Genomic DNA, 115,343 nt, shown 5'->3' with positions numbered 1-115,343 from the left:
GGACGTACGGGACGACATGTCGTTCCGCGAACTCGTCGAAGCGGTCGAGACGGCACACTTCGACGCGCTGGCACACCTCCCACTGGAGGGCGACCGCGTGCTCGCGGCCTCCTCCTCCCCGCATCACCGGGCCGGCGCACCGCTCTTCAGCGTCCTGCTCGCCTTCCAGAACGTCCCGCACGGTGCCCTGGACCTCCCCGACGTCGCCGCGGAGCGCATCCCCGGGCCCGCCCGCCCGGCCGAGTTCGACCTCACTGTGGCCGTGGACCGGACCGCCCCGCGCATCGCCGGCCACATGGAACGGGACGGCCGTGCGGTCAGTGCCGCGGAAGCCCGCCGTCTTGCCACCGTGATCGAGCCTCTCGCCTGCGCCGCGGTGGTGGGTGTGGAGGGTGTGGTGGGTGGTCTGCCGTTGTTGGGTGTGGTGGATCGGGGTGTGGTGGAGGGGGTGAATGGGTCGGGTGTGGCTTTTGAGTTGTGTGGTTTGCATGAGTTGGTGGAGCGGCGTGTGGGTGTGGATGGTGATGCTGTTGCGGTGGTGGGTGGTGGTCGTGCGGTGTCGTTTGGGTTGTTGGATGCGGCGGCTGGTGTGGTTGCGGGGCGGTTGGTGGCTGCGGGGGTGGGGCGTGGGCAGGTTGTGGGGGTGGCGATGGGGCGGTCGCCTGAGTTGGTTGTGGCGTTGTTGGGTGTGTTGAAGTCGGGTGCGGCGTATGTGCCGTTGGATGTGTCGTATCCGGTGGAGCGGTTGCGGTTCATGGTGGGGGATTGCCGTCCTTCTGTGGTGTTGGCGGATGAGGGGTCGGTGGGTGGTCTGGGGTGGTTGGGGGAGTTGGGTGTTGGTGTGTTGGTGGTGGAGCCGGCGGAGGGTGCGGTGTCGTCCGTGTCCGTGTCGGGTGGGGGAAGTGCGGGGGTGGTGGTTGATCCGGAGGATCCGGCGTATGTGATCTATACGTCGGGGTCCACGGGGCGTCCCAAGGGCGTCGTCGTACCCCACCGCGCCGCCGTGAACGTCGTCCGGGCATTCGACGATCTGATCGGGTGCGGACCGTCGGACGCCTTCCACTCCGTGACCAGCATCTCGTTCGACATCGCTCTCCTGGAGCTGTTCTGGCCGCTGTCCACCGGCGCCCAGGTGCAGCTCGGTTCACCGCATGACCCGCACGCGGTCGACGCGGACCTGTGTGGGCGCGAGGTCACGCACTTCCAGACCACCCCGACCCTCGCCGCGTCCATCGGCGTCGACCCCGCGTGGAAACAGCGCCTGCGTGGCCTGAAGTACCTGCTCATCGGCGGTGAACCGGTGGCCCCCGACGTCGTGCGCACCCTGCGTGCCGCGTTCGACTGCGAGATCTACAACGTCTACGGACCGACCGAGGCCACCGTCTGGTCGAACGCACGCCGGATCGAGGGTGCTGACGACGCCGGACTGATCGGGCGTCCGGTGGCGAATTGTGTGGCGTATGTGGTGGATGGTGTGGGTCGGTTGGTGCCTCCTGGGGTGCGGGGTGAGTTGTGTGTGGGGGGTGCGGGGTTGGCGTTGGGGTATTGGGAGCGGCCGGAGTTGACGGCGGAGCGTTTTGTGACGGGGTTGGTGGCTGAGGCTCCGGGGTTGCGGCTGTATCGGACGGGTGACCTGGTGTCGTTGGGTGAGGGTGGGGTGTTTTCGTTTCATGGCCGGCTGGATGACCAGGTGAAGATTCGTGGTCATCGGGTGGAGTTGGCTGAGGTGGAGTCGGTGCTGCTGGGGCATGGGGGTGTGCGGGCGGCGGCGGTTGTGGTGGTGCGTGGTGTGGAGGGGGCTGCTCGTCTGGCGGCGTTTGTGGTGGCGGACGGGGATGTGGGTGTGGGGGATGGTTTGGGGGAGGAGGTGCGTCGGTTTGCGCGGGGTGTGTTGCCGGCGGTGATGGTGCCGGCGTCGGTGTCGGTGGTGGATGCGTTGCCGTTGACGCCGAACGGGAAGGTGGACCGTCGGGCGCTGCCGGTGGTGGATGTGCCGGTGGATGCGCCGGTGGTGGATGTGGCTGGTGGGGTGTCGGTTGATGGTGCCGGTGGTGTGCGGGTGGCCGCCGGTGGTGGGGCCCGTGCGGGTGTGGGGGGTGTGCTGGCCGGGATCTGGCAGGACGTGCTGGGCAGGTCCGACATCGACCCCCACGCCACCCTCCACGACCTCGGCGGGAACTCCCTGTCGGCGATCAGGGTGGCCGCACAGGCCCGTGCCCACGGCATCGAGCTGCCCGCCTCGGCCCTGCTGCGCGGCGACTCGCTTGCCGACATCGCGGCCCGCGTGGCCGTCACCGCGTACCCGCCGTCCGCGCGCGGCACCGCACCGGCGCCCGGCGAGACGATTCCCCTGCTGCCGATGCAGCACGACTTCTTCGCCCGTCCCCGCCCCGATCACAACTGGGCGAACCTGGCGGCCCTGTACACCGCGAGCGACGTCGACACGGACCTCCTGGGCACCGCCTTCCACACCGTCGCCGAACGCCATGACGCCTTGCGGCTGTCCTTCGACCGGAAGGCCGGCGACTGGCAGCAGACCGTGGTGGGCCGCCCCCGTGTCACCGTGGAGGCCGTCGATCTCTCCTGTTCCGCGCAGCACACCGAGGCCGCCGTGCGGGACGAGATCCGGCGCCGCCAGCGCACGCTGAACCTGAGCGACGGCCCCCTGGCCAAGGCCGTGGTCATCCGGCCGCGGCATCCCGCACCCGCCCGGGTTCTGGTGCTGGCCCACCACCTGGTGATGGACGCCTGGTCCTGGCGGATCATGCTGCGGGACCTCGCAGAAACCTACGCGAGGATGAGCGCCGGCCTGCCGGGCGCAAAGATGCCGCCTCCGACCTCCCTGTCCTTCGGCGCCTGGGCGCACGAGGTGGCCGCCGCCGCCCACGACCCGGCGCTGATCGGGGGGCCCGCGTTCTGGGAGGCACTGGACCTCCCCGCTGTGCCGCCGGTACCGCTGGGCCGGGTGATCGGCCCCAACCTCGCCGGCACGGCGGACACCATCGAGCACGTGCTCGACCGCGAACACTCCCGCTCCCTGCTGGAGCCCGCAGCCTGGTCGGACGGTGCGACCACCCAGGAACTGCTGCTCACCGCGTTCGCCGCCGCCTACCGCGAATGGAGCGGACTGCCCGCCCTGTCGGTGCGGGTCCTGCACCACGGCCGCCACGGCCTGCGCTGCGACACGGTCCTGCACGACACCGTGGGCTGGCTCTCCATCGACTACCCCGTCGTGCTGCGGGTCGGTGACACCTCACGCCCGGCGTCGCCGGACAGCGTCCGCGAACAGCTGCGCGCCGTCCCCCACCACGGCTACGGCTACGGCATCCTGCGCCACCTCGGCGACGCCACCGTACGGGGGCGCATGGACGCCCTGCCCACCCCCGGCATCAGCTTCAACTACCTGGGTCCGGACGACGTCGCACAGGACGGCCTCGGCCCCTGGCGGCCCGCCGCCGAGCCCGTCACCGGCCGCTTCAGTACCCAGGAGGAACGGGGAGCCGTCCTGCAGGTCCGCGCGTACGTCCGCGCCGGCCGGCTCGTGACCGAGCTGCAGTACAGCCGCAACCTGCACCGCCGGCACGCCGCACACGCCCTGGGCGACGCGTTCGCCCGCCACCTGCGATCACTGGTGCCGTCGCGCCCGACCACGAGCAGCTGAGGACTGGCCATGCACTCGAACCGATTTACGGCCCACGTCGTCGGAAACGGCCCGCTGGCCCGCGCCTGCGTCGACCACCTCCTCGCACGCGGCCACCGCGTCACCGGGCTGCTCACCGAGGACACCGCGCTGCAGGCCTGGGCGCAGACCCGGAACGTCCCGGTCACCCTGTGGGCAGCGCACCAGGCCGTCCCTGCCGCTCCGGCGCACGACTACCTCTTCAACATCGTCAACTTCCGGATCATCCCCACCACGATCCGCAACGCGACCACGTCCATGGCGATCAACTACCACGACTCGCTGCTCCCGGGTTTCGCCGGCTACTACACGACGACGTGGTCCATCGCGGAGGGCTCCGACGTCCACGGCGTCACCTGGCACGACCTCGACGGCGCGCTCGACTCCGGTGACATCCTCGTGCAGCGGCCGGTCGCGGTAACCCGCGAGGACACCGCCTTCAGCCTCAACACCCGCTGCTTCGAGGCGTCGGTGGACTCCTTCCGCGAACTGGTCGGCCGACTTGCCGACGGCACGGCCCGGACCGTCCCGCAGGACCTCTCCCTGCGCACCTTCACCTCCTTGCAGTCCCGCCCCGCCGCGGGAGGGATCGTGGACTGGCACCGGAGCGCCGACAGTCTCGCCCGCTTCGTCAGGTCGCTGACCTTCGGCCCCACCGTCAATCCCGTCGCCACCCCCAAGACGCTCGTCGACGGCGCCCTCTTCGTCATCGACGAACTCCTCGTCACCACCGTTTTTTCCACAGCCGAGCCCGGCACCGTGATGTCCGCCGACGCCGACCGGATCGTCGTCGCCACCGCCGACGCCGACGTCTCGGTACGCCTCCGGCCGCTCACCGGACTCGCCGGTGGCCCTGCTCCGGCACCGCGCCGGCCGGAGCCGGGTCAGCGTCTGCACGGCCTCTCCTCCGGCCGGCGCGCGTCCGTGCGCGACCTGTGCGAGGCGGCGGCCCCGGCCGAACGGCGCCGCGTGCCCGGGCTGCTGCGCTCCCTGACCGTCCTCCAGGGCTCCGTCCCCCCTCCGGGCCCGGCCGGCACCCAGGACACCACCCCCGCCACCGGGCGCCCCTGCGGCAGGGTCCTGACGCTCGACGGGCCGCTGCTCGACGCGCTCGCCGGTCACGGCTGGAACCCGGGCCACGCGGTGGCCACCGCCTTCCACGTGATCAGCGAGGCATCGGGAACGGGCCCCGCGGAGCTGTGGTGGAGCGCTCCCGCACTGCGCGCGAAGGCCGCCGGCGGCCACGGCGTCCTCACCGACCGGCTCTTCGACGTGCTCGACGTCGCTCCCACCGACACCGTGAGGGCCGCGATCCGCCGGACGACCCGCCGGCTGTCCGGCCTCACCGCCCTCGGGCCGCACGCCGCGGACCTCGCCGACCGCATCCCGGAACTGCGCGCTCTCGCCGGACGCGACCGGCACCACGTACCCCTGATGACCCTGGGCATGACGCAAGAGGAAGCCGCCCCCCTGGCGGCGGGCCGGCGGCTGAGCCTGGTCGCCGACCCGTCCGACCCGTCCTCCTACGCCTGGTGGACCGACGGCACCGAGAGGGCCGCCCACGAGGCCGCCCTGCTCACCGACCGGGTCACCGGCTGGCTGCGTGCCGCGGTGGTGGGTGTGGAGGGTGTGGTGGGTGGTCTGCCGTTGTTGGGTGTGGTGGATCGGGGTGTGGTGGAGGGGGTGAATGGGTCGGGTGTGGCTTTTGAGTTGTGTGGTTTGCATGAGTTGGTGGAGCGGCGTGTGGGTGTGGATGGTGATGCTGTTGCGGTGGTGGGTGGCGGTCGTGCGGTGTCGTTTGGGTTGTTGGATGCGGCGGCTGGTGTGGTTGCGGGGCGGTTGGTGGCTGCGGGGGTGGGGCGTGGGCAGGTTGTGGGGGTGGCGATGGGGCGGTCGCCTGAGTTGGTTGTGGCGTTGTTGGGTGTGTTGAAGTCGGGTGCGGCGTATGTGCCGTTGGATGTGTCGTATCCGGTGGAGCGGTTGCGGTTCATGGTGGGGGATTGCCGTCCTTCTGTGGTGTTGGCGGATGAGGGGTCGGTGGGTGGTCTGGGGTGGTTGGGGGAGTTGGGTGTCGGTGTGTTGGTGGTGGAGCCGGCGGAGGGTGCGGTGTCGTCCGTGTCCGTGTCGGGTGGGGGAAGTGCGGGGGTGGTGGTTGATCCGGAGGATCCGGCGTATGTGATCTATACGTCGGGGTCCACGGGGCGTCCCAAGGGCGTCGTCGTACCCCACCGCGCCGCCGTGAACCACATGCTCTGGATGCAGTCGGCGTTCTCCTTCGGCCCGCACGACCGTGTCCTCCAGAAGACACCCGTCAGCTTCGACGCGTCCGTCTGGGAGTTCTTCGTCCCCCTCGTCTCCGGCGCCACACTGGTGTGCGCGGAGGAGGACGAACACCGGGACCCGGGCCTTCTGCTGGCACGGCTGCGGGAGTCCCGCGCCACCGTCGTCCAGCTGGTCCCCACCATGCTGCGCGCCCTGCTCGACGAGGGCGGACTTGCCTCGTGCACCGCACTGCGCGAGGTGTTCGTCGGCGGCGAACGCCTGACCGCAGACCTGGCACGCCGCTTCGCCGACGCCTCCCCGGCGCGGTTGACCAATCTCTACGGCCCCACGGAGACGACCATCGACGCGCTCTTCTGGACCCTCGGCGGGAGTGCCGACGACGAGGATCCGCCGATCGGGCGTCCGGTGGCGAATTGTGTGGCGTATGTGGTGGATGGTGTGGGTCGGTTGGTGCCTCCTGGGGTGCGGGGTGAGTTGTGTGTGGGGGGTGCGGGGTTGGCGTTGGGTTATTGGGAGCGGCCGGAGTTGACGGCGGAGCGTTTTGTGACGGGGTTGGTGGCTGAGGCTCCGGGGTTGCGGCTGTATCGGACGGGTGACCTGGTGTCGTTGGGTGAGGGTGGGGTGTTCTCGTTTCATGGCCGGCTGGATGACCAGGTGAAGATTCGTGGTCATCGGGTGGAGTTGGCTGAGGTGGAGTCGGTGCTGCTGGGGCATGGGGGTGTGCGGGCGGCGGCGGTTGTGGTGGTGCGTGGTGTGGAGGGGGCTGCTCGTCTGGCGGCGTTTGTGGTGGCGGACGGGGATGTGGGTGTGGGGGATGGTTTGGGGGAGGAGGTGCGTCGGTTTGCGCGGGGTGTGTTGCCGGCGGTGATGGTGCCGGCGTCGGTGTCGGTGGTGGATGCGTTGCCGTTGACGCCGAACGGGAAGGTGGACCGTCGGGCGCTGCCGGTGGCGGATGTGCCGGTGGTGGATGTGCCGGTGGATGTGCCGGTGGTGGATGTGGCTGGTGGGGTGTCGGTTGATGGTGCCGGTGGTGTGCGGGTGGCCGCCGGTGGTGGGGCCCGTGCGGGTGTGGGGGGTGTGCTGGCCGGGATCTGGCAGGACGTGCTGGGCAGGTCCGACATCGACCCCCACGCCACCCTCCACGACCTCGGCGCCGACTCGCTCCACCTGATGACGGTGCGCTCCCTGGTCAGAGCCCGCCTGGGCGTCGACCTGCCCGTGACCGAGTACTTCCGCCACCCCACCGTCGCCGACCAGGCCGACCGTATCCGGCGTGCGTTGACGCCCGACGCCCCGCACGCGCCCGTCCGTCCCCGCCCCGCCCCGAGGCAGCGGCATCACGCCGAACCGGTCGCCATCGTGGGCCTGGCCTGCCGGCTGCCGCAGGCGCGTACCGCGGAGGTCTTCTGGCACCACCTGCTGGCCGGAGCGGAGCTGATCACTCCACCCGGCACGGCGCCCGCGGGCAAGGACGACCCCACCGCCGCAGGGCCCACCCACGTCCACGCCTACGGCGACGTTCCGGAGCACGACCGCTTCGATGCCGGATTCTTCGGCTTCAGCGCGGCGGACGCCCGACTGCTCGACCCCCAGCACCGCGTGTTCCTGGAGACCTGCTGGGAGGCGTTCGAGGACGCCGGCGTGGATCCCGCCCGGGCCGACGGCCCCATCGGGGTCTTCGCGGGCAGCGGGCACAACGCCTACCTCCTGCACAACCTGCTCCCCGACCGCTTCCGGCTCGACCCCGGTACCGGCCTCGCCCCGCTGCTCGGCGGGTCCCTGGAGGCGTTCCAGGTACTCATCGGCAACGAGAAGGACTTCCTCGCCCCGCGGGTCTCCTACAAGCTCGACCTGACCGGCCCCAGCATCACCGTCCAGACCGGCTGCTCGACGTCACTGGTCGCCACGCACCTGGCCGTCCAGAGCCTGCGGGCCGGCGAGTGCCGCACCGCCCTCGCCGGAGCCGTCTCACTGCGCGTCCCCCAGGACGCGGGGTACCTGTACGAGCACGGCGGTGTCGTGTCCCCCGACGGCCACTGCCGGCCCTTCGACGCCGCGGGCGCCGGCACCGTCTTCACCGGAGGCGCCGGAGTCGTCGTCCTCAAAAGGCTCAGCGACGCCCTGCACGACCGGGACCGGATCCACGCCGTCATCCGCGGCAGCGCCGTCAACAACGACGGAGCCGCCAAGGTGGGCTTCGCCGCCCCCGGCGTACGCGGACAGTCCGACGTCGTCCACGGCGCGCTCGCCGACGCCGGACTGAAGCCCGGAGAGATCGGTTACGTCGAGGCCCACGCGACCGCCACCCGGCTCGGCGACCCCCTGGAGATCACCGCCCTCTCCGAGGCGTACGACGCCCTCGACCCGGACCTGCCGCGCGGCCGGATCCCCGTCGGCTCGGTCAAGGGAAACGTCGGGCACACCGACACCGTCGCAGGAGTCGTGTCCCTCATCAAGGCGGCGATGATCGTCCGCACCGGCCTGGTGCCCGCCACGGTCAACTACCGCCGCGCCAACCCCGGCATGGGCCTTTCGAACACCCCGTTCACCGTCGCGGCCCGCAAGCGGCGATGGCGCACTCCGGTGCGTCGGGCAGCGGTCTCCTCGCTCGGAGTGGGCGGTACCAACGCACACCTGGTACTCGAGCAGCCGCCCGCCTCCGACGCCGTCCCCGCCACCCCCGGCCCGCATCTGCTGGTGGCCTCCGCCCGTACCCGGCCGCAACTGGACCAGCTCACCGGACGTCTGGACACCGCCCTGAAGGACGCCCCGTCCGCCCTGCTCGCCGACGCGTCCCACACCCTGACCACCGGGCGCAGACACTTCCCCCACCGCGCCTTCCGGCTCGCCGCCCCAGGCACCGCCGACCACTGGCACGCCGCGCCCGCCGCCGCCGAACCCCCGGCCGTCGTCTTCCTCTTCCCGGGCCAGGGGGTCCAGTACCCGCGCATGGGACGCCACCTCTACGCGAACGAACCCCGGTTCAAGGACGCCGTCGACCGGTGCGCCGCGCTCCTGGAGCCACTGACCGGGTTCGACGTCCGCGACGTCCTCTACGGCGGGAACCTCCGGGACGGCAGGGCCATGCTCGAGTCCACCCGCTACGCCCAGCCGGCGCTGTTCACCGTCATGTACGCCCTCGCCCAGACGCTGGAGCACTGGGGAGTCCAGCCCACGGCAGTGATCGGCCACAGTGTGGGGGAGATCGCGGCCGCCACCGTGGCCGGCGTCTTCACACCCCGGGACGCACTGCGCTTCGTCGCCCTCCGCGGCCGTGCCATGGAAGACTGCGCCCCCGGTGCCATGCTGGCGGTCAGGGCCGCGGAGCAACAGGTACGGGCCCAGCTCCCGGACGGGCTGTCCGTCGCCGCCGTCAACAGCCCCCGTGACACCGTCGTCGCCGGCGCACCCGCCGCCCTGGCACGCTACGCACGATGGTGCCGCCGGCAGAACTGGCCGGTCCGACGGCTCGCCTCGCGGCGTGCCTTCCACACCCCGGCGATGGCACCCGCGGCGGAAGAGCTGAACGCCCTGGCTGCCACGCTCGACCTGTCGGCTCCGAAGCTCCCTCTCATCTCCACCGTCACCGGCCTGCCCCTCACGGACGACGCCACCCGCGGGGACTACTGGGCCGGTCAGGCCCTGGCCCCGGTACGCTTCGGCGCCGCGCTCGACCACCAGCTGCGCTGTTCCGGCGAGAGGGCCACCCTCGTGGAGGTCGGAGCCGGGCGGGTCCTGACACAGCTGGCCGCCGGCCGGGGTGTGGCCGGCACACGTGCCGACCTGCTGCCGTCCGGGCCCGGGTCCGCCCGGGAAGAGCGCGTCACCCTCCTCGAAGGCCTCGGCCGCCTCTGGCTGGCAGGCGCCCCTCTGCAATGGGACCGCGTGGCATCCGCGGGCCGCGGCCGCACGGTGTCGCTGCCCGGCTACCCCTTCGCCCGCGACCGCCACTGGCACGAGCCCGTCTCCGGGCCCCGTCCCGCCGCCGGCCAGCCACCTCAGCACACCCCCGCCGCCCCCGCACCCCACACCCGGTCCGGCTCGGCCACCGTCCACATACCGCAGTGGACGCGCACCACCCCGCCTCCCGCAGCCGACGACCGTGGCCGCGGCCACGGCACATGGGTCCTCTACGAGGACACCGACGGCCTGCTCACCGGGACCTTCCCGGGCAGCGACCGGGTCGTGCTCGTACGCCCCGGTACCGGCTTCCGCAAGACCGGCGAGCGGAGCTTCGAGATCGACCCCGCAAAGGAGCGGGACCACCGCCGGCTGTTCGCCGCGCTGGCCGCCGAGAGCATCGCCGCGCCCAGCCTGGCCTACGGCTGGATGCTGGACGACACCGCGGACGATCTCACCCCCACACGTGATCTGACCCTCGCGTACCGCGCCTGGCGGGCGGTGTTCCCCGCCCATGCCGCGACCCTGCTCGTACTCGGCGCCGGCGCGTTCTGCGTCACCGGTGACGAACGGCTCGACCCCTCCCGTGCCGCGGCGGCGGCCCTGGCCACCGTCGTCGCACAGGAGGACACCCTCACGCGCTGCCTCTACGTCGACCTCGACGACGCGGCCCGCACCCGGGAAGGGCGCGCCCTGACCACCTCCCTGCTCAGCCGCCTGCTCGGCGGTGGTCCCGCCAACCGTCAGGCCGCCCTGCGCGGCCGGCACCTGTGGACCCCCGCCTTCCAGCCCCTGGCCCTCCCCCCAGCCGGGCCACGGCCCGCCGACGGCGGCACGCACGTGATCCTCGGCGGAGGCGGCCGGCTCGGACTGCTGCTGGCCGAGGAACTGGCCCGGCCGGGGAACGCCCGGATCATCCTCGCGGGCCGGTCGTTGTCCGCCGCCCCCGGACCCGACAGCCCGGCGGACCTGCGCGCCGCACTGCACCGCATCCGCGCCACCGGCAGCACTGTGGCGACGGCCCATGCCGACGTCACCCAGCCCGACAGCCTGGCGGGCCTCCTCAACGACGTCGCGGCGCGGTGGGGCCGGCTGGACTGCGTGATCCACGCGGCCGGCATCACCGGCGAGGACGCCAACACGCCCGTGGCGCAGACCGGGTGGGCCCACGCCGAAAGAATCATGCGGCCGAAGATCGACGGCGTCCGGAACCTCGTGGCGGCCGTGCGGGGACTCGACGTGGGACGGATCGTCCTGTTCTCCTCCTCGTCAGCCGTCCTCGGTGGCCTGGGCCTTGCCGCCTACGCCGCGGCGAACGCCTACCTCGACTCCATGGCCGCGGCTCTGGCCCGGGAAGGCGACACGCGGTGGCTCAGCATCGGCTGGGACACCTGGCACGAGGGCGACGGACGGCCCTGCGCGCCGCACGAGATCGGCATCGAAGAGGCCCTGGCCGCCTACCGCCGAGCCACCGCGGTCGACACGGAGCCCCACCTCCTCGTGGGCGCGGCGGACTTCGACGCACGCCGGCGACGCTGGAGTACCCCCGACCCCGGCCCCGGCCCCGAGGCCGACCCGTCCGCCGGACACGCCTCCCGCACCGCAGCGACCTCCCGGCCACCCGCGACCGGCCCCGACCGCGCGGCCGGCACACCCGCGCCCTCCCGGCCGACGGAACGCGACCCCGACGACCCCACACGGGCCCTCATCGACATCTGGAGCGAGATCCTCGGCCAGGGCGACATCCGCCCGCACGACTCGTTCCGCGACCTGGGCGGCGACTCCCTCGCCGCGACGCGCGTAGCCGCACGCATCCGCGCGACGTTCGGGCACGACGTGCCGCTGCGCAAGGTCCTCAAAGCCAAGACCCTCAACGACATGGTCGCCGTGGTGCGCACATCCGTGCCTCGCCCCTGAGCCGACGACCCCGTCTCATCCCTCACTTCCGTCTGAAGGAGCACATCATGAAGCACATCGTCGCCGTCGGATACGACCCCATGGGAGAGCAGCTGACCCAGGTGGTCCTGGGCACCCTCGAACTGGCCGGCTTCGGCTACGAGATCACCCCCGGCTCGGGCGCGGAGAACTACCCCGACATCGCCTGGGAGACCGCTCACCGCGTCGCGGCGGGAGATCTGCACTCGGGCATCCTGATGTGCGGTACCGGGCTGGGCATGAGCATCACCGCGAACAAGGTCCGCGGCATCCGGGCGGCCCGCTGCACCGACACGTACAGCGTGGAGAAGGCACGCCGCAACTCCGCGGCGAACGTGCTGGCGCTCGGAGCCGAGGTCACACCGCCGCCGCTGGCGAAGACCCTGCTGGAGACCTGGCTCGCCCACTCGTTCGACTCCGCCCGCTCCATACCGAAGATCGAGCGCATCACCGCCCTGGCCGAACGCATGGAAGCCCTGCGATGACCGTCACACCAACAGCCTGGGTGGTCGGTGCCGGCGGCATCGGAGCCGCGATCCGGGATCGGCTCGCGGGCGACTACCGCACGATCACCTTCGACCGTGCCGAAGCCCCCGCCCGGGCAGGCTCCCACCACCGGGTCGACGTGCGGGACCGCGAGGCCTTCGCCAGGGCGGCAAAGGACGCCACCGCCCGCTCCGGTCCCCCCTCCGTAGTGGTCCTCGCCTTCGGCACCGTCTCCTCGGCCACGGTCGAGGCGGCCGGAACGGACGAGGTCGACCAGGTCGTCGGCGACAATCTCATCGGTTGCGTCAACGTCCTGCACACCGTGCACCGTTCGCCGCGCGCCGACTCCTGCGTCTGCCTCGTCGTCACCTCCAACGCCGCGCTGGTGGCCCGGCCGCACCAGCCGCTGTACGCCGCGACGAAAGCCGCGGTGGCCAGCCTGGTCCGCAGCCTGGGCCCGGCCTGGGCGCCCGACGGCATCCGGCTGATAGGCGTGGCACCCGGCACCGTGACGGTGGGCCGCAACCAGGCGCGGATACGACGCCAGTACCCGAACGCCCCGGCCGACCCGGGGCGCCCGGGCGGTCGTCTGGTGACCCCCACGGAACTGGCCGGCTTCCTCGTCGGACTCGTCCCCCACGCCCACCACCTCACCGGCCAACTCCTGGCCTACGACGGCGGCAGCACCTTGGGGGCGGCCTAGTGTTCGCGAGCGCCGTCCGAGAGGACGCCACATCGGTGGTCCACACACTCACCGACGCCGTCCCCGACGTGGTGATCACCAGCTGGGGCGGGACGGCACGTGGCGAGGCCACCCTCCTCAGCGACCTGGACCTGCTGTGCTGGAACCCGTCGGGTACACCACTACCCGAGATCGACTTCCACGGGGCGGGCTACCTCGACCTCGTCACCTGCTCCGGCGACGCATCCGATCTGCTGTCCTGGGCACGGGCCAACGCGACCGACCTGCACGCGGTGATGTTCAGCCGGAACATCGGCGGCGACCCCGCCTTGTTCCCGGCCTTCCGCAAGGTCGTCCGCACCCTCTGGCACGACCCCGCCGTCCGGGCCCGGGAGGTCGTCCACCTCCTGGCGACCGCCACAGCGCTCCCCCTGGTGCACGGCCCCCTCCTGCAACGCCCCGAGAAGTTCGGCCTCGGCGGCACCCGGGGCTGGACGGTACTGGCGGAGTGCGAAGCACTGATCAGCGGCCGGGTCCGCTACCGGACCACCGAACCGGCCCTCACGGCACTGGCCGCACGCGACGAGGTCGACCCGGCCGCCCCCGAGGCGTTCGCGACCGCGATGCGACTCCGCCGGGGCTGCGAGAGCGGAGAACTCGACTTCCAGCGCCAGAGCGCCGTCTACGAGCTGCTGTCGTCGGTGTTCCTGTCCTCCGCCCGCCGCCTGCTCCTGTGTCACCTGCCGTGGCTGCGCGCCCACACGGCGGCCGAACCGGGCACACTGCGCCGCCTGGCGCACGACATCCTGGGCGGTGACGCGGGCATCCACGACGACGCCGTGGACCCGGATGCGGCCGCTCCCACGGACGCCACCGCCGGGCCCTCGGAGACGGAGGTCATGCTCCGGGTCTTCATGGCCCGCTCCCGCCACGAGGTGGCCGATCTGCTGGCCTCCGCCCACGGCGGCAGCTGGTGGGTACGGCACGCCGCCCTCATGAACACCCACACCGACGACACCACCCTGCGCCGGATGATCCGGCACACCGAGCACAGCGGGAACTGGTGGGCGGACCGCAACCTGGTCCTCTACGCGATCCGGCACCCCAACGCCTCCCGAGAACTCCTGGAAGACATCGTCCGCGTCTGCCCCGGCCTTCGGCTCATGGACGCGCAAGCCGTCCAAACGCGCAGGGCGACCCTCGACTTCACCGGCCACATTCCGACACTCCACGAGAAGTAGGTATCTGCCATGACGATCAGACTGTCCTGCCCGCGTTGCGAAGACCGTATCCCGACCACCGAGGAGATCGCCCGCTACGCCTGCGCCGGTTGCGGCGGCGCACTCGCCCTGCGACTTCCCGAGCCGGGCCCGTTCTCCCGGTTCGTCGCCGAGGAGCGCGGCCTGCCCTGGCGCTACCCGGACCTGGTGCCCGTCGACTACGAGCCCGCACTGGACGACGGCGCCAAACCGCGTGTCATCAGGAGCGCGCTGATGGAATCGCGGATGAGCGTCAGCGAGGTCTGGCTGATCGACTGCACCCGGCTGGGCACGGGCACGTTCAAGGACCTGGAGGCGGCCATCGTGCTCGCCGCCGCCAAGCAGCTCGACCTCACACGCGTCTCGGTCCACTCCACCGGCAACACGGCCCTGGCCTACCGGCACTACGCACAGCGCGCCGGGGTGTCGTGCGCGAGCTACATCCCCGAGCAGAACCTCGACAAGCTGGGCGACACCGAAGCCGACCCGGAGCAGCCCGTCTACGCCCTCGACTGCGCCTACGCCCACCTGTCCGCCAACGCGAAGAAGGCCGCCGCACAGGCGGGACGCCACCACCTGGCGCCCTTCGACTGGAAGCTGGAGGGCAAGGCGGCGCTGGCCTCCGTCATCTATGAGATGGTGCCGCAGACCGACACCATCGTGCAGACGGTCGCCGGCGGCTACGGACCGCTGGGTTACGAGGTCGGCTTCTCCCGGCTGAACCGTATCGTGGAGAATCCCACCGGCGTGCTCAACGACCGCCGCTACCTCCTCTTCCAGCCGGGCGACGCGGACACGCTCACCTGGGCCTGGCAGAACGACGCGCAGGAGGTCGGCGACGCGGACCTGAGGCTGCCCGACGACCCCTTCGAGCCGACACTGCAGTCCACCAACCCCGTGGCGACCCTTCCGCAGTTGCGGCGGGAACTGCCGGAGGGCACCGAGCTGCAGTCCGTGTCTCCCCAGGACGTCGAGGGGCTGCGGCCCATCGTGGACGAGATCCTGGCCGACGCCGACATCGAACTCGACTACGGCCGTGAGAAGTCCGCCTACATCTCGCTGTCCGGCCTGCTCAAGTCCGAGCTCGCCCCGTCCTCCCGCCTCGCGGTCGTCATCTCCGGCTCCCGGCCGTTCCGTGCCCCGGCCGGCCCGGGAACCTCGCAGAGGCTCGACTCGTGAGGTCCGGCGGCAACCTCGACGACACCGTCGTGCACCCGATCTTCGACGACTACTCGACGCGGGATCCCCGCGCCGCTCTGCACGGCATGACGTCGCGCCAGGTCTCGGTGGAACCGCGGACGGGTGCCCTGATCGTCACCTCCTACGCGCTCACCAGCGAGCTGCTCCTGCACCCGGCGCTGACGAACATGCCCCAGCGCGACCCCCTCGCGCAGGCCGGCCTCTCTCCCCAGCAGGTCGAACTGCACCGGCCCGTGATCGAGTTCTTCCGGTCCTGGGGAGGCCACCACGCCGAAGTTCGCCGACGGCTGCTGCCGGCCTTCGGCCGGCAGCAGGTCCAGCCCCTGCTGCCGCAACTGCGGGACGCATGCGCCGGCCTGCTGCGCGAACTACGCGAGGCGGCGGCCCCCGACAACTGGATCGAGCAGTTCTGCCGCCCGTACTGCCTGGCGGTACTGGCGGCCGTCTTCGGCGCCACGCTCCCGCAGATGGACGCCCTGGCCTCCTCCACCGACGGGCTGATGGCCTATCTGGCCAAGCCAGGCTCCCACCTCGACGACGCCCTGGCCATCCGGGCCAGGGCGTCGATGGACCAGGCGAGGGCCGCCGTGCGGGAGACGGTCGTGAACAACCCGCGAACGCTGCTGGCCGAGGCACTCCGCTCCCTGGCCGACGACCCGGAACTCGGTGAGACCGTGGCCGTGGCCGTGGCCGTCCAGATCATCACGGGGACGATGGATCCGCTGGCGGCCACGCTCACCGAAGCCCTCCTGCGCTACGCCGGACCTGACCAGGATCTGCCCGGCCACCGCACCGAGGCGCCGGCGAGCGCCGCCTACACCGAGGAGGCCCTCAGGCTCAGCTGCCCGTTCCGCTTCGCCGTCCGCTACGCCACACGGGAACTGGACATCGCGGGCCACCAGGTGAGCCCCGGGCAGCGGGTACTCCTCGTACTGGGTGCCGCCAACCTGGACGAGGACTTCTTCCCGGAAGCCCTCGCCTTCCAGCCGGGCGACCGTGAGAGCCGGCACCTGGCGTTCGGCAGGGGAGCCCACCTGTGCATCGGGTCGAACCTGGCCCGCGCCGCGGTCGGCATCCTGGTCGACACGCTGACCGAGACGCACTGCACCGTGGAGGCCGACCCCTCCACGCTGCGCCGCACCGGGCACCTCGGCGCTGACCAGATCACCTGCCTGGAAGTCCGCGTCAGATGACGGCACGACTCCGGCACCGACGGAACACCCGGGCGACCCGCCCGGTAGCCGGGCGTTCCGTGTCGGGGAGGGTTCCCCCCGCGGACCGCGGCGCCGTCCTGGTGGTGTTCGACCTGATGGGAACCCTCCTGCATGATCCCTACGAGATGGCCTACGCCCAGGCCGCGGGCTGCACGTTCGAAGAGTTCGAACGCGCCCGTGTCCCGGAGGTCTACGCTCGCTTCGAGCGCGGCGAGATCGACGAGGGCGCCTACTGGCGCAGTCTGCGCGAGCGGGGGATCGACCTCGACGTGCGGGAGTTCCACGACTTACGGCGGGGTGGATACCGTTGGCTCGACGGCATGAGGTCCCTGTTGCGCGACTGCGCGGCCGCGCACCAAACCGTCGTGGGATCCAACTACCCCGTGTGGATCGCGGATGTCGCTGAGATGTTCCCGTCCGACCTGGACCTGGACGTCTTCGCCTCATGCGAACTGACGGTCCGCAAACCCCATCCCCTCTTCTTCCGGAAGATAGCCTGCGAGACCGGGCGCTTGGCCCGCGACCTGGTCCTCGTCGACGACAAGAAGGAGAACGTCCAGGCCCTCGAAGGACTGGGCGGTCTTGGCATCCACCACGTGTCCGCCGATGCCACCCGGCAGGCACTCGTCGGCCACGGGATTCTCCCGGCCGGCACGGCAGCCACCGGCTGACACCGGTGGCGTGCCCGAGGAGCGTGACCTCGAAGCGCGAGCCGGGGCGGCACGCGCACGGTGCCGACCCGTCCCGACCTCGTCCTACTCCTGCGCGGGGGGCAAGGCGGCCGGGGTCCCATGGGAGCGGGCCCCGGACCGCTTCACGCCCTGGCCGGCGGTCAGCACGGTCAGGGCCTCGGCACCGAGGTCGCCCGGGGCTCCCGGCCGGGAGGCTGCTTCGGTGCGGGGCCCACCGCACGGGGGATGAGGCGGCGCTTCACCGGATGGCCGACGGAGACGGTGACGTCCTCTCCGAAGTGCCGCAACGTCAGTGGCTCGCCCTGCATGAGGGTGTACGTGGCCGAGTCCGCCCTGACCTCCACGGCGAGGCAGCGGCCGAAGACGATCACCTTGAAGGCCAGGCGCCGCAGCCGCTCGGGGAGCTTGGGTGCGAACTCCAGCCGGTCGGCCGTGTGCCGCATGCCGCCGAAGCCGCAGACGAGCGCGAGCCACGTGCCGGCCAGTGAGGCGACGTGCACACCGTCGCGTGTGTTGTTCTCCCGGTCCTCCAGATCGAGCAGCGCGGCCTCGACCGTGTAGTCGTAGGCAAGGCGCAGGTGCCCCACCTCCGCGGCGATCACCGCCTGGACACAGGCCGACAGGGAGGAGTCCCGCACCGTGAGGGGCTCGTAGTAGGCGAAGTTGCGCTCCTTGTGTTCGGCGTCGAACCTGTCACCGCGCAGGAACATGGCGAGAACCAGGTCGGCCTGCTTGACGACCTGCTTGCGGTAGAGATCGAAGTACGGGAAGTGCAGCATCAGCGGGTACTGGTCGTCGCGCACTCCGGCGAAGTCCCACGGCCGGTGACGGGTGAAGCCCGCGTGCTGTTCGTGCACGCCCAACTCGTCGTTGTACGGCACGTGCATGGACTCGGCGGCATCGCGCCAGGCTGCGCTCTCCTCGTCGTCGACGCCGAGTCCGGCTGCCCACTCAGGATGGCGCTCGACCAGGTCCGCCGCGTTGTACAGGTTGGCCTGCGCCATGAGGTTGGTGTAGGTGTTGTCGTCCTGCACGGCGCTGTACTCGTCCGGGCCCGTGACCCCGTCGATGTGGAAGACACCGTGGTGGTCGTGGTGCCCGAGGGAGCGCCACAACCGGGCTGTCTCCACGAGGAGTTCGGACGCGATCTCACGCTCGAACCCCTCGTCGCCGGTGGCGGCGACGTACCGTACGGCGGCGTCGGCGATGTCGGCGTTGACGTGGAAGGCGGCCGTTCCGGCGGGCCAGTAGGCGGAGCATTCCGAGCCCTCGATCGTCCGCCAGGGGAACGCGGCTCCTTCCAGGCCCAGTTGCGCGGCCCGCTCCCTCGCCGCGGGCAGGGTGGTGTGCCGCCAGCGCAGGGCCTGTGCGACCGCCTCTGGCGCGATATACGTCAGGAGCGGCAGGACGAACGTCTCCGTGTCCCAGAACGAATGGCCGCTGTAGCCGGAACCGGTGAGGCCCTTGGCGGGGATCGCGCGTTCCTCGGCCCGCGCGCCGGCCTGGAGGACGTGGAAGAGCGCGAAGCGCACCGCCTGCTGGATCTGCTCGTCCCCCTCGATCTCGACGTCGGCCCTCGACCAGAAGTCGTCCAGGTAGGCCCGCTGCTCGGCGACCAGGCCGTCCCAGCCGGCGTTGCGCGCCTGGGCGAGGGCGGCGTCGACCTGGTCGGCCACGCCCGGAAGGGAGCGGATCGAGGACCAGCCGTAGGCGACGAACTTCTCGATGGTCAGGGTCTCGCCGTGCTTGAGAGTGGAGATGACCGTCACGCGGCCGATGTCGTCACCGCTCTCGCTGACGGCCCTGGTCCCGTCCGGCCCTGTGACGACATGGTCGGCCCCCGCGGCCACCCGCAGGCCGCTGCGCGCGGTGCTGTGCACGAGACGCACCCGCACTCCGTGGGCGATGTGCTCCTCCGCCACGAGCGGTGATGCGAGGGCGGCCGAGGCCCTGGGGTCGCCCTCGGTGTGGGGCAGTTGCTCGTTGGCGATGAGCTCCGACTGGACGACGAGGTGGACGTCACCGTCGACCGCCTCGACCTCGTACCGCACGGCGGCGATGGCGCGCTGGGTGAAGGAGACCAGGCGTGTGGAGCGCACCCGGACCGCGCGGCCGGCGGGCGAGACCCAGTCGCAGGTCCTGCGCAGCACCCCGGCGCGCAGGTCGAGCACCCGCTCGTGGGAGCGGACCCGGCCGTAGCGCACGTCGAAAGGCTCGTCGTCGACGAGGAGACGGAAGATCTTGCCATTGGTGACGTTCACAACGGTCTGCCCTGATTCGGGGTAGCCGTATCCGGCCTCCGCGTAGGGCAGCGGGTGCAGTTCGTACAGTCCGTTGAGGTACGAGCCCGGCAGCCCGTGCGGCTCGCCCTCGTCGAGGTTGCCGCGCCACCCCACGTTCCCGTTGGACAGGGCGAAGAGGGACTCACTCTGCGGGAGGACGTCCAGGTTGAGGCCGTGCTCGCGCAGGCTCCAGGGCTCGACCAGGTAATTGGTGTGTGTGATCACGCGTCCACTCCCAGCTCGGCGAGGTCCCTCACCACGACGTCCGCCCCGTGGGCCCGCAGTGCGTCGGCCTGCCCGACGCGATCCACCCCCACGACGTAACCGAAGTGGCCCGACCTGCCGGCGTCCATGCCCGCGAGGGCGTCCTCGAACACGGCACAGTTCCTGGCGTCCACACCGAGGTCGTGCGCCGCTGCGAGGAAGGTGTCGGGGCGTGGCTTGCCGGGCAGATGCCGCTCGATGGCGACGATGCCGTCGATCCGCACCTCGAACAGGTCCTCGGCGCCCACCGAGCGCAGGATGTCCCGGCAGTTCGCGCTCGACGACACCACCGCGGTCCGCAGGTGCCGGGCCCGGACGGCCTCCACATATCGGAGTGTGCCGGCGTAGGCTTCCACGCCCTCCGTACGGATCTTCTCCAGGACCAGGTCGTTCTTGCGATTGCCCAGGCCGTGGACGGTGTCGCGGCCCGGCGGGTCGTCGGGGCCGCCCTCGGGCAGCTCGATGCCGCGGGAGGCGAGGAAGGACCGTACACCGTCGGCACGCGGCAGGCCGTCGACGTACCTGTCGTAGTCGGAGGAGTCGAAGGGGCGGGCATCCCTGTCCCGACCGCGCAGGAACGCGTCGAACATCTCCTTCCATGCCGCCGCATGCACGACCGCGGTCTTCGTGATGACACCGTCGAGGTCGAACAGACATGCCTGGATGCGATCCGGCAGACCAAGATTCTTCATACCACCCACTGTCCCTCACGAGCGACTGGAGGGCTGGATCGGCACGCAGGCGGGGGGCGCGACGAACGGCCACCGGCCCGTGGGGAACGCCACCTGCCCACGTCACCGGCCCCGTGGGGAACGGCCACCGGCCCCGTGGGGAACGGCCACCAGCTCCCGTGGGGCGGAGACTCAGGCATGCTCGTGACCAGGACTCCGTATCGGGCGGCCGACGCGGCACGCGCCAACCGCCTGGCATAGCACACGCGCTGCACGTTGCACGGGATTCGCCGGACAGGGGGGCGAGCGCGGTCTCGGGCCGAACGCCCCGCGGGCGGCTGCGGAGATGGCCCCTCGCGTGCCCGAGTGCATGCTCCGGGCAGGTGAGCCTCGGGAATGACTCAGTATGGTCCGGCCGTGACTAGCGAAATCATCGCGGGGGACAACCCCTCACGCTCCACACAGGGCCTCTCCTGAGGCCGAGCTCGGGCTGTACGCGCAGGTCTTCGGATTCGAGACGCCCGGTGTGCCGGTGCTGGAGCTGTCGGCGATCCGGCCCGACGGGCACGGCTGACAAGCTCGCGCGGCTCCATGCCGGGGCGGCCCGCCGGTCCAAGCCGAGGGGGTCCGCCGGTCCAAGCCGAGGGGGGTCCGCCGGTCCGAGCCGAAGCGGCCCGCCGGTCCAATCCGGTCAGCGTCGGCGTGCCGGCCTTCGGCCAGATCGCCCTCGGCCGGCGTGGGGCGAGAGCCCTCTCCAGCCGCTGACCAGGCCACGAAAGCTAGTGCAGAGATCGGTCCCCGGCCGCACTAGGCGCACTGTCCGACACGCAGGACGCTCAGATAACGGCGTGAGGCTCGATCGCCCATCCGCGTGCGGATGCGCTCGGCGATGGCGTCGAGCAGAGGCTCACGGACATCCCGGTCGAGCCTCCGATACAGCGACTGTGTACGAAGGAGATCGGCGAAGCCGTCCCCGTTGAACCACTGAACGGTTGGATACCAGCGCACGATCGTCGGGCCGAACAGTCCTCCGGGATCGTCGACCAGGCCCCAGCCGCCGTCGGTGGTTCGCACGTCCTCCTCCAGCGGCGGATGACCCCAGTCGGGGTTCCCTGGGCAGAACCGCTCGTGGAGGTCGGCGGTCTCGGCATACACCTCCGGCTCTCCCGGCAGGCGGACGACGACGTGGCCGAGCAGCGCCATCCAACCTCCAGGACGGAGCACGTCGTGCGCTCGCCGCCAGCCAGTCGACGGGTCGACCCAGTGCCACGACGATGCGGCCACGAGAACATGGAAGCGCCGACCACGGTCGTCCCACTCCTCGAACGTCGACGTCTCGACCTCGACGTTGCGAAAGGATGCGAGCCGCCGGGCGGGCGAGCGCGGCCATGTCCGCGCCCGGCTCGACGGCGGTCACCGAGCATCCGAGCGCTGCGAGCGTGCGCGTCGCCTGGCCGGTACCGCAGCCCACCTCCAGCACCGACGACCCTTCGTCCATGCCGGTGATGGCGCCAAGGTCCGCGAACAGTTCGTCGGGGTAATCCGGCCGGACCCGGTCGTAGAGCTCAGGCACCTCGTTGAACACTCGGCCGAGGTCATGTCGATTCGGGTGCGTCTTCGGATCATCGGTCACGAACGCACACGTTATGAGGCTTGTCCACGCGGACGCCACTGGCTTACCGGCAGCCGCTGACGCGCTGAGAGCCGTCCTGGGGCTCGGTAACGTGTGCGCGGAGACCGAGGAGGGGGGACGGCACGGTGACGGACGGCTTGGCCTGGATCGGCGAGCACTGGTACAGCGGTGCGATCGTCAGGAACGGGATGCTCTCGGACGTCTCCCTCACGGCGGTGCGGGGCGTGGACCCGGTGGACTTCGTGGTCCGCCTCGGTGCGGACCGCCGCATGGCCGAGCAGCCACCACTTTTCAGGGACTTCGACAGGCTGAGCGTGGACCCGGGCGACAGCGTGGCGATGTTCGGCCGCAGCGGCGAGTGGGCGTACGTCCTGGAGACCGAGTGGTCCACCTGGCACCTCATCCTCGTCGACCGGCTGGGGAAGGACACCCTGGTGGGGGAGGGTGAGGAATTCATCTGCCTGGATCGCTTCCTGCAGGAGACCCCGTGGGTGTACTACGGCGACGCGGCCGGCGAAATGAGGTCCATCGAGCCGGGTGGCAGTCTGCTGGAGACCGCGTTCCCGCTCAGGGACCGGCTCGGGGCGTTCGCCGCACTGGATGCGGCCATGCGTGAGGCTGGGGCGGTGCGGGACACCTTCCCCGGCTGCGAGGACCCCGACGACCCCTGGGGCGAGGAGGAGGAGCTGGCGAGGCGGCTGTTCGGGGCGGTGGGCGAGCATCTCGGGCTGTCGTTGCCGCGTAGGGAGATCGAGCAGGGGCTGCTGCCCGCGGTGCACCTGCCCTCGCCACAAGCAGGCATCACCGAGCCGTAGCGTCGCAGGACCGCCACGCCACCGGTTACCTACCTACCTACCTACCTACCTCGACGCAGACGCCACCGCCGACCTGCCGTTCACCGCCGTTCACCACCCTCACCGCACTCCGGGTGCGCCACCGCGGGGCCGGCACCCGGTACCCGGCTTGCTCGTGACGCAGCCCGTGTACGCAGGGTGCACGCCCGGGCTGTGTGGTCCATGGTCCTCGGCGGGCCCGGCCCTGGTATCAGGCGGCGAGATTCTTGTGGAGGGCGTCGAGGCCGTCGCGGTAGATGCCGGTGAACAGGTCGACGACCTCGTTCTCGGTGGCGCCGTCGGGGTTGAAGCGGCCGGACCACTGGACCTCGGCGGCGTTCTCCTGGCCGGGGACCGCGTGGACCCGGATGGTGGAGACGTAGCCGTTGACGGGGAACGGGGCCTGGAGGATGGCGTAGCTGTAGTGGCGCTCGGCCTCGTTGAAGTCGACGAGGCGCTCGATGATGACCTCGCCCTCGGAGTTCTTCAGCCGGCGCACTCGGCCACCTTCGAGTGCGGTGCTCTCGGGAACGAAGGGGAGCCAGTCGGGCAGGGCGTCGAAGCCACCGACGAGGCTCCAGACCTTGTCGGGCGAGGCGGGCACGATACGGCTGACGGAGGTGGAGGCCATGATCTTTCTCCTGGATCCTGGTGCTGGGAGGACGTCGTGCAGGGGTGGGTGGGGGTCAGGCGCCGTTGGGCAGCGGGGCGGCTGGGCTGACCAGGTTGGCGGCGCGCAGGTCGTGCCAGAACGCGGCCGGGATGTTCTCGTTCAGGGCAGCGGTGTCCTCGGCGATGCGGCTCGGGCGGGTGGCGCCGGGGATCACCGCCGCGGCGACCGGGTGGGCGAGGGAGAACTGCAGGGCGGCGGCCTTGATACTGACGCCGTGCTTGTCGGCGAGGGCCTTGAGCCTGCCGACGCGCTCGATGATCTCCGGCGGGGCCTGCTGGTACTCGAAGTGGCTGCCACCGGCGAGGATGCCGGAGCTGTAGGGGCCGCCGACGACCATGTCGACATTCTGGTCCTGGGCCATGGGCAGCAGCCGCTGCAGCGCGTGTCCGTGGTCGAGGAGGGTGTAGCGGCCGGCGAGGAGAAACCCGTCGGGGCGGGGCTCGTCCAGGGCGAGGGTCAGCTCGATGGGTTCGGTCTTGTTGACACCCAGACCCCAGGCCTTGATGACGCCCTCGTCGCGCAGGCGGGACAGAACGCGGAAGGCTCCGGTTCGGGCCTCCTCGAACTTCTGCAGCCAGGCGTCGCCGTGGAAGTCCTGGGCGATGTCGTGCACCCAGACGATATCGAGCCGGTCGACACCCAGGCGCTTGAGGCTTCCCTCGATGGAGCGTTCGGTGGCCTCGGCGGTCCACTCGTGAACGATCTTGTTCGGGTTGCCGTACTCGAAGAGACCGCCCTTCTCGCCGAAGTCGGGGACGTCGGTCTCCGGCTCGTCGAGGATGACCCGGCCGACCTTGGTCGACAGCACGTAGGCGTCGCGGGGCTTGGTGGAGATGACCTGGCCCAGGCGCTCCTCGGCCAGGCCGGCGCCGTAGAAGGGGGCGGTGTCGTAGTAGCGGATGCCCTGGTCCCAGGCGGCCTCGACGGTGGCGCGGGCCTCCTCGTCGGGGATCGCGCGGAACATATTGCCCAGCGGGGCGGTGCCGAAGCCGAGATGGCCGGGAAGGATCTTCTTGAGCGACATGGTGGTGCCTTTTCGTTCGGTATATCCACGCCGGGGGCATCCCTGGCGCGGGTGGGGTGAAGTACAGGTGCCTCGGCGGACTGCCGGCTCTGTCGGCGGAGCCATGGCACTCGGTGCGCGGCCGCGCACCGCAGAGCCGGACACACGACGCAGATAGTTGTAGACGCGCTCTGTTGCAGGCGACGATAGTTGCAGGCGCGCGGTAATGCAAGTGGCGTCGCCGCCGCGCCGAGGAGGGCGAACAGGGCACGGAGCACGGTCACCGTGGGCCACCTCCACGTGCAGCCGACCGGCGCGGGGTCGGCCCCCTGAGTGTCCGACAGAGGATGATCGAAACATGGCCGCCATCGGCGCCGAGCGCCTTGCCCGTGGTCGCCGAGGCGTGTTCTGGCGCCCCATAGGTGATCACGCTGGCTACCCCTCCGGCCGCGGTGGATGGAGGACCTCCTCGCGTCCATAGCTGTAGCTGTCTCGCTCTCACCCGGGGAGTGGCCCGAACTCCTCCGGTACGGCATCCATCGGCTTCGGCGCCGCCTCGACGACGGGCTCAACCGTCAGCTCGGTCCCGACGCTTCGGCTGCTGTCGTCCGCATCCTCTTCGACGCGCCGCGTGGGAACGGGAGGATCCGGATGCTGGTGGACCCGGCGCGTCCGCGTTCCAGTAGGCCGCACTGCGGCGGGAGCCGGTCGCGCGACCGGCATGGCAGCAGCGGCGACGCGAGGAGGGCGGAAAAACTCCGCAGGGAGATCAAGGCCCTCGAACGGCGCAAAGAACGTCTTCTCGACGAACTCGACGAACTCGACGAACTCAATGAGCTCGACGAACTTGACGAGCTCGACGAACTTGACGAGCCCGAAGGCGACGCTGACCCCGAAACGCGTCGCGCGTTCCGCCGAAGCGTCCGTGAACGCTTCGACCGTCATGGGTGTAAGCGGCGCGAGCTGCTTACACAGCTCCATCAGTGCGAACAAGCTGAGGGAGGCGAGAGGGAACGGAATTCGGACCTCATCGAGGTACTGCCCGGCTCGGCGCGAGCCTCGCGCGGCTGCCCGAAGCCGAGCAGCGCCGTCTGTGCGACGCCTTTCACCTGGAGGTCCACTACCTGCGGCCCCGGCGTGAGATCCAGCTCCGGGGTGAACATCTCCGGCGCGACGGCCCAGGAGCTCGGCAGCTTGCCGCGGCGCGTGGTCGCCCCGCTCGCGGCGGCCGATGCGCAGACCGACCGGCCTTGTTCTGGGCGCCCCCGGCAGGACTCGAACCTGCGGCCAAGCGCTTAGAAGGCGCCTGCTCTATCCACTGAGCTACGGGGGCCGGGCGTGGTGGCCGGTCGCGGTCCGGGTGGGACGGGCCGCGATCCGCCTGGGCCGGGGACAAGGATAGGCCTCCCTGCTCCGCGTCCCTGATGCTTCCTGAGCGTGCCACGATGTGGAGGTTCGGTGAAGCGGTCCTGATAATCGCAGGCAGTTGCGAATCCCGCATCGCTTTTGGAGCCTCTGGCCCCGGGTGTTGTGCACTCGTTATGCCTCTGCCCCCGCCATCCCTTCCGCCTCGCGTGTCTGATCGGCGCGCAGACGCGCCCATATGCTTCAGAAAGCATCCGAAATTGGGCATTCTTCGCATGTGGTGACCTTGGACGTACGGCCTCAGCTGCTCGACGCGCTCTCCGCTCTCCGCGACCGCGTCGCCGCCGCGCGCTTTCCGCTGCCCCTTCCGGGGGCGCCCCGCGCGCGTGCCAACCGGGCGGAGCTGCTGGCGCAGCTCGACGACTACCTGCTGCCCCGGCTCAAGGCGCCACAGGCCCCCCTGCTCGCCGTGGTGGGCGGGTCGACCGGGGCCGGGAAATCGACTCTGGTCAACTCCCTGGTGGGTCGTCAAGTCAGCGAGGCCGGGGTGCTGCGGCCGACCACGCGCACCCCGGTCCTCGTCTGCCATCCGGACGACCAGCACTGGTTCAGCGGTATGCGGATCCTGCCCGACCTCACCCGTGTGTGGCCGCCCGGTTCCGGGGGCCCTGACGGGTCCCCAGGCCCCGAGGGGCACGCCCCGGCGGCGGGCGGCACCGGCGCGCACCGCACAGGGTCACGTCACCCGACCGGCGGGGCGGCCGCCTCCGGGCCGCACGGAAGCGACCCCTATGGAGGCGCCTTCGGGGGCACCACCCTGGGGGAGTCCCTGGGGGAGTCCTACGGCGAGTCCTACGGGGACGCGTACGGCGACGGCTACACCGACCCCTATGGCGACGCCCACGCCGGGGACGGCTACCGCGATCCCTATGAGCACGCTGAAGCCTACGGCCAGGGCTACGGCCGGACCGGTGCCTACGGTGACTCCTACGGCGCACCCGAACCGCACGGCAGCCACGACCCGTACGGCCGTCCGGGCGGTCCGGGCGGCCCCGGCGATCCCGTCGGCCGTGACCCCTACGGCGCAACCGATCCCTACAGGCACACGACGGAAACCGCCCATCCGGTGCACACCGATGGCCGGCGTGTCGTCCCACACGCGTACCGGGTGGCCGACGACGTCGCCGCAAGCGCCGCCGTTCGTGGCGCGCGGGTCATCAGGGAGGATGACGGACGGGCCCTCACGGGGAGCGGCGGACGCGCCGGGCCCGACGGCGGCGCACGGACCCACCCCAGAGGTGGCGGGCACGGCTTCCGTGACGGGCCCTGGCCCTCGGCCGGCGGCGGCCGAAGCCGTTCCAAGGGTGGCGGGCGCAGTGGCCCGGACCCGGACGAGCCGGTGCTGCGGATCGAGACGGTGCCCACCCTGCCCCGCGGGCTCGCCCTGCTCGACGCCCCCGACATCGACTCCCTGGTGGTCGAGAACCGCCTCCTCGCCGCCGAGCTGATCTGCGCCGCCGACGTATGGATCATGGTCACCACGGCGGCCCGGTACGCGGATGCCGTCCCCTGGCACCTGCTGCGCACCGCCAAGCAGTACGACGTCACGCTCTGCATCGTCCTCGACAGGGTGCCCCACCAGGTCGTCGACGAGGTGTCGGCCCAGTACGACGCGCTGCTCACCAAGGCGGGACTCGGCGCGGTCCCGCGCTTCACCGTGCCCGAGCTGCCCGAGTCGGCGGGCGGCGGCGGCCTGCTGCCCGCGAGCGCCGTCGCACCGCTGCGTGACTGGCTCACCGAGTGCGCGCAGGACCCCGCCGTACGGGCCCACGCCGTCACCCGTACGGCCAACGGCGTCCTGAATTCGCTGCGCACCCGGATGCCCGAGCTGGCCGGCGCCGTGGCCGCGCAGCACGCCGCCGCCGTCCGGCTCACCGCGGCCGTGGAAGCGGCGTACGAACACGAGCACGCGCGCGTACGAGGCCGTCTGCAGGCCGGCGCCGTGCTCGCCGGAGACGCGCTGAAACGGTGGCGCAGCTATCCCATGGACTGTGGCTCCGAGGAACTGCTGGACGCGCTCGTGGAGAGCCTGGCGGCGCTGCTGCTGTGCGCCGTGGCCGCGGCCGACGAGCGCATCGAGGAACGCTGGCGCCGTGAACCGGGCGCGGAGGCCCCCGCCCTGGCGGCCCGTGACGCCGGCCTGGAGAACGCGGAGCACCGGATCGGCCTGGCGGTGCGCCGCTGGCGGCGCGTCATCGAGGAGTACGCGGAGGACGAGGCGCGGGCGCTGGAGAAGAACGCGCCGCCCGACCCCGAGGCCGTCGCGGCCCTGCTGGCCGTCTCGCTGCTCGGCGGCCGCAGGGCCCGCTCCGCGGGCGAGAAGCTCGCCGACCGGATCGGGGCGCGCGCCGCGCTCCGGCTGCGCGACCGCGGTGGGCGGCTCCTGGTCACCTACGTCGAACGGGTCCTGCACACCGAACGCGAGCGGCGCCTCGCCCCGCTCGACTCCCTGGACGTCCGTGCGGAGCCCCAGGCCGAGCTGATCGCCGCGCTGTCCGTACTGCAGAAGGAGAGGTGCCCGCAGTGACTGCCGTGACGGATGAGGCGGACCACGCCGATCAGGTGGATCACGCCGATCGGGTGGAGCACGCCGAGGGGGTGGATCGCGGTGAGCGTGTGGATCACGCCGATCGGGTGGAGCACGCCGAGGGGGTGGATCGCGGTGAGCGTGTGGACCACGCCGATCGGGTGGAGCATGGCGATCGGGTTGACCATGGCGCGCGGGTGGACCGTGCTCACCCCGGCGAGGCTGGTACCGCCGACCGCACCGTTCGTCCCGAAGACGGTCCGCAGGCCGGGCGTCCGGGGGGCGGCCTCATTGAGCGTCCTGCGGGTGCGGGTGCGGGTGCGGGTGCGGGTGTCGGTGCCGGTGCCGGCCACGGCGCGCGGGGCAGTGGCGCAGACCGTTCCGATCGGCGGGGCGGTTCCCTGGCGGCTGACGGCGTCGGCGTCGACGTCGACAAGGGCGTCGGCTGCGGAGGGGGGACGGCAGACCGTTCCGAGGGGGACGCCGGCGGCGACGGAGCCGGTGCCGCCGGCCGGGCCGAGGGCGGCCTCGGTGATGGGCACGCGCGCGTGGCGGCCGGTTCCCGACGGGACGCCGCGCGTTCCGGCGCCACGAGCGACGCCGCCGGCACCCCTGGCACGCAGGCCTTCACGCCGCAGCCCCGGCACGACCCGGGCGCGGAGCGCACCGGTGACCGGGCGCGCACCGGTGACCGGGAGTCCGTCGGCGCAGAGGGCGCCGCCGACCCGGGGCCCGCGTCCGGCAGCCAGACCTCCTCGGACCCGAGGCGGGCCGCCAGGCCCCGCTCCGCGAGCCTGCCGCACCCTGTGCCCGTTCTCGTCCCACAGAGCGACTCCGAGGTCCTGGCCGCCCTCATCCCCGCAGCGTCCGCACGGAAGCCGTTGTCCGTGCTCGCGTCCCGGGCGGACGCCGAGGCCGGCGCCGAGGGGAAGGGGGAGGCGGAGACGAAGCCCGGGGCGGCCTCCGAGACGGCCGCGGCGACCCTCTCCACGCCCACTGCCGACCCCGAACGCAAGCCCGAACGCAAGCCCGAGCCCGGGCCTGAACCCAGGCCTGAACCAGAGTCGGCCCCGGCCCCCGGGCCCGGCCCGGTCACCGGGGCCCAGGCAGATTCCGGCTCGCGGCCGGCCCCCGGGCCCCGGCCGGGCCCCGCCCCTCAGACGGCCCCGGGTCCCCAGGCGCGCCGAGGCCCCGAACCGTCCGCCGGCTCGCAGCCGTCTGCAGGTTCGAAGACGGCTCCCGGGGCCCAGCCGGCTGCCGGTCCCCGGCCGGGGACCGAGCCCCGGCAAGACCGGGATTCCGGCCCGCACAACGGAACCGCGTCCGCCGAGGCGTACAACGGAACCGCACCCGCCGGGGCCGAGCCCGCGGCGGTGGAACCCGCCGGGGCCGAGCCCGCTTTCCCGGAGCCCGTTCTTCCGGGTGCCGACGCACCAGGTGCCTATGCACCGGAAGCCGTCCCCCCGGCACCCGCCGGCACCGACTCCGCCGGGCCCGATCCCGTCGCCACCGAGTCGACCGCGACAGAGTCCGCGACAGTGTCCGCCGCGTCCGGGTCCGCCGCGTCCGGGTCCGCCGCGTCCGGGTCCGCCGCGTCCGGGTCCGTTGCGACCGAGTCCGCCGCCCTGGCGCCCGTTGCGGCAGCGGTCCCCGCTGCTGCGTCGAAGCCTGTCGTGGCAGAGGCCCCCGCGGCCGCGTCGGAGCCCGTTGCGGCAGGAACCGTCGCGGCTGCGCAGGAGCCTGCCGCTACCAGGCTCTCGGCCTCCGAGCCGCAGGCGCCCGCATCCGCCCCCGCGTTGTCCGGCCCCGGGCCGGAGTCTCCGGAGCCCGCCCCGCATCCGCGGGCGTCACGGTCCCCGTCGGGATCCGCACCGGGGCCCGTGGAATCCGAGCAGCCCGGACCGGAGTCGCGCCACGAGCCGGTGCCCGCGTCCGGGCCCTCCGCCGGCGGCCAGCCGCCCTCCACGGCGGAGCCTCCCGCTACGCCACCGTGCGCGCCCCCGGTGCCGCCCGCCTCCACCGCACCGTCCGACTCGTCCGTACCCCCGGCACCGTCCACCGCGTCGGCACCGCCTCTGCCGCAGAGCGCACCCACATCCTCCGCGCCGGACACCGGCGCACCCGTTACACAGGACACTTCCGCCACGGCCGCAACTGAACCGACCGAGCCGGCCTCACCCGCCGAGCCGACCCCACTCGCCGCGACCGCCGCGTCCGCCGAGCCCGCAGAGCCCTCCGAGCCCGCAGAGCCCTCCGAGCCTGCCGGATCCGCCGACCCGGCCGAGACCGTCACCACAGCCGAGAACGTGACCTCAGCCGAGCCGGTTGCGTCGGCCGAACCCGCCGCGTCAGCCGAACCCGCCGCCTCCGTCGCGTCCGACGAGCGGACCGACTCCGCGCCGTCCCAGGAAGCACCGTCCGGGCCGCTCCCCAACCAGCCAGACGGCGTCTGGGACGACGGACTGATCGCCCGCCGTGCCATGGCCGGCACTCAGGAGGACGACGTGGTGGACCTGGGCGGCAGCGCTGCCGGCCTCCCTGGGAGCGTCGCTAGGGAGGGGGAGGCGCGTATGGGCGATTCCGTGTACGACGCGCCGCTGCGGGACCGTCTCGACGCGCTCCGGGAACTGGTGGGGCTGTCCAGGACGCGTGTGGACAGCGGCACGCTCGCCGAGGCGGGACGGGTGCTGGACGAGGCCTCGGCCCGCGGCAGGCTCTCCGGGCGGCACACGGTGATCGCTCTCGCCGGAGCGACCGGCAGCGGCAAGTCGTCGCTGTTCAACGCCCTCGCAGGGGTGACCATCTCGGACACCGGCGCGCGGCGGCCGACGACCTCGTTCCCGGTGGCGTGCAGTTGGTCGGACGACGCCGCGCCGCTGCTCGACCGGCTGGGGATCCCCGCCAGGCTGCGCCGCAGACCCCCGCACAACCCGGAGGCGGAGGCCCAGCTGAACGGCCTCATCCTGGTGGACCTCCCCGATCACGACTCGGCGGCGGTCGCCCACCGCGAGCAGGTGGACCGTGTCCTGGCGCTCGTCGACGCCGTCATCTGGGTCGTCGACCCGGAGAAGTACGCCGATGCCGTCCTGCACGACCGTTACCTGCGTCCCATGGCTGGACACGCCGAAGTGATGTTCATCGTGCTCAACCAGGTCGACCGGCTGCCGGGCGAGGCCGCCGACCAGGTGCTCGACGACCTGCGGCGGCTGCTCGACGAGGACGGCGTCGCCCTGGGGGAGTACGGCGAGCCCGGCGCCACCGTGCTCGCGGTGTCCGCGGCGACCGGTCGCGGCATCGGCGAACTGCGCGGCACGATCGGGCAGTTCGTCGCACGCCGGGGCGCCGCGGGGCGCCGGATCGCCGCCGATGTGACCGCCGCCGCGGGCAGACTGCGCCCGGTGTACGCGGCGGGGCGGCAGGCCGGGCTCAGTGAGGAGGCACGCGAGGAGTTCGCGGACCGGCTCGCGGAGGCGATCGGGGCGACGGCCGCGGGCGTGGCCGCGGAGCGCGCCTGGCGCAGGAACGCCATCAAGGCCTGCGGCTCGCCCTGGCTGCGCCTGTGGCGCCGGTACGAGTCCTGGCGGTTCCCGCGGATCCGCCGGTCCGCGCCGCACACCGCGGCAGAGGAGGCCACCGCCAGACAGCGCGTGGAGCAGGCCGTGCGCGCCGTGGCCGACGAGGCCGCCGCCGGGCTGCCCGCCCCTTGGGCCCAGGCCGTGCGGGAAGCCGCCGTACGCGGGGCGCGGGGGCTGCCCAGGGCGCTGGACGAGCTGGCACTCACCGCCGGGGTCTCCGACAAACCCCCGCGGCCCGGCTGGTGGCCCGCGGCGGTCCTGACCCAGGCGGCCATGACGATCATGCAGATCGTCGGCGGTCTCTGGCTGGCCGGGCAGATCCTCGGTGTGTGCCCGCCGAACCTGTGGCTGCCGGTGATGCTGATGGCGATCGGCGTCGTCGGCGGACCGTGCGTCGACTGGGGCTGCCGCATCGCGGCCCGCGGCCCGGCCCGCCGGTACGGGCTCGAAGCGGAACGCCGCCTCCGGGAGGCGGCGGCGGGGTGCGGACGCGCCAGGGTCCTCGACCCGGTCTCGGCGGAGCTGCTGCGGTACGCGGAGGTGCGGGGCCAGTACGTGCGGGTGCTGGGCACGTCACAGCCGCCGGCGGCCGCCTCGCGGGTGGGGTGAGGGGCGGGCGGTGCCGCCGTCTCGCCCGGCGGGCCGCGTGCCTGTCCGCGACTTGCCGGGCGTGGGTGAGGGCCTTGCTCGCGGGTTTGCTGTGTGTGGGTGAGGGCTTGCCTGCGGGTTTGCTGTGTGGGTGAGGGCCTTGCCCGCGGGTTTGCTGTGTGTGGGTGAGGGCCTTGCCCGCAGGCTTGCTGTGTGGGGAGGGCTTGCCTGCCGGCTTGCTGTGCGGGGTCCGCCTTGTCCGCGGTCTCGCCGTGAGTGGGTGAGGGGCCTCGTGCGCGGCCTTGCCGTGCGTGGGCGAGCTCGCGCGCGGCGACCTGCCGTTGTGCCGTCGAAGGCCCTACCCGCGGGCCCCGCAGGGCTGTCGCGCCCGCGTTGCGGTGCCTCGCCCGCGGGGTCTGCCGTTCTGGGCTGCGGCCCTCCCCGCGGGTCTTCCCCTTCCGGGTTGCGGCCCTCCCAGGTGTCTTCCGTGTCCGGTTGCGGCCCTCCCACGTGTCTTCCGTGTCCGGGTTGCGGCCCGCCCGCGGGCCCGCGCGCGGGTGCGCATCACAGGCGTGATCGCCGCTGTCGCGGGGCGTGTTCACCCAAGGGGGTGACGGAGATATCCACAACCGGGCGGGTGTCCACAGGCCTCAGCGGGATTCCCGCCGTGGGTGCAGTCTGAATCCGCGGCCCACGACGGGGACGGGATGGAACCGGCGTGGGTCACGGATGCAGCCCTTGCCCGTGGTCGTTCCCGTCGCTGCTGCCTGCGATGGCGGAGGGGCACGAGTGGAGGTCCGGAGAACCGTGGGCCGCCGCGGCTGCGCAAGGACGTGAAGGGAACAAAGGGAGGGGTCGGAAATGAACGAGACGATGGTGACGGTGATCGGAAATGTCGCGACCACACCGGTCTTCCGCGAGCTGCCGTCCGGATCGGTGGCACGCTTCCGCCTGGCGGCAACGGCCCGGCGCCGCGATCCGGCGACGGGCCTGTGGTCGGACGGGCACACCAATTTCTTCACGGTCTGGGCCTGGCGAACCCTGGGGGGCAACGTGGCGGCCTCGCTGTCCGTCGGGGAACCGGTGATCGTGCAGGGCAAGTTGCGGGTGCGCAACGAGGAGCGGGGCGGCGGGCAGCAGTGGATGTCGGCCGACATCGACGCCTTCGCGGTCGGCCATGACCTCTCCCGGGGCACGTCCGCGTTCCGAAGGACGCTGCGCACGGACGGCTCGTCGGGCGAGCAGCAGTCCGGGGCGCGGGACGAGGGGCCGCCCCCGACGGCGCCCCGGGCCGGAGCCGCCGCGGCGGGCCCTGGCCCCTGGGACACGCCCGCCCCGACCGGAAGCGGGGAGCCCGCCTGGGAGCGGGACCCGGTCCCGGCGGCGGCCCCCAGTCCCGAGGCGGGCCCCGCTCCCGAGGAGGCGACCCCGTTCACGGAGGGACCCCCATCACCCAAGGAGGCGGCTCTGGCGGGGTGAGCCGGGCGGCGGCGGGAGAGCACGGTGACGCCGGGCCTGCGAACGGCCATATGGCGAACCCGGTCTGCCAACGGCCATGCGGTGAACCTGGCCTGCGAACGGCCATGCGGCGAACCCGGTCTGCGAACGGCCATGCGGTGAACCCGGTCTGCGAACGGCCATGCGGTGAACCTGGCCTGCCAACGTCCACACGGCGAGCACGGCCGAGAACGGCCACACGGCGGACCGACCCGCACATGGACATGGCCATACGGCCAAGCCGGGCCCCGCGCACCAGCACACCACGCCGGAACAACACGCGTCCGTTCTGCGCCTTATTGACGGATCGGCTCCGTGGATTTGTCGATAAGCCCAGTTCAGCGCAGGTGTGGTGAATAACGATTGCGAGTCGGATCGGTTATCCGACGGCATGAGTGGGGACCCTCTTGCGCCGCTCTTCCTAGGATGCCGGGCGTAGCTCACGGGGAATCTGATTCTGCTGGCGGGCCCGACTAACCCCCCATGTCAACGGTTCCCGCCCGAAGGGGAATTCTGTGTTTTCTGCACTCTCTGTGTACAGGCGAGGGGCTGCCCGCCTCGCCGCCGCGACCTTGGTGTCCGGCTTGGTGGCGGCGGGCTCCATAGCCGCCGCGGGCACGGCTGCCGCCGACGAGGCGCCGCAGCAGCATGGCGGGGCCACCGCCACGATCGGTGGGCTCAAGACGTTCGGTGCCGCGGTCATCCACGACCACGGCAAGGACGAGAAGGTGTCCGCCGGCCTGTTCGAGATGACGGTCGACGACGGTGGCACGCTGCAGACGTACTGCATCGACATCCACAACCCGACGCAGAAGGACGCCAAGTATCAGGAGACTCCCTGGAGCGGCACCTCCCTCAACGGCAACCCCGACGCGGGCAAGATCAGCTGGATCCTGCAGAACTCCTACCCGCAGGTGAACGACCTCGCGGCGCTGGCCAAGAAGGCGGGCGCCGGGAACCTGAGCGAGCAGGACGCCGCCGCCGGCACCCAGGTCGCCATCTGGCGCTACTCGGACAACGCCGACGTGGACGCGGTCAGCCCTGCTGCCGAGAAGCTCGCCGACTACCTGCAGAAGAACGCGCAGAGCGTCCCGGAGCCGAAGGCGTCCCTGAGCCTGGAGCCGTCGGCGGTCTCCGGTCACGCGGGCGAGAAGCTCGGTCCGGTGACGGTGCGGACCAACGCCGGCCAGGTCACGGTCACACCGCCCGCGGACGCCGCGGTCAGCGGTGTGAAGATCGTCGACAAGAACGGCAAGCCGGTCACCACCGCGGCCAACGGCAGTGAGCTCTTCTTCGACGTCCCGCAGAGCGCCGAGGACGGCACGGCGTCGCTGACGGTGCAGGCGTCCACCACCGTCCCGGTGGGCCGCGCCTTCGCCTCCGAGACCCGCAGCCAGACGCAGATCCTCGCGGGCTCCAGCGAGTCCACGGTCTCCGCGGCCGCCACGGCCAACTGGGCCAAGAAGGGCCCGATCCCGGCGCTCTCGGCGGAGAAGAACTGCGACAAGAACGGCGTGGACATCACGGCCACCAACCAGGGTGACCAGCCGTTCACGTTCGAGCTGATGGGCGTCAAGCACACCATCGCCGCCGGCAAGTCCGAGACGGTGACGGTGCCGCTGAAGGAGGACCAGCCCTACGACTTCGCGATCAAGGGCCCGAACGGTTTCGAGAAGCGCTTCAAGGGCGTCCTGGACTGCAAGACCCAGAGCGACAGCCCTGCGGCGCAGCCGTCGTCCCAGCCGAGCCCGGCGTCGGCCGGCGGCACCTCCGGTGGCGACCTCGCCGAGACCGGTAGCTCCAGCGCCACCCCGGTGATCGCGGGCATAGCCATCGCCCTGGTCGTGGTCGGCGGCGGCGCGGTCTTCCTGGTCCGCAGGAAGAAGGCCCCCGCCCAGCACTGAACGCACGGCACGCCTGACCACCCGGTGCCGCGCGGCACTCGGTGAGCAGCGGCCCCGGCCCGCCCCGAGCGAGCCGGGGCCGCTGTGCGTCCGGCCGGACCGGACGGGGGGTGAACCGGCGGGCGGGGCGGGGCCGGTCAGCTGCTCCTCGTCACAGCGGGTGAGGGTGCGGTGCGGCCGGCCGCGCGGACGGTGCCCGGGTCCCGGATGGCGTCCGGACGGCTCCGGGCGGGCGCCGGAGGGCGGGGCGGCCGGCGGACGCCCCGCGGGCCAGCCGGTTTCCGCAGGGGGCCCGGTGTACGGCAAGATGGGTGTGTCTGCCCTCATGCGGCGGAGTCGATGGTGACATTCGACAGCCATCGATACTGACAATGCAGGTTCAAGCTGCCGGACGGTTTCTTTTGGCTGAGTTCATTTACACCATGCGCAAGGCGCGCAAGGCGCACGGCGACAAGGTGATTCTCGACGACGTCACCCTGAACTTCCTGCCCGGCGCGAAGATCGGTGTCGTCGGGCCGAACGGCGCGGGCAAGTCCACCGTCCTGAAGATCATGGCCGGTCTGGAGCAGCCGTCCAACGGCGACGCGTTCCTCTCGCCCGGCTACACCGTTGGCATCCTGCTGCAGGAGCCGCCGCTCGACGACAGCAAGACCGTCCTGGAGAACGTGCAGGAGGGTGTCGCCGACATCAAGGGCAAGCTCGACCGGTTCAACGAGATCGCCGAGCAGATGGCGACCGAGTACACCGACGCGCTGATGGAGGAGATGGGCAAGCTCCAGGAGGACCTGGACCACGCCAACGCGTGGGACCTGGACGCCCAGCTCGAGCAGGCGATGGACGCACTGGGCTGCCCGCCCGGCGACTGGCCGGTGGTGAACCTCTCCGGTGGCGAGCGGCGCCGGGTCGCGCTCTGCAAGCTGCTGCTGGAGCAGCCCGACCTGCTGCTGCTCGACGAGCCCACCAACCACCTCGACGCCGAGTCGGTGTCCTGGCTGGAGCAGCACCTGGCCAAGTACGCCGGGACGGTCGTGGCGATCACCCACGACCGCTACTTCCTGGACAACGTCGCCGAGTGGATCCTCGAACTCGACCGCGGCCGTGCCTACCCGTACGAGGGCAACTACTCCACGTACCTGGAGACCAAGCAGACCCGTCTCAAGGTCGAGGGGCAGAAGGACGCCAAGCGCGCCAAGCGGCTCAGGGAAGAGCTGGAGTGGGTCCGCTCCAACGCCAAGGGCCGCCAGGCGAAGTCCAAGGCCCGCCTCGCCCGCTACGAGGAGATGGCCGCCGAGGCCGAGAAGATGCGGAAGCTGGACTTCGAGGAGATCCAGATCCCGCCGGGCCCCCGACTGGGCAATGTCGTCGTCGAGGTCGAGAAGCTGAACAAGGCCTTCGGCGACAAGGTGCTCATCGAGGACCTGTCCTTCACGCTCCCGCGCAACGGCATCGTCGGCGTCATCGGGCCGAACGGCGCGGGCAAGACCACGCTGTTCAAGATGATCCAGGGCCTGGAGGCGCCCGACTCGGGCTCCATCAAGGTCGGCGAGACCGTCAAGATCTCCTACGTCGACCAGACCCGCGCCAACATCGACCCCAAGAAGACGCTGTGGGCGGTCGTCTCCGACGAGCTGGACTACATCAACGTCGGCCAGGTCGAGATGCCCTCCCGCGCCTATGTGAGCGCGTTCGGCTTCAAGGGTCCCGACCAGCAGAAGCCCGCCGGTGTGCTCTCCGGTGGTGAGCGCAACCGCCTCAATCTGGCGCTCACCCTCAAGCAGGGCGGCAATCTGCTGCTCCTCGACGAGCCCACCAACGACCTGGACGTCGAGACGCTCTCCTCGCTGGAGAACGCGCTGCTGGACTTCCCCGGCTGTGCCGTCGTCGTCTCCCACGACCGGTGGTTCCTGGACCGCGTGGCCACGCACATCCTGGCCTACGAGGGCGACTCCAAGTGGTTCTGGTTCGAGGGGAACTTCGAGTCGTACGAGAAGAACAAGGTGGAGCGGCTGGGACCGGACGCGGCGCGTCCGCACCGGGCCACGTATAAGAAGCTCACCCGGGGCTGAGGCGGGCGGAAGCTGTGGCTCGGCACCTCTACCGCTGTCCGCTGCGCTGGTCGGACATGGATGCCTTCGGGCATGTCAACAACGTCGTCTTCCTCCGTTACCTGGAGGAGGCGCGCATCGACTTCATGTTCCGGCTGGCGCGGGCGGACGGCACACCGTCGTTCTCCGGCGGGTCCGTCGTGGCCCGCCACGAGATCGACTACGTACGGCCGCTGGTGCACCGGCACGAGCCGGTGGTGATCGAGTCCTGGGTGACCGGTATCACCGCCGCGTCGGTCACCATCGCGTACGAGATCAAGGACAGCGAGGACACGGACTCCGTGACGGGCCCGGTGTACGCACGCGCCAAGACCATCGTGGTGCCCTACGACCTCGAGAACCAGCGGCCGCGGCGGATCACCGACGAGGAGCGTGCCTTCCTGGAGCGCTACCTGGACGACGGTCTCGCGGTGCCCGCAGGGCGCCGGGGCTCGCGCGGCGGGGACTCCAAGGACTCGGAGGCGCTCGTCGTATGACCGCCGGGCGTCAGACGGTGCAGTTCACCGATGCCGGGGAGGCGGCTGACCTCGCCGCCTTCCTGACCCGACTGCTGCACTACGACCGCGCGGCCGCCGTCCGCGTCCAGGCCTCCGGAACCACCCTCGCGGTCTTCGGCCGGCCACCGTCCTTCGAGGTCCTCGCCATCCGTACGGCCCGGCTCGCCAAGCCGTACGAGCACGGGCTCGATGAGAGCCTGGACATCACCGTGTCCGCCGGGGACCTGCTGGAGTCCATAGCCGAGCGTGCGGCGACGGCCGCCGTGCCCCGGCCGGTCGCCGGGGCGCCCTGGGCGGGGGTCCTGCCGCCCCGCGGGGGCTGGCAGCCACAGCCGGGGCTGCCCGCGCCACGGGCGCTGCGGGGACTGGTGGCCGGGGTGGTCGCGGAGTTCCGGGCGCGCACCGAGGCGTTGGGGGAGGACCGGCGCACCCGCGCCGAGCTCGACAGGATCGGACAGGACATCTGGTCCCGGCCGGTCGGTGACACGGACCTTCCGATGCGCGCGGCGCACGCGGCCCAGGCCCTGGGCTTCCTGCGCGAGCCGCGCCCCGGCGAGCCGGCCCCCACCCTGCTCGCCGCAGGGTCATGGCTGCGGCTCCGCACGCCCTACGGCTCCATCGCGGTCCGCACGGCGGGCTCGGCCATGCTGAGCGTGACACCGGCCTGAGGCTGCCCTTGGAGGCGCTAGGAGCCCGGCGTTCCGCCCGGCTTGGCTCCTCCCGAGTCCGGGTGCGGTGGGGTCTCGTCCCCGTGCTCCGGCCTGGCGGGGGGCTCCGGGTGGATGGGGCGGTCCGGCCAGACGCCGATGTGGTCCTCCTCGAGGTGCAGGAGCACGCGGTCCCGCATGCCCAGGGCCTCGGTGTATTCGGCGGGCAGGTGGAGTCGGCCCGCGCGGTCCAGGGTGGCGTACTCGCGGGCGATCAGGGTCTCCCGGCCGGTGGCCGCGTCGACCTCGGTGCGGCGCAGCACCTCGGTTGCGGTGCGGCCGTCCCGGATGGCGACGGTGCGGCGTACCTCGCCCGCGACCGCCGCGTCATGGGTGACGATCACGATGGTGGTGCCCAACCGCTCGTTCGCGGTGCGGAACGCGGCGAAGATCTGCCCGGCCGTGGCCGAGTCCAACTCGCCGGTGGGCTCGTCGGCGAGCAGCACCGCGGGGTCGTTGGCGAGGGCGACGGCGATGGCGACCCGCTGCTGCTGGCCGCCCGACAGTTCGTGGGGGCGGCGGTCACGGCAGTCGGCGACGCCGAGCAGGCCGAGCAGGTCCAGGGCGTGTTCGGCCGACCGGCGGCGCTCGGTGCGGCCGGCACGGCGCCCGAAGCCCGTCCATGCGCCACCGCCCCATCGGCTCGCCCCGTCACCGGCACCTCGGGTGCCGCGCCCGCGCGCCCCGGCACCGGCACCCTCGGCGCGTGCGCCCGCCCAGCCGTCGTCCCCGCCGCGTCCGCGCCGCCCCCGCAGTCGCATCGGGAGGGACACGTTCTGCGCGGCCGTGAGGTACGGCAGCAGGTTGCGGCTGGTCTGCTGCCAGACGAAGCCGACGACCTCGCGCCGGTAACGGAGCCGGTCCGCGGCCGTCATGGCGAGGAGGTCGTGGCCCGCGACCCGGGCCGCGCCCGCCGTCGGGGTGTCGAGCCCGGCGAGGACGTTCATCAGGGTCGACTTGCCGCTGCCCGAGGCGCCCACCAGCGCCAGCAACTCGCCCTCGGCGACCAGCAGGTCGAGGCCCTGGAGCGCCTGTACCTCCACCCCGTCCGTCGCGAAGATCCGCACCAGCCGGTCGCAGGTGATGAGCGCGTCATGGCCGTGGACGGGGCGTTCGCGGCGGGCCGCGACCCGGCGTTCCAGCTCGGCCAGCGTGGGATCCGTCGCCGCCATCACTTCTCCTCCGCCGCCATCGCGCGCTCCCCGGTCCCCTTCTCGTCCTCGCCGGCCACACCGCGTCCGGACCTCGCCGCCCTCACCGCACGTCCCCCGCCCGCAGCTCCACGACGGACCCTCTGCGCCCCGTCCACCACGCCTGGGCCGCCGCCACCGCCACCATGAGGGCGATCACGCAGAGCGCGGGCAGCAGCAGGGACGGCAGGTCCGTGGTGAGGTGGGCGGCGGGGGCGCCGGGCTGCCGGTCCGCGGGGAAGGCGAGGGCGTTCAGGTCGATGCCCGGGGCCAGCAGGCGGACGGTCGCCCAGCCGGTGGCGGCGCCGCCCACCGCGGCCAGTGCCGTCTGCGGCAGTGCCTCAAGGATCAGGAGCCGGCGGCCCTGGCCACGGGTGAGTCCCATCGTGCGGAGCCGGGCCAGCAGCGCGGCCCGCTCGGGGGCGGCGCGCGCCAGCGTCAGCAGCAGCGCGAGGAGTGCGTAGCCGGCGCCCGCCGCGACCACCGCCGTGTACACGCGCTGTGCGCCGGACTGCATGGGTGAGTCGACGTACCGGGCGCGTTGTTCGGCCCGCAGCTGGACGGCGGCGTCCGGGCCGGCGGCCTTGCGCACCGCCCGCGCGAGGCCGGCGTCCAGGCGGTCCCCGCTGACCAGCAGAGTGGTGGGGCGGGTGGGGCCGGGGAGGCCGGCGGCGTTCACGACGAGGAAGTCGTCGCCGGACACCGCGGGCGTCACCGCCCGCACCAGCACGATCCGCACGGTGACGGTGCGGCCGTCGGAGCGCAGGGTGACCGGGCGGCGGGTGCCGTAGCGCGCCGCGGCACCCGGCGAGGCGAGTGCGGGCAGCGGCGCGTCCGGCGCGCGCGGGCGGGCCAGGGCCGCCGCGGGGAACGGCCCGAGGTCCATGCGCCGTGCCAGCCGTGCGTAGCCGTCCGGCTCGACGCCGGTCAGCGAGACTGTCGGCTGGTCGACCGGGCCGTCGGCGGACTCGGCCTGGAGCGAGGCGCCGACGGGGGTGACATCGCGCACGGACGGCACGGCGCGCAGGTGTTCCACGAGCGAGGCCGGCAGCGGCCGGGTCGCCGTCACGCGCGCGTCCGCGCCGGTGGCCAGCACGGCGGCCCGGTCCCGCGCCCGGTCGACGCCCGCCAGCACCGAACCACCGAACGCGGCCGTGGCCAACGCCGTCAGCAAGGCGAGCAGGGGCAGCACCGAGGGGCCCGCGCCGCCGCCCGCGACCCCGCCGCCCGCGACCCCGCCGCCCGCGACCCCGCCGCCCGCGACCCCGCCGCCCCAGGCGCGCGACAGGCCCGCGCCGCCTCCGCCGGCACCTGACGGTCCGGACCGGCCGCCCGGCCGTGCCCCGGCCCCACCGGCGAGGCCGCCCAGCTGCCCCGCCCGGGCCAGCGCCAGCGGCAGCACCACACCGCGCAGCCGCGACGCGGGCCGCGCCGCCCATCTGAGGAGCAGCGGCAGCAGCCTGACCAGGGCGAGGGAGGCGATCACCCCGACCAGGACGGGCGCCGCGGACACCAGCACCGCACCGTCCCCCGCGCCGCGCCCGCGCAGCGCGGCCACCGCGCCCACGGCCAGGACGAGCAGGGTGAGTTCGGCGACGAGCCGCCGCATCCGGCGCCGTTGCCCCGCGGGCGCGCCGCGCCGCACCACCCGTGGGCCGGCTCCCGCCGCACGGCGCCGCCACCCCCGGCGTCCTGGCGCCCGCGCCCCCCGCCGCCCGGCCACCACACGCAATGGCAGCACCGCATGCAACGGCAGCACCGCACAGGCCAGCAGGGTGACCGCACCGGCCGCCGCCACCGCCGGCGCCCGGCGGGCGCCCGGCACGGTGAGCAGCGCGAGAACGAGACCGAGCGCCCCCGCAGGCACCGCCACCACCCCGGTCTCCGCCAGCAGCCGCCCGAAGAGACCGGCCAGGGAGCCGCCCCGGGCCCGCAGCAGCGCCAGCTCCGCGCGCCGCCGCCCGGCCGCGAGACCGCCGGACATCACCAGGACGACGGCGGCCACCGTGCCGGCGCCGAAGACGGCCACCGCCACGACCGGCGCGACACCCGAGCGGAGCGTGGCGTATCCGGCCAGAAGGCCGTCCAGGTCGGTGCTCGCGAGGGTGGTCCCGCCGGTGGCCTGCCGCACCCTCAGCAGCGCGGGGCCGCCGGTCGCCGAGGCCAGGGCGGCGCGGAGGCGGGGGACGCCGTGCGCGGTGAGCCGCGCGGTGTCCGGCGCCACCTGCCAGTACCGCTCGGCCCCGCCCGGGGCGCCGAGCATCGCCGGGGCCGCGTCCGGCGCGAGCAGCAGCGCGCCCACCCAGTACACCGGCGGGTCCGGGTCGGTGGACGGCTCGCGGGCCAGCGCGGGTGTGCGCAGCAGTGGCACCGCCGACCAGTACGCGCCCTTGGGCCGCACCGGATTCACGACGCCGGTGACCCGCACGGCCGACTCGGCGCGCACGGCGCTCGGCAGGTGCAGCACCGAGCCGACCCCGATGTGCAGGCGCCGCGCGGTCTCGCTGCTGACCGCGGCCTCCACCACGGGGGCGGTGGTATGGACCGTGCCGGTCGTGCGCGGCAGGCGCCCGGCGCGCACCCGGGCGTGCGCCGCGAGACCGTCCTGTGCGACCAGCACCATCTGCGGGGGCAGCCCGCTCGGCCGGGGCAGCCAGGTGTCGCGCCCGGCGAGCCGGCCCGTGCGCACGCCGTACGACGACTCGGCGGGGTCGGCGGCCAGCGGTCCGCGTCCCACCGCGCCCCGGACGCGGGCTGCGGCGGCCCGCAGCGCCCCGGCACGGAGGGCGGCCTCCAGCCGCTCCACCGGGAGGCCGATGCGCTGGTGGGGGTCGACATAGCTCAGCACGGACCGGTCCGGTGCCGCGGCCGCCACGGCCCGCCGCAGCGCGTCGTCCTCGTAACGGTCCACGGCCCGGGGCGTGCCCGCCGCCAGCCAGGCCGTCACCAGCACCAGCAGTGCCAGCGCCAGGGCCGCCCCGGGCGCCGCACGCAGCCGGGTGCGGACCCAGGGAGCGCGGACCGGGCGCGGTCGGGCGCGCATCCAGGCGGACCGGACCGGGAGCAGCCGGGTGCCGACCAGGAGCAGCCGGGCGCGGACCCAAAGGGCTCGTGCGCGGCGCGGGCCGGTGCTGTGGAGGCTGGCCCGCGCCCCGCTGGCCCGCGCCCCGCTGGCCCGCGCAGGGCGCGAGCGCGGGCGAGCGCGGTCGGAGGTCATCTCACTCCGCTCCCTGGGTGCGCAGCGTGGCTGCCGGCGTGGTGCGGCGGAGGGTGAGGAAGGCGGTGATGGCCGCGGGCGCGGCGGACACCCCCGCGAGCAGGAGCGCCACCCGGCCGACCGGGAGTTCGACGAGGACGCCGGGCACCGGGCGCTCGGCCGCCGGGGTCAGCACGATCAACGGCACCACGGCGCGGGTCAGCACGCCCCCCAGGGCGACGCCCACCAGCAGTGCCAGCGCCACCAGGACGCCGTACTCGCCGGCGACCATGCGGGCGAGGGCGCGTCGGCCCGCTCCCAGGGCGCGCAGCACCGCGAGCTCCCCGTTGTGCGCCCGAAGCGCCCCCGCCGTGCTCACGGCGAACCCCACCGCCGCCAGCCCGGCAGCGGCCACCGCCGCCGCGGTGAACGCGACCTCCGGACCGGCCCCCAGTGGGTCGTCCCGCAGCGCCCGTGCCGTCTCGTCCCGCACCAGGACCTGGGACGGGTCGATGTCCGGGCGGGCCCGCAGCGCCGCCGCGGCCTGCTCGGCTGCGCCGGGCGCGGTGTGCAGCCACCACTCGCCGGGCGCCACGCCCCGGCCGTCCTGCTCGGACAGGACACGGTTGACGGCGCGCAGGTCCACCAGCAGGGCCCCGCCGTCCGCGGCGGTCGCGGTCCGCCCGGCGGCGCCCCCGCCCCCGGCACCCCCGGCCTCCGGCGCCGTGGAAGCCACGGCGGACGCGTCGGGGCCGGTGGTCGGCAGCGCGCGCACCACGGCCGCGATCCGCACCCGTACCGTCCCGTTGCCGAACGGCACGTCGAGCCGTTCGCCCGGGTGTGCGCCCGTCGACGCGAGGAAGCGGTCCGTGGCGGCCGCCGGCACCTCCCGCACGCCCGGCCGGTCGGCGGTGAGCCGCACGGTGAGCGTCGGCACCTCGCCCCGGCGGGCGAGCAGCGGGGTGACGAACCCGGTGCCGTACGAGACGGACAGCCTTCCGGCCGCGCCGGGCCCCGGGCGCGCCAGGCGTGGCCCGGTCGGCCGGGCCCGGCCGCGCGGCTGCGTGACGACGCCGTCCAGCCGCGACGACGGCCGCCAGGCGGCGCCGGGCGCGACGGTGCGCGCGGTCCCCGCCGCGTCGACCGCGGCCAGCCGGTCGACGGTGAACTCCTGCCGTTCGGGCACCGCGGTCGGCTGCTGCACCTCCAGGTCCACGCCGGTCACCGTCAGCGGCCCGGCGACCCGGCGGTCCGCGCCGTCCCCGGTGCCGGCCAGGTCCAGCGGCATCCGGTGCGGGCGTCCGTCCACGGCCAGATGACCCGCCGTCAGCCGGTACGGCACCCCGTACCGGTCCTCCACGGTCACCGCGACGTCCGCCGCCGACCCGGACGGCGAGGCCCCGCCCGGCGCGTCCGGGCACCGGATCCGCAGCGTCAGGTCGAGCCGCACCGCGCCCCGTGGAAGCCGGACGGCGCCGGGCGGCCCCTCCGCCCCGGCCGCGGGGGAGCGGGCGGGGCCCGCCGCCAGCCCGGTGAGCAGCCGCTTCGCCGGCGTGCCGGAGAGGTCGTCCCGGAGCAGGAAGCCGTCCGCGGCCTGCCGGGTGTCCAGGGCGAGGACGGTGGCGGTGCGGTCTCCGGACAACGGCATCGGGGCACGCGCCGCGGGCGCCGCCTCCCGCACGCCCGGCACCGCCGCGAACAGCCCGGACTGCCCCGGTCCACTGCCGCCCGGCGTCACCACGCGCACGTCCGCGCCCGCCCCGAAGTCCGCCTGGTCGTCCTGCGAGCGGTGCCAGGAGGCGGCCTGGCCGATGGCCAGCATGCCGAGCGCCACGGCCAGCACCAGCAGCAGGACCGGCCCCGCGGCACGCATCGGACGGCGGCCGAGCCGCCACCCCGCCAGCGCCCCCGCCACGCCCCGGCCGCGCGCCGCGCGCCGCTCCGCGAGCCGGACCACCAGCGGCAGCACCCGCAGCGTCAGCACCGTGCCGGCCAGCAGCGCCAGGGCCGGGGCCAGGGCCAGCAACGGGTCGACCCCCAGCAGGCCGGAGCCGGTGCCGCCGAGCAGGCCCGCCCCGGCCGACGTCTGCCGGTGTACCTGCGCATAGGCGACCACCGCGATCACCACCAGCGCCCCGTCCGCCCCGGCCCGCACCGGCGCGGGCAGTGCCTGCGCACGCCCCGTGCGGAGCCGGCCCGCCGTCAGCGCCGGAGCGGTGACGGCCAGCGCACAGCCCAGGGCCACCACGGTCGCGACTGCCCAGACGGCGCCGGTCGCGCCGCCGGTCACCAGCCGGAGGCCGTCCGCCGTGCGCCCCGCGCCGCCGATCCGGAGCCCGATCCCGGTGAGTCCACCGCGTTCGGCCAGCAGTCCCGTCAGCGGCCCGGCGAGCAGCGGCGCCAGCACCGCCGCGGGCAGCGCCAGCAGCAGTGCCTCCACCGCGCCCAGCGCGGCGATCCCGCGCCGCGAGGCACCGCGCGCCCGCAGCAGCCCCGTCTCCGCCGCGCGCGCGGCGCCCAGCAGCCGGGCCACCAGCAGCAGCGCACAGGCGGCCAGCAGCGCCAGTTGCAGCGCGACGATGAGCAGGGTGGAGCGGCCGACCAGCAGGGCGCGCCGGGCGCGGTCCAGCACCTGGGGCAGCGCGGTCGTCACATCCGTGCTGCCGGCCAGCACCGGCGACTGCACCAGCGGCTTAGGGCCCTGCCGGGCCGCGGTGCGCAGCCGGTCGACGCGGCCGGTGGTGAGCGTCGAGAAGTCGGCGGTCGCCAGCCACCCGGTCTCTCCCGCGCTGACCCGGCCGCCGGTCAGTACGGAACGGGCGGCGAGGAGCGGCCCGTATGCCGTGAACGTGCTCTGCCGCACACCCCGGCCGCCGAGGCCGTCCAGTCGCCAGTACGGGTCGGTGGGGCGCACGGGCCGGTAGAAGCCGGTGATGCGCACCCGGACCGCGGGGCCGTCGAGGCGGTCGGTCAGGGTGAGGCGGCTGCCCGGGTGCAGCCCGAGCGGGCGCGCGGCCGTCTCGGGCAGCGCCACCTCCACCGGGCCGCCGGGCGCCGCCCTCGCCCTGCTCGGCGTCCTCGGCGCCCGGCCCGCGGTGATCCTGACCTGGTCCGCGTCCAGCGCCGCGAACCGCGTGAGGTCGGGGTCCCCGGACCGGGCCGCGGGCGGCTGGAGCGACCTCGGCAGGGCGTACGGGCCGGAACTCACCAGGGTGCGCACCGTCACGGGCAGCCCGTCGAAGGTGCGGCGCGCACTGCGGCGCACGGCGGCGCCGGCCGCGCCCCGGCCGGAATCCGGCACCTGCGCCCTGACGAGAAGCGCGCTGCCGGCGGCGTCACGGGTACGGAGGGTGTGCCGTAACGCGGCATCGCCGACCGCGCCGGAGAAGGCGGTGAGCGCGGCCAGCACGCTCGTGGTCAGCAGGACGGTCAGCAGCGCGGCCCCGAGCGGCAGTGCGTGCGCCCGTGCCCGCCTCAGCAGAAGAAGCCCCACCCGCCCGCCCCCCGAACGTCTGGTCGGATGGTGTCAGACCGGTGGGGCGGTGGGGAAGGGGCGCGGTGGCGCGCGGCCCTTGGACGTCGGCGGGGTGCCGGCCGGCGCCCGTTCCGAGCCCCGTCCCGGAGCCTCTTCCCGCGACCGGGGGACCGCGGCCCTCTCCTCTGGAGGGGACCCGTGCAGGGGGTGTCGCGGCCGGTGGCCGGGTGCGGTCCGCCGTGGCGCCGTTGGCCGTCGGCGGTCCGGGAGCTTCGTCGTGGCCGGCCCCCACCGACTGAAAGGCGTGGGCCCCGGTGAAGCCCCCCGGGCCCCTGCCGGGGGCGCGGGGGGCGAGGCCGGATGGTCAGCCCGGGGTGTTCACCATCGACGCGGCGGCGTACGTCAGGTAGTTCCAGAGCGTGCGCTCGTGCTCCTCGCTCAGGCCCAGCTCGTCGACCGCGTCCCGCATGTGCTTCAGCCAGGCGTCGTGCGCGGCGCGGTCGACCGCGAACGGGGCGTGCCGCATCCGCAGCCGCGGGTGGCCGCGCCGCTCGCCGTATGTCGTCGGGCCGCCCCAGTACTGCATCAGGAAGAGCGTGAGCCGCTCCTCCGCCGGTCCGAGATCCTCCTCCGGGTACATCGGGCGCAGCAGCGGGTCCTCGGCGACGCCCTGATAGAAGCGGTGCACCAGGCGCCTGAAGGTCTCCTCGCCGCCGACCTGCTCGTAGAAGGACTGCTCCTGAAGCGTGCCGCGCGGAATCTCATTCACGCCGTCCATGGTCTCAGACGGCGCGGGCGGCCACGCCGGCCCGAGGCCACCGCGACCGTCCCCGTCCCGGCACGGGTCCGCTCCGGCCTGTTCCGCCCGGCACCCGGTCCGTCACCCCGGCCCGCCCCGGTCCGGCCCCGCCCCTCCCCGCCCCGGTCCGGCCCCTCCCCGCCCCTCCCCGCCCCGGCACCGCGCCGCTCGCGCCCCCGGGGCACCCGCAGCACAGTGGAGGCATGACGTCCTACGCCCTCGACGACGACCTGGAAGGCCGGGCCGTCGCGGCGCGGGCGGCGCTGGTGCGGCAGATCGCGTCCGGCGGCGCCTTCGACGACGAGCCGGCCCTGCGGGACGCCTTCGCGGAGGTGCCCCGTCATCTCTTCGTGCCCTACTACTACGTGGGCGCGGAGGACGCCGACGGCGGCTACGAGCGGTTGTGGGGCGAGGACCCGGACCCGGCGCGGCGGGCCGCCTGGCTGCGCGGCGCCTACCAGGACACGGCGCTGGCCACCCGGGTGCGGGACGGCGAACTGGTGTCGTCCAGCAGCCAGCCGTCGCTGATGGCCCGCATGCTCGCCGACCTGCGCCTCCAGGACGGCCACACGGTCCTGGAGATCGGCGCGGGCACCGGCTACAACGCCGCTCTGCTCGCGCACCGGCTCGGCGACGAGCGGGTCACCACCGTCGATCTCGACCCGGAGATCACCGACTCGGCGCGCGAGCACCTGGCCACCGCGGGGCACCGCCCTGCCGTCGTCACCGGCGACGGCGCGCGCGGCTGCGCCGAGCGTGCCCCCTACGACCGGATCATCGCCACCTGCACGGTGGACGACGTGCCGCGGGCATGGCTCGCACAGTGCCGTCCCGGCGCCCGGATCCTGACGCCGTTCGCCACCGGCCTCCTCGCCCTGGAGACGCACGGGCCGGACCGGGCGGAGGGCCGCTTCCTGGCCTCGCCCGCGTACTTCGTGCCGCTGCGCGGCAGCTCGCGGGACGGCGGCCGGCGCCCGGCGGCGCCGACCGCCCTCGGCCGGCTGCCGCGCAGGGCGCTGGAGGCCGACTCCTTCCGGTTCCTGCTGGTGCTGGCGGAAGGGCGGCTCGAACCGGGGGAGGCGCTCCGGGTGTGGGACGGCGCGGGGCACCCGGGGCGTGAGCGGTACGGGATCACCGTCGACGGTGAGCGGACCCGGATCTGGCTGGACACCCCGCGCGGCCCGCACGGCTGGGATCTGTGAGGCGCCGACGGTGGGGCTGCGCCCCGCGAGGGGCGCGCCCCTCGCGGTCGCGTATCCCCACCGGCCGGTAGGAGCTCAGCGAGCCCCGAAAGGGGGCGCCGTCAGCCGCGGCGGATGGTGATCGTCGTCCACGCCCCGACGTGCACCCGGTCGCCGTCCTGGAGCGGTACGGGAACGAACGGCTGGATCGGGTCCTCCGCGCCGTTGACCGTGGTGCCGTTGGTCGAGTTCTGGTCGACGACCGCCCAGGAGCCGTCGGGCTGCTGGACCAGCATGGCGTGCTGGTGCGAGACGCCCGGGTCCTCCGGGGGCACCGAGAGGTCGATGTCGGGGGTGTCCCCGGTGGAGTGCCGGCGGCGGCCGATGGTGATCCGCTCGCCGGTCAGCGGGCGCTGCTGCTCGGGCGAGTACGCCGGGAGGTTGAGGCCCGTCGCCTCGGGGCCCGAGCGCTGCATCATCGCCATGAAGTACTCGCGGTCGGGCCCGATCGTCACGGACCACGTGGCGGGCGGCGCATAGCCGCCGGGCCCGCCAGGGGCACCCGGACCGCCGGCCCCCGGCGGCGGGGGGCCGGGCTGCCGGTAGCCGGGCGGGGCGCCGACCCCCTGCTCGCCCGTGGCCGGCGGCGCCGGCGGGCCGGCCGCTCCGGCCGGCGCGGGCGCGGGGGCCGAGGGCGGCGAGATCACCCAGTCGTCGTCACCACCGGCGGACGGGGGCGGCGGGGGGCCGGGCACATGGCCGTTCCCCTGCGGGAAGCCGGGCGGCGGCGGAGGCATCGCCCCGCCGGGCTGCTGCTGGAACGCGGCCGGCGCGCCACCCGCGGCGGGCGCCCCAGGACCACCGGACGGGTCACCGAACCCTCCGGGACCCCCGGGTCCCGGAGGCGGCGGCACCGGGCCGCCCGCCTCGCCGCCGAACGACGGCGGGCCGGGCACAAGCGGCTCCGCGGGCCGGTTCACCCGCGAGGGTCGCGAGCCCTGGTACTCGTACGGCTCGCGCCCGGCCGGCGCCGACTGCTGGAAGTGCATCGGCGGGGTGCCTCCGGGGCCGGGCACCTGCGTGCGCGGGGCCGCGGGTGTGTAGGACGTCGCCGTGTTGGTGAGGAAGTTCCAGCGGCACTCCTCGCAGAACGGCGCGCCCCCCTCCCGCGGGGTGTGGCACTGCGGGCAGAGCTCCGGCTCCGCCTGCCCCGTGCCGGGTCCGGCGGCCGCGGGCGCCGGCGGGTAGCCGTACGCGGCCGGCGGCGGGGGAGGGGGAGGCGGGGGCACGGCGTTGGCCATGCGGTGACCGCAGACCTCGCACCAGTCATCGGAGCGCGACTGGTGTCCGTTCGGGCAGGTCAGCATGGTGGCGCTTCCCCCTCTCCTTCTCCGGCCGGTGGCCGGCGAGTCAGGACGTTCCGGTCGTCCTTAGGCGTGCTGTCGCTTGCGCGTGCTGTCGTCCGAGTCTGCCCTGCTCGCCCCCGGCGCGGGGCCGGTTCGTGTGGGGACGTGACATACCCGACGCGGATCCCGGACATCACCACGGGCGTGACCGCGGTGCCGCGACGTCGATGGCGCGACAGCTGTGACGCAACTTCCGTGCCCCGGGGTTCTGCGGAACTCCCGCTCTCTCGGGCCGGGGGCGGCGGCCTTCCGGGCTCCTTCACCTCGCTGCGGCCTCCTACGACGCCGCCTTCCTCGTCGACTTCTTCACACGGACCGTCTTCGTCGACCTCGTGTCGAGCGTCATCTCGTCGGCGTCCGCGACCCGTGCTTTCAGACGCACAGTACCCGCCGCGACGTCCACCACGTCCACCACCTTGGCGAGCAGTTTCGCGGTGTCCTCGTTTCCCAGCGCGCCCGCGAGCTGAACCGCCCGGCCCAGCTTGGCGGTCGCCCCGTCGTCGTCGCCGGCCTTGCGGGCGTCCAGGCCCTCCCGGATCACCTGGGCCAGCTCGGCCTGGCCCGTGTAGTGCGCGACCTGCGGATTGATCGAGGTGGAGGCGGCGAGGTCGTCCGTCCACACCGCGCGGACCAGGCCCTGCGCCAGCGTCTGCACCGCGCCGTCGTCCCCCGGGACCACCAGGGAGGCGCGGGCGGCGAGCATCTCCTGGCCGATGCCCGCCGGCGGCACCCGGACGCAGACGTGGTAGTCGCGCGACTCGTCGCCCCAGGAGCCGGTCGGGTAGTCGCCGGCGCGCGGGCCCACCTCCGTGCGCCGGGTGGTGAGCTCCTCGACCGCCGGCGCGACCTGCTTGACGAACGCGACCTCCGCCCCCACGGGCGTCCACAACCGCAGTGAGACGTCTGCGACCTCCTTGCCCATCGCCGCCTCCATCATCCGGGTGAAGTCGTCGGCGAGCCCGGCCGGGTCGGGGACGATGTCGGCGCTGCCGAGCAGCGCCGAGGCGATCCCCGTGACCTCCTTGACCTCCCAGTCGGTGCCGACGCCGCGCGCGTCGCAGGTGAAGCGTCCCGCGCAGGCCTCCAGCGCGGCGCGCAGCTCGTCGGCGGACTCGTGTTCGTTGCGGCCGTCGGTGAGCAGGATGCCGTGCCGCAGGGCGGCGTCGGCGGACGACAGCAGCCGCTCGGCGAGCCGCAGCCAGGTGCCGATCGCGGTGCCGCCGCCCGCGGAGAGCTTCCGCAGCGCCTGCTTGGCCTGCTCCCTGGCCCCGGCGTCGGCCACGGCGAGCCGGCCCCCGCCCGGGTAGACCTCCGTGGCCTTGTGGGTGCCGCCTATCACCGCGAAGCGCACACCGTCGCGCAGGGTGTCGATGGCGGCGGCCGTCGCCTCCCGGGCACCGCGCATCTTGGTCGGCGGGTAGTCCATCGAGCCCGAGCAGTCCACCATGATCGCCACTGCCGCGTCCGGCACACCGGCGCCGGCGAGGGTGCCGCCGCCGGTCGCGGTGACGGTCACGATGGCGTTGACCTCGCGGCCGCCGTCCGGCAGGTACTCGTTCTGGTAGACGTCGACCGCGAACTGCGGGACGTGGGACTTGGAGAATCTGGCCATGGCATCCGCTCCCCCTCAGCTTTCCCCACGGCGGGTGGGTGACAGTTTCCCCAACGGCGGGTCACAACTCTCCTCGCCGGTCGTGATCGTGGCCGCGTCCCCGCGCCGGGCGGCGCGGGACGCGGCCCTCTCAGGCCGATCCTGCCCCCGGCTGCGGAGCCGGGAACGGCAGTACGGCCACTGTTACGTTGTCGTGGCCGCCGCAGTCGAGGGCGTGGCCGACCAGGACACGGGCGGCGCCCAGCGGCCGCTGCGCGGCGTCCGGCGGCAGGACGGACGCCATGTCCCCGGCCGCCTCCGCGTAGTTCCACAGGCCGTCCGTGCACACCACCACCACGCCCGGCCGGTCCGGCTTGAACGCGGCGGTGTGCGGCTCCAGTTCGTAGGCGTCGGCACCGAGCCAGCCCGTGATGGCGTGGGCGCGCTCGTCGGCGTAGGCCTCGGCCTCGTTCATCAGACCGGTGGCGACCATCTGGGCCGCCCAGGAGTCGTCCTCGGTGAGCCGGGCGGCCGGCGCGGTCCGGTCCACGGGGACCCAGTACGCGCGGCTGTCCCCGACCCAGCCGACGATGAGCAGGTCCTTCGCGACGATCGCGCCGACCAGCGTGCAGGCGGGCGCGTTCTGGTTCGGGCCCTGCTCGCGGAGCGTGGCGGGCTCCCCGGCCAGGGCGTTGACGGCGTCGGACGCGGCGATGATCGCCTCGTGCATGGCCTGCTGGGGGTGCGTGCCGCGGGGCAGCGCCGCCAGCAGCGACTCGGTGGCGGCGCGCGACGCGGCGGTGGAGGCGTCGTCGGGCCGGCTGGCCGACGACACCCCGTCGCAGACCACGGCGACCACCGCGGGCACGCCGTCCCCCAGCGCGGCCTGTGACACCGCGAACGCGTCCTCGTTGCGGTGGTGCCTCAGGCCCCGGTCGCTGACGGCGGCCACCGAGCCCAGCTCCTGCTCGATGTGGTCGCGCTCGCGCGGCTGGGCCTTGCCGCAGTTCTCGCAGTAGTCGTCCCGGTCGACCCGGCCCACGGCACAGAAGACGCAGAGCTTCGCGTCCGGCGGGGGCCCGGGCAGGGCGCCCGGCTCGACCGTGCGCGGATCCCGCGGCGCGCCCTGGGCGGACGCGTCCGGGGCGGGCGTGTCGTCCCGGACCCTCCCGGACACGGCCGCGGGCGGCCGCGGCGCGGCCAGTTCGTAGTCCTCGGGCTCGGCGGCGGGGGCCGGTACGGGGGCGGTTCCGGCGGTGCCCGGGGCGGCGGCCGGTGCGGGCTGGGCCCCGGCGGCGGGCGGTTCCGGGGGTGCGGGCTGGCCGGCGGGAGCGGGGGTGGTGCCCGCGGCCGGGGTGGTGCCCGTAGCGGGTGCGGGCCCCGTGCCGGGCGCGAGGCCCGTGCCCGGTGTGACTCCGGTGCCGGGGATGCCTCCCGTGGCGGGGACGGTGCCCGTGCCGGGCGCGACTCCCGTGCGGGGAGCGGTTCCTGCGGCGGTGTCGGTTCCTGCGGCGGGTGCGGTTCCCGTGCCGGGGGCGGTTTCTGCGGCGGGTGCGGTTCCCGCGCCGGGGGCGGCTGCCGGGAACGAGGGCGGCTGGGATGGGTCCTGGGGTCCGGGTGCGCCCGCGGCGGGGGTGCCCGGTGCGGGCGGGGCCTGCGGTGCCGGTGCGCCCGGTGCGGGCGGGGCCTGCGGTGCCGGTGCGCCCGGGGCTTGCGGGGCCGGCGGGGTCATCGCGCCCGGTACGGAGGGGTTCTGCGGGCCCCCGGCCGCCGCCGGGACGGTGGGCCCAGCGACCGGCGCGGTCGGGCCCGGGAGCGGCTCCTGGGCGGCGCGGGCCGTACCGCCGGCCGCCGCCCCGGTACGCACGGGGAGTTGCCCGCCGTTCGAGTCGGTGCCGGGCAGGTCGGTCGGCAGGTGCACGGGCGCGGGCGGCTCCGAACTGTCGGCTCCCGGCGCCGCGGGCCACTCGACGGAGGCGGGCGGCGTGCCGTCCGGGCCGGCGACGCGGCCGGGGGCGCCGGGGCCCCCGGTGCCGGCCGCCTGGGAGCCGTTGGACCCGGGGGCCGCAGACCCGGGCCGGGCGGCTCCGGGGTGTGCGGCCGCGGGGTGCGCGGTACCGGGCCGCGCGGCTCCCGGGTGCGGGGCGGCATGCTGCCCGGTACCGGGCACCGGGGTGTCCGGAAGCGTGCTGCCGGGGCCCGCCGGCGCCGCGGCGCCCCGTGCGGGGCCGCCGGGAAGGCCGGGACCACCGGAGCCGCCGAAGGCGCCGGGGCGGCCAGGGCCACCGAGGCCGCGGGGACCGCCGAGGGCGCCGCCCACCGGGAGAGTGGGACGGTCCACGGCCGCCCACAGCGTCGACAGGTCGTACCCGCACACCCCGCAGAAGCGGTCACCCGATTCGACCGGCTCCTCGCAGGCCGGGTTGGGGCACGTCGACCCGGCGGCCGACTGGGGCATCTGCGACATGTTCACACCCACGTCCGGGGGCGGAGGCGGTTGGCCCGCTCCACCAGTTCGATCCGCTCCTTGCCGCTGTCCGTGAGCCGGGCCAGCGTCCGGTACGACCGTTCCAGGCCGAAGCGGAGGCCACGTTCGTCCAGTTCGCTGCCGAGCAGCACGGTTCTTCCGCCGCCGCGGGGCGGGGCGGAAGCCTGGCTACCGGAGAGTACCCAGTCCAGGGCGGTCCCCAGAACCTCCGTCGACAGCAGTTCCCTGCGGACCGCGTCCAGGCCGAACGCGACCAGGGCCTCCACCTGCCCGGCCGCGGCCGTCAGGTCCGCCAGGAACGAGGGGTCGCCGCCGGGCGGGCCGGGGTCCCCGGGCTGCGTGGCGAGCCGGTGCCGGAGCCTGGCCCGGACCGCGGCCACCCGGGCGGCCGTGTAGTGGATCGACGACTCCGGCACGGACTCCAGCGTGCGCACCGCACCGCTGCGGTCCCCGGCCGCGAACCGCACCCGGGCGAGGCCGAACGCCGCGCTCACATAACTCGGATCGGTCGTCCACACCAGCCGGTAGTACTCGGCGGCGTTGTCGAGCTGGCCGAGCACCTCGGCGCAGATACCGAGGGCGATCTTGGGCGCGGGCTCACCGGGGAAGGCGTCGTAGACGGCGTCGAAGGAGAGCGCCGCGCGTGCGTGGTCGCCGGTCGCGAGGGCCACCACGCCCTGGTACCAGATCACCCGCCAGTCGTCGGGGTGGTCGCGCTCCAGGGCGTCCAGGGTGCCGGCGGCGGAGGTCAGTTCGCCCATCTCCAGGCGGGCGCGCAGCTCCCTCAGGCGCAGCTCCGGGGAGCCCGCGGGAGCGGTGCGCAGGGCGCTGATCAGCTCGCTGGGGGCGGAGGCGATGAGGCCGGCGAGGAAGCCGGCGTTCGGGTCGTTGGCGTCGACCCGGGGGATCGGCAGGGCCAGGGCCGCGGCGGCCGCGGAGGCGCTGCCGAGCGAGACGGGCGCCGCACCCGGGCCCGCAGGGCCCGCCGGGTCCGCAGGGCCCGCCGAGCCCGCCGGGACGGGCGCGGGCGGGGGAGGCGCGGGCGGCAGGACCGCCGCCGCGGGCCCCGGGGCCTGGGCGGGAACGGGGGCGGGCGGCGCGGCGCCCACCCCGGGCGGCGCGGCGCCCGTCCCGGACTGCACGGCGCCCACCCCGGGTGGCACCGCCGGGGCCGCGCCACCCGGCGCCGGACCCGACGCCACCGCGGCGAGACCCGCGACGGACGGCACGGTCCCGGCCGGCGGGACCCCAAGGGGCGCGGCGCCCCGGCTGCGCGGCGCGGGCGGCGGGCGCAGGCCGAGGCGGGACACCTCGGGCGTGGCCTCCTTGAACAGTTCCGTGTCGGTGACCTTGAGCTCGGGCCCGAAGAGCGTGGACAGCGCGGGCCGCGGGCGGCCGGTCTGCAGCGCGACGACCTCCCGGAGCACGCCCGTGAGCTGCTCCGCCATCTCCTGCGCGGAGGCGAACCTGCGGGCCGGGTCCGGGTCCGTGGCGCGCACCAGCAGGCGGTAGAACGACTCGTACTCGCGGAACACGCCGATGTTGTCGGGGTCCGGGAGGGAGTCCACGAAGACGTTGGTGTAGCCCTGGAAGTCGAAGGTGAGGACGGCGAGGGTGCGCGCGACCGTGTAGAGGTCGGAGGCGACCGAGGGGCCCAGCTCGGCGACCTCGGGGGCCTGGTAGCCGACCGTGCCGAAGATGGCCGACTCGTCGTCGTCCATGCGCCGCACCGCGCCCATGTCGATCAGCTTGAGCTGGTCCTCGGTCTGGATGGCGTTGTCGACCTTGAAGTCGCAGTAGAGGAGATTGCGGCTGTGCAGGTGGCCGAGGGCCTCCAGGGTCTCGATGCCGTAGGCGCAGGCCTGCTCGACCGGCAGCGGGTCGCGCCGCCCGTCCGGAGTGCGGCGGCCGTTGGCGATCTCCTTGAGCGACTTGCCGCCGACGTACTCCATGACGATGTAGCCGTCCATGGAGCCGGTGCGCTGGTCGAGGTGCTCGACGAAGTTGTAGATCCGGACGATGTTGGCGTGCTCGATCTCGGCGAGGAACCGCCGCTCGGAGATCGCCGCCGCCATCGCGTCCTGGTCGCCGGTGTCCAGCAGGCCCTTGAGGACCACCCACCGGTCGGAGACCGCCCGGTCCACCGCCAGGTAGATCCAGCCGAGGCCGCCGTGCGCCAGGCAGCCCACCACCTCGTACTGGCCGTGCACGATGTCGCCCGGCTGTAGTTTCGGGACGAACGAATACGGGTGCCCGCACTTGGTGCAGAACCCCTCCGTGCGCCCCGGGCGGTTGCCGCGCGGGCGGCCGACCGGCGCGCCGCAGTCGGTGCGCGAGCAGAACCGCTTGCGCTCCGGCACCTCGGGGCGCTCCAGCACCATGGCGCGCGGATCGGGACGCGGCACCTCCGGCATCTTCACCAGGCCCGCGCCGAGCCTGCCGCGGCCCGCGGTGCCGGCACCGGAACCCGAGCTGCGCACCGACACCGAACGGGCCGTCGTACGTCCCGCCAGCGACCGCGAGAGCCGCCCCGAGACGGACCTGCGCGAGGTCGCGGAGCGCGCCGAGCGCCCCGTGCCCGTGCGCCCCGAGGCGGGCCCGGAGCCGCGCACCGAGCCGCTGGCCGGCCCCTCGGCGGCGCGCCCGCCCCCGGGCTGCCCCGCGATGCCGGTCGGCGGGGAGCCCACCATGCCGTTGGCCGAGACCACCGGGGCGAGCCCGCAGGTGTCGCAGTACAGCTCGCCGCCGCCCACGTCCTCGTAGCTGCCCGTGCAGTCCGGGCGCTGGCACGCCTGCCCGCTCATGCGTCCCCCCTGTGGCCCGTGGGCCCGCCCTGCTCGGGCACCCGGGGGGAGAGCGCCTCGGCGGCGGCCTGCTGGTAGCGGAACACCGCGGCCTCCGCGGCGCGCAGGTCGCACGGCGCGCTCCACAGCATCCGGCGGGCCGCGTCGTACCGCTCGACGAGGAACGGGTCCTCCGCCATGCCGTGCTGGGCGACCTTGGCCTTGTAGGCGTCGAGGCGGCCGCGCAGCTCGGCGCGGACCGCGAGCGGCGCGGTGACCGCGGTGAGCGACTCACGGGCCCGCAGCAGCTCGTCCTCGGCCTTCTCCTCCAGGGACTCCAGCAGCGGCGACAGGCGGTGCCACTGGCCGTTCCTGCGGTACTCGGCGGCGGTGGCGAGCTGTTCCTGGAGGGCCGTCGGCGGCCCGGAGACCGCGGGCACCTCGGATGCCGCGATCTTGGCGAGCACCTCCCCGCGCGCGGCGCGCGCCTCCGCGAGGGTGCGGTCCGCCCGGGAGAGCACGTCGCGGAGCTTCACCAGCCGCGCCTCGGCGTCCTGGCGGACCGTCAGCACCGCCTCGATCTCGCGGCGGACGTCCTCCAGCGCCCGGGCCTCGCGGTCGTACCGCTCGGTGTCGGGCCGGCCGCCGCCCGGTGCGGAACTGCCGGTCGCCGCGGGCTTCCAGAAGGCGAGCGGGTCGGAGACCACCTGCGCGCGCAGGGCGGTGAGCGCCCGGGTGATGCGCTCCAGGTCGTCCCCCGCGGGGTGCTCCCCGGGGCGCACGCCGACGGAGTGCGCGAGCTGCCGGGTGCGCTGGAGCTCGGCGGAGAGCAGGTCGATACGGGCGGGCAGCGCGGACCACACGGTGTCGGCCGCGACGACCAGGTCCAGCGATCCCGCGTAGAGATCGTTCATCCGCGTCACCAGCGTCGTCAGGGAGAGCAGCTCGCTGAGCCGGGCCGGGCCCTTGCCGGCCGCCGTGCCGGAGACGGCGATGCTGTCGCCGCGCAGCAGCTCCGTCAGCTCCACCAGGTCGTCCCGGCTCGGCCAGCGCCGCCGCGCGCGCAGTTCGCGGGCCGTGCGCAGGGCGTCCGTGTAGGCGTCGAAGTAGGCCCACAGCAGGGTGATGGAGGCCTCCGCGGCCGCCCACCGCTCGCGTGTGGTGCCGGTCAGCTCGGCGCCTTCGAGGAGTCTGCGGCCCGCGTGGTCCTGGAGGGCGAGGAGCGAGGTCTCGATCGCCTCGTGCTCCGCGCCGAGCCGCGCCAGCGCACGGTCCACCTCGTCCCGGTCCATCACCGGCCCAGGAGGTCCCGCGACGCCCATCGATCACCTCTCCGCTCTCGGTCCTGCCCGGTGCCTGTTCCCGGTTCCTGCCCGTCCGGCGGCGTTTCAGCCTCCGCCGGGGCGATCGCCGGTCCCGGCCCTCGGGCGCCTGCCGGGATCACGCCCCAACTCTGCACTGCCGCCCACTTCATCACGTGTCGTCAGCATCGGTCATGTGGTGTACCGCGGCTTCGGCGGCCCGGGCGTGTCGCCCAGGTCGTCCAGGAGCCAGTGGTCGTAGGACTTGCGCCAGTCGCTCTTGCGGTAGTCGACGAGGATCTGGTTGACCCGGCGGACCAGGTCGTCCGCGCCCTTCTTCATCGCCACGCCGTAGAACTCCTCCGTGAACGGGGCCCCCTTGATCTCGATCGTGGGGTCCTGCGCCGCCTGGCCGGCGGCGAGCGCGCTGTCGGTGACTATCGCGTCGGCCTCGCCGAGCTGGAGCCGCACCAGGCAGTCGAGTTGGTTGGGCACCTGGATGGAGATGTCGGCACCGAACGACTTCTTCTTGAGCTCGCTGAGGGCGGTGGAGCCGTCCGCCGAGCAGACCCGCTTGCCCTTGAGGGTGGCGTTGTAGCCGGTGATGCCGGAGTTCTTCGGGGCCAGTATCTGCTGCCCGGTCTCGAAGTAGGCTGTGGAGAAGGCGACGTCCTTGGCGCGCTTGCAGGTGATGGTCATCGTGCGCACCACCATGTCGACGTCGCCGCGCTTGATCGCGTCGACACGCTGGCTGGTGGGCACCGCGCGGTACTGGACGGCATCGGGATCGCCCAGGATCTGCTTGGCGATCTCGTGGACGAGGTCTATGTCGAAGCCCTCCGGGTCGCTGTTGCCGATCTTGTTCGGGTCCCGGTAGCCCCAGCGGTAGCTGCTCATGTCGATGCCGACGACAAGGTACTTCTTCTTCTTGATGGCGTCGATCGTGGGCCCGTCGGCGGAGGACGGGCGCAGGCTGGCCTCCGGGTGGCTGCATGACTCCGCGGCCGCGCCGCGCGCCTCGACCACGCCTTTGGACGCGGGGCCGTCCGCGTCGGCCGCGCGCTCCTGCGCACGGGACAGCGGCAGCAGGGTGAGCGCGGCCGTCAGGACGCAGGCCGACGCCATCGCGGCCACCCCGCCCCAGCCCCGCAGCCGGCCCGGCCACGCCCGGCGCGGGCCGTGCACCCGGGCGGGCCGAGGCCCCGGGCGCCCCGCGGAGTCGGGTCCGGGCTCCCCGGTGGCGCCCGCCCCGTCACGGCCGCCGTTCGGTGTCTCGCTCATGCCGCCGCCCCCTCTCACCGGTACTCCGCAAGCCTGCGGGCGATGCCGAGCACCGCGCCCGCCGCGCCCAGCACGGCCAGCACCGCGGCGCCGGCCGGCAGGCCCGACATCGCGTCCCGGCCGTCCTGGGCGGCCTGCGAGAACTCGAACTGCTCGTGGTCGAGCGCCTTGCCGAGCTGCTCGTCGACCGCGTCGAACGAGTCGCCCGTGGACTGCCGGTCGCCGCCCGCGGACTGCCGGCCGGGGTCGCCGATGACCTTCTTCAGCGCGCCGTCGTAGTCCCCCGCGTTGTCCTTGCCGCGGGCGTCCTTGTGCCGGGCCTGCCACTGGCGGACGCTGGCCATGGCCTTGGTGACGGGGTCCTTGCCCGCCGCGTCGTCGGCGAGGGCCGCCGCCTTGCCGAGCAGGCCGCCGCTGCCGTCGGCGCCGCCCAGGTCCGCCATCTGCCGGCTGAACTCGTAGTCGAACTTGTCCACCGTCGCGCCCCGCACGTCGAGGGTCTCGGCGCCGCGGCTGATCAGGGTGAGGTTCTCGTTGCCGCGGGCCTTGAGGGAGTCGATGCGGGCGTCGTCCAGGACGGTCAGGGAGCGCACCCCGTGGTCGTAGGACTCCTGTAGCTCCATGCGCGCGACGGTGTGCCCGACGACCAGCCAGAGCAGCGCCACCGTGCCGGCGGCGGTGGCGGCGAGCAGGCCCGTGTTGAAGATGCGGTTGGTGCGCCGGTAGGTGCGCCGCTGGGCCCAGACGAGCGCGCCGAGCGCCACCGCGCCCAGGCCGATCGCCGCCCAGGGGTAGGGGGTGGCGTCGTCGTAGTCGGCGTCCAGCTGGTCGTTCTCCGTCTTGTAGAGCTTCTCCGCCTCCTCCAGCATCTGCAGCTGCATCATGTCGTTCGCATACCGGAGGTAGGCGGCGCCCAGGGGGAGGCCGTTGCGGTTGTTGGCGCGGGCGCGCTCGATGAGGCCCGTGTAGCGCGGCAGGAGTTTGTTCAGCTCGGCGATGGTCCTGGCGGCCTCCGAGTCGGCCTCGGTGTTGGCGGCGGCCGTGGCGAGCTTCGCGGCGGCGGTCTCGATGTCCTTGGCGTACCGGTCCCGCACGTTCGCCGGCTCCTGGCCGCCGACCAGGAAGCCGGTGGACTCGGCGGTGTTGGCGTCGGCGAGGGAGCGGTAGATGTCGGCGGCGTCGGAGCTCAGCCGCTGGCTGTGGTGGAGCACCTGGTCGGCGGCGTCCGTCCGGTCGGTGGTCTGCCAGGCGGTGACCGCGCCGAAGGCGAGTACCAGCAGGGCCAGCACGGCGCCGATGATGCGCAGCCTGCCCGGCTCCGTCGCGGCGCCCGCCCGCAGCCGCTCGACGCCCTCCGCCCATGCCGTGCGCCGGTCGGGGAGACGGCCGCCCGGGCCGCCGGGGCGGGCCGCGCCCGGCCGGCCGGGCCCCTGCGGGGGCGTGGCGGGGGAGGGGACGGCACGGGCCGCCGGCACGGCGGGCGCCACTGCCGGCCGCGGCGCACCGGGTCCCGGCGGCGCCGCGCTCCCCTTCGGCGGGTGTGTCACCCTGACCTCCCCCTGGGTCGTCCGACGTCACTTCCGCCCGGTGCGCGGGGTGCGCGGGAAGAAGTCCACGGGCGCAAGTATGGCCGCAGGGACCGACATTCACACCAGCGTTGACGCGATCTTGCACCTGCGGCGTGTCCCGCCCGCCGCGGGCACCGCCCCGCGCCCCTGGCCCCGTCGCCCACCTGCCGGGAGGGCCGCGGCACCCCCCGCGTACGCCGTGACCCACCTGCCCTGGAACACGTCGGAACGCACCGTCTGGTTCCGCCTGCACCGGCGTGCGCGGCGCGCGGCCGGCGCCCGCGTCACTCGTCGGCCTCGAAATACGCCCGTACGCGGGCATGTGCCTCCTGCGGTGCCCCCAGGTGGTCCAGGCCGAACAGCGCGGCGCCCAGCACCGGACGGGCCGTGACCACCTGCGGCACGGCGCGCGGCGCACGCTCGGCGAGCAGGGCGCGGACGCCGTCGTCCAGCTGCGGGTGACGGGCCGCCAGCAGGCTGCCGCCGAGCAGCACCGGCACCTCCTCGCCGAGCAGCCCGAGCCGCCGCAGGGCGACGGTCGCCATGGTCACGATCTCGTCCGCGAGCCGGTCCACGAGTGAGCGCGCCACCGGGTCGCCGGCCGCGGCGGTGGCGAAGACCACGGGCGCGAGCTCCAGCCACCGTCCCTCCGCGATGTGCTTCAGATGCAGGGCCGCGATCAGGTCGTACATCGAGTCGAGCCCGAAGTGGCCCGGCAGGGTGCGGGCCAGGGCCGTGGGTCCGCCCCGGCCGTCCTCCGCACGCGCCGCGTGCCACAGCGCCTCCTCGGACAGGCCCCCGCCGCCGCCCCAGTCGCCGGAGATCCGGCCGATCGCGGGGAAGCGGGCGGTGCGCCCGTCCGGGATCATGCCCACGCAGTTGATGCCGGCCCCGCAGACCACGGCCACGCCGCGCGGCTCCGCCACGCCCGCGCGCAGGATGGCGAAGGTGTCGTTGCGCACCTCGACGCTGCCGCTCCAGCCGCGGCGGCGCAGCTCGGCGGCCAACTCCTCCTCCTCGACGGGCAGGTCGGCGTTGGCGAGACAGGCCGAGACATGGCTCACGGTGCGGGGCCCGGCCGGACCCATGGCCCTGGCCACCGCCTCCGCCACGACGTCCACCGCCGCCTCGGTGCCGGTCCTGCTCGGCTGGAACCCACCGCCGCGCGCGGTGCCGACCACCCGGCCGTCGGCGGCGACCAGCGCCACGTCCGTCTTGCTGTTTCCCGCGTCCACGGCGAGCACGGTGCCCGCGGCGGAGCCGGCCGGGGCGGCGTCCGCGGTGGCCCGCTCGGGGGCGGTGCCGCAGGGTGCGGCGGGGGCGGCAGTGCCCGGCGTGGCGGGGACGGCCTCGCCGGGTGTGCCGGGTGCGGTGGGGACCGCCTTGCCGGGTGTGCCGGGTGCGGTGGGGACGGCCGAGCGGGGTGCGCCGGGGGCGGCCGGAGGAGGCGTCATGCCCACGCGAGGTGCTCCCGGTTGTGCGCGATCAGCTGGTCGGTGAGGGCGTCGGCGTAGGCGTACTGGCCGATCAGCGGGTGGGCCAGCAGCGCGCGGAAGACCCGCTCGCGGCCCCCGCGCAGGGCGGCGTCCAGGGCAAGGTCCTCGTACGCCGTCACATTGGCCACCAGGCCCGCGTACAGCGGGTCGAGCTCCGGCACCGGCAGCGGCGCGGCGCCGCCGGGGCCGACGGCGGCCTGGACCTCGATCACGGCGTCGTCCGGGAGGAAGGGCAGGGTGCCGTTGTTCAGGGTGTTGACGACCTGGTAGGGGCTGCCGGCGGCCGGTGCGCCTGGTGTTGGTGTTGGTTCCGGTGCTGGTGTGCCCCGCGTCCGCGCGCCCGCCGCCGGCGCGCCCGCCACTCGTCCTCCTGCGCCCGGTGCGCTGTTCCCGCGCGCGCTCTCCGTCAGCGCGCCCCCTGCCGGCGCGCCCGCCGCCGGCCGCGTCGCGCCCTGCACGCCGCCGAGCAGCGCGGCGGCGAGGTCCACGGCCGCCTCCGAGTAGTACGCCCCGCCGCGCTTGGCGAGCAGCGCCGGCTTCTCGTCCAGCGCGGGGTCGCCGTACATCTCCAGGAGCTGCTTCTCCATGGCGGCCACCTCGGCGGCCCGGGACGGTTTGGTGCGCAGTTCGCGCACCACTTCGTCGTGCGCGTAGTAGTAGCGCAGGTAGTACGACGGGACGGTGCCGAGGCGGTCGAGGACGGCGCGCGGCAGGTGCAGGTCGGCGGCGATGGCGTCGCCGTGCTCCGCCAGCAGGGCGGGCAGCACGTCCTCGCCCCCGGGGCCGCCGAGTCGCACACTCGTCTCCCAGGTGAGGTGGTTGAGCCCCACATGACCGAGGTGGACGTCGGACGGCGTGGCGCCGAGCAGCGCGGCGAACTTCCGCTGGAATCCGATCGCCACGTTACACAGCCCGACCGCCTTGTGACCGGCCTTGAGCAGGGCGCGGGTCACGATGCCGACCGGGTTGGTGAAGTCGATGATCCAGGCGTCCGGCGCGGTGCGGCGCACCCGCTCGGCGATGTCGAGGACCACGGGGACGGTGCGCAGCGCCTTGGCGAGGCCGCCCGCGCCGGTGGTCTCCTGGCCCACGCAGCCGCACTCCAGCGGCCAGGTCTCGTCCTGCTGCCGGGCGGCCTGGCCGCCGACGCGCAGCTGCAGCAGCACGGCGTCGGCGCCGTCCAGCGCGGCGTCCAGGTCGCCGGTGGTGGTGACGGTGCCCGGGTGGCCCTGCTTGGCGAAGATCCGCCTGGCCAGGCCGCCGACCAGGCCGAGCCGGTCCGCCGCCGGGTCGACGAGGACCAGCTCGGCGACCGGCAGTACGTCACGCAGCCGGGCGAAGCCGTCGATCAGCTCGGGGGTGTAGGTGGAGCCGCCGCCCACCACGACGATCTTCCGCGGCACCGGTCCCGGTGCGGCGGCGTCGGGACGGGGGGAGGCTGCCCCGGTGGTCTCCTGCATGTGGTGCACTCAGCCCTTCACTCCGGTCAGCGTGACCCCTTCGACGAACGCACGCTGCGCGAAGAAGAACACGACGATCACAGGGGCCATGACCAGAACGGTCGCGGCCATGGTCAGGTTCCAGTCGGTGTGGTGGGCGCCCTTGAACGATTCGAGCCCATAGCTGAGCGTCCAGGCGCCGGGATTCTCGGAGGCGTAGATCTGCGGTCCGAAGTAGTCGTTCCAGGCGTAGAAGAACTGGAAGAGCGCGATGGCCGCGATGCCCGGCCGCGCCATGGGCAGCACCACCCTGAGCAGCGTCCGCAGCTCGCCGCAGCCGTCGACCCGGGCGGCGTCCAGGTACTCGTCCGGGATGGTCATCAGGAACTGCCGCAGCAGGAAGATGGAGAAGGCGTCGCCGAACGCCATGGGGATGATCAGCGGCCACAGGGTGCCGGACAGGCCGAGCTGCTTGGCCCAGAACAGGTACATCGGGATGATGATCACCTGCGGCGGCAGCATCATCATCGAGATCACCAGCATCAGCGACAGGTGCCGGCCGCGGAAGCGGAACTTGGCGAGCGCGTACGCCACCGGCACCGACGACACCACGGTGAGCACGGTGCCCAGGCCCGCGTACAGCAGGGTGTTGCGCCACCAGGTGAGGAAGCCGGGCGTGTCGAAGACCGTGCGGTAGTTGGACCACTGCCAGGTGTGCGGGATCAGGTCCCGGGTCAGCGTCTGCTGGTCCGTCATCAGGGACGTCAGCACCACGAACACGAACGGCAGGACGAAGAAGAGCGCCGCGGCCACGCCGAGGGCGTGGATCGCGATCCACTCCAGGAGCGCCGACCGGCGCCCGCCGCGGGCGGACCGGCCCGCTGCGGGCGCGGGGGCGGGGCGGGCGGCCACGGGGGCCGCGGAGGCGTCGGTCACCGGCTCACTCACCCGCCCCGATCAGCCCGCCCCTGCGCCGCATCAGCAGCGCCGTGAAGACCATGGCCAGCGCGAACAGCACCAGCGCGATCACACACGCGGAGCCGTAGTCGAAGCGCTGGAAGCCGAGGTTGTACACGAGCTGCGGCAGGGTCAGTGTCGACTTGTCGGGATAGCCGGGCTCGAACTGCTGCCCGGAGCCCCCGATGACGCCCGAGGCGACCTTCCCGGCGACCAGGGGCTGCGTGTAGTACTGCATCGTCTGGATGACTCCGGTGACCACGGCGAACATCACGATCGGGGAGATGTTCGGGAGGGTGACGAAGCGGAACCGCTGCCAGGCGGACGTCCCGTCCAGCTCGGCCGCCTCGTACTGCTCCCTGGGCACGTCCAGCAGCGCGGCCATGAAGATGACCATCAGGTCGCCGACGCCCCACAGCGCCAGCATGGTCAGCGCGGGCTTGGACCACGACGGGTCGTTGAACCAGCCGGGCGCGGGCAGCCCGGCCCGCTCCAGCAGCGAGTTGACGGGTCCGGTCCCGGGGTTGAGCAGGAAGGCGAACGCCATGGTGGCGGCCACCGGGGGTGCCAGGTACGGCAGGTAGAAGAGCGTACGGAAGACGCCCGTGGCCGTCTTGACCTTGGTGATCAGCACGCCGACGCCCAGGCCGAAGACGACCCGGCAGGTGACCATCACCACCACCAGCCAGAGCGTGTTCCCCAGCGCCGGCCAGAACAGCGGGTAGGCGTCGAAGACGTACGTCCAGTTGGCGAACGAGTTCCACACCGGCGGCTTGAAGCCGTCGTACTTCATCAGCGAGAAGTAGACGGTCGACACCAGCGGATAGGCGAAGAAGACCGAGAAACCCACCAGCCAGGGCGACATGAACGCGGCGGTGCGCAGGGCGGAGCGGCGGCGTTTGGCGCGCAGCGTGCTGGCGCCCCCAGGCGTGCTCGTGCCCGGGCCCGCAGGCGTGCTCGTGCTCCGGCCGGCGTGCCTGTTCGTGCTCGTGTTCGTGTTCGTGCTCGTGTTCGTGCTCATCGCGGACTCCCGGCCGTCACTTCTGCTGGGCGATGTCCGTGTCGATCTCCCTGGCGGTCTTCGCCAGGCCCGCCTTCAGGTCCTTCGTGGCGCCCTTCTCGTACGAGAAGCCGAGGTTCTGGATGGAGGTGAGGTACTGGCCGCCGTTGGGGGAGGCCGGGGTGGTGGTGCTGTGCGGGTTCCGGGCGATGTCCAGGAACGTCTTGAAGCGCGGGTCGTAGCGGAGCCCCGGCGACTTCAGGGCGGCCAGCGTGGAGGGCACGTTGTGGATGGCGTTGGCGAAGTTCACCACCGCGGTGGTGTCGGTGGTCAGGAACTTCACGAACTCCCAGGCGGCGTTCTGCTTCTTGCTGGTGGCGGCTATCCCGGCGATGGTGCCCGTGATGTAGCCCTTGCCGTACGTCTCGCGCTGGTCGTCGGGCACCGGCAGCGGGGCCACCCCGATCCGGAACTTCGGGTGGGTGGCCTCGGCCATGCCGAGCCGCCACTCGCCGTCCAGCTGCATGGCGACCTGGCCGGTCTGGAACGGATGTTTGGCGCCCCACTCGTCGCCGAAGGTGGACCGGTACCTCTCCAGCTTCCGGTAACCGCCCAGCTCGTCCACGAGTTTCTTCTGGAACGCGAAGCCCTGCGCGATCGCCGGGTCCGTGGCCACGGTCGACTTGCCGTCCTTGCCGAAGTACGTCGGCGACCACTGGGCGAAGTAGTGCTCGGTGGTCGTCTCGTAGCCGTGGTAGGTCGGCATGAAGCCGAGCTGCTCGTAGGAGTCGCCCCTGGGCTTCGTCAGCTTCTTCGCGTCGGCCTCGAACTCGGACCAGGTCTTCGGCGGCGCCTTGATGCCCGCGGCCTTGAACGCGTCCTCGTTGTAGTACAGCCCGTACGCGTCGCCGAGCAGCGGGACCGAGCAGCGCACGCCGTCGTACTGTGTGTACTCGGCCATCGGCTTCGGGAACGTCTTCTCCGGGTCGATGCCCGACTTCTCGAGATACGGCTTCAGGTCGACGAAGGCGCCCGACGAGCAGAACTTGCCGACGTTGTTGGTGGTGAACGAGGACACCACGTCCGGTGCGTCGGAGCCACCCGCCCGCAGGGCCTGGTTGACCTTGTCGTCGTTGATGTTGCCGACCACCTTCACATGGATGTTCGGGTGGGCCTTCTCGAACGCCCGCACGTCGTCGTCGACCGCCTTGACCTCGTTCGGCGCGCTCCAGCCGTGCCAGAACGTGATCGTGGTCTCCTTGGACGCGTCGTCCGTGGCGCCGGAGCCCGACTGCCCCGTACAGGCCGCGGCGAACAGGGTGGTGGAGGCGACGGCGAGCAGCGCCGCGGCCCTGCTTCGGCTTACGGACATGACATCTCCCAGGGATGAGGGGACGGGTCAGCGGCGAGAGGTGTCGAAGACCTCGTCACGGGTGGCGGCGAGCGCACTCTCCAGGGCGCCGCGCAGCACCGGGTGCTCCGTCACCTCGCCCACCACGAGCCGGGGCCGTGAGGCGGCCAGCTCGTCCAGCTCGGCCTGGACCAGCTCCCGCAGCGCTTCGCCGCCGGCGGTGAACAGGGCGCCGCTGAGCACGACGAGTTCGGGGTCGAGCACCGACACCAGGGAGGCGAGGCCGGTGGCGAGGGCCGTCGCATAGGTCGTCAGCAGCCGCAGCCGGGGGCCTTCCCGGCGGGCCGCGGCCGCCCCGATCAGCTCGGCCGCCACCTGGGCGTACGGCCCTTGCGGCACCGGTGAGACGCCCACCTCGCGGGCCAGGCCCGGCACCACCTGGGAGCCGGCCAGCTCCTGGTAGCCGCCGCTGTTGGCCCGGGTCACCTGCCGTACCAGGGGCGCGCCGGGCACCGGCAGGAAGCCGACCTCGCCCGCGCCGCCGCGGAAGCCGCGGTGCAGCCGGCCGCCGATGACGAGCGCGGCGCCGAGGCCCTCCTCGTTCCACAGCAGGACGAAGTCCTCGTGGCCGCGGGCCGCGCCGAGGCGCTGCTCGGCGATGGCCGCCAGATTGACGTCGTTCTCGTACTCCAGGGGCATCGGCAGTGCGGCGGCCAGCTCGTCCAGCAGCGCGGGGGAGTGCCAGCCGGGCAGGTGCGAGGCGTAGCGCAGCCGTCCGGTGTTCGGGTCGAACGCGCCCGGCGTGCCGATCACCACCCGGTGCAGGTCGCCGCGGGTCAGGCCGGCCGCCTTGGCCGCCTTGTCGACGGCCTCGGTGACCTGCCGGACGACGGGGGTCCCCGGATGCCGGCCCGGGGTGCGCAGCTCGTGGCGGCCGACCGTCGTGCCGGTGATGTCGGCGACCGCGGCGATGATGCGGTCCGGGGTGACGTCGAGGCCCGCGGCGTACGCGGCGGCCGGGTTGACGGCGTACAGCTGGGCGTTGGGGCCCGGCCGGCCCTCGCTGGTGCCGGTGGCGAGGACCAGGCCGGCGGCCTCCAGGCGGGCCAGCAGCTGGGAGGCGGTGGGCTTGGACAGGCCGGTCAGGTTGCCGATCCTGGTGCGGGACAGCGGGCCGTGGGCGAGCAGCAGATCGAGGGCGGCGCGGTCGTTCATGGCGCGCAGCACGCTCGGGGTGCCGGGGGTTCCCGTGGAACCTGCCATCACACGACACCCGCCCCTCGCGCCCCGCCGGGGCCTGGTGCGGCACCCTCCGAGCTTTGTTAGGAAAGTTTCCTATTGGCGGATCAAGGTAGGGGTGGCCCGAAGGACCGTCAAGAGCGCACGTGACGGCGGCAACCAAGTCGTTACCTCGGTGCGGTGCGGCTCCATCCTTCCGGAGCGGCACCCGCGTTCGGTCTCCGTGGGCCGGCCCTCCGCTCCCGGAGGGGGAGAGGCGGCATCACCCATCGGCCGCCGCGCACCCGCCGCGCTCTGGTGCGGCGCCGACACCCGCTGTCATGATGAGCCGTCCGACCGACCGTGCGAAACTCGAACCGAATTCGGGGAGGCGCCGTGCTGACCACGGAAGAGCAGGTCCGTGCACTCAAGGACGAGGACTTCCGGCTGGGGCTCGCGCAGGAACTCCAGGCCCATCCCGCCGGTGACCCGGCGGGCGAGGTGTACGTGTCCGCAGGCCAGGCGGCCAACACCTGTGAGTCGTTCAGCAGTTGCCGAACCCTCTGCAGCTTCTGACACGCCGGACACACCGGCCGCGCCCCGGCCGGGGCGCGGCTCCAGCGCACCCGTACGGGGGGCTTTCCGTGGTGGACGCATCCCAGCCGGCGGTGGACGCGGCGCCGGTGCCCCCGGGCACGTCCCAGCCGGTGGACGCGGCGCCGCCGTCTCCGGACACCTCGCCGCCGTCGCCGGACACCTCGCCGCCGTCGCCGGACACCTCGCCGCGGTCCCCGGACACCTCGCCGCTGCTCCTGGCCGCCGCCCGCGCCGTGCCTCTCAGCCGCAGGGGCCGGGCTTCGGCCACCGATGACTCCCTCGGCCCGCGCGCCGACCGCACGCTGGCCCGCTGGCGGGCCCAGCGGCCCTTCGACCAGGACGGCTGGTTCGAACGCCGGCTGGCCGCCGACGGACTGGACCCGCACCTGCTGCGCGGGCTGCTGACGGAGCCCCCCGACGCCCTGGCCGACCGGCTCGGCGCCCCCGAACCCTGGGCGCGGCACCTGGCCGGAGCCTTCGCCCGCCCCTCGCCCGCCGCGTTGGCCATTCCCGACGAGGACGCCTTCGCCACCCTCGTCGCCCCGCTGCTGGCCGCGGCCCGCGACCGGCTGCGGCAGGGCATCGCGGACCTCGGGCCCACGCCGCTGGGCACGCCCGACGAGATCACCGCACACCTGGTCCCGTCCCTCACCGCCTCCGCACACGCCATGGCGTTGCGCACCCTGATCGTGGAACTGCACGCGGCCCGACTCACGGGCCGGCTGACCGGGGACACCCCGCAGGACCGCTACCGTGACTTCCTGCGCCAACTGGCCGACCCGGCCCGGGCGCTCGCGCTGCTGGCCGAGTACCCGGTGCTGGCCCGCCGGCTGACGGTGGCCGCCGGCCAGTGGACCGACACCCACCTCACGTTCGTGCGCCGGCTGGCCGCCGACCTGCCCGCCCTCTCCCGCAAATTCGCCGCGGGTGCTCCGCTGGGCCCCCTCGTCGAGATCCGCACCGGCCTGGGCGACGCCCACCGCGGCGGCGCCACGGTCACCGCGCTGCGCTTCCGTGGCGGCACCCACCTCGTCTACAAGCCCCGCCCGACCGACGTCGACCGGCACTTCTCGGACCTGCTGCGCTGGCTCAACCCGCGGCTGCGCCTGCCCCTGCTCGAGGTGACCCACCTCCCGCGCGACGGCTACGGCTGGACGGCCCACGTGGCGGCCCGGCCCTGTCGCACCGACGCCGAGCTGCGCGCCTTCTACCACCGCGCCGGCGTCCTGGCCGCACTGCTGTACGTGCTGGAGGCCGTCGACTGCCACGCGCAGAACCTCATCGCCGCCGGCGACCAGCCCGTCCTGGTCGACCTGGAGGCACTGTTCCAGCCCGACCTGCGCGAACCCGCGAAGGCACTCTCCCCCTCCGAACGCCTCGCACGTCACGACGCCACCCACTCGGTCCTGCGCTCGGGCCTGCTGCCCCAGCGCATGTGGGACGAGAACGGCAACGGCGGCACCGACCTGTCGGCCCTGGGCTGGGATCCCGCGCGGCTGCCACCCCGCACCGTCCCCCAGGTCGCCGAGGGCGGCACCGACCGGATGCACATCGTCTACCGGCCGATGCCCGTCGACGCCGCCGCCAGCCGCCCCGTCCCGCCCGACCGGCCGCTGAACCCGGCCGACTTCGCCGACGACCTGGACGCCGGGTTCACCGAGGCCTACACCCTCATGGCCCGCGACAAGCCGGGCGTGCGCCGCCGGCTGCGGGCCTTCGCCGCCGACCACACCCGGCTGCTGCGCCGCGACACCCTCGAATACCACAGCCTGCTGACCGCGGCCCACCACCCCGACCTGCTGCGCGACGCCCTCGACCAGGACCGCCACCTGGACCGGCTGTGGGCCCTGGCGGCCTGGGAGGAGAGCGCCGAGGCCTTCCTCGTCCACGAACGCGCCGACCTGTGCGACAACGACATCCCGCTGTTCACCGTGCGCCCCGACAGCGTCGACGCCCACTCCTCAACCGGCGCCTTGATCCCCGCCGTCACCGACCGGTGCGCACTCGACGCCGCGCTGGCGGGGCTCGACGCCCTCGGGCCCCGCGACCTGGCCCGCCAGCGCCGGCTGCTGCGCCTGTCGGTGACCACCGCCGCCGGCGCGAGCGAACCGCGGCACGCCCCGGCCGCCCCCGCCCCCCGCCCGGCCCCCGGCACGCAGGACCCCGCCGCTCTGCGTACCCGCGCCCTGACCGCGGCCGCCCGGGCCGCCGACCACCTGCTGCGCGAGGCGTACCGCGGGCCGGCCGACCTCGCCTGGATCGGCCCCAACTGGACGCCGCCGGGCCGATGGGCCCCGGCGGCACTCGGCCCGGGCCTCTACAGCGGCACCGCCGGCATCACCCTCTTCCTCCACCACCTCGCGCGCCTCACCGGCGACCCGGCGCACCGAAGCGCCGCCCAGGCCACCGGCGTCACCCTCCGCCTGCAGATCCAGCGCCGCGCCGACCGCCTCACCGGCGGCCTGACCGGTACCGGAGGCATCCTCTACACCCTCGCCCACCTGGCCGCCCACCGTCCCGACGCCGAACTGGACGCCCTCGCCGCCGCCGTCGTGGCCCGGGCGGCCGGCACCGCGGACGACGACGCCTTCTTCGACATCATCGACGGCTGTGCGGGCACCATCGCCGGCCTGGCCGCCTGGGCGGCGGTACGCCCCGCCGGCGCCGTGACCGACGCCCTCGCGCGCTGCGCCGAACGGCTCGTGGACCAGGCCGGGCCCCAGCCAGACGGCGGGGTCGGCTGGCTGCCCCGTTCGCCGGCCGACACGGCGGGCCGGCCACTGGCCGGATTCGCCCACGGCGCCTCGGGCATCGCCTGGGCGCTCAGCAGGGCGGCCGCCCTGCTCGGCGACGAGCGGCTGTCCGCCCTCGCGTGTGCGGCCCTGGACTACGAGCACACCCTCTTCGACGCGGACGCCGCCAACTGGCGCGACGTGCGCGACGACGGCTCACCGCAGGGCCCGTCCTACCCCGTGCTGTGGTGCCACGGAGCCGGGGGCATCGCCCTCGCACGCGGGGAGCTGCTCGGCACGCTCGACCACCCGCGGCTGCGCGAGGAGCACACCGCGGCCCTGGCCACGGTGGAGCGCGCGGGCTTCGGGGACAACTTCTCCCTGTGCCACGGCGATCTGGGCAACCTGGAGGCACTGCTGCTGGCGGGTGGCGCCGCGCGGGACGCCGCGCTGCGGCAGGCCGCTGCGACCCTCGACGGCCTGGAGGAGCGGGGCTGGGTGTGCGGCATGCCGCACGGAGTGCACAGCCCCTCCCTGATGGTCGGGGTCGCCGGGATCGGCTACGGACTGCTCCGCCTGGCCGCGCCGGACACCACCCCCTCCGTGCTGGCCCTCCACCCGCCCCGGTGACCTCGCGTGGCGCGCGGCGGACGGAGGCGGCCCGAAGGCGCGCGGGTCCCGACGGTCACACCGCGGTGACCCGCCGGGTGGGTGGGCGCAGGTCGGCCATGCGGCGCTCCGCGCCGCTTCTGCGCAGGGCGAGGTAGCCGGCGAAGGCAGCGGGACCGAAGTAGATCTGAGCCGGTACCAGTGCCGGTCGGTGCCCGGTCAGTGCGTGCGTGACCACGGGGGTGAGCGGAGGCAGCAGCCCGCCGAAGACCGCCACGAGACCGAGCGCGAGGAACAGGCCGCGCCGCCCGTACGCCTTGTGGGCGACCGTGCTGTACAGGGCGTACACGAGCAGGTCGCCCATGCCGACCACGGCGCCGAGGCCGCCCGCGCGCAGGCCCGCGGAGGGAGCGAAGGCGTAGCCCTGCACGGCGTCGAGCAGACGCCGGGTCAGGGGGACGACGGTGGCGAAGAAGGCGTCGTAGCCACCGAGTCCCACCGCGAACAGGGAGACGTGGCGCAGTCTGAGGCCGCCCTGGGCGTTGAGGTTGGCCGCCCCCACGGCCATCAGTATGGTGAGGGCGCTGTTGACGAGCCAGTACCCGGTGGCGTGCGTGGGATCCTGGGCCGCGGACCGTGCCGTGACCCAGTCCGCGGCGAGCAGAGCCGCGATCAGCAGCCTGCGCGCCACCGGACGCGGCAGCACCGCCCCGTACACGACGTCGAGGCCGACCGCGAGGGTGCCGGCCAGGACCAGCGGCAGCAGCCAGCCGGGCAGGGCGAGGTACAGGAACGGCAGGGCGACGACGAAGCCCATCATGACCAGGACGTCCCTGCCGTTGAACACGCCGATGGCGGGCCGTGGCAGTGCGGTGCGGGCGAAGAGGCCCACGGCGGCGAGCGCGGCCCCGGTGGACAGGCCCAGGGTGACGAGGACGAAGAAGGCGCTCTGCCCGAGGCTCATGCGGCACTCCTCGCGAAGCTGGTCTCCAGCAGATCGCAGCGGTAGCGGCGCAACCGGTGCGGGTCGACATCGCTGATCCCCACGGTGGCGTCGAGCCCCGCCGCGCGCAGCCGGTCGGCGAGATCGGCGCGGTCCCAGCCGGCGACCTGCGAGGCCGGCAGTTCGATGTGCAGCCGCCCCGCGCGCACGCTCGCCCGGTACCGGACGGGCCAGCGGGCGCCGGGCAGGGCGTCGAGGACTTCGATGATCTGGCGGGGGGTGACGGTGCTCCCACCGGCCGTCAGGACGTGGTCGGCCTTCCCGAGGATCTGCGAGGTCGCCGGGGTGTCGGCCATCTCGCAGTCGAGGGATCCCCCGGGGAGCCGGCGCACCACGTCCCGGGTGTCGTACCGGAAGACCGGCATGCACTCCCGGTACGGGTAGAACGGCGTCGCGACGACCGTGCCCAGGGCGCCGGGCGTGGCGGGGGCGCCGGTGCGCAGGTCGGCGACCTCCACCAGCCCGGTGCCCGCCTCGAAGTGCAGGTGCCGCCTGCTGCAGGTCGCCGCCGACACGGGCGTGATCTCCGTCATGCCGTAGAGGTCGTGGACGCGCGCGCCGAAGGTCTCCCGTGCCGCGGCGGCGAGGGCGGGGGAGAGGACCTCACTGCCGACGTTGATGGCGCGCAGCCTGAAGTCCCGGGGCCCGAGGCCGCGTTCGCGGGCGAGGTGGACGAGTTGGCCGAGGTAGCTCGGATAGGTCGTCATGAGGGTGGGGGCGGAAGGACCCGTTCCGGTCATCAGCCGCAGCGTCTCCTCGGGAGGCACGAGACCGACCATGCGGATCGCCGCCCCGGACAGCCGCGCCACCTGCATCTCGGAGTAGGCGGTCCCGGTCGCCCGGGAACTGACGTTGACCTGCGTCAGGTCGGTGGTGCGGAGGGTGCCGCGCAGTACCTGGGAGAGGGAGACGAGGGCCGGCCACAGCCGCTCCTCGTACCGCGAGTACCAGATCTCCAGGGGCTCCTGGGTGGTGCCCGTGGTGCGCGAGGCGAGGAACGGTTCCCCACAGACGAAGTCGGCGGGGCGCTTGACGAGGTCGGTCTTGGTGGTGACGGGGATGGCGGAGACGTTCCCCGGGGTCAGGGCGGAGGGGTCGGCCCCGGCGGCCGCGAAGTGCTCGGCGTAGAAGGCGGACCTGTCCGTCAGCCGCTGCGCGGTGCGCCGCAGCGCCTTGACGGTCAGTTCCTCCCGGATGGCCGGATCGGCCGCGGGCCCGCGCAGCACCTGCTCGACGTCCTCGCCCGGTGCTCCGAACTCGGACATCGTGGCCAGCGCGTCCGCGACCAGCCTCTCCGCGGAACGCACACTGACCGGTCGGCCGAGGACGGTCGCCAGGGCGAGCCGCACCTGACGGATGCCTGTGTCGAACACGTGCCCCTCCCGCTGTCGGACCCTGGTGAGCAGACGACTGCCGGGGCGGGCCTGGCCCACCCCGGCGGCACATCAGCTGATGCAGTTGGAGAACAGAACGGCGGCCATGGAGCCCATGATGTATTTCGTGTGCTTCAGCGTGGAAACGATGGACCGCATCGGATCGACCTCCTTGTCGGCGGCGTCCACGGATCCGTGGACGCCGCCATGCTGAAACGGCGCTCCTGGGGTGTCAATGCTGTATGCGTCGGGGCGTTGGCGTTTTCTCCGTCAGGTGCGTAGAACGGTGCCGCCCGGCGCGGGACGGGCGCGTGGACGGAATGCCGCATTCATGTAATGTGCCCGCGGCCGGAACGGCCCTCATGCGTGCTACCTGCGTCGACACCGTGACGGTCGCGCGACGCGCGGCGGCGGTGCCGGCGCGGTGCGGGGCTCACCCAAAGCGGCAGCAGGAAGCGGTGGAGACGGAATTCCACTTCTCCGGCCGGCGGTCGGGCGACCGCCGGTACGACCTCATCCGCTTTCCGTGGAAACCGCCACGGAAATCCGGAGGCCGAGAATCGCATTCCGCTTCTCCCATGCCGAGTACACATGCGGAAGTCACGGGGTCACTTCCGCAGGGCTGCCCGGAACGGTGAATTCGACGGTGGAAGTGGTTCTCCCGCGCCGGTGCACGCGTGCCCCGGGCGCGCACGCGGCGTGCCTACTTGGTAGGCGCGCACCCGGCGTGCCTACTTGGTGCCCGGCTGGCGCGGTGCGGGGTTCGGGGCGGGGGTGAGGGGGTCGGCGGTGGTGGCGTGGGCGGACGGCGGCGCCACGTTCGCCGCGGGGTCGGGCGCCGGCGCCTGGTCGTCCGCCTGCGCGGGCACCTGGCCGATGATCTGGATGCCGGCCCGGTCGAAGGCCTGCTTGATGCGCCAGCGCAGTTCGCGTTCGACGGCCACGGACTGCCCCGGCATGGTCTTCGCCGAGACGTGCACCACCATCGAGTCCAGCAGCACGCTGTCGAGGCCCAGCACCTCCACGGGGCCCCACAGGCGCTCGTTCCACGGCTCCTCGGCCGCGAGGCCCCGGCCCACCTCGACGAGGGTGGCGCGGACCGCGTCCAGGTCCTCCTCGGGGCGCACCGTGACGTCCACGCGCGCGGTGGCCCAGCCCTGGCTGAGGTTGCCGATCCGCTTGACCTCGCCGTTGCGCACGTACCAGATCTCGCCGTCGTCACCGCGGAGCTTGGTGACCCTGAGGCCCACCTCGATGACCTCGCCCGAGGCCACGCCCGCGTCGACGGTGTCCCCGACGCCGTACTGGTCCTCCAGGATCATGAAGACGCCGGAGAGGAAGTCCGTGACCAGATTGCGGGCGCCGAAGCCGATCGCGACGCCCGCCACCCCGGCCGACGCCAGCAGCGGGGCCAGGTTGATCTTGAATGCCGAGAGGATCATCAGCGCGGCGGTGCCGAGGACCAGGAACGACGCCACCGACCGGAGCACCGAGCCGATCGCCTGCGAGCGCTGTCTGCGCCGCTCGGCGTTGACGAGCAGCCCGCCGAGCGCCGTGCCGTCCACGACCTGCGCCGTGCGGTTCATCCGATCGATGAGCCGGGTGATGGTGCGGCGGATGAGCGTCCGCAGCACCACCGCTATCACGATGATCAGCAGGATCCGCAGGCCGATGCCGAGCCAGGTGGACCAGTTCTGCTCGAACCAGTCCGCGGTGAGCGTGACCCTCTTGTGGGCGTCCTGGAGCGTGTGCGGCTCGGAGGCCGGGCTCGGCGGAGCCTGGACGGGCAGGACGGACACGAACACTGCGGTACCTCCGTGACGGACATGTGTGCGGCGGTCCGCGGGAACGGTGGCGCGGCGAGCACTGCCGAGTGCACTCGGGCGGGCCCCGGCAGCGCTGTGAGCAGCACGGCCGCCACCAACCCCATGATCACCGACGTCCGCACCGTACGGGACCGCAACCACACTAACGGGGCATTGTGTGTGCATCGTCGTGATGTTCGAGGGAGAGACTGTGTTCACCTGGGGATGAAGGTCATGTGGTGGAAAACACTTCCAGCCCGTTACCGGTTCATGCTGGCGCTACGACCAGGCATGAGGGGAGACTGAATCAGATCGTCCCGGCGCGAGCCACGCGCCGCCGGCGTACAAGGAGGCATCCGTGCCGCATGTCCTGGTCCTCAACGCGTCGTACGAGCCCCTCGGTGTCGTACCGCTCCGCCGCGCGCTCGTCCTCGTCCTTGAGAACAAGGCAGTTTCTCTTGAGGAATCCGGCGCCTTCATGCACAGCGCCACCGTCACCGTGCCCGCGCCCAGCGTGGTGCGGCTGAAGAGGTTCGTCCGGGTCCCCTACCGGGGGCCCGTTCCGCTGACCCGTCGTGCCCTGTTCGCCCGCGACGGCGGCCGCTGCATGTACTGCGGTGGCGTCGCCACCAGCGTCGACCACGTCATCCCGCGCAGCCGCGGCGGCAAGCACGTCTGGGACAACGTGGTCGCTTCCTGCCGCCGCTGTAACCACGTCAAGGCGGACCGTCACCTGATGGAGCTGGGCTGGCGGCTGCGGCACAAGCCGGCGCCACCCACCGGCCTGGCCTGGCGCATCATCGGCACCGGGCATAGGGATCCGCGCTGGCTGCCCTACTTGCAGCCGTACGGCGCGGACGACGCCATGGCCCGGATCGACGGCATATCCGCCTGAGGATCCGGGCCTTCGTCGTCCTCGCCCCCTTGAAGGCGCCCGAAGCGCCCGAAACGGGGCGACCGCCGGCCGGTGGTGGGTCGCGGGCGCGGTTCCTCACGCCCCTGTCGGGGCGCAGCCCCCGCTTCGCGGGGGCGGGGGGACGGCGCGACCGGCAGCGATCGGAGTCGCCGGTCGTCACCGGCCAGAGGGGGTGTCTCCGTCGCAGCCGGACCGCCGGCCGGTGGCGGGCTGCCCGCGCAGTTCCCCGCGCCCCGGCGCGGCACTGCACCGTGGCTGCTGGATCGCGCACCCCCTCTGCGTCAGAATGTGACCAAGAACACGTTGAGAGGCGCAGGATGTCTGTGCATGGGCCCGCTGGGTAGGGGCTGCCTCGACCAGACCTGACGCCCCTGACAAGGAGGCCCCCGTGGCCGCAACGGCGCACCTTCTGCCCTCGGCTCCCTCCAAACGCCCGGACGGTACGGACCGCCCTGACAAGGCTTCCGCGGCACCCGCCGCGGCCGGCCCGCACGGCACGTACCGTCCCGACCCCGCCTACGGCCGCCAGGCACCGGCCGTCATCGGCGTGCCCGCCAAGCTGCTGGCCGCCGTGCCCGAGCCCGGCCCCGCCCCGGACGACTCCGGGGCCTTCAGCGCGGAGAGCGCGGACACCGAGCCGCCCCTGACCAGCGAGCCGCCGCTGGCCGACGCGGCACCGCTCACCAGCGAGCCCCCGCTCGCCGACGCCGCCCCCCTGACCAGCGAGCCCACCGCCACCGGCACGGCCGCGGGCACGGATCCCTCGGTGGAGTAGATGTCCCTGTTCCGGCTCGCCGACCTGTACGGCGTCGCCACCTCGTACTCGCCCGCACCGGGCCGGACGGTCCGTGTCCCGGACGCCGCCGTGGTCGCGGCCCTGGCGGCACTGGACGTGGACGCCGGCAGCCCAGAGGCGGTCGAGGAGGCCCTGACGGCCCGCGAGACGGAACTCGCCGAACGGCTGCTGCCACCGACGATCGTCTGGTGGCAGGGGCGCGCCGCCCCCACCGCCCTGGACGGCCTGCCGGACGGGACCCGGCTGAGCATCGAGACGGAACGCGGTGACACGCACACCTGGACGACCCCCGCAGGACCGGCCGCCGGGGACGCCACGGCGGTCCGCTCGGGCCCGCGCGGGGCCACCAGCTGGACGGCGGCCGGCGCGAGCCCGCGCGGGGCCATCACGGGGGCAGGGGACGCCGGGGGCACGGGGGACCCCGCGGGCACGGGGCGCCCCCGGGACACCCCGCACGACGAGGCCCCGCCCCCGCTCCCCCCGGGCGTGCACGCCCTCACGGCCGCCGCGCCGGACGGCCGGGGGGCCCGCGTGCATCTCGTGGTCGCCCCGGAGCGGATGCCGGAGCCCGGCGCCGAACGGGTGCACGGCCTGCTCCTCCAGCTGTACTCACTCCTCTCCGAGCGCTCCTGGGGCATGGGCGACCTGGGCGACCTCGCGGAGCTCGCGGCCTGGGCCGGCCATGTGATGGGCAGCGGTTTCGTACAGGTCAACCCGCTGCACGCGGCCGTGCCCGGGGTGCCCACCGACCCCTCGCCGTACCGCCCCTCCAGCCGGTACGTCGCGGACCCCGTCCACCTGCGCGTGGAGGAGATCCCCGAGTACGCCTATCTCGACCTCAAGGACCGCACCGAGGCCGCCGACCTCCTGGACCGCGCCGCGGCGCTGCGCGGCGCGGTCCTGCACGACGGCGCCCTGATCGACCGCGACGCGGTCTGGGCGCTCAAGCGCCGCGCCCTGGAACTGCTCATCGCACGCGTGCCCCTCAGCCCCGGGCGCCGCGCCGCCTACAACGACTTCCTCGCCTCCGCCGGCCGGCCCCTGGAGGACCACGCCACCTGGAGCGCGCTCGCCGACGTGCACGGCCCCGACTGGCACGACTGGCCCGGGGACCTGCGGGACCCGCGCTCCGCGGAGACGGCACGCGCGCGCGTGGAGCTGTTGGACCGCGTCGACTTCCACAGCCGCCTCGCCTGGCTCGCGGACTGCCAGCTCGCCGCCGCCCAGGGCGCCGCACGCGCCGCCGGCATGCCGGTGGGCCTGGTGCACGACCTGGCCGTGGGCGTCCATCCGAACGGCTCCGACGCCTGGGCCCAGCAGGAGAACCTGGCGCCCGGGATGTCGGTCGGCGCCCCTCCGGACGCGTTCAACGCCCGTGGTCAGGACTGGGGGCTGCCCCCCTGGCGCCCCGACCGGCTCGCCGCCTGTGGCTACGCGCCGTTCCGCGCGCTGCTGCGCGCCATGTTCCGGCACGCCGGCGGGCTGCGCATCGACCATGTGATGGGGCTCTTCCGGCTCTGGTGGGTGCCCGAGGGCAAGGCGCCCACCGAGGGCACCTACGTCCACTACGACGCGGAGGCGATGCTCGCCGTGCTGTCGCTGGAGGCCCACCGCGCGGGTGCCCTGGTGATCGGGGAGGACCTCGGCACCGTCGCCCCCGGAGTGCGCCGCACGCTGCGCGGGCACGGGGTGCTGGGCACGTCCGTGCTCTGGTTCGAACGCGACTGGGAGGGCGACGGGAAGCCGCTGCCCCCCGGGCGGTGGCGCCGCGACTGCCTGGCCGCGGCCACCACCCATGACCTGCCGCCCACCTCGGCCCGGCTCACCGGCGAGCACGTCGCCCTGCGCGACAGCCTCGGCCTGCTGACCCGCCCGCTCGCCGAGGAGCAGGCCGCGGCCGCCGAGGAGACGGCGGAGTGGCTGGAGCTGCTGGGCCGTCTCGGGCTGCTCGAGGACGGCACGTCGGGCGGGGTGGCGACGGGCATGTACGGCGGGACCGGGGCCGCCGAGGACTTCCAGTTCGCCGGGGACGAGGAGCGGATCCGTGCGGTGCACCGCTTCCTGCTGAGTACCCCGGCCCGGCTGATCGGCGTCTGGCTGCCCGACATGATCGGCGACCGGCGCCCGCAGAACCTGCCCGGCACCTGGCGCGAGTACCCGAACTGGCGACTGCCGATCGCGGACGCCGACGGCCGCCCCGTCACCCTGGAGCAGCTCACCGCCTCGCGCCGGCTGCACGCGCTTCTGAAGGTGGTGCGCGGCGAGCGCTGAACGGTCGTGTACGGCGCGTTGAACGGTCGTGCGGCGAGCTGAACGGTCGTGTCCGGCGAGCGCCGACCCGCCCGCCGATCGGTCCCGTACGGTGCCGCCGGCCGGTCCCGCGGGGCGGACGCCGAACGGTCCCGCAGGGCGACGCCGGCCGGTCCCGCAGGGCGACGCCGGCCGGTCCCGCAGGGCGACGCCGGCCGGTCCCGCAGGGCGACGCCGCCCCGTCCCGCAGGGCGACGCCGCCCCGTCCCGCAGGGCGGCGCCGGCCGGCCCTTCGGGGACCCCCGTGCGCCCCGCCGCCGCGCCGGGGACCGCTTCCCGCCTGCCGTTACGGGACCCCGGGCGCGCGGCCCCGACAGGCGTTCGCTACGTTGGGCAGCGTGGAGAAGAAAAACGCCCAGCAGGCCCGGCGCCCCTACGCGCTGCGCGCCGGTGTCCTCGCCGCCGCCACGACGCTGACGACCCTGTTCCTCACGTCCCCCGCGCTCGCGTTGACCCGCGACGACGGCGACGACCCGGGCCCCGGCCTCTCGGTGGCCGAGACCCTCGGCCTCTTCGTCTTCACGCCGATCGTGATCTTCCTGATCATCGCCGGTCTGGTGATGCTGGGCAGCAAGCCCCGCAAGAGCCAGAAGCAGAGCTGACCGGCCCAGAAGCAGAGCTGACCGGCCGCTGACGACGCCGGCTCCGCTGACGGACGCCGGCACTCGAGGGCGCCGCTCGCGCAACCGACCGGGCGGCGCCTTCGGCGTGTCCGGTGCCGGAACGGGACGGGCTTCCGCCAAAGGCCGCCGCCCCGCCGCTCCGCCGTCCGGAGCGGCCCGCCCCGTCCCGCGCCGCCCTCGGCCACCCCGGCTCGGAGCCGGCCGCCGGCCCGTTCCGGGTGCGTACCCGTTCCGGCCACGCACCCGCCCCCGCCGTGGTCCGCCCCGCTCAGCCCGCTCCCGGAGCCGCCGCGGGCGCCTCCTCGGTGAGGTAGCGCTGGACGGTGGGCGCCAGCCAGTGCACGACGTCCTCGTGGCTCATCGCGACCGCGGGCGGGAAGCACAGCACATACCGGGTCAGCGCCATGCCCAGGATCTGCGCGGCGACCAGCGAGGCGCGGAGCGGGGCCTCGGCCGGGTCGGGGCAGACCGACCGCGCCACCGGCAGCAACTGCTCCTTGAAGATCTCCTGGGTGCGCTCGGCGCCCGCGGCGTTGGTGACGCCCACCCGCAGCAGCGCCTTCAGCACCTCGGCCTCCTCCCAGACGCTCAGGAAGTGCCGGACGAGCGCCCGGCCGACGCCGTCCGGCGGGATGGCCGTCAGGTCCGGCATCCGCAGGTCGAACTCCACGGCGGACGCGAACAGCCCCTCCTTGCTGCCGTAGTACCGCATCACCATCGACGGGTCGATGCCCGCGTCCCTGGCGATCGCCCGGATCGTGGCGCGCTCGTAGCCGTCGGACGCAAAGCGCTCCCGGGCCGCCGCGAGGATCGCGGTGCGGGTGGCGTCCGAGCGGCGGGGGCGCGGGGGGCGTTCGTTCCAAGCCATGCCAACAACTGTAGGCCAACGCTTGTTGACAGTCCATGGGTGCGGTTCTACGTTGGTCAACAGCTGTTGGCAAACGATCGTTGGCCAACGAGTGTCCGACCCGCGGGTGTCCGACCCGTGGGCGTTGACCGGACGGGCGTCGCGCCAGCGGCGCGATCGAGGCCATCGGCGCATTGCACGCCCGTCGACGCCGTCGGCACCGTCGCCCTCAGGAGGATGTGATGAACGGCACGACCGGAACCGAGCACGAGCCCGCCCCCTCCGCCGCCGCCGGCCCCGACGCCCCCGACCGCTCGGTGGTCGTCGTGGGCGCCGGCCCCACCGGACTGCTGCTCGCCGGGGACCTCGCGGCGGCCGGGGTCCCCGTCACCCTGGTCGAGAAGCGCGCCCCCGGCATCAGCAACCTCTCCCGCGCCTTTGTGCTGCACGCCCGCACCCTGGAGCAACTGGACACCCGGCCGGCCGCCCCCGCGCCCACCGACGGCGCGCAGGGCCCGGTGGCTCCGGCCGCCCCGGCCGCCCCGGTCGCCCCGGGGACGCGGAGCCTCGCGGACGAACTGGTGGCGAAGGGGCGCCCGCTGGACAGCCTGCGCCTGTTCACCCGCCTGACCATCCGGCTCGACACCCTCCCGTCCCGCTACAACTTCCTGCTGGTCCTCCCCCAGTACGAGGTGGAGGAGGCGCTCCTGCGGCGCGCGGTCGCGGCCGGGGCGCGCCTGGCGCACGAGACGGAGGTGACGGGGCTCGACCAGGACGCGGACGGCGTCACGCTGGACGTGCGCGGCCCCGGCGGGCGGCGGGACGCGCTGCGCGCCGCCTACGCGGTCGGTGCGGACGGGCTGCGCAGCGCGGTCCGGCAGGCCGTGGGACTGCCGTTCCCCGGGCGGTCGGTCATCCGCTCGGTGGTGCTCGCGGACGTCCGGCTCGCCCGGCCGCCGAAGGACCTGCTCACCGTGAACGCGGTCGGCGACGCCTTCGCCTTCCTCGCGCCGTTCGGGGACGGGTACCACCGGGTCATCGGCTGGCACCGCGGCCACAACGTGCCCGACACCGCGCCGCTCGGCCTGGACGAGGTCCGGGAGATCACCCGGCTCGCCCTCGGTCAGGACTTCGGCATGCACGACGCACGCTGGATGTCCCGCTTCCACAGCGACGAACGCCAGGCCCCCGCCTACCGTGTGGGCCGGGTCTTCCTGGCCGGGGACGCCGCGCACGTGCACACCCCGGCCGGCGGCCAGGGCATGAACACGGGCCTTCAGGACGCCGCCAACCTGAGCTGGAAGCTGGCGGAGGTGCTGGCGGGACGGGCGCCGGAGGCGCTCCTGGACAGCTACCAGGCCGAACGGCACCCGGTCGGCAGGGCCGTGCTCCGCAGCAGCGGCGGGCTCGTCCGGCTCGCCATGGCCAAGCGGCCGTGGACGCTGGCCGCGCGCGCCGCGCTCACCGCGTTCCTCCGTGTGGCCCGCCCCGCCCGGTCCCGGCTCGTCGGGCAGATCACCGGGATCGGTTACGCGTACCGGGCCCCGCGCGGCAGCCACCCGCTCACCGGCCGGCGCGTGCCGGACGTCCGGCTGGCCGGCGGCGGCCGCCTCCACGAGGCGCTGCGCGCCGGCCGTTTCGTGCTGATCGGCCCCGCGGGCACCTCCGCCGGCGACCACGCGGACCGGGTGGTGCCGGTGCACTGGGCGAGTGGGCACCGCACCACGGTGCTGGTGCGGCCGGACGGCTATGCGGCCTGGGCCGCGGACTCCCCCGACCCGGCGGCGCTCGCCGCCGCGCTGACCGACCGGTGGCCGGGGACCACCCCGTGAGCGTCGCCTCCGGAGCCCGCCGAGGGCCCGTCGTGGCTGCTCGCGCACCCCTTCGGGCGCTCGCCCCGTACTCCAGGGGCGGGGAACCGCGCGGCAGGTCCCACCGGTGGGTGACCGGGGACGAGACCGCAAGGGGCAGCGCCCGACAAGGGGGGCGCGGGGAACCGCGCGACAGGGCACCACCGGCCGGTGGCAAAGGGCCCCGGCCCCGCGCCCCAGCCGGGGGCGCCAGAGGCCGGGGGCGCCAGAGGCCGGGGGCGCCCAGAGGCCGGGGCACCCGCGAGGGGGTGCCCCGGGCCGGGGTCGGGGCTAGACGTCGGCCGCCTGCGCCCGCAGGGCCCGCTCCACGCCGGCGCGCGACTCGAGCACCACGCGCCGCAACGCCGCGCTCGGCCCGGCCGACTCCAGCCACGCGTCCGTCGCCTCCAGCGTCGCCCGCTCGACCTGCACCGCGGGGTACAGCCCGTGCGCGACCTGCTGGGCCATCTCGTGGGAGCGGCTGTCCCACACGTCCTTCACCGCGGCGAAGTACCTCTCGGTGTACGGCGCGAGCAGCTCCTGCTGGTCGGTCTGGACGAAGCCCGCGATCACCGCCTCCTGGACGGCGTTCGGCAGTTTGTCGGACTCCACGACCTGCTCCCACGCCTCGGCCTTCGCCTCGGCCGTCGGCCGGGCCGCGCGCGCCGTCGCCGCGTGCCGCTCGCCCGCCGCGGTCTTGTCGCGCTCGTACTCCGCGGCGATCTCCGCCTCGTCGTACCGCCCCACGGCGGCGAGCCGCTCCACGAACGCCCAGCGCAGCTCGGTGTCGACGGCAAGGCCCTCGATGGTCTGGGTGCCCTCCAGCAGCGCCTCGAGCAGGTCGAGCTGCTCCGGCCCCCGCGCACTCGCCGCGAACGCCCGCGCCCAGGCGAGCTGGTGGTCGCTGCCCGCCTCGGCGGCCCGCAGGTGCGCGAGCGTCGCCTCGGTCCACCGGGTCAGGCCCGCCTCCCGCCAGGACGGGTTGGCGTACAGGTCGAGCGCCAGCTTCACCTGGCGGTGCAGCGACTGGACGACGCCGATGTCCGACTCCTTGCCGATCCCGGACAGCACCAGGTCCAGGTAGGCCCGGGTGGGCATTTCCGCGTCCCGGGTCATGTCCCAGGCCGCCGCCCAGCACAGCGCACGCGCGAGGCCGGACTCGAAGTCGCCCAGGTGCGCCACGACGGTCTTCAGGGACTCGTCGTCGAGCCGGATCTTGGCGTACGTGAGGTCGTCGTCGTTGAGCAGGACGACCGCGGGCCGCGGCCTGCCCGTCAGCTGCGGCACGCCGGTCAGCTCGCCGTCGACGTCCAGCTCCACGCGCTCCGTGCGCACCAGCCGCGGACCGCCGTCGCCGTCCTGAAGCTCGTAGCAGCCGATCGCGATGCGGTGCGGGCGCAGCGTCGCCTCGCCCTTGGCACCGGACGGCAGCGCCGGCGCCTCCTGGCGGACGGCGAAGGAGGTGATGACGCCCTCGCCGTCGGTCTCGATCTCGGGCCGCAGGACGTTGATGCCCGCCGTCTCCAGCCACAGCTTCGACCAGGACTTCAGGTCGCGCCCCGAGGTCTCCTCCAGCGCGGTCAGCAGGTCGCTCAGCCGGGTGTTACCGAACGCGTGCCGCTTGAAGTACGTCTGCACGCCCCGGAAGAACTCGTCCTGGCCGACGTACGCCACCAGCTGCTTCAGGACGCTCGCGCCCTTGGCGTAGGTGATGCCGTCGAAGTTCACCAGCACGTCGTCGAGGTCGTTGATCTCGGCCATGATCGGGTGCGTGGACGGGAGCTGGTCCTGGCGGTACGCCCAGGTCTTCATGGAGTTCGCGAAGGTCGTCCACGTCTGCGGCCAGCGCGAGCCCGGCGCCTCGGCGAGGCAGGAGGCCTCCGCGAAGGTGGCGAACGACTCGTTGAGCCAGAGGTCGTTCCACCACTCCATGGTGACCAGGTCGCCGAACCACATGTGGGCCAGCTCGTGCACGATCGTGGTGGCCCGCATCTCGTACGCCGCGTCCGTCACCTTCGAGCGGAAGACGTACTGGTCGCGGATGGTGACCGCGCCGGCGTTCTCCATGGCGCCCGCGTTGAACTCGGGCACGAAGAGCTGGTCGTACTTGCTGAACGGGTACGGGTAGTCGAACTTCTCCTGGAAGTAGTCGAACGCCACCCGCGTCACCTCGAAGATGGCGTCCGCGTCCAGATACTCGGCGAGGGAGGGGCGGCAGTAGATGCCGAGCGGCACCCGCCGCCCCTCCTTCTCGTAGACGCTGTGCACCGCGTGGTAGGGGCCCGCGATGAGCGCGGTGATGTACGTGGAGATGCGCGGCGTGGGCTCGAAGACCCAGACGTTGTCCTTGAGGTCCTCCGGCTCGGGCGACGGCGAGTTGGAGATCACCTTCCAGCCCTCCGGCGCCCGCACCGTGAACTGGAAGGTCGCCTTGAGATCCGGCTGCTCGAAGCTGGCGAAGACCCGGCGCGCGTCCGGCACCTCGAACTGCGTGTAGAGGTACGCCTGCCGGTCCACGGGGTCGACGAACCGGTGCAGGCCCTCACCGGTGTTGGTGTACGCGCAGTCGGCGACGACCGTCAGCTCGTTGCCGCCCTCCCGGAGGCCGGGCAGCGTGATGCGCGAGTCGGCGAAGGCGGTCCCCGGGTCGAGCGCCTCGCCGTTCAGGACGATCTGAAGGACCTCGGGCGCCACCAGATCGATGAAGGTCTCCGCGCCCGCCTCCGCGGAGTCGAAGCGGACCGTGGTGCGTGAGCGGAACGTGCCCCCGTCCTGCGCGCCCGAGAGATCGAGGTCGATCTCGTACGTGTGGACGGTGAGCAGCTTCGCGCGCTGCCGGGCCTCGTCGCGGGTCAGATTGGTGCCAGGCACTCGGTCATCTCCTCGTGGGTCAGAGCCTTTCCGGTCATCCTTCCACGTCGGCGGCGTCGTCCGAGGTGGCCTATGGGTAGGAAGGCCGGTAGGATACGGGGTATGAAGATCAGTGTGAGTCTGCCGGAGGAAGATGTTTCCTTCGTCGACGAGTACGGCGAGAAGAAGGACGCGGGCTCCAGGTCCGCCGTGATCCACGCCGCCATCCAGATGCTCCGGGACGCCGAGCTGGAGGATGAGTACCTGGCGGCCTGGGACGAGTGGTACGCGAGCGGGGAAGCCGAATCCTGGGACAGGACCGTGGGGGACGGCATCACGGACGAGGACTGGTCTGATCAGTGAAGCGCGGCGACATCTGGCTCGTGGACCTCGAACCCGCCCGGGGCCACGAGGCCGACAAGCTGCGCCCTGCCGTGCTCGTCACCAATGACGCGGCCAACCGCGCGGCTACCCGCGGGGGCCGGGGCATTCTCGCCGTGGTCCCCATCACATCGAACACCACGCAGGTCCTGCCGTTCCAGGTACTGCTCGAAGCAGGGGACTGCGGACTGAAACGGGACTCCAAGGCGCAGTGCGAGCAGATCCGCGCCCTGGACCTCAGCAGGTTTCGCCACCCGATCGGGACCGTCCCCGCCAAGGCGCTGGCGGAGATCGACGCGGCTCTCCGCAGACAGCTCGCCCTCTGAGAGCGCTACCGGGACTCCACGTCCGATATCCGCCGGTACGCCACCCCGCCCCGGCGGATGCTCAGTGCATGACCACCGCACCCACCGCACCCCGCCTCGCCCACACCCCCCGCGCCATCGAGTCGGCCGCCCTGGCCGAGCTGCGCCGCACCGACGACGCCGGGCGCCCCTGTGCGCCGTACACCGCCACCGGCGACGACGCCGGCAGCCCGCTGCGCTGCTGCCTGAAGCCGATCGAGCGTGGCGAGCGCATCGCCCTCGTCTCCTACGCCCCGCTCAGGCGCTGGGCCGCGGCCACCGGCGCCCGGCCCGGGGCCTACGACGAGCAGGGCCCCGTCTTCATCCACGCCGAGCCATGCGACGGCCCCGCCGCCGAACCGTACGGCTACCCCTTCACCCGCACCGGAGCCCTGCGCACCCTGCGCCGGTACGACACCGCCGGCCGTATCGTCGGCGGCCGCCTGCTGGAGATCCCCGAGGACGCCGTGGCGGCCTTCGAGGCGGCCCTCGACGAGGCCTTCGCCGACCCGCAGGTCGCCCTGGTGCACGTCCGCGCCGTCGAGTACGGCTGCCTCCACTTCGAGGTCCGCAGGCCCTGACGGAGGTCCGCAGGCCCTGACGCGGGGAGCGATGCCGGACACGGTAAGGGGCGGCCTCCGTGGAGGCCGCCCCTTACCGGCCAGGCGGTGAGGTGCTCAGGCGATCAGGCGGCCGACAGCTCCGCCGCCACCAGCTCCGCGATCTGCACGGCGTTCAGCGCCGCCCCCTTGCGGAGGTTGTCGGTCGACACGAAGAGGGCGAGGCCGTTCTCCACCGTCTCGTCGGTGCGGATCCGGCCCACGTACGAGGGGTCGCGGCCCGCGGCCTGGAGCGGGGTGGGGATCTCCGACAACTCCACGCCGGGCGCGGTGGCCAGCAGCTCGTAGGCGCGCGCCACGCTCAGCGGGCGGGCGAAGCGGGCCTGCACCTGGAGGGAGTGCCCGGTGAAGACCGGCACGCGCACACAGGTGCCGGAGACCTTGAGCGCCGGGATCTCCAGGATCTTGCGGGACTCGTGCCGCAGCTTCTGCTCCTCGTCCGTCTCGCCGAGGCCGTCGTCGACGAGCGAACCGGCGAAGGGCAGCACGTTGAAGGCGATGGGCCGCTTGTAGACGGACGGCTCGGGAAAGTCCACCGCGGTGCCGTCGTGCGTGAGCCTGTCCGCCTTGTCGGCCACCTGCTGCGCCTGGTCGTGCAGCTCGGCGACGCCCTTGAGGCCGGATCCGGACACCGCCTGGTAGGTCGCGACCACCAGGGCCTCCAGGCCCGCCTCCGCGTGCAGCGGCTTCAGCACGGGCATCGCGGCCATCGTGGTGCAGTTCGGGTTGGCGATGATGCCCTTCGGACGGTGGGCCGCCGCGTGCGGGTTCACCTCGGAGACGACCAGCGGGACGTCGGGGTCGCGGCGCCACGCGGAGGAGTTGTCGATCACCACGGCGCCCTGGGACGCGACCTTCTCCGCGAGCGCCTTGGAGGTGGCGCCGCCGGCCGAGAAGAGCACCACGTCCAGCCCCGTGTAGTCCGCGGTGGCGGCGTCCTCCACCGGCACCGCGGTGCCCTTCCAGTCGAGCGTCGAGCCGGCGGAGCGTGCCGAGGCGAACAGCCGCAGCTCCTTCACCGGGAAGTCCCGCTCGGCGAGGATCCTGCGCATGACCGTGCCGACCTGACCGGTGGCTCCGACGATTCCGACCCTCACGGGGACTCTCCTCTGCTCGCTGTCATGGCCCGGTCGCCCGCCCTGGCGGGCGCACGAGCCGTCTGAAGGCCATTCCATGATGCGTATGTCCGAGGGTGACCTGTCCAATCGTTTGTCCGCCGGTCGGGACGACGTGACCTGGGCCACGGGACCGTGTGGACCCGGCTGCCGGGTCTGTGCCGGTCCGGTACCTGTGCGGGGCGGTGTGGTGCGGTGTGGTGCGGTGTGGTGCGGTGTGGTGCGGTGCGGTGTGGTGCGGTGTGGTGCCGGTCCGGTACCGGTGCGGGTCACGGTCCGTGGTCGGGAGGCGGCAAAGAGCGCGCCTGTTGCCGGTGGCGGGGCTGCGTCTCGTCGGGGTGGCTCGCGCGGGTCCCCGAGCCGCTGGGACGCCCTGGGCCGGGCGGTGGCTCCTGCGGGGCACGCCAAAGGGCGGGCACCCGACGGCGCCCGCCCTCCATCATGCCGTTCGCGGCTACTGCGTGACCTTCCCGATCGTCACGCTCGCCGTCCCGGCGACCATGCCGCGCTCGTTCAGCAGCTGCACCTCGCCGAAGAGCTGCCGCCCCTCGGTGGCCGGCGCCTTGGCGACGACCTCCGCGGTGACGGGGGCCGATGCACCGCCCGCGAGCTTCACGTGCTGCGTGGGATCGACGGAGACCTCGCCGAGGGAGTTCGAGTAGAACACGTCCCGGTAGTCGTACTCCGTCGAGCCGGACGGCACCGAGTAGCCCACGACCTCGACCGTGTACGTGCCGGGGTCGGGGTTCGCGATGCTCACGGACTCCTCGGAGTCGCCGTCCGCGGACTGCGCGACGACGTTCCCGTCCGCGTCGTAGACCGTCAGGTCGAGGTCGGCCGACGCGTCCGAGACACCCCCGATGGCCGCGTCGAGGCTCTCCGCACCCTCCGGCACCACGACCTCGGTGGTCTGCGTCTCACCCTCGCCGACCGTCGGCCGCGCGGACCGCGCCGAGCCGAGCGCGCCGCCCGCCAGGGTGCCGTCGACGGCCGCGAAGCCGTTCGTGGCGGTCCAGGACACCGCGGCGGGCGTGCCCGCCTTCGCCTCCGGGACCGTCTGCACCGCCGGGTCGAAGCTCACGCCCAGCACCGCGACGTCCAGCCGGTACGGGTTGTCCAGCACCGGGGACGTGCGGCGGGCCTCCACCTCGATCTCCCAGACGCCGGGCTGCGGGTCCGGGTAGGAGCGCAGGTCGGGGCGGCAGGTGTTGTCCGGGTTGTCGTAGTTCGGGTAGCAGCTCGGGGTGGACGTGTCGTCGGACGGCACCCCGTACGGGTGGATCGCTATGAACCGGGTCTGGCTGCCCTTCGCCAGGCCGCCCAGCGCCACCTGGAGGTTCTCGGCGCCCTCCGGCACCGTCAGGAAGTACGACCGGCTGGCGTTGCGCTGCACCGAGCCGGACTCCGTGGCCGTGTAGGCCGGGTCCGCGAGCGGCCGCGAGACCACCACCGTGGTGAGGATCTGCTGGTCGATGCCCTCGGTACGGGTGTCGTCCACCGTCAGGATCGCGCTGTGCACCCCGGCGGAGCGCGGGTGGGCCGCCACGCGGACGGTCACCGCCCTGTGCAGCGGCAGGGCGACCGAGTCGCCGCCGAGGATGCGGAACGTGCCGTCGTCGTTCTTCAGCCCCACCCGGTGGCGGATGGTGCCGGCCGGCCCCGAGGTGCGGGTCAGCGTCACCGCGTAGGCCTTCTCCTGGCCCGTCTTGAGCCCGCCCTCGCGGTCAAAGACGCCGACGCCCTGGCCCGGGGTCTCGAGGGACCCGGCGAGGACCGTGTCCACGGGCGCCTTGACGGTGAAGGAGTGGGTGTCCGCCGTGTGCGTCCGAGCGCCCCGCTCGATGGCCTTCCAGGCGCCGACGACGTCGATGAGGCCCGCGCCCTCGCGGTAGGCCTGCACGCCCTGGATGTGCTTCGCGGTGGACGTCAGCGCGGTCCGCAGGGTCGCCGGGGAGAGCGCGATGTGCGCCTGCTTCGCGGCCGACAGCAGCAGCGCGGCGCCGCCCGCGGCCTGCGGCGACGCCATGGAGGTGCCCTGGAGCATCGAGTAGCCGGGCGGCAGGCTGTAGCCGGCCTCGGCGACCGGTCCGCCGGGCAGCCAGGTCTGCGTGGAGTTGATCGCCGCACCGGGCGCCGAGATCGTCGGCGCGAACCCGCCGTCCTCACGCGGCCCGCCCGAGGAGAACGGCAGCATCGCGTACGGCGTCTTCACCTGCGAACCGTAGTCGGCCGCCCAGGTGTCCTTGGAGATGGCGGCCCCCACCGAGATCACCTTGTCCGCGAGCCCGGGGTCGCCGATGGTGTTCACGCCCGGGCCGTCGTTGCCCGCGGATATCACCAGCTGCACGCCGTAGGTGTCGATGAGGCGCGTGTACAGCTGGGAGCGGGCGTTGTCGCCGTCGTTGAGCGCGGGCAGGCCGCCTATGGACATGTTGACGATGTCCACGCCCCGGTTGGCCACCAGGTCGATCATGCCCTCGGTGAGCGCGATGTTGGTGCAGCTCCCGGTCCAGGTGCAGGCCCGCGACGAGACGATCTGCGCACCCGGCGCGGCGCCGTTCATCGCCCCGCCGAACAGGCCGTTCGCCGACGTGATGCCCGCGACGTGGGTGCCGTGCTCGGCCTCGATGACGCCGATGTTGACGAAGTCGGCCTTCTTGCCGACCCAGTCGCCGCCGTACGGGTCCATGGGGACGTCCTTGCGGATCTCCACCACGAACGGGATCTGCTCGACCACGGCGGTGGCGGGATCGTCGGTGCCGAAGTGGCCGACCTGGTGGCCGTCCTTGTACGGCTTCATGGCCGCGTCGTCCGTGAAGTCGTGGTCGCCGTCCACGTCGACGCGGACGGTGCCTGCCGCCGGGTCGTAGAGCACGCCCCAGGAGTCGGTGGTGTCCCCGTCGCGGTTCAGGTCGCCCTTCGCGTCGCCGCCGAGCGAGGCGGACTCCTTGAAGACGCTCACCTGGTATCCGCCCGACGGCGCCTTCCAGGTCGCGCCGCCGTACGTGAACGTGGGGCCGTCGACCGCGGTCGTCATCGGGCGCCAGGTCGCGTCGCCGTCGAGGATCGGGTCGGTGGACGTCACCCAGTCGACGATCTTGCGCTGGCCCGTGGTGGTCTTCTGCAGCGCGGGGTGCGCGATGTCGACGCCGGAGTCCAGGACGCCGATGGTGACACCGCGGCCGTCCGCCTTGGGGTGCTGTTCGACGAAGTCGACGGCGCCGGTCTCGAAGGACGGGTTGTACGGGTTCCTGGCGGGGGTGTGCTCGTCGGGGGCCGGGTAGCCGCTCTTGCCCGCGGCGGCCGAGCCCTTGCCCGCGGTGCCGGTCGTGCCCTTGGCACCGCCGTCGGTGGCCGGCCGCGGGTCGTCCAGCTTGATCTCCTGGCGGAGGTCGATGCCGTGCACCGTGGACAGCTTCTCGGCCGCCTTGATGGCCGCGTCGGCCCGTGCGGTCGGCACGGTGGCGCGCACATAGCCCAGCTTGTCGTAGACCCGGCCCACGGAGCCGCCCTTGACGGCGTCCAGCTGGCCCGCGACCTCGCCGGTGGCGCCCGGCGCGGTCGCGATCATCATGGTGACGTTCTTCTCGCCCGCCGCCTTGGCGTCGGCCAGCAGATCGGCGTCGGCGGAACCGAGCTTCGCACTGGCCGACCTGGCCACGGAGGCGGGGTCCGGGCCCGCGTCGGCCGCGAAGGCCGCGGGCAGCTGACCGCCCGCGGACAGCGCCGCCACCAGGCCGGCGGCCACGGCCACACGGGCCGTGCGTCTGGGTCTCGCACCGGATCCCGGTGCGTCCTGCGGATCATGCATCTTCATTCGGCATCCCTGCTGCTGACGGATCGAATCGATCGCCAAGTCCGGTATGTGGGGACCGGATGAGCGCTCGAACCGATCTAATCACCGCTCAGCCGCCGGAAGTTGGCCAAGTGGAAATGAGACCGTGCCGCAATACGGGCCTGTGCACCCGTCGCCGTCCGTGCGCCGCCGGCCGCCCGCGCGCGCCCGGCGGGAACGGCCGCGCCCGCCTGGCGGACCGGTGCGGCATCCTTGATGCCCGACCGGGCACCAGGCCCTAACGTCTGCCCATGCACAAAGAACTCAGAGTCGCCGCCTACGCGGTGTGCGTCCGGGACGGCCGGGTACTGCTGGCCCGCTGGGTCAGCCGCCGCGACGGCCAGAAGCGCTGGACGCTGCCGGGCGGCGGCATGGACCACGGCGAGGGCCCCTACGACACGGTGATCCGCGAGGTCGACGAGGAGACCGGGTACACCGTGACCCCCGTCGCCCTGCTCGGCGTCCACTCCATGCTCCGCCAGTACCCGCGCCGGCTCGGCGGCACCGCGGACTTCCAGGGGCTGCGCATCGTCTACGAGGGCCGGATCACCGGCGGCGAGCTGCGCAACGAGACCGACGGCTCCACGGACCTCGCCGCCTGGCACCCCCTTGAGGAGGTGGCCGCCCTGGAGAGGGTGGAACTGGTCGACGTGGGCCTCGCCCTCTGGCGCGAGCGCCCCGCCGACGGCAGGGTCCGGTACCCCGCTGGATGAACTCCCCGTGACCGTTCGCCCTCCGGCGGACAAGGACTCCATGGCCACGGGACACCGCCGAGATCCACGTCGGGGGATCGGCGTTGGCCGTTGCCGTCGAGTTAACGCGCAGGTCACCCCCGGTGCCAACGATCGAGTACGAGCGGGAGGCTCGGACCCCGAGCCCTCCGCGCCCGTTTCCGACGCGTCAGCACTCGGGGAGGCCGCGCCATGCCGCGCCTACGCTCTGTCGCCGCCACTGCCACCAATGCCACCACGGCCGCCAGGACCGTCGACCGCCGCGCCGTACTCGCCGCCGCGGGCGGCCTCTCGCTGAGCGCCGGGATCGGCTGTGCGGTGGGCCTCGGCGGCACCGGAACGGCCGGGGCCGCCACCTCGCCCGCCCGTGCGGCCGCCGCGCCCGCCGTCCACTCCCGCAAGGCCCCGCCGCCACCGCTGCGCCCCTACACGGCCGGTACCACCATGGACACCGTCGCCGCGCCCTCGGGCCGGGGCGGCTACCGGCGGCTCGGCCCGGGCCCGGGCTGGTCGCGTACGGTCCGCACCGAGCTGGCCGCGCCGGGCGCGCGCCGCGCGGAGCGGCGCACCGCCCTCGCCGCGTTCGTCCAGCTCACCGACCTGCACCTGGCCGATGTGCAGCACCCGCTGCGCCTGGAGTACCTGCGCGGGCACACCGCCAGCGCCTGGCGGCCGCACGAGGCGCTCACCGTCGCCGGGGCCGTCTCCCTGGTGGAGCGGGTCAACGCACTGCGCGGCGCCCCCGTCACCGGCACCCCGCTGCGGTTCGCGATGACCACCGGCGACAACACCGACAACAACGCCCGCTGCGAGCTCGACTGGTTCCTGAGGACCATGAGCGGCGGCCTGATCACCCCCAACACCGGTGACCCGCACCGCTACGAGGGCGTGCAGGACAGCGGCCTCACGCTGTACTGGCAGCCCGAGGACGCGGCCCTGCGCGACGCGGACAAGCAACTCGGCTTCCCGGCGGTGCCCGGCTTCCTCGACGCCGCGATCCGCACCCTGCGCAGCCCCGGCCTGAACCTGCCGTGGTACTCCACGGTCGGCAACCACGACGCGCTCCCGCTCGGCTGCTACGCGAACGGCGCGTCGTACCTGGCCGAGTTCGCGGTCGGCGACCGGAAGCTGTTCACGCTGCCGAGGGCCGAGATCAAGGCGGTCTACAACGGCATCCACCAGGACACCGACCCGGCCGGTACCGTGCTGGCCCGGATGCTGCGCGACCAGGCCCGGCACCTGCGGACCGTCACCCCCGATCCGTCCCGTGCGCCGTTCACGCCCGCCGAGTACGTCAAGGCCCACCTGGACCCCGCCCACACCGGCCCCGGCCCCGCCGGCCACGGCTACACCGCCGACAACCTCGCCGCGGGCACCCAGTACTACACGTTCCAGGTCGCCGACGACGTGCTCGGCATCAGCCTGGACACCACCGACCCGGGCGGCGGCTACGAGGGCTCCATCGGTGCCGAGCAGCTGGCCTGGCTGGAGCGGACCCTGAAGGAGCACCGGGACACGCACGTCCTGGTCTTCAGCCACCACACCAGCACCACGATGGACAACCTCCGCCCCGACCCGGCCCGTCCGCACGAGGCCCGGCACGGCGGAGCCGAACTCGTCGACCTGCTGGGCCGCCATCCCCGGGTGGTGGCCTGGATCAACGGTCACAGCCACCGCAACGAGATCACGCCGCACGGCACGTTCTGGGAGGTCACCACCGCCTCCCACGTCGACTACCCGCAGCTCGCCCGGGTGATCGAGCTGGTGGACAACCATGACGGCACGCTCTCGCTGCTGACGACCCTCGTAGAGTCCGCCGCGCCGCACCGCACCGACGTCACCGACCTCTCGCCGGCCGGGCTCGCCGCGCTCTACCGCGAACTGTCCTTCAACGCGCCGGGCGCCCGGACGGACCTGGCGGGAGGCCCGGCCGACCGCAACACGGAGCTGGTGCTGCGGAAGTGAGCGCTGGGGCTGTGCCCCGGCACCCTGAAGGGGACGCGGGGAACTGCGCGATCGGCCCCGACGTGCCTGCGGCGGGCCACCGGGGCGGGCCCTTGCGGTCTCGTTCTTGACCACCGGCCGGTGGGACCTGGGCGCGCAGTTCCCGGCGCCCCTGGCTGGGTGCCGGGACGGGGAGCGTGCGTGCCCCGCGCGGTGTGGTCAGCGGGGCAGTACGCGTACGTAGGCCGCGGGCTCGCGGTCGGCCGAGGCCATGAGGGCGGTGCGCACGACCGCGGCGTGCTGTCGCGGCGCCGCCCACAGGTCGCGCGGCGCGGTCCGCACCACCACGATGCCCAGCCGTTCCAAGTGCTCACGCCGGCGCGCGAACTCCGCCCACAGCACGTCCTCCTCCCAGTCCCCGCCGCCCGCCCGGGGCGCCTCGGTGTCCAGTTCCAGGGCGACCGCGTGATCGGGCCAGTAGGCGTCCACCGCGCCCAGGTGCGGGCCGCCGGGCAACTGGAGGTCGACGTTCCACAGCGGCTCGGGCAGATGGTGCTCGTGCACCGTCCGGTACAGCAGGTCCTCGGCGAGCGGACGGTGCTCCCCGAGCAGCGCCTCCACGGCCTCGGCCACGTGGGGCCGCTCCAGCACCTGTGCGCACCGCAGCTCTGCGGCCACGTCGGCCACGTCGCAGTGTCCGCCGTGCACCGCCTCGGCCAGCACCCTGTGCACGGTGGTGGTGTCGGCGAGTTGCGCCACGGCATCGGCGAGCGCCCGGGGCACCGGCGCCACCGGCACGCCTCTGATCCGGTGCGGGCCGGGCATCCGCGCGCAGCGCACCAGCCGTGCGAAGGAGGCCGACCGCAGCCGCCGGGTGCGCGGCACCAGCACGTCGATGCGGTCCAGCGCGGGCAGCGGGGGAGCGGTCGCGAACCGGTGCAGGGCGAGGGCGGCGAGACCGGTGATCATCGCCTCGCCGTCCCCGGGCGGCTCGGCGGAGACCTCCGGCCGGGCGTCCTGCGGAGCCGGCTCCTGCGGCGGCCCCTGCGGCGCGGGGACGGTGGTCAGCGGCTCGGGCGCCGACGGCCGTACCGCGTACAGCAGCGCGGCGTGCAGCCGCTCCTCGCCGGTCGGCGGCCCCGCGTGGAGCAGGAAGACACCGGGCAGGAGCTGCTGCCAGCTGCCGCCGGGCCGGCACCGCTCCCGCGCCTGCGCGACCGTGACACCGTGCGCCCGGAGCTGCGCGGTGCTGAGCACCCGCCGCTGGGCCTGACGGAGATGGCTCAAGGGCCGGGGGGATACAGGGCTGTTGTGGCTCATGCCCGGCAATGTCCCCACCGCGGGGCCCCCGGCGAACCGCTGTTACCAACCCGTCGACAAACCCAGACAACACCCCCCGAACCTCCGAAAGCGTGTCCGTCAGGCGGAAGTTGACGTTCCGGGGGCGCCGCCCACGCCGTCATCGTGCCCGAGCGGCCACCGGCCCCGGGCCGGCCACGGTCCCGGCCGGGCGAGCGTGCCCGTGCGGCCCATCCTGCGGGCCACCGCGCCCGTGCGGCTCACGATCCGGGTCTCGGCACCCGAGTGGGCCACCGGGCCGGCCACCGCGCTGCGGCGGCCGGCCCGCGGTGCCCGGCCCGTCGCCGCGCCCGCCGGGCAGTGCCGCGGCGTTCGCCGCCCCGCCGCGGCGCCCGCCGCCCCGCCCGCTACCCCGCCGCCGCGTCCGCCCGCTGGGCCCGCAGCGCCCTTCCCAGGTCGTCCCGGGACTCCAGCACCAGCCGCCGCAGCGCGGGCGGCGCGTCCTCGTGGGCCGCGAGCCAGGCATCGGCCGCCTCCAGCGCCGCCACGCTCTGGAGCGACGGGAAGAAGCCCCGCACCACATGCATCCCGATCTGGATCGTCCGCTCCTCCCAGATCCGGGAGATCACCTCGAAGTACCGCGCCGTGTACGGCGCGAGCAGCTCCCGCTGCGAAGGCTGCGAGAACCCCGCGATCACCGCCTCGACGAGGGCGTTGGAGAGCTTGTCCGACTCCACCACTGACTCCCACGCCTCCGCCTTGACCTGGGCGGACGGGCGGGCCGCCAGGCACCGCACCTGGTGCCGCTTGCCCGACGCCGTGTCGTCCCGCGCCAGCTCGGCGGCCAGGGCGCTCTCGTCCGCGGCGCCGTGCACGGTCAGCGGTTCAAGGAACGCCCAGCGCAGCTCCTGGTCCACCTCCAGGCCGTCCACCGCCGCGCTGCCGTCCAGCAGGCCCTGCAGAACCTCCAGGTCGGACTTGTCGGCCGCCACCGAGGCGTAGAACCGCGCCCAGGCGAGCTGCTGCTCGCTGCCCGGCGCGGCGAGCCGCAGCTCACGCCGGGCGCCCTGCGCCAGCAGCCTGCCGCCCTCCTCGCGCCACTCGGGTGCCGCATAGTGCGCCACGGCGGACCGCGCCCAGGCGTGCACCATCTGGAGCACGCCGATGTCGCTCTCCCGGCCCGCGAACCGCAGCACCAGGGCGACGAACTCGCGCGCGGGCAGCAGCGCGTCCCGGGTGAGGTTCCACAGCGCCGACCAGCACACCGCGCGCGGCAGCGGCTCCAGCACGTCGCCGAGGCCCGCCCTGAGCGTGTCCAGGGAGGTCTCGTCGAAGCGGATCTTGCAGTACGTGAGGTCGTCGTCGTTGACGAGGACCAGCTCCGGGGCCTCGGCGCCGGCCAGCTCCGCGACCACCGACCGGGGGCCCTCCACATCGGCCTCGGCGCTCGCGTAGCGCACCAGGGCGCCCGGCTCGACCCCGTCGAGATCGGCGCGCCGGTACAGGCCCACGCGCACCCGGTGCGGGCGGAGCGTGGGGTGCGACTCGGGGGCCTCCTGGAGCACGGCCAGCTCCGCGACGCGCCCGTCTTCGCCCAGCACCACCTGCGGGGTCAGCGAGACGACGCCCGCGGTCTGCAGCCAGGCGCGCGACCAGGCCGTCATGTCCCGCCCGGACGTCTCCTCCAGTACCGACAGCAGGTCGCCCAGGCGGGTGTTGCCGTAGGCGTGCCGCTTGAAGTACCGCCGGGCGCCCTCCAGGAAGGCGTCCTGCCCGACATAGGCCACCAGCTGCTTGAGCACCGCCGCGCCCTTGGCGTAGGTGATGCCGTCGAAGTTGAGCTTGGCGTCCTGGAGGTCGCGGATGTCGGCGGTGATCGGGTGGGTCGAGGGGAGCTGGTCGGCGCGGTACGCCCAGGCCTTGCGGTTGTTGGCGAAGGTGATCCAGCCGTCCGTGAAGCGGGTGGCCGCCACCATGGAGAACGACCCCATGAAGTCCGCGAACGACTCCTTGAGCCACAGGTCGTCCCACCAGCGCATGGTGACCAGGTCGCCGAACCACATGTGCGCCATCTCGTGCAGGATCACGTTGGCGCGCCGCTCGTACGCCGCCTGCGTCACCCGGCCGCGGTAGATGTACTCCTCGCGGAAGGTGACGCAGCCCGGGTTCTCCATCGCGCCCAGGTTGTACTCCGGCACGAACGCCTGGTCGTACTTGCCGAACGGGTACGGGTATCCGAAGTGGTCGTGGAAGAAGTCCAGGCCCTGCTTGGTGATCAGGAAGACGTCGTCCGCGTCGAAGTGCCGGGCGAGGCTCCTGCGGCACATCGCGCCGAGCGGGATCCGCAGGGTGGTGCCGTCGTCCAGGGTGCGGGTGTAGGAGTCGGTCACGTAGTGGTAGGGCCCCGCGACGACGGCCGTGATGTATGTGGAGATCGGCTTGGTCTCGGCGAACCGCCAGACCGAGTCGACCAGCTCTCCCGTGCCGTTGCTCCAGACCGTCCACCCGGGGGGTGCGGTCACCTCGAAGCGGAACGGCGCCTTGAGGTCGGGCTGCTCGAAGCCCGCGAAGACCCGGCGGGCGTCCGCGGGCTCGTACTGGGTGTACAGGTAGACCTCGCCGTCCTCCGGGTCGACGAAGCGGTGCAGGCCCTCGCCGGTGCGGCTGTAGGCGCACTGCGCGTCGACCACCAGCTCGTTCTCCGCGGCCAGGTCCTCCAGGACGATCCTGCTGCCGTCGAAGACGTCCGCCGGGTCGAGGTCCCTGCCGTTCAGCGAGACGGCCGTGACGCTCGGCGCGAGCAGGTCGGCGAAGGTGCCGGCGCCCGGCTCGGCGCAGCGGAACCTGATCGTGGTGACCGAGCGGAACGTGCGCGCCGCGTCCTCGCCGCCGCCCGGCTCCGCGTCCACCGCGGAGCGTACGTCGAGCGCGACCTCGTACGCGTCCACGGACAGCAGGGCGGCCCGCTCCCGGGCCTCGTCGCGGGACAGGTTCTCACCGGGCACGTGCGGCACTCCTTAGGGGCTCAGTGGCTCGCTTGGCGTGAATGCGGACTCTCGCGGGGCTCTTACGCCCTGCCGGCTCCGACCTCACCGCTGCGGACGTACGCGGCCGGGACGCGCACGGGGTGCGGACAGGGACCGATCTTGCCACGGACCACTGACGCCGCACAGCGGGAATGACGCGGGTGACCTGTGGTGTTGCCGCTGAGGGGAAGACGACCCGTGCGGGGTCCCGGGCCCGGGAGCCGTGCCACGAGCCGGACAACCTGCATGATCAGCCGTACGGCAGGTGCGCCGACCGGCGCCCGGCCGGTGATGAGCCCACGCTTCATGAGGAGAAAGATGACCGAGAAGACTCCCGTCGACTTCTGGTTCGACCCGCTCTGCCCGTGGGCCTGGATGACCTCCCGCTGGGTGCTCGAGGTGGAGAAGCTCAGGGACATCGAGGTCCGCTGGCACGTGATGAGCCTGGCCGTGCTGAACGAGCCCAAGCTCGACACCCTGCCCGAGCAGTACCGGGAGGGCATGAAGAAGGCGTGGGGCCCGGTGCGCGTGGTGATCGCCGCCCAGGAGCAGCACGGCGAGGAGGTGCTGGGCAAGCTCTACACGGCTCTCGGCACCCGCTTCCACAACCGCGGCGAGGGCCCCACCCGGGAGGCCATCCTGGGCGCCCTGGAGGACGCCGGCCTGCCCGCCTCCCTCGCCGACTACGCCGACTCCGACGAGTACGACACCCAGCTCCGCGCCTCGCACAAGGTCGGCATCGACAAGGTCGGCCAGGAGGTCGGCACCCCCGTGATCGCGGTGCCGGGACCGGAGGGCAAGGAGGTCGCGTTCTTCGGCCCGGTCGTCACCCCGGCCCCCAAGGGCGAGGCCGCGGCCCAGCTCTGGGACGGCACGCTGATGGTCGCCTCGATCCCCGGCTTCTACGAGATCAAGCGGACCCGCACGGTGGGGCCGATCTTCGACTGACCCCTCCGGCCCCTTTCTTCCGGGGCTCCGCCCCGGCCCACGCGAGGGGCGCGGGGAACTGCGTGACCGGCCCCGACGAGTGGCGTCGCGTCGTCACCGTCCGAAGGGGCGGTCTGCGTCGCATCCGGACCACCGGCCGGTGGGTGGTTGCCGGCACGGTTCCCCGCGCCCCCTTTCGTGCGTGGCCCCTGCCTCGGGGCCGGCCCCGGCCCACGTAAGGGGCTCAGGCGCCGGCACTGTCCCCTGCGGAGCTCCGGGCGCGCCGCGCCCGGAGCTCGCGGACGCCCGCGACGGCCAGCAGCACGACCAGGGCACCCGTCGACCACAGCACCTGGGGCCGGGTGGACGCGTCGCGCACCATGAGACCGAGCACCAGGGCCATCACCGCGAGGGCCGCCCAGGTCAGCCAGGGGTACGCCCACATCCTGAGCACCAGCCGCCCGGGCGCCTCGCGTTCCAGGCGGCGCCGCAGCCGCAACTGTGTGACGGCGATGAGCGCCCAGACGTAGAGCAGCACCGCGCCGACGGCGTTCAGCAAATAGAGGAAGACCGTGTCCGGCCACTTCAGATTGAGCACGACCGAGATGAAGCCGAACACGACCGAGGCGAGCACCGCGCGCTGCGGCACGCCCGTGCCGGACCCCTCGGCCTCGCCGGACGTCCCCCCGCCGGACACCCGGCCGCCGCCCGCGGTGGCCGCGGCCTCCGACCCGCCCGCGGTGGCCGCATGTGCCGACCCGCCCGCGGTGGCCGCATGCCGAGACCCCTCCGCGGCAACCCGCTCCGCGTTCCGCGCCCGGCCCGGCAGCGGCAGCCCCCGCGCGACCTTCAGCAGCGCCCTGGGCGCCTCGCCGCGCTCGGCCAGGGAGAAGACCATCCGGGACGAGCCGTAGAGGTTGGCGTTGAGCGCCGACAGCAGCGCCACGAACACCACGATGTTCATGATCGTGGCCGCCGACGGCACCCCTATGGAGTCCAGCACGGTCACGTACGGGCTGAGCCCCGCCTTCTGCGCCGTCCACGGCAGCACCGTCACGACCACCAGCATCGAGCCCACGTAGAAGAAGACGATCCGGTACACCGCACTGCGCACGGCGCCCGCCACCGACAGCGCGGGGTCGTCGGACTCGGCCGCCGCGATGGTCACCACCTCCAGGCCGCCGAAGGCGAAGACGACGGCGAGCACGCCGGACACCACGCCGTCCCAGCCGCTCGGCAGGAAGCCGCCCCTGGCGCCGGTGAGGTTCTCCAGGCCCACCGCGTGCGTGTCCGGCAGCAGGCCGAGGATCGCCAGCACGCCCAGCACCAGGAAGAGCACGATCGCGGTCACCTTCAGGGCCGCGAACCAGAACTCGAACTCGCCGAAGCTGCGCACCGCGGCCAGGTTGCTCACCGTGAAGACCAGCATGAAGACCAGCACCCAGGCCCACTGCGGCACCCCGGGCAGCCAGCCGTGCGCGATCTGCGCGGCGCCCGTCGCCTCCACGGCGAGCACCACCACCAGCATGAACCAGTACAGCCAGCCGGCCGTGAACCCGGCCCAGCGGCCCAGACCGCGCTCCGCGTGCACCGAGAACGACCCGGACGCGGGCAGCGCCGCCGACATCTCGCCCAGCATCCGCATCACACAGGTCGCGAGCGCCCCCGCTATCAGGTACGACACGACGATGCCGGGCCCGGCGACCGCGATGCCCGCGCCGGAGCCCACGAACAGCCCGGCGCCGATCACGCCGCCGAGGCCGAGCATGGTGAGGTGACGCTGCTTCAGGCCGGTGGCGAGCGGCTCCCCCTCGGGGGCCAGCACCCCGGCGGGCGCGGGGGTGCCGGGTGCTGCCGCCCGGGGTGCGGTGCCGGTCACCGGAGCGGCGGTGGCGGCGGTGGCCGGCCGGGCGGCTCCGGCGGCCTCGTTCGCGGGCCCTTCGGGCCGCTGCTGATCCATGTGGCGAGCGCTTTCGATCGGGAGGACGGGAAGGCGGTGCCGGAGGGACGACGGTAGCGGCTCGGCGCCCGCCGGGGCTGCCCGCGGGGAGACCCGGGAAAGAAATTGGCGAGAACCCACAGTCCGCCAGGCGCCGGGTGCCCGCCCGCGCGGCCGCCGGTACCGGGCTGGGCCCTGGTGACGGGCGTCACGCGGGAACAGGCATAGGCGGCGCCCTTTGTGTGGAAGGTACCAACGGGATGGTGTGCCCTTGTCGCCGACTGATGGTGATCGGCGGCAGCCGCCTGGGTTAACGTCAGGATGTCCCGCCCTGTCCGGGCCTCCCCGCACCCGCCCGGCATGTCCCTTCGACCCCGCGGAGCCCCGATGAGTACCGCTGCCGTTTCCTCCCGTCCCGGTGTCCTCGCCGACCTGCTGCCCGCGCAGTCCGCGGCACGCGCGCGCGTACGCGATGCCGCGCTCGTCGTCGGCGGTGCCGCGCTCACCGGCGCGGCCGCCCAGCTCGCGGTGCCGGTGCCCGGTTCGCCGGTGCCGGTGACCGGCCAGACGTTCGCCGCCCTCCTGGTCGGCACGGCCCTGGGCACCGGCCGCGGCTTCCTCGCGCTCGCCCTGTACGCGCTCGCCGGCGTCGCGGGCATGCCCTGGTTCGCGCAGGGCACCTCCGGCGCGGGCGCGGCCTCGTTCGGCTATGTGCTCGGCATGCTGCTCGCGGCGACCGTGGCCGGTGCGCTGGCCCGCCGCGGCGGCGACCGCTCCGTGCTGCGCACGGCGGGCACCATGGTGGTCGGCTCGGCGCTCATCTACGCGGTCGGCGTCCCGTACCTGGCCCTCGTCACCGGAATGTCCGCCACCCAGGCGATAGCGGCCGGCCTCACCCCGTTCCTGATCGGCGACGCCCTGAAGGCCGCCCTGGCCATGGGCGCCCTCCCCACGGCCTGGCGCCTCACCAAGCGCTGACCGCACAGGGCCCCGGCCGGTTCCCCGCGCCCCGAACGGGGCGCGGGACCGTGCCCTGAGGAGTCGAGCGCGGGACCGTGCCCTGAGGAGTCGAGCGCGGGACCGTGCCCTTCAGGAACCGAAACCGTCCCAGGCGGTGAGCCCGTACCCCCTGCGGAACAGCCGCGCCGGGTCGTAACGCTTCTTCAGCGCCGCCAGGCGAGCCGCGGCAGCCGGCTCGAACAGGCCCTGGGGCCGCTCCCCGCCCCCGAGCGAGAAGTTCAGCGAACGCCCGATCGCCCACGGCGAGAGCGCGCCGAACACCTTCTCGTAGTGGGCCCGGACCGCCTCCCGCCCGCTGCCGGCGGACAGCACGGACAGCACCCGCACCAGGAACCGCCCCCCGCGGTGCGGCACCGCGGTGGGCACCGGCGGCGGGGCGGCCAGCGCGCCGCCCAGGTGGTTCACCTGAAGGACGCACATCACGGGCGCGTCGGGCCCGGTCAGCGCCGCCAACTCCCCGGCCGCAGCCGCGTCCAGCGCGCTGAGCACCGCGCTGTCCCCGTAGTAGGCGTGCGGAAAGTCCGGGTCGCCGTGGATGGTGTGGCTCTCGCCGTACGGCATCTCCCGCAGCGAGTCCGCCAGCACGGGCCCCAGCTCCCGCAGCGGCGCCACCAGCCGCTCGCCCTCGGCCGCGGGACCGGTGTACGCGACCCGCACGGACAGCACATGGCGGCCCCTCAGCTCCCGGGGCAGCGCCGGCAGGTCGGGGTAGGGGACCGCCGCGAACGACGACGTCAGCTCGTCCGGCACGGTCCGCGTCCACTCCTCGTACGCGCACAGCACGTCCCGCGCCGCCACGCTGCCGCCGTCGAAGGCGAGCGAGCCGCCGTACAGGCGCGCCACGGGCACGAGAGCGGTCTCCAGCTCCGTCACCACCCCGAAGTCCGCGCCGCCGCCGAGCAGCGCCCAGAACAGGTCCTGGTCGGTGTCCGGGGTGACGTGCCGCAACCGTCCGTCCGCCGTCACCACGTCGAGGCTCCGCACCTGGTCGGCCGCGTAACCGAAGGTGCGGGCGAGGATGCCGAGGCCGCCGCCCAGGGTGTACGAGACGGCGCCGACGCCGGGTGACGAGCCGTTCAGCGGCGCCAGGCCGTGCGCCGCGGCGGCCGCCACGACCTGCCGGGACCTGGCGCCGGCCGCGATCCTGGCGGTGCGGGCCACCGGGTCGACGGCCACCGCGTCCATCCGCCGGGTGGCGACCAGCAGCCGGCCCTCCGCCGCGCCGGGCAGCCCGTGCCCCGTCGCCTGGACGTCGACCGGCATCCCCCGCTCGGCCGCGTACGCGACCGCCGCGGTGACGTCACCGGCCGACGAGGCCGCGCAGACCAGCGCGGGCCGCTGCGCGAACCCCGTCTGGAAGCCGGCCGTCTCCGTGTCGTACCCGAGGTCTCCCGGCCGCAGGACTAGGCGGCCGGAGACGAAGGACTGCAAGCTCACACGAGCCTCCTTGGTGCAGTGGTGCAGTGGTGCAGTGGTGCAGTGGTGCGAGGTGCGAGGTGCGAGGCGCGGTGGTCCGCCGGGGACCGCCCGCGGGCCCACGGGATCCACGTCCGGACGGTGGTCCCGGCGGATCCGCACCCGGAGGGCCCCCATTGGACCCGCACCCGGAGGGCCCCCATTGGACCCGCACCCGGAGGGTCCCCTTCGGACCCGCACCCGGAGGCTCGCGCACCAACCTGACAGGTACCGTCAGGTTTTCCGGGAGGTCTCCTCGGCTCCGTCCCGCGCCGCCCCGGCGCCCGGCCGCCTGCTCCGCTGCCGCCACTGCTTGAGCAGCGCCGCGGCCACCACCACCGCCGCGGCCAGCAGCGACAGCAGCACCTGGTCGCGGCCCGTGTCGTCGGTGAGCATGTAGACCAGCACGAAGGCGATCATCGCGATCGTCGCCCAGGTGAGGTACGGGAAGAGCCACATGCGGACGACGAGCCGCTCCGGCGCCTCCCTGAGCACGATCCCGCGCATCCGCAGCTGCGTGCAGCAGATCACCAGCCAGACGAAGAGGGCGACCGCGCCGGAGGAGTTCAGCAGGAACGCGAAGACCGTGTCCGGCCACCGGTAGTTGAAGAACACCGCCAGGAAGCCGAAGACGACCGACCCGAGGATCGCCGCCCGCGGCACGCCCGGGCCGCTGGTCCTGGCGAACGCCTTGGGCGCGTCACCGCGCCTGCCGAGCGAGAACGCCATCCTGGACGCCGTGTACAGACCGGAGTTCAGGCAGGACAGCACCGCGGTGAGCACGATGACGTTCATCACCTGGCCGGCGTGCGCGATGCCGATCGAGTCGAGGGCGGCCACATAGGAGCCGTCCTTGGTGATGGACGGGGTGTTCCACGGCAGCAGGAGCAGCACCACGAGGATCGAGCCCAGGTAGAAGACGCAGATCCGCCAGATCACGCTGTTGGTCGCCTTGCTCACGGCCCGCTGCGGGTCGGCGGACTCCCCGGCCGCCAGGGTGACGATCTCGCTGCCCATGAAGGAGAAGACGACCGTCAGCACTCCGGTGAGGATCGACCCGGGGCCGTTCGGCAGGAACCCGCCGGCGTCCGTGAGGTGGCCGAACCCCGCGCCGGCGTTGTCCGACCCGGGCAGCGCGCCGAAGGCCGCCAGCAGTCCGACCGCGATGAACAGGCCGATCGCGACCACCTTGATCCCGGCGAACCAGAACTCGAACTCGCCGTAGGAACCGACCGAGGCCAGGTTCGAGCCGGTGAGCAGCAGCATCACGATCAGCGCCCAGCCCCACTGCGGGACGGCGGGCACCCAGCCGTTCAGGATCACGGCGCCCGCGGTGGCCTCCACCGCCAGCACCACCACCCAGAAGAACCAGTACAGCCAGCCGATGGAGAAGCCCGCCCAGTGACCGAGCGCCCGGTCGGCGTACTCCGAGAACGAGCCCGAGGACGGGCGCGCCGCCGCCATCTCGCCGAGCATCCGCATCACCAGCACGACCAGCACGCCGACCAGGGCGTACGACAGCAGGATGGCGGGCCCCGCGGCGGCGATGCCGGCGCTGGAGCCCACGAACAGGCCGGCGCCGATCACCCCGCCGATGGCGATCATGGACAGATGGCGGTTCTTGAGCCCCGCCCGCAGGGCGTCGCCGTCGCCGCCGGCGGGCGCGGTGGGCTCCTCGGGGCCGGGGTCGGCCTCCGCGGGGGATCGCCGCGAGATCATGGACGGATCCTTCGGGTCATCGGGTCACGAGCCCCCGCATTCAAACTCACCGTCATACGGTACGGAAGTCCTGACTCCGGATCGTTGTACGGCGGGCGTGCCGTTGCGGTGACGCACCGTCCGCTCCGGCGGGCACCCCTGTGGGCCCCTCCCGGCACCACCCTGGGGCGCCCCGGGCGGACGTTCCGTGCCACACTCGGTGCATGCGTGTGTACCTGGGCTCCGACCATGCCGGATACGAACTGAAGAACCACCTCGTCGAGTGGCTCAAGGCCCAGGGCCACGAGCCGGTCGACTGCGGCCCGCACGTCTACGACGCCGACGACGACTACCCGCCGTTCTGCCTGCGCGCCGCCGAGGGCGCGGCCGGGGACCCCGACGCCCTGGGCATCGTGATCGGCGGCTCGGGCAACGGCGAGCAGATCGCCGCGAACAAGGTCAAGGGCGTCCGCGCGGCGCTCGCCTGGAACGAGCAGACCGCGGCGCTCGGCCGTGAGCACAACGACGCCAACGTCGTCGCGATCGGCGCCCGGATGCACGGCACGGACGAGGCCGTCAAGTTCGTCGAGATCTTCCTGAACACCCCGTTCTCCGGAGGCGAGCGGCACGCCCGGCGCATCGCCATGCTCTCCTCGTACGAGACCACGGGCGAGCTGCCCGCGATCCCCGCGCACCACCCGCAGCGGCCGTAGCGGCCGGCCGGCCCGCCGAAGGCCCGCCCGCAGGGCCGGCCGGCCCCGGGCCCCGGAGGGCCGGCCGCCCCGCGCACCCGCGCACCACAGCAGACGACTCCGCAGACGAAGGAGGCCGGGCGTGCCCGAAGGGCACACGATCCACCGGCTGGCGGCCGACCACCGGGCACACTTCCAGGGCCGGCGCGTCGCGGTCGGCAGCCCGCAGGGAAAGTTCTCCGACGCCGCCGCGCTGCTCGACGGGACCGTCCTGTCCGAGGCCGAGGCACACGGCAAGCACCTCTTCCTGGGCTTCGGACCGGCCGGCTGGGTCCACGTCCACCTGGGCCTGTTCGGCACCTACGCCTTCGGGACGCCGCCCGTGCCGCCGCCCGCGGACACGGTACGGCTCCGGCTGGTGGGCGGCGACGCCTACGCCGACCTGCGCGGCCCGACGACCTGCGCCCTGATAACCGAGGCCGAGAAGGACGCGGTGCACCGGCGGCTCGGCCCCGACCCGCTCCGCGCGGAGGACGTCGCCTCAGACGGCGCCGAGCGCGCCCACCGCAGGATCTCCCGCAGCAGGACCAGCATCGCCGCGCTGCTCATGGACCAGAAGGTGATCGCGGGCGTCGGCAACGTCTACCGCGCCGAGGTCCTCTTCCGGCACGGCATCGACCCCTACCGGGCGGGCCGTGACATCACCCGCGCGGAGTGGGACGCCATCTGGGCCGACCTGGTCGCCCTGATGCGCGAGGGCGTGCGCACCAACCGCATCGACACCGTCCGCCCCGAACACACCCCCGAGGCCATGGGCCGCCCGCCCCGCGTCGACGACCACGGCGGCGAGGTGTACGTCTACCGCAGGGCGAACCAGCCCTGCCACCTCTGTGGCGGCGAGATCCGCACCGCCGATCTCGCCGCCCGCAACCTCTTCTGGTGCCCGACCTGCCAGCCCCACTGACACCCCGACGCCGCGGAGGCGCGCGAAGCGCCGGATAAGGGGCGCGGGGAACTGCGCGACGAGCCCCACTGGCAGGTGGTCGCGATGGAGAGGGAGGTGCCTCTATGTCTTTCGTCAAGCGAGGCGTGGGGTTCTGGGTTCGTAGAAGGTGCCGTCGCGGAGCATGGCGAACAGGACGCTGATGCGGTGGCGAGCGAGGCGGAGAAGGGCTTGTGTGTGGGTTTTTCCGCGGGCTCGGCAGCGGTCGTAGTAGGTGCGGGAGGCGGGATCGTGCAGGGCGGCGAATGCGGAGAGGAACATCGCGCGTTTGAGTTGCCGGTTGCCGCCTCTGGGTGCGTGTTCGCCGTGGATCGAGGTTCCCGACGACTTCGTTGTCGGGGCGAGGCCGGCGTAGGAGGCCAGGTGGGCGGCGGTGGGGAAGCTGGTGCCGTCGCCGACGGTGACCAGCAAGGTGGCTGCGGTCCTGACCGCGACCCCCGGAATCGAGGTCAGGACCTTCGAAAGAGGGTGGTCCTCCAGCAGTGTCCCGATCTGGGTTTCCAAGGCCCGGCGCTGGTCGTGAACGGCGGCGAGGGAGCGGGCCAGGGACGGGATCACGACGTCGAGGGTGCCGGTGCCTGGGACCACGACGCTCTGTTCGTCGAGCGCGGTGAAGACGTCGTCGATCAGTCGCTGGGCCATGCGTGGGGCTTTGGGCCGGATCACCTCCACGAGCCTGCGACGACCTGCCCTTCGCAGGGCGGCTGGGGAGCCGTAGCGTTCCAGCAGCCAGGTGATGGCCTGGTGGTCCAGACGTGGCCCGAGCACGCGTTCCAAGCTTGGGTGGAACTGGGTGAGCAGGCCGCGTATCCGGTTGGAGGTGCGGGTGGCCTCGGCCGCGAGGTCCTGGTCGAAGCCGACCAGGACGGTCAGCTCGGCGGTGATCTCGTCGGTCATGTGAAGCGAGCGCAGGGTGTGCGGCATGGTGCGGGCGGCATCCGCGATCACCGCGGCGTCCTTCGCGTCGGTCTTGGCCTCGCCCGGGTAGAGGTCGGCGATCCGGCGCATGGCCAGGCCTGGCAGGTAGGCGACCTTGCAGCCGGCGTTGCGGGCGACGGTGAGTGGGAGGGCTCCGATCGAGGCAGGCTGGTCCACGATCACCAGGACGGTGCCGAACTTCGCGGCGAGCTTGTCGAACACCGCTCGCAGCTTCGTCTCGCTGTTGGGCAGCGGCTTGTCGAAGATCTTCTTGCCGGCAGGAGTCAGGCCGTGTCCGTGATGGGCGCTCTTGCCGACGTCCAGGCCGAGGAAGACGCCTACGTCGTCGATGTCGTACAACCTGTCCTCCCGAACAGGGCTCGTGCGGTGCTGGCCAGGGCGATGGAGCCGTACGCGCGCATCCACGTTATGCAGACCTGCCGCCCGCAGGATGCCGGGCGTTGCGCCCGGCCAGGCGGTAGTCGGACCTCTCATCAGCGTCTCCCACGGCACCCCACGGGCCCGGTGACACCACCCCCCAGGTCATCCCATCGACAGGGGGACACAGTCATACCGGACCCGGAGGCCAGCGGCCCTCTTGCAGGACCGCGAAGAAGATAACGGGGGCTGGGTGGGTGTGGGGGCGCGAAGCGCCGGTAAAGGGGCGCGGGGAACTGCGCGACGAGCCCCCACCGGCAGGTGGTCGCGGCGGCGCCCGACAGGGGCTCGGCGGAGCGTATGAGCGCGCGCAGCGCCGCCGGTCCCACCGGCGCGCGGCCGGAGGCCGAGACCGAACGTCGGCCCAGCCCGGCACGCAGCCGAACTCAGAACCCGTGCGGCAGCCAGGGCGCCACATCGGACCCGAAAGCCGTCGAGGCCTCGGCGAGGGCCCCGGGGCGCAGCTCCCGGACCCACCCGGCCGCCGCCATCGACGCGATGCTCCGGCCGCCCAGGTACGCGGCGCCCAGCTCCCGCACGGAGAGCGCCAGGTCCGCGGCGTCCGCCGTGGGTTCGCAGGCGGCCTCCTTGCCGGGATCGGCGGTCAGCCGCAGGCGCCCCTCGTTCCACGGGCAGAACGGGTCGGAGACATCGAGGACGACGTCCACCGGCGTGCGGTACGCGCGTGACCGCAGGGCCCCGGCCACGTCCACCAGCCGTACGTGCAGTCCGTCGCGCACCCGCATCCCGCACCGCCGGACGTCGTTCACCAGGTGCTGCACCGGATCGTCCACGGGCCTGTTGTACGCCACCAGGGTCGACGTCAGGTCGATCGACATGAGGAACCGCCACAGCGCCGCGTACCCGGCCGGGTCGAGCGCCTCCAGGTCACGCAGGCGGATGGTGCCCCGCGGCCCGCCGGCGTCCCAGTCGGGCTTGTTGTGGAAGCGGGCGTACCCCACGACCTCGCCGTCCCGCTCGGCCAGCACGCACTGCAGCGGCGAGGCGCCGTGCCGCTCGCTCACCGGGTCGAGCAGCGGCCGCCGCGCCCATCCCGAGCCCGGACCCCGCTCCAGGAGCCCCGGCCTGCGGCTCACCATCCGCGCGTAGACGGACTCGCACGCGACGGCGACGTCGGCGGGCCGGGCGAACCGCAGCCGTATGTCGTCGGCGCCCGGCGGGGCGATCACCCGCACCCGGTCGGTGTCGATCTCCAGGCTCAGCTGCAGGGTGCCGACGCCGTACCCGAACCGGCCGTAGATGGCGGGCTCCGACGCGGTCAGCACCGCCAGCGACTCGCCCCGGGCCCGCACGTCGTCGAGCTGCCTGCGCATCAGCGCGGTGAGCAGCCCACGCCGCCGGTGCGTGGCCGAGACGCTCACCATCGTGACGCCCGCGGCGGGCAGCACCGCACCGCCGGGCACCGCGATCCGGAAGGAGAAGGACCCCGCCGTGGCGACCCACTCACCGCCGTCCCTGACCCCCAGGGAGCGGTCGTACTCGGTGAGGTCGTTCCACAGCGCGCGCTCATCGGGATCCTCCGCCACCCCTCCGAACGCCCGCTCCAGCGTGGCATACCAGGCGTCCCAGCCGGCCGGGTCGAGTACTCGCACTTCCGTCGTCATAGGGGCATCCTTACCAGGCGGCCAGGGGAGGAGCGACAGGTTTATCCCGCCGGCCGGCGCACCGCGAACCGCCCCGGCGGGCCGCCGCGCGCCGGATGACGGGTCTCCGACGGCCGTCGGACAGGAGTCCACCGAAGGACAACCGGAACCTCCCGTGCGGAGGGCGGGCATCGCTGGATAGGGTCCAACGAGCGATGGCAGGAAGACGCGCGGCAGCGGACACGTTCCCGGCCCGGATGAAGAGGCGACTCCACCGGGTCCGCATCGGCCTGCGCAAATCCGGGGTCGACTACTTCCGCGGCGACGGCTCGGACTGGATCGCGCTAGCCGGCCTGCTGCTGACGGTGCCGCTGATCGCCTGCGGCACCGTGATGGACTCCGTCTGGTGCTCGCCGGCCCTGCTGGTGCTGCCCATCGTGGCCGGCGGCCTGCTGTTGCGGCCCGCGAGCCTGCTCGGCCTGTACGCGGGGGCGGCCACCGCCCTCATCGTGGAGTCCATAGTCCTCGGCCCGTACACCCAGGGCCCGTCCCGGGTGACGCCCGGCGTGGTGCTCGTGGTCGCCGCCTGCGGCTTCTTCGGGCTGCTCATCGCGCAGTTCCGCAGCCGCGTCGGGGTGCCCTGGCGGCGCGGTGGCACCATGCTCTTCGACCTGAGGGAACGCATCCGGGTGCAGAGCAAGCTGCCCGCGCTGCCGCCGGGATGGCACCGTGAGATGGCGCTGCGGCCCGCCGGCGGACAGTCGTTCTCGGGGGACTTCGTGGTGGCCGCCCGCACCAACGGCGGGCGCACCCTGGAGGTCGTCCTCACCGATGTCTCCGGCAAGGGCATGGACGCCGGCTCACGCGCGCTGCTGCTGTCCGGCGCCTTCGGCGGCCTGCTCGGCTCGCTGCCCCCGCACGCGTTCCTGCCCGCCGCCAACGGCTACCTGATCCGCCAGGACTGGGACGAGGGCTTCGCCACCTCCATCCACCTGGTGCTCGACCTGGAGTCGGGCGACTACGAGTTGTTCTCGGCCGGCCACCCGCCGGGCCTCCAGCTCAGCGCCGGCAGCGGCCGCTGGGAGGAGAAGGCCGCGGAGGGGCCGCTGCTGGGCGTGTACGAGGGCGCGCAGTTCGACCCGATCAAGGGCACCCTGCGCCCCGGCGACGTCCTGATGCTCTTCACCGACGGTCTCGTGGAGACCGCGGACCGGGACCTCACCGAAGGCCTCGACCGCCTCACCGGCGAGGCCGACCGCTATGTGGCGGGCGGTTTCCATGGCGCCGCCTGGCACCTCATCGAGGCGGTCGCGAAGGACGTCAACGACGACCGTGCGCTGCTGCTGATCTGCCGGGAGACCGGCTAGCCGCGGAGCGTCCGGCCAGCGGCGCGGGGCGCTGTCCGGCGGCCCTGCGAGCGCCGTCAGGACGGCGGCGTGCGGTTCCCCGGGTGTCCGCCCCCGCCCCGGCGTGCGTGGCCCCCGGCCCCCGGGGCGCGGGGCGCGGGGCCGGCGCGCCCCAGGGTCGAGGTCGGGGCCGGGGGCTCAGGCCGTGGCCGGGTCGTACAGCCGCTGGATGCGGCGCACGTTCTCCGCCAGCAGGGCGTCGCGTGCGGCCACGGTACGGGCGCACAGCTCGGCGTAGGCCTCGGGCGGGGTGTCGTGGACGATCGTGCCCCAGTTCTCCGGGTGGCCCGTGGGGGCGTCGGGGCTGAAGCGCACCATGCAGTCCGCGAAGAGCGGGTCGGCCGCGGTGTAGTAGTCGTAGTCGTCCCGGTGGGCGAGCATCGGCACACCGCAGGACAGCGCCCAGCCGGCCGCGGCGGTGAGCTTTCCGTCCAGGTACTGCGGGTCCGCGGTCATCACGGCCACGTACCGGGACGCCTCGATGGAGCGGTAGAACGCGGCGAACCCGGGGTTCGTCACCCGGGTCAGCAGGGACTCGGGGATGCCGCCGGCCGCGACGGCCGCCCGCATCCTGCGCTCGCCCTCCTCGTCGGCCTGGCCGAGCAGTGTGAGCGGCACCCGGGACTCGGCGGCGAGCCGTAGCGCGGTGGGGTAGTCGCGGCGCGAGAACTCCATCCGGCCGGGCATGTTCACGCCCGAGCGCAGCTCCGGTGGGGTGCGCCGCGGGTCGGCGTCCGGCGCCGGGGTGTGGAACACCGGGACGAACCGGTCGATGCGGCGGCGCAGCTCCTCGGGGAGCCGGCTGACGGCCTCGGAGGGCGCCACCCCGGCATGGGCCAGGCGCAGGCCCTCGTGGGCGCCGAGCAGGGCCGTCAGGCGCTCCACGTCGTCGAAGAAGGCGATGTCGTGCACCAGGGCGAGCACCTGCGGTGAGGCGGCGAGCGCCAGCTTCAGGATCCGCTCGTCCGGCAGCGGATAGGTGCCTATCAGGACGGCGTCGTAGGACCCGCGCCGGTCGCCGAGGAGCACGGCGTCGCGCAGGTCGGTGAGCGGGCCGTAGGAGCAGGCGACGCCCAGGTCCTTGCGGAGCAGGTCGCCGGCGCCCCAGTAGTCGTGGCCGAAGACGGAGACGTCGGGGTCGTGGGGGAGGCCGGCCGCCGCGCTCGCGAGGCCGAACAGCACCTCCGCATGGAACGCGTGGGCCTCCATGACCACCACATGGGGCGGACGGGACCGATGAGCCGCATGACGCATGAGAACACCTCGAAGGAAGGTCTAAGGAGTGCGGACCGGCCCGGGTCGCCCTGAGTGACGTGGGCGCGTCATGCCGGGAGTGAGGAGACCAGGGACCGCGGATCATCCGGGAGCGGCGTCGGGGGCGACGGACGGCGGCGCCCGGGGCC

Annotated in this window: 71 protein-coding genes, 1 tRNA gene and 3 pseudogenes (1 of these 75 cut by a window edge); 34 read left to right on the top strand and 41 right to left on the bottom strand. The window is 73.7% G+C overall.

Annotated features, from left to right (window positions below; genetic code table 11):
* The 8 genes in view from ACSMXW_RS09720 to ACSMXW_RS09685 are tightly spaced (at most 59 nt apart) and all read left to right on the top strand, a layout consistent with a single transcriptional unit that may run on beyond the window.
* Window positions 1-3,661: the 3' portion of an amino acid adenylation domain-containing protein gene (locus ACSMXW_RS09720; RefSeq protein WP_485805253.1), read on the top strand. The gene continues 998 nt to the left of window position 1, outside the view; 3,661 of the gene's 4,659 nt are visible here — the last part of the coding sequence; its start codon lies beyond the left edge, outside the window; the stop codon is at window positions 3,659-3,661.
* Window positions 3,662-3,670: 9 nt separating this feature from the next.
* Entirely contained in the window at window positions 3,671-11,779 is an 8,109-nt protein-coding gene (locus ACSMXW_RS09715; protein ID WP_485805251.1) for an amino acid adenylation domain-containing protein, read from the top strand.
* Between the two features lie 47 nt (window positions 11,780-11,826).
* Window positions 11,827-12,282 (top strand): RpiB/LacA/LacB family sugar-phosphate isomerase, encoded by a 456-nt coding sequence (locus tag ACSMXW_RS09710; protein ID WP_485805250.1) that lies wholly within the window; start codon window positions 11,827-11,829, stop codon window positions 12,280-12,282.
* On the top strand, window positions 12,279-12,986 hold the full coding sequence (locus tag ACSMXW_RS09705) for an SDR family NAD(P)-dependent oxidoreductase (protein ID WP_485805249.1): 708 nt from the start codon (window positions 12,279-12,281) through the stop codon (window positions 12,984-12,986). The genes ACSMXW_RS09710 and ACSMXW_RS09705 overlap by 4 nt, the downstream gene beginning before the upstream one ends.
* A 35-nt stretch (window positions 12,987-13,021) precedes the next feature.
* On the top strand, window positions 13,022-14,206 hold the full coding sequence (locus ACSMXW_RS09700) for a hypothetical protein (protein ID WP_485805248.1): 1,185 nt from the start codon (window positions 13,022-13,024) through the stop codon (window positions 14,204-14,206).
* A 9-nt stretch (window positions 14,207-14,215) separates the two neighbouring features.
* On the top strand, window positions 14,216-15,403 hold the full coding sequence (locus ACSMXW_RS09695; RefSeq protein WP_485805246.1) for a pyridoxal-phosphate dependent enzyme: 1,188 nt from the start codon (window positions 14,216-14,218) through the stop codon (window positions 15,401-15,403).
* Window positions 15,400-16,617 carry a cytochrome P450 gene (locus ACSMXW_RS09690; RefSeq protein WP_485805245.1) on the top strand — a complete coding sequence of 406 codons (1,218 nt, stop codon included), beginning with the start codon at window positions 15,400-15,402 and terminating at the stop codon, window positions 16,615-16,617. Before ACSMXW_RS09695 ends, ACSMXW_RS09690 begins: the two co-directional genes overlap by 4 nt.
* A 59-nt stretch (window positions 16,618-16,676) precedes the next feature.
* Complete coding sequence (locus ACSMXW_RS09685; protein ID WP_485805243.1) at window positions 16,677-17,309, top strand: HAD-IA family hydrolase; 633 nt, start codon at window positions 16,677-16,679, stop codon at window positions 17,307-17,309.
* A gap of 170 nt (window positions 17,310-17,479) precedes the next feature.
* Here ACSMXW_RS09685 and ACSMXW_RS09680 read toward each other — a convergent pair whose 3' ends face one another.
* The 4 genes and pseudogenes from ACSMXW_RS09680 to ACSMXW_RS09665 form a co-directional block, all read right to left on the bottom strand.
* Window positions 17,480-19,837 carry a glycoside hydrolase family 65 protein gene (locus ACSMXW_RS09680; protein ID WP_485805242.1) on the bottom strand — a complete coding sequence of 786 codons (2,358 nt, stop codon included), beginning with the start codon at window positions 19,835-19,837 and terminating at the stop codon, window positions 17,480-17,482.
* Window positions 19,834-20,568 (bottom strand): HAD family hydrolase, encoded by a 735-nt coding sequence (locus tag ACSMXW_RS09675; protein ID WP_485805241.1) that lies wholly within the window; start codon window positions 20,566-20,568, stop codon window positions 19,834-19,836. The genes ACSMXW_RS09680 and ACSMXW_RS09675 overlap by 4 nt, the downstream gene beginning before the upstream one ends.
* Window positions 20,569-21,354: 786 nt before the next feature.
* A complete protein-coding gene (locus tag ACSMXW_RS09670) occupies window positions 21,355-21,750 on the bottom strand; it encodes a hypothetical protein (RefSeq protein ID WP_485808592.1) in 396 nt (131 codons plus the stop codon).
* Window positions 21,751-21,961: 211 nt separating this feature from the next.
* Window positions 21,962-22,045: pseudogene (locus ACSMXW_RS09665) on the bottom strand (hypothetical protein); the annotation flags it as partial.
* 260 nt (window positions 22,046-22,305) lie between these two features.
* Between ACSMXW_RS09665 and ACSMXW_RS09660 the strand changes: the two are divergent.
* Entirely contained in the window at window positions 22,306-22,995 is a 690-nt protein-coding gene (locus ACSMXW_RS09660; RefSeq protein ID WP_485805240.1) for a hypothetical protein, read from the top strand.
* A gap of 229 nt (window positions 22,996-23,224) precedes the next feature.
* Here ACSMXW_RS09660 and ACSMXW_RS09655 read toward each other — a convergent pair whose 3' ends face one another.
* The 4 genes from ACSMXW_RS09655 to ACSMXW_RS09640 all read right to left on the bottom strand — a co-directional run bounded on the left by ACSMXW_RS09655 (window position 23,225) and on the right by ACSMXW_RS09640 (window position 26,022).
* Complete coding sequence (locus tag ACSMXW_RS09655) at window positions 23,225-23,644, bottom strand: SRPBCC family protein (protein WP_485805238.1); 420 nt, start codon at window positions 23,642-23,644, stop codon at window positions 23,225-23,227.
* Window positions 23,645-23,699: 55 nt separating this feature from the next.
* The gene (locus tag ACSMXW_RS09650; protein WP_485805237.1) at window positions 23,700-24,710 is read right to left on the bottom strand and encodes an aldo/keto reductase; all 1,011 of its coding nucleotides are present in this window, start codon (window positions 24,708-24,710) and stop codon (window positions 23,700-23,702) included.
* Between the two features lie 477 nt (window positions 24,711-25,187).
* Window positions 25,188-25,634 (bottom strand): hypothetical protein, encoded by a 447-nt coding sequence (locus tag ACSMXW_RS09645; RefSeq protein WP_485805236.1) that lies wholly within the window; start codon window positions 25,632-25,634, stop codon window positions 25,188-25,190.
* A gap of 315 nt (window positions 25,635-25,949) precedes the next feature.
* Window positions 25,950-26,022, bottom strand: a tRNA-Arg gene (locus ACSMXW_RS09640).
* A gap of 309 nt (window positions 26,023-26,331) precedes the next feature.
* Between ACSMXW_RS09640 and ACSMXW_RS09635 the strand changes: the two genes are divergently transcribed.
* The 7 genes from ACSMXW_RS09635 to ACSMXW_RS09605 all read left to right on the top strand — a co-directional run bounded on the left by ACSMXW_RS09635 (window position 26,332) and on the right by ACSMXW_RS09605 (window position 39,475).
* Window positions 26,332-28,641: a hypothetical protein gene (locus ACSMXW_RS09635; RefSeq protein ID WP_485805235.1), complete on the top strand. Its 2,310-nt coding sequence runs from the start codon at window positions 26,332-26,334 to the stop codon at window positions 28,639-28,641.
* A 2,075-nt stretch (window positions 28,642-30,716) separates the two neighbouring features.
* Entirely contained in the window at window positions 30,717-32,825 is a 2,109-nt protein-coding gene (locus tag ACSMXW_RS09630) for a GTPase (RefSeq protein ID WP_485807923.1), read from the top strand.
* 840 nt (window positions 32,826-33,665) lie between these two features.
* The gene (locus ACSMXW_RS09625; protein WP_485805234.1) at window positions 33,666-34,283 is read left to right on the top strand and encodes a single-stranded DNA-binding protein; all 618 of its coding nucleotides are present in this window, start codon (window positions 33,666-33,668) and stop codon (window positions 34,281-34,283) included.
* 533 nt (window positions 34,284-34,816) lie between these two features.
* Entirely contained in the window at window positions 34,817-36,205 is a 1,389-nt protein-coding gene (locus ACSMXW_RS09620; RefSeq protein ID WP_485805233.1) for an LAETG motif-containing sortase-dependent surface protein, read from the top strand.
* Window positions 36,206-36,606: 401 nt separating this feature from the next.
* A complete protein-coding gene (gene ettA, locus ACSMXW_RS09615; protein ID WP_485805231.1) occupies window positions 36,607-38,271 on the top strand; it encodes an energy-dependent translational throttle protein EttA in 1,665 nt (554 codons plus the stop codon).
* Window positions 38,272-38,285: 14 nt separating this feature from the next.
* Entirely contained in the window at window positions 38,286-38,786 is a 501-nt protein-coding gene (locus ACSMXW_RS09610) for an acyl-CoA thioesterase (protein ID WP_485805229.1), read from the top strand.
* A complete protein-coding gene (locus ACSMXW_RS09605; RefSeq protein WP_485805227.1) occupies window positions 38,783-39,475 on the top strand; it encodes a DUF8185 domain-containing protein in 693 nt (230 codons plus the stop codon). The genes ACSMXW_RS09610 and ACSMXW_RS09605 overlap by 4 nt, the downstream gene beginning before the upstream one ends.
* A gap of 17 nt (window positions 39,476-39,492) precedes the next feature.
* On the opposite strand, the gene ACSMXW_RS09600 is transcribed toward ACSMXW_RS09605, so the two are convergent.
* The 4 genes from ACSMXW_RS09600 to ACSMXW_RS09585 all read right to left on the bottom strand — a co-directional run bounded on the left by ACSMXW_RS09600 (window position 39,493) and on the right by ACSMXW_RS09585 (window position 48,153).
* Window positions 39,493-40,686, bottom strand: a complete 1,194-nt coding sequence (locus tag ACSMXW_RS09600) for an ABC transporter ATP-binding protein (protein WP_485805226.1) — start codon at window positions 40,684-40,686, stop codon at window positions 39,493-39,495.
* An 82-nt stretch (window positions 40,687-40,768) separates the two neighbouring features.
* Window positions 40,769-43,747 (bottom strand): ABC transporter permease, encoded by a 2,979-nt coding sequence (locus tag ACSMXW_RS09595; RefSeq protein ID WP_485805225.1) that lies wholly within the window; start codon window positions 43,745-43,747, stop codon window positions 40,769-40,771.
* A gap of 175 nt (window positions 43,748-43,922) precedes the next feature.
* Window positions 43,923-47,393: an FtsX-like permease family protein gene (locus tag ACSMXW_RS09590; protein ID WP_485805223.1), complete on the bottom strand. Its 3,471-nt coding sequence runs from the start codon at window positions 47,391-47,393 to the stop codon at window positions 43,923-43,925.
* Between the two features lie 346 nt (window positions 47,394-47,739).
* Window positions 47,740-48,153: a globin gene (locus ACSMXW_RS09585; RefSeq protein WP_485805221.1), complete on the bottom strand. Its 414-nt coding sequence runs from the start codon at window positions 48,151-48,153 to the stop codon at window positions 47,740-47,742.
* Window positions 48,154-48,377: 224 nt separating this feature from the next.
* On the opposite strand from ACSMXW_RS09585, the gene ACSMXW_RS09580 reads away from it, so the two are divergent.
* On the top strand, window positions 48,378-49,376 hold the full coding sequence (locus tag ACSMXW_RS09580; protein ID WP_485805219.1) for a methyltransferase domain-containing protein: 999 nt from the start codon (window positions 48,378-48,380) through the stop codon (window positions 49,374-49,376).
* 101 nt (window positions 49,377-49,477) lie between these two features.
* Here the strand turns inward: ACSMXW_RS09580 and ACSMXW_RS09575 are convergent, their stop codons facing one another.
* The 14 genes and pseudogenes from ACSMXW_RS09575 to ACSMXW_RS09510 form a co-directional block, all read right to left on the bottom strand.
* On the bottom strand, window positions 49,478-50,722 hold the full coding sequence (locus tag ACSMXW_RS09575) for an FHA domain-containing protein (RefSeq protein ID WP_485805217.1): 1,245 nt from the start codon (window positions 50,720-50,722) through the stop codon (window positions 49,478-49,480).
* Between the two features lie 316 nt (window positions 50,723-51,038).
* A complete protein-coding gene (locus ACSMXW_RS09570) occupies window positions 51,039-52,373 on the bottom strand; it encodes a VWA domain-containing protein (protein WP_485805215.1) in 1,335 nt (444 codons plus the stop codon).
* Window positions 52,374-52,503: 130 nt separating this feature from the next.
* On the bottom strand, window positions 52,504-54,084 hold the full coding sequence (locus ACSMXW_RS09565; protein ID WP_485807921.1) for a PP2C family protein-serine/threonine phosphatase: 1,581 nt from the start codon (window positions 54,082-54,084) through the stop codon (window positions 52,504-52,506).
* 737 nt (window positions 54,085-54,821) lie between these two features.
* Window positions 54,822-57,644 carry a serine/threonine-protein kinase gene (locus ACSMXW_RS09560; protein ID WP_485805213.1) on the bottom strand — a complete coding sequence of 941 codons (2,823 nt, stop codon included), beginning with the start codon at window positions 57,642-57,644 and terminating at the stop codon, window positions 54,822-54,824.
* On the bottom strand, window positions 57,641-58,945 hold the full coding sequence (locus ACSMXW_RS09555; RefSeq protein WP_485805211.1) for a hypothetical protein: 1,305 nt from the start codon (window positions 58,943-58,945) through the stop codon (window positions 57,641-57,643). Before ACSMXW_RS09555 ends, ACSMXW_RS09560 begins: the two co-directional genes overlap by 4 nt.
* Before the next feature lie 171 nt (window positions 58,946-59,116).
* The gene (locus ACSMXW_RS09550; protein WP_485807919.1) at window positions 59,117-60,049 is read right to left on the bottom strand and encodes a glutamate ABC transporter substrate-binding protein; all 933 of its coding nucleotides are present in this window, start codon (window positions 60,047-60,049) and stop codon (window positions 59,117-59,119) included.
* A 170-nt stretch (window positions 60,050-60,219) separates the two neighbouring features.
* On the bottom strand, window positions 60,220-61,752 hold the full coding sequence (locus ACSMXW_RS09545) for a hypothetical protein (RefSeq protein ID WP_485805209.1): 1,533 nt from the start codon (window positions 61,750-61,752) through the stop codon (window positions 60,220-60,222).
* Between the two features lie 305 nt (window positions 61,753-62,057).
* The gene (locus ACSMXW_RS09540) at window positions 62,058-63,227 is read right to left on the bottom strand and encodes an N-acetylglucosamine kinase (protein ID WP_485805208.1); all 1,170 of its coding nucleotides are present in this window, start codon (window positions 63,225-63,227) and stop codon (window positions 62,058-62,060) included.
* A pseudogene (locus ACSMXW_RS09535) lies at window positions 63,224-63,550 on the bottom strand (family 4 glycosyl hydrolase); the annotation flags it as partial. The gene ACSMXW_RS09540 and the pseudogene ACSMXW_RS09535, both read right to left, overlap by 4 nt.
* Before the next feature lie 177 nt (window positions 63,551-63,727).
* Window positions 63,728-64,672: pseudogene (locus ACSMXW_RS09530) on the bottom strand (family 4 glycosyl hydrolase); the annotation flags it as partial.
* A gap of 66 nt (window positions 64,673-64,738) precedes the next feature.
* Window positions 64,739-65,620 (bottom strand): carbohydrate ABC transporter permease, encoded by an 882-nt coding sequence (locus ACSMXW_RS09525; protein ID WP_485807917.1) that lies wholly within the window; start codon window positions 65,618-65,620, stop codon window positions 64,739-64,741.
* Between the two features lie 28 nt (window positions 65,621-65,648).
* Window positions 65,649-66,530 (bottom strand): carbohydrate ABC transporter permease, encoded by an 882-nt coding sequence (locus ACSMXW_RS09520; protein ID WP_485807915.1) that lies wholly within the window; start codon window positions 66,528-66,530, stop codon window positions 65,649-65,651.
* Window positions 66,531-66,702: 172 nt separating this feature from the next.
* A complete protein-coding gene (locus ACSMXW_RS09515; protein WP_485805206.1) occupies window positions 66,703-68,037 on the bottom strand; it encodes an ABC transporter substrate-binding protein in 1,335 nt (444 codons plus the stop codon).
* Between the two features lie 27 nt (window positions 68,038-68,064).
* On the bottom strand, window positions 68,065-69,279 hold the full coding sequence (locus tag ACSMXW_RS09510) for an ROK family transcriptional regulator (protein ID WP_485805204.1): 1,215 nt from the start codon (window positions 69,277-69,279) through the stop codon (window positions 68,065-68,067).
* 351 nt (window positions 69,280-69,630) lie between these two features.
* On the opposite strand from ACSMXW_RS09510, the gene ACSMXW_RS09505 reads away from it, so the two are divergent.
* The gene (locus ACSMXW_RS09505) at window positions 69,631-69,810 is read left to right on the top strand and encodes a hypothetical protein (protein ID WP_485805202.1); all 180 of its coding nucleotides are present in this window, start codon (window positions 69,631-69,633) and stop codon (window positions 69,808-69,810) included.
* A gap of 68 nt (window positions 69,811-69,878) precedes the next feature.
* Complete coding sequence (lanM, locus tag ACSMXW_RS09500) at window positions 69,879-73,193, top strand: type 2 lanthipeptide synthetase LanM (RefSeq protein WP_485805201.1); 3,315 nt, start codon at window positions 69,879-69,881, stop codon at window positions 73,191-73,193.
* Between the two features lie 55 nt (window positions 73,194-73,248).
* On the opposite strand, the gene ACSMXW_RS09495 is transcribed toward lanM, so the two are convergent.
* The 3 genes from ACSMXW_RS09495 to ACSMXW_RS09485 all read right to left on the bottom strand — a co-directional run bounded on the left by ACSMXW_RS09495 (window position 73,249) and on the right by ACSMXW_RS09485 (window position 77,353).
* Window positions 73,249-74,136 (bottom strand): hypothetical protein, encoded by an 888-nt coding sequence (locus ACSMXW_RS09495; RefSeq protein WP_485805199.1) that lies wholly within the window; start codon window positions 74,134-74,136, stop codon window positions 73,249-73,251.
* Window positions 74,133-75,548, bottom strand: coding sequence for a phenylacetate--CoA ligase family protein (locus ACSMXW_RS09490; protein WP_485805198.1), 1,416 nt, complete (start codon window positions 75,546-75,548; stop codon window positions 74,133-74,135). Before ACSMXW_RS09490 ends, ACSMXW_RS09495 begins: the two co-directional genes overlap by 4 nt.
* 731 nt (window positions 75,549-76,279) lie before the next feature.
* Window positions 76,280-77,353: a mechanosensitive ion channel family protein gene (locus ACSMXW_RS09485; RefSeq protein WP_485805196.1), complete on the bottom strand. Its 1,074-nt coding sequence runs from the start codon at window positions 77,351-77,353 to the stop codon at window positions 76,280-76,282.
* A 358-nt stretch (window positions 77,354-77,711) separates the two neighbouring features.
* Between ACSMXW_RS09485 and ACSMXW_RS09480 the strand changes: the two genes are divergently transcribed.
* From ACSMXW_RS09480 to ACSMXW_RS09465, 4 genes are all read left to right on the top strand, one after another.
* A complete protein-coding gene (locus ACSMXW_RS09480) occupies window positions 77,712-78,248 on the top strand; it encodes an HNH endonuclease (RefSeq protein WP_485805194.1) in 537 nt (178 codons plus the stop codon).
* A gap of 409 nt (window positions 78,249-78,657) precedes the next feature.
* Window positions 78,658-79,044 (top strand): hypothetical protein, encoded by a 387-nt coding sequence (locus tag ACSMXW_RS09475; RefSeq protein WP_485805192.1) that lies wholly within the window; start codon window positions 78,658-78,660, stop codon window positions 79,042-79,044.
* Window positions 79,045-81,336, top strand: coding sequence for a 4-alpha-glucanotransferase (gene malQ / locus ACSMXW_RS09470; protein WP_485805191.1), 2,292 nt, complete (start codon window positions 79,045-79,047; stop codon window positions 81,334-81,336).
* Between the two features lie 377 nt (window positions 81,337-81,713).
* Entirely contained in the window at window positions 81,714-81,977 is a 264-nt protein-coding gene (locus ACSMXW_RS09465) for a hypothetical protein (protein WP_485805189.1), read from the top strand.
* A 289-nt stretch (window positions 81,978-82,266) separates the two neighbouring features.
* On the opposite strand, the gene ACSMXW_RS09460 is transcribed toward ACSMXW_RS09465, so the two are convergent.
* Entirely contained in the window at window positions 82,267-82,866 is a 600-nt protein-coding gene (locus ACSMXW_RS09460) for a TetR/AcrR family transcriptional regulator (RefSeq protein ID WP_485805187.1), read from the bottom strand.
* 221 nt (window positions 82,867-83,087) lie between these two features.
* On the opposite strand from ACSMXW_RS09460, the gene ACSMXW_RS09455 reads away from it, so the two are divergent.
* A complete protein-coding gene (locus ACSMXW_RS09455) occupies window positions 83,088-84,677 on the top strand; it encodes an FAD-dependent monooxygenase (RefSeq protein ID WP_485805186.1) in 1,590 nt (529 codons plus the stop codon).
* A gap of 309 nt (window positions 84,678-84,986) precedes the next feature.
* Here the strand turns inward: ACSMXW_RS09455 and pepN (ACSMXW_RS09450) are convergent, their stop codons facing one another.
* Window positions 84,987-87,566, bottom strand: coding sequence for an aminopeptidase N (gene pepN, locus ACSMXW_RS09450; RefSeq protein ID WP_485805184.1), 2,580 nt, complete (start codon window positions 87,564-87,566; stop codon window positions 84,987-84,989).
* 102 nt (window positions 87,567-87,668) lie between these two features.
* On the opposite strand from pepN (ACSMXW_RS09450), the gene ACSMXW_RS09445 reads away from it, so the two are divergent.
* From ACSMXW_RS09445 to ACSMXW_RS09435, 3 genes are all read left to right on the top strand, one after another.
* Entirely contained in the window at window positions 87,669-87,908 is a 240-nt protein-coding gene (locus tag ACSMXW_RS09445; protein ID WP_485805182.1) for a ribbon-helix-helix domain-containing protein, read from the top strand.
* Window positions 87,905-88,252, top strand: a complete 348-nt coding sequence (locus ACSMXW_RS09440) for a type II toxin-antitoxin system PemK/MazF family toxin (protein WP_485805180.1) — start codon at window positions 87,905-87,907, stop codon at window positions 88,250-88,252. Before ACSMXW_RS09445 ends, ACSMXW_RS09440 begins: the two co-directional genes overlap by 4 nt.
* A 68-nt stretch (window positions 88,253-88,320) precedes the next feature.
* Window positions 88,321-88,851, top strand: coding sequence for a DUF1203 domain-containing protein (locus ACSMXW_RS09435; RefSeq protein WP_485805178.1), 531 nt, complete (start codon window positions 88,321-88,323; stop codon window positions 88,849-88,851).
* Window positions 88,852-88,955: 104 nt separating this feature from the next.
* Here ACSMXW_RS09435 and ACSMXW_RS09430 read toward each other — a convergent pair whose 3' ends face one another.
* Together ACSMXW_RS09430 and ACSMXW_RS09425 are read right to left on the bottom strand one after the other, a co-directional pair.
* Window positions 88,956-89,987 (bottom strand): aspartate-semialdehyde dehydrogenase, encoded by a 1,032-nt coding sequence (locus ACSMXW_RS09430; protein WP_485805176.1) that lies wholly within the window; start codon window positions 89,985-89,987, stop codon window positions 88,956-88,958.
* 472 nt (window positions 89,988-90,459) lie between these two features.
* Window positions 90,460-93,816 carry a S8 family serine peptidase gene (locus ACSMXW_RS09425; RefSeq protein ID WP_485807913.1) on the bottom strand — a complete coding sequence of 1,119 codons (3,357 nt, stop codon included), beginning with the start codon at window positions 93,814-93,816 and terminating at the stop codon, window positions 90,460-90,462.
* Window positions 93,817-94,091: 275 nt separating this feature from the next.
* On the opposite strand from ACSMXW_RS09425, the gene ACSMXW_RS09420 reads away from it, so the two are divergent.
* Entirely contained in the window at window positions 94,092-94,553 is a 462-nt protein-coding gene (locus ACSMXW_RS09420) for an NUDIX hydrolase (RefSeq protein ID WP_485805174.1), read from the top strand.
* Between the two features lie 210 nt (window positions 94,554-94,763).
* Window positions 94,764-96,536, top strand: a complete 1,773-nt coding sequence (locus ACSMXW_RS09415) for a TIGR03767 family metallophosphoesterase (protein ID WP_485805172.1) — start codon at window positions 94,764-94,766, stop codon at window positions 96,534-96,536.
* Window positions 96,537-96,734: 198 nt separating this feature from the next.
* Here ACSMXW_RS09415 and ACSMXW_RS09410 read toward each other — a convergent pair whose 3' ends face one another.
* Together ACSMXW_RS09410 and pepN (ACSMXW_RS09405) are read right to left on the bottom strand one after the other, a co-directional pair.
* Window positions 96,735-97,835 (bottom strand): hypothetical protein, encoded by a 1,101-nt coding sequence (locus tag ACSMXW_RS09410; RefSeq protein WP_485805170.1) that lies wholly within the window; start codon window positions 97,833-97,835, stop codon window positions 96,735-96,737.
* Window positions 97,836-98,221: 386 nt separating this feature from the next.
* Complete coding sequence (pepN, locus tag ACSMXW_RS09405; protein WP_485805168.1) at window positions 98,222-100,819, bottom strand: aminopeptidase N; 2,598 nt, start codon at window positions 100,817-100,819, stop codon at window positions 98,222-98,224.
* Between the two features lie 339 nt (window positions 100,820-101,158).
* Between pepN (ACSMXW_RS09405) and ACSMXW_RS09400 the strand changes: the two genes are divergently transcribed.
* Window positions 101,159-101,788: a mycothiol-dependent nitroreductase Rv2466c family protein gene (locus tag ACSMXW_RS09400; protein ID WP_485805166.1), complete on the top strand. Its 630-nt coding sequence runs from the start codon at window positions 101,159-101,161 to the stop codon at window positions 101,786-101,788.
* Window positions 101,789-102,011: 223 nt separating this feature from the next.
* Here ACSMXW_RS09400 and ACSMXW_RS09395 read toward each other — a convergent pair whose 3' ends face one another.
* The gene (locus ACSMXW_RS09395; protein ID WP_485805164.1) at window positions 102,012-103,727 is read right to left on the bottom strand and encodes an amino acid permease; all 1,716 of its coding nucleotides are present in this window, start codon (window positions 103,725-103,727) and stop codon (window positions 102,012-102,014) included.
* 366 nt (window positions 103,728-104,093) lie between these two features.
* Here ACSMXW_RS09395 and ACSMXW_RS09390 point away from each other — a divergent pair, with 366 nt between their 5' ends.
* Window positions 104,094-104,684, top strand: coding sequence for a biotin transporter BioY (locus ACSMXW_RS09390; protein ID WP_485805162.1), 591 nt, complete (start codon window positions 104,094-104,096; stop codon window positions 104,682-104,684).
* Window positions 104,685-104,795: 111 nt separating this feature from the next.
* On the opposite strand, the gene ACSMXW_RS09385 is transcribed toward ACSMXW_RS09390, so the two are convergent.
* Entirely contained in the window at window positions 104,796-106,157 is a 1,362-nt protein-coding gene (locus tag ACSMXW_RS09385; RefSeq protein WP_485807912.1) for an FAD-binding oxidoreductase, read from the bottom strand.
* A 258-nt stretch (window positions 106,158-106,415) separates the two neighbouring features.
* Window positions 106,416-107,900, bottom strand: a complete 1,485-nt coding sequence (locus ACSMXW_RS09380) for an amino acid permease (protein WP_485805160.1) — start codon at window positions 107,898-107,900, stop codon at window positions 106,416-106,418.
* A 203-nt stretch (window positions 107,901-108,103) separates the two neighbouring features.
* On the opposite strand from ACSMXW_RS09380, the gene ACSMXW_RS09375 reads away from it, so the two are divergent.
* Together ACSMXW_RS09375 and ACSMXW_RS09370 are read left to right on the top strand one after the other, a co-directional pair.
* Window positions 108,104-108,592: a ribose-5-phosphate isomerase gene (locus tag ACSMXW_RS09375; RefSeq protein WP_485805158.1), complete on the top strand. Its 489-nt coding sequence runs from the start codon at window positions 108,104-108,106 to the stop codon at window positions 108,590-108,592.
* Window positions 108,593-108,713: 121 nt separating this feature from the next.
* The gene (locus ACSMXW_RS09370) at window positions 108,714-109,535 is read left to right on the top strand and encodes an Fpg/Nei family DNA glycosylase (protein ID WP_485805156.1); all 822 of its coding nucleotides are present in this window, start codon (window positions 108,714-108,716) and stop codon (window positions 109,533-109,535) included.
* 114 nt (window positions 109,536-109,649) lie between these two features.
* Here the strand turns inward: ACSMXW_RS09370 and ACSMXW_RS09365 are convergent, their stop codons facing one another.
* Window positions 109,650-110,852, bottom strand: coding sequence for an IS110 family RNA-guided transposase (locus ACSMXW_RS09365; protein ID WP_485798791.1), 1,203 nt, complete (start codon window positions 110,850-110,852; stop codon window positions 109,650-109,652).
* A gap of 464 nt (window positions 110,853-111,316) precedes the next feature.
* Window positions 111,317-112,555, bottom strand: a complete 1,239-nt coding sequence (locus ACSMXW_RS09360) for a GNAT family N-acetyltransferase (RefSeq protein WP_485805154.1) — start codon at window positions 112,553-112,555, stop codon at window positions 111,317-111,319.
* Between the two features lie 194 nt (window positions 112,556-112,749).
* Here ACSMXW_RS09360 and ACSMXW_RS09355 point away from each other — a divergent pair, with 194 nt between their 5' ends.
* Window positions 112,750-113,901, top strand: a complete 1,152-nt coding sequence (locus tag ACSMXW_RS09355) for a PP2C family protein-serine/threonine phosphatase (RefSeq protein WP_485805152.1) — start codon at window positions 112,750-112,752, stop codon at window positions 113,899-113,901.
* Window positions 113,902-114,078: 177 nt separating this feature from the next.
* Here ACSMXW_RS09355 and ACSMXW_RS09350 read toward each other — a convergent pair whose 3' ends face one another.
* Window positions 114,079-115,194, bottom strand: a complete 1,116-nt coding sequence (locus tag ACSMXW_RS09350; protein WP_485805150.1) for a hypothetical protein — start codon at window positions 115,192-115,194, stop codon at window positions 114,079-114,081.
* Window positions 115,195-115,343 lie beyond the last annotated feature (149 nt).

It is taken from the genome of Streptomyces sp. DSM 116793, assembly GCF_057320905.1.
Note: the sequence above shows the minus strand (reverse complement) of the source record. Positions and strands in the feature narration are given on the sequence as shown.

Coding starts and splice junctions, on each gene's coding strand:
- ACSMXW_RS09410 (WP_485805170.1), bottom strand. CDS start 97,835: ATGAGCCACAACAGCCCTGTATCCCCCCGGCCCTTGAGCCATCTCCGT.
- ACSMXW_RS09435 (WP_485805178.1), top strand. CDS start 88,321: ATGACCACCGCACCCACCGCACCCCGCCTCGCCCACACCCCCCGCGCC.
- ACSMXW_RS09415 (WP_485805172.1), top strand. CDS start 94,764: ATGCCGCGCCTACGCTCTGTCGCCGCCACTGCCACCAATGCCACCACG.
- ACSMXW_RS09510 (WP_485805204.1), bottom strand. CDS start 69,279: ATGGCAGGTTCCACGGGAACCCCCGGCACCCCGAGCGTGCTGCGCGCC.
- ACSMXW_RS09585 (WP_485805221.1), bottom strand. CDS start 48,153: ATGGACGGCGTGAATGAGATTCCGCGCGGCACGCTTCAGGAGCAGTCC.
- ACSMXW_RS09575 (WP_485805217.1), bottom strand. CDS start 50,722: ATGCTGACCTGCCCGAACGGACACCAGTCGCGCTCCGATGACTGGTGC.
- ACSMXW_RS09675 (WP_485805241.1), bottom strand. CDS start 20,568: ATGAAGAATCTTGGTCTGCCGGATCGCATCCAGGCATGTCTGTTCGAC.
- ACSMXW_RS09460 (WP_485805187.1), bottom strand. CDS start 82,866: ATGGCTTGGAACGAACGCCCCCCGCGCCCCCGCCGCTCGGACGCCACC.
- ACSMXW_RS09570 (WP_485805215.1), bottom strand. CDS start 52,373: ATGGCCAGATTCTCCAAGTCCCACGTCCCGCAGTTCGCGGTCGACGTC.
- ACSMXW_RS09455 (WP_485805186.1), top strand. CDS start 83,088: ATGAACGGCACGACCGGAACCGAGCACGAGCCCGCCCCCTCCGCCGCC.
- ACSMXW_RS09560 (WP_485805213.1), bottom strand. CDS start 57,644: ATGAGCGGGCAGGCGTGCCAGCGCCCGGACTGCACGGGCAGCTACGAG.
- ACSMXW_RS09350 (WP_485805150.1), bottom strand. CDS start 115,194: ATGCGTCATGCGGCTCATCGGTCCCGTCCGCCCCATGTGGTGGTCATG.
- ACSMXW_RS09705 (WP_485805249.1), top strand. CDS start 12,279: ATGACCGTCACACCAACAGCCTGGGTGGTCGGTGCCGGCGGCATCGGA.
- ACSMXW_RS09380 (WP_485805160.1), bottom strand. CDS start 107,900: ATGATCTCGCGGCGATCCCCCGCGGAGGCCGACCCCGGCCCCGAGGAG.
- ACSMXW_RS09670 (WP_485808592.1), bottom strand. CDS start 21,750: ATGGCGCTGCTCGGCCACGTCGTCGTCCGCCTGCCGGGAGAGCCGGAG.
- ACSMXW_RS09400 (WP_485805166.1), top strand. CDS start 101,159: ATGACCGAGAAGACTCCCGTCGACTTCTGGTTCGACCCGCTCTGCCCG.
- ACSMXW_RS09580 (WP_485805219.1), top strand. CDS start 48,378: ATGACGTCCTACGCCCTCGACGACGACCTGGAAGGCCGGGCCGTCGCG.
- ACSMXW_RS09595 (WP_485805225.1), bottom strand. CDS start 43,747: ATGCGCGCCCGACCGCGCCCGGTCCGCGCTCCCTGGGTCCGCACCCGG.
- ACSMXW_RS09515 (WP_485805206.1), bottom strand. CDS start 68,037: ATGTCCGTAAGCCGAAGCAGGGCCGCGGCGCTGCTCGCCGTCGCCTCC.
- ACSMXW_RS09650 (WP_485805237.1), bottom strand. CDS start 24,710: ATGTCGCTCAAGAAGATCCTTCCCGGCCATCTCGGCTTCGGCACCGCC.
- ACSMXW_RS09565 (WP_485807921.1), bottom strand. CDS start 54,084: ATGACCCCGCCGGCCCCGCAAGCCCCGGGCGCACCGGCACCGCAGGCC.
- ACSMXW_RS09540 (WP_485805208.1), bottom strand. CDS start 63,227: ATGACGCCTCCTCCGGCCGCCCCCGGCGCACCCCGCTCGGCCGTCCCC.
- ACSMXW_RS09715 (WP_485805251.1), top strand. CDS start 3,671: ATGCACTCGAACCGATTTACGGCCCACGTCGTCGGAAACGGCCCGCTG.
- ACSMXW_RS09605 (WP_485805227.1), top strand. CDS start 38,783: ATGACCGCCGGGCGTCAGACGGTGCAGTTCACCGATGCCGGGGAGGCG.
- ACSMXW_RS09645 (WP_485805236.1), bottom strand. CDS start 25,634: ATGACGGTCGAAGCGTTCACGGACGCTTCGGCGGAACGCGCGACGCGT.
- ACSMXW_RS09360 (WP_485805154.1), bottom strand. CDS start 112,555: ATGACGACGGAAGTGCGAGTACTCGACCCGGCCGGCTGGGACGCCTGG.
- ACSMXW_RS09420 (WP_485805174.1), top strand. CDS start 94,092: ATGCACAAAGAACTCAGAGTCGCCGCCTACGCGGTGTGCGTCCGGGAC.
- ACSMXW_RS09445 (WP_485805182.1), top strand. CDS start 87,669: ATGAAGATCAGTGTGAGTCTGCCGGAGGAAGATGTTTCCTTCGTCGAC.
- ACSMXW_RS09550 (WP_485807919.1), bottom strand. CDS start 60,049: ATGGCGTCGGCCTGCGTCCTGACGGCCGCGCTCACCCTGCTGCCGCTG.
- ACSMXW_RS09375 (WP_485805158.1), top strand. CDS start 108,104: ATGCGTGTGTACCTGGGCTCCGACCATGCCGGATACGAACTGAAGAAC.
- ACSMXW_RS09520 (WP_485807915.1), bottom strand. CDS start 66,530: ATGTCGCCCTGGCTGGTGGGTTTCTCGGTCTTCTTCGCCTATCCGCTG.
- ACSMXW_RS09390 (WP_485805162.1), top strand. CDS start 104,094: ATGAGTACCGCTGCCGTTTCCTCCCGTCCCGGTGTCCTCGCCGACCTG.
- ACSMXW_RS09655 (WP_485805238.1), bottom strand. CDS start 23,644: ATGGCCTCCACCTCCGTCAGCCGTATCGTGCCCGCCTCGCCCGACAAG.
- ACSMXW_RS09425 (WP_485807913.1), bottom strand. CDS start 93,816: ATGCATGATCCGCAGGACGCACCGGGATCCGGTGCGAGACCCAGACGC.
- ACSMXW_RS09600 (WP_485805226.1), bottom strand. CDS start 40,686: ATGGCGGCGACGGATCCCACGCTGGCCGAGCTGGAACGCCGGGTCGCG.
- malQ (WP_485805191.1), top strand. CDS start 79,045: ATGTCCCTGTTCCGGCTCGCCGACCTGTACGGCGTCGCCACCTCGTAC.
- ACSMXW_RS09625 (WP_485805234.1), top strand. CDS start 33,666: ATGAACGAGACGATGGTGACGGTGATCGGAAATGTCGCGACCACACCG.
- ACSMXW_RS09695 (WP_485805246.1), top strand. CDS start 14,216: ATGACGATCAGACTGTCCTGCCCGCGTTGCGAAGACCGTATCCCGACC.
- ACSMXW_RS09710 (WP_485805250.1), top strand. CDS start 11,827: ATGAAGCACATCGTCGCCGTCGGATACGACCCCATGGGAGAGCAGCTG.
- ACSMXW_RS09355 (WP_485805152.1), top strand. CDS start 112,750: ATGGCAGGAAGACGCGCGGCAGCGGACACGTTCCCGGCCCGGATGAAG.
- ACSMXW_RS09555 (WP_485805211.1), bottom strand. CDS start 58,945: ATGGGCGTCGCGGGACCTCCTGGGCCGGTGATGGACCGGGACGAGGTG.
- ACSMXW_RS09495 (WP_485805199.1), bottom strand. CDS start 74,136: ATGAGCCTCGGGCAGAGCGCCTTCTTCGTCCTCGTCACCCTGGGCCTG.
- ACSMXW_RS09395 (WP_485805164.1), bottom strand. CDS start 103,727: ATGGATCAGCAGCGGCCCGAAGGGCCCGCGAACGAGGCCGCCGGAGCC.